Consider the following 111,428-nt stretch of genomic DNA (forward strand, 5'->3'; position numbering starts at 1 on the left):
CTTTTTTATTGGCTGAAATTCGTGCGTTCATCATCGGTAGCTTTCCCACTTTTTAGTCCTTCCTCATCCATCAGAACCCCTGTCAGCCTGCAATTAGGGTTGTATCTGTACCATAACTCGGTAGAGTAAAGAGCACTCTGGGTTTGCCTCTACCATGCCTTTAGTTCCTTTCTGGTATGAGAGTAACCCGACCTGTTTTCATTAACCTTCAGTCAGTGGTATCGATATGGAACAAGTAAACAAGTCTACCTTCAACGACGTCTTGGAATATGTGCGCATGTCCCGTCGCCAGAACAAGCTCAAGCGTGAGATTGTCGACAACGAGAAGAAGATCCGTGACAACCAGAAACGGGTGCTGCTGCTCGATAACCTGAGTGATTACATCAAACCGGGTATGAGCATTGATGATGTGCAGGCCATCATCGCTAACATGCGCGCCGATTATGAAGAGCGGGTTGATGACCACATCATCAAGAATGCCGAGCTCTCCAAGGAGCGCAAGGAGCTGAGCACCAAGCTGAAAGGCATGAGCTCCAGCAAGTAAGATTGTAGCCCAGTTATTCTAAAACACCGGCCAGAGGCCGGTGTTTTGCTTCTGTTCATCAGCTCGGATCTCTCGCCTCACTGCAACAATCGGCTCCCATTTTCACAATCGCCCTGTTAACATCGCATCAAAGCAGTCAATAGTTTTCAAGCCTTTGACTTGAAACGACTAAGCTTGAGTGAAATACAATAAATTGCGCAACCATGGTGGGGCTAATATGGGCGCATCAAAACAGACGGATTTGAATAAAGTGGCATCTCAGGATTCATCCGTACCACATGTGGACGGGCAACATAAGCGCAAGCGTCGTCCCTGGTGGCGGTGGTTGTTCTGTTTCATCTTTTTGCTTTGCCTAGCTGCCGCGATCGCCCTGCTTGGCTATGAAATGAAGACCTCGCGGCTGCAGTCGCAAGAGATCTCTCATTATGCGGCCAAGTTGACCTATCAACTCGAGCCCGGCCCTAGCAAGCAGATCACCTTCCCGGAAGATGGCCCGTTTGATAAACGACTCGGGTATGTTCTGCTGCCCATGATTCAGGAGCGGCTGATCCAGCGTGGCTACCAGGTCAGCGAGCAGGTGCACTTCTCCGATGCGCTGTACAACTACGCCAGCAAGGGCTTCTTTGTCCCTTATACCGAGAAGGTGCAAGCCGGGCTGACACTGCACGACTGTCGCGCCGAGCCTTTCTACCAGTACAAGTATCCAACCCACTACTATCCGGACTTCAAGTCCATTCCCCCTCTGGTCATTCAGTCGCTGTTGTACATTGAGAACCGTGACTTGCTGAGCAATGAGCAGCCGCTGGCCAACCCTGCGGTGGATTGGCCTCGTTTCGCCAAGGCAGCACTTTCCCAGGTGGGCAAGGCGTTGGACATGCAAGATCAATCTGCCGGCGGCAGTACGCTTGCCACCCAGGTCGAGAAGTATCGCCACTCTCCCGATGGGCTGACCCTGTCTCCCACCGAGAAGATCCGCCAGATGGCGTCAGCCAGCGTGCGTGCCTATCGATTGGGGCCAGAGACGCTGGAAGCGCGCAAGCTGGTCGCCTGGGCTTACCTCAACTCGGTGCCGCTCTCTGCTGCGCCGGGCTACGGTGAAGTGCATGGCCTGGGGGATGGTCTCTGGGTCTGGTTCGGCGCCAATGTGGATGAGGTCAATCGTCTGCTGGATCCCGCCCGTAATCAGGATGCAACGCTAGCCGAACAGGGTTTGGCACTGCGCCAGGTTGTCTCTTTGATGATTGCGCACCGTCGTCCCTCCTATTATCTGGCACAGGGGCGTGAGGCGCTGTCGACCCTGACAGACAGCTATCTGCGTTTGTTCGTTCAGGAAGGGATGATTGCACCGCCGCTGATGGAGTCTGCGCTCAAGGCCAAGCTGGGTTTCCGCGATTTCCTGCAGTCCCCGGCGATTACCCGAGTCAATAACAACAAGGGCTTGCAGGTAGCGCGTACTCGCCTCAGTCGCCAGCTCGGGGTGCAGCTGTACGATCTGGATCGGATGGATCTGACCGCCGATACCACGCTCAACATGCCATTGCAGAATGACATTTCCCGCTATCTGCAGCAGTTGGCCGATCCAACATTCGCCTCCCAGGTGGGTCTGTTTGGTGAGCGTTTGCTATCGCCGGAGAAGACGGGAGACGTGAAATATAGCTTCACCCTGTTCGAGAAAACCCCGGAAGGGGTCAAGGTGAGGGTGCAGACCGACAACACGGATCAGCCGTTCGATATCAACGAAGGCAGCAAGCTGGAGCTGGGCTCTACCGCCAAGCTGCGGGTGTTGACCACCTATCTGGAAATTGTCTCCGAACTGCACGAGAGCTATGCGGACATGCCCGCCGAGAGCCTGCGCAAGATCGAAGTCTCCAATCAGGACAACATCAGCCGTTGGGCTATTTCCTACCTGATGACCGCGAAGGACAAGAGCCTGCCTGTCATGCTGGAAGCGGCGCTGGATCGCAAATACTCCGCCAGCCCCTATGAAGGCTTCTTCACCGGCGGCGGCATGCATACCTTCAACAACTTCCGCAAGGAAGATAACGGTCGTATCCCGCCGATCCGCGACGCGCTGCGCGAGTCCATCAACTTGCCATTCGTGCGGCTGATGCGTGACATAGTGCGCTACAGCCTCTACAAGGAGGGCAACCGGGCCCAGTTGCTCAAAGATGATCGGGATCCGCGTCGGACCGAGTACCTCGCCAAGTTTGCCGATAAAGAGGGTCAGACCTATCTGCTGCGTTTCTGGCGCAAGTATCGTGGCAAGACCACCGACGAGCAGCTCGATACCTTCCTCGATGGTCTCAAGCCCAGCGCGGTCCGTTTGGCGGCGGTCCATCGCTATCTGATGCCGGAAGCCTCACAGGTAGACTTTGCCGCCTTCCTTGCCAAGCGGCTACCTAGGGAGAAATTGAGCGACAAGCGCATCGAGCAGCTCTACACCAGCTATGGCCCAGGTAAGTATTCACTGCCGGATCAGGGCTATATCGCACGGGTTCACCCGTTGGAGCTGTGGCTGCTTTCCTACCTCAAGGAGTTTGACAAGGCGACCTTTGCCGATGCGGTTGCGGCCAGCCGGGACGAACGCCAGGAAGTCTACAGCTGGCTGTTCAAGACTCGTCATCGCAGCGCTCGTGATAGTCGCATCCGTACCATGCTGGAGGTCGAGGCCTTCCTCGATATCCATCAACGCTGGGCACGGCTGGGCTATCCATTCGATCACCTGGTGCCTTCCTTGGCGACCGCACTTGGTAGCTCGGGTGACAGACCCGCGGCGCTGGCGGAATTGATGGGGATCATTCAGAACGGCGGTGTGAGGGCGCCGACCCTGCGCATCGAGCACCTCTCGTTTGCCAAGGACACGCCCTTTGCCACCGGGTTTGAACCGGCCAATACCCAGGGTACCCGGGTGCTGCCTGTCGAAGTGGCCAATGCCTTGCGCAATGCGCTGTCGAAGGTAGTGGAAGGGGGGACGGCGCGGCGTATCGCCGGAGCCTTCGCCCTGCCGGATGGCACAGTGTTGCCGATGGGGGGGAAAACGGGGACAGGGGACAACCGGATTGAGACTGTCGGGCGCTATGGCAATGTGACCAGCTCGCTGGCACGCAATAGAACCGCGACCTTTGTCTTCTACATTGGCGCCGATCACTTCGGTACCCTGACGGCCTATGTACCGGGCAGTCAGTCCGACACGTTCCGTTTCACCTCGGCGCTGCCGGTGCAGGTGCTCAAGGGAATGGCGCCGTTGCTGATGCCTTATCTGGAACCTGGCACTCATACCCAGTGCATGGCCGGGAGCTAGTGTCTGACCTGCCAAATAAAACGGGGCCATAGTGGCCCCGTTTTATTTTGCCCCGCAGTGCATTGGACTGGCGGTAACCTCAGCGGTTACAGCAGATCTTCAATCTCGCCACGCAGATACTGGTAGATCTCGCGGAAGGCTACCGGCGGTTTATTGAGCTCTCGCTCCTTGTTGGCCGTGCGGATCAGCTGGCGCAACTTCTGGCGATCCAGCCCATGGAACTGGGCCATCAACTCGTTGAGGGCACTGTCACCTTCGGTGATCAACCGCTCACGCCACTGCTCCAGCCGATGCAGGCGGGCATTCACGGTAGAGTGACGGTTCTTGAAGATGGAGAGAGCCTGCTCAATCGGCTCAATGTCCCGGCTGCGCATCAGGCGGCCGATGAACTGCAGGTGGCGGCGGAAGGATTCATCCTTTTTGGGCTTGAGCTTGCGGCCCAGCTCGATGGCCTCGGCCAGCTCTTCATCCAACGGGATTTTTTCCAGCTCGCTATGGCTCAGGGAAACGATCTCTGCCCCCAGCTTTTGCAGTGCTTCGGCGTCGCGCTTGAGCTGGCTCTTGCTGGGACCCCAATCGTCCATTTCGTTGTCGTCTTGATACTGACTCATCGGTCTCTGATTCCTGTCATTCGTCTTGGTGTATATGTTACCAGCTTCTCCCGCCGGGCGCAGGGGTCTGATCTGTCAGGCCCCTTTCCTTGGGGCATTTAGAGGTGAGTTATGGCTCAGGCAGAGCAGAACCGCCAGGAGACGGGTAGCTCTTCATTAACTCCTCTATGGCACTAGATGTGAGAGAGCAGGACGGCTACCAACAGGCATGATGGGAAGAGGGTAGGCAGGCGATGGGCTTTATACCGCAGGGCCCGTGCCTGACGAGGGAGGTGGCCGAGCCGTGACCATACCTGCTTACCGCTAGCGTGTTCTTTCAGCAGATGGGATAGGTTCTTGCTGCGCAGCCCTAAGGCGTTGCTAGGGTCGTCGCAGCTTGGTGTCATTGCAGCTCAATGATCTGCCGTGCTGGAGGTGAGACAGGCGTTGATGGCCTCGTCCAGATAGTGTCCCTGCACCTTGGCTCGCAGGGGTTGATGGCGCTGTGCTGGGCTCACCGTTTTGCCTTCTCGTATCCGCTGACCGAGCCGGATCTCCAGTAACCGAGACTCTTCATAGAGTGCGTCACGCCGGATCGTCATCTTCTGCACGTTGGCGGCACTGCAAGCATCGGCGGCGGGTTGCTGGCTGGAGGCCACCGCCAGGGTCGCGGTCGAGATGATCAGCTGGGTAGTCAGCGCTAGCTTGATTGTGCTGTTCATGACGATCTTTCGGCTAAGCTGCGATTTGCTATTGTCAGCAAGATACCCGAGGCGCACTGAATGGCGGCTTGACTGGTTCAATGGCCATGATGTCACCCTGAGCTGCTATCTCATGGAGGACAAACCTGCTCTGGGGCCATGCAACAATCTGGCAATCGTGGCTTGCTGGGACCTGGCTGCCGGCTGACAACATCACTCTGCGAGTGAGCACCCGCTCTTTTGTCATGGCTGGCTTGCCGTGAGCGGTGCGGATGGCGGCCGGAGTGGCGACTATCAGGGAACTATGCTGTAGAATCACCGCTGCCATTGGGTCTGTCTCATGGTACGAAAGCACGATGAGTAACAGCGCAACTGACTGAATTTTAAGGTGTATATAAATGGCTCACGACCAGCAAGACCAAATCCGCCAGGATCAAGCCCACCTCGAGGCCGTCGTCGCCGAGGCGTTGGAGATAGCCAAAGGGCTGGGCGCCGGGCTTGCCGAAGTCTCCATCAGCAAGCAGACCGGGCTGTCGGTGAACACCCGGGGCTGTGAACTGGAAAGCATCGAATTCAACAAGGATGGGGCGCTCGGTATCGCCGTCTACCGCGATGGTTGCAAGGGCTCCTCCTCGACCACCGATCTGAGCAAACCGGCCATTCGTGCCGCTGTCGAGGCCGCGATGGAGATTGCCCGCCATACCTCACCAGACAACTGTGCCGGTCTGGCGGATGCCGACTTGCTGGCCTGGGATGCCCCGGATCTGCAGCTGTGCCACCCCATCGAACTGGATCCCCAACGTGGTATCGAGCTGGCCATCGAGTGTGAACGGTTGGCGCTGGGCCGCGATGCCCGCATCAAGCATTCCGATGGTGGCAGCTTCTCCAGCCATCTGGGGGTCAAGGTCTATGGTAACAGCCACGGCTTCGTCAAAGGCTACGCGGCGTCGCGCAACTCCCTGAGCTGTGTGCTGATCGGCGAGCAGGATGGCGACATGCAGCGTGACTATGGCTACTCCTCCAGTCGGGATCTGGCCGGGTTGTGGAGTCCGCAGCGCATCGCAGATGAGGCGGTGGAACGTACCCTTTCTCGGCTCGGTGCCCGCAAGATCTCCACCCGTCACGCGCCCGTGATGTTCCACCCGGACACTGCTGCCGGCCTGTGGGGCCATCTGGTGATGGCCATCAGCGGGGGCAACCTCTATCGCAAGTCGAGCTTCCTGCTCGATAAACTGGGCGAGCAGGTGCTGCCGGAGTGGCTGAATATTCAGGAGTTCCCGCATTTGCTAGGCGGCCTGGCCAGTACCCCATTCGATGGTGAAGGGGTGCGTACCCGCGACATGGACATCGTCCGTGACGGTCGCCTGATGAGTTGGTTGCTCACCTCCTACTCGGCGCGCAAGCTGGGGCTGACCAGCACGGGTCATGCTGGCGGCATTCATAACTGGCAGGTGTCAAACACCGGTCAGGACTTCCAGGGCATGCTTAAGACGATGGGCACCGGTTTGCTAGTGACCGAGCTGATGGGGCAGGGCGTCAACATCGTCAATGGTGACTACTCCCGCGGCGCCGCCGGTTTTTGGGTAGAGAATGGTGAAATTGCTTATCCTGTGGAAGAAATCACTGTTGCAGGCAATCTATCCGATATGTTCCGCAACCTGGTCGCAGTGGGAACGGATGAAGATGAGCGCTCCAGCCTCAAGACCGGCTCGGTACTGGTCGAGCAGATGAAGCTGGCGGGGCACTGAGTTCACCTCCTGCCGACCCTGAGCACATGCCATGAAAAAGGCCCCCGCAATGCGAGGGCCTTTTTCGTCATGAGCCGTGTTTAGCACTGCGTCAAACGGGGCATCAGTGGGTTTCTTTGATGCGCTCGATACGACCGCCCAGGCCTTGCAACTTGTGCTCGATATCTTCGTAACCACGGTCGATGTGGTAGATGCGCTCGACCAGGGTGGTGCCCTCGGCCACGAAACCGGCTAGCACCAGGCTGGCGGAGGCGCGTAGATCGGTGGCCATCACCTGAGCACCCTTGAGCTGCTCGGTGTCACGGCAGATGGCGACGTTGCCTTGCAGCTCGATGTCTGCGCCCATCCGTACCAGTTCCGGCACGTGCATGAAGCGGTTCTCGAAGATGGTCTCGGTGACCATGCCGGTGCCCTTGGCGACGGCATTGAGCACGGTGAACTGGGCCTGCATGTCGGTCGGGAAGGCCGGGTAGGGGGCCGTCTTGATGGTGACTGGCTTGAGGGTGCGGTCGGTCATGTCGAGGGTGATCCAGTCCGGGCCCTTCTCGATGGCGGCGCCGGCTTCTTCCAGCTTGACCAGCACGGCTTCCAGCAGGGAAGGGTCGGTCTTGCGGCAGGTGATCTTGCCACCGGTGACGGCGGCGCCCACCAGGAAGGTACCGGTCTCGATGCGATCGGGCTGCACGCTGTAGCTACCGCCGTGCAGACGCTCGACCCCGTCGATGGTCAGGGTATCGGTACCCGCCCCTTTGATGTCGGCACCTAAGGTATTGAGGAAGTTGGCCAAGTCGACCACTTCGGGCTCACGGGCGGCGTTCTCGATCACGGTGCGACCGTCCGCCAGGGTGGCGGCCATCATCAGGTTCTCGGTGCCGGTGACGGAGATCATGTCCATCAGGATGTGGGCACCCTTGAGGCGTCCATCGACCCGAGCCTTGATATAACCATCCTCGATGGCAATCTTGGCACCCATCAACTCCAGACCGTGTACGTGCAGGTTGACCGGACGGGCACCGATGGCGCAGCCGCCGGGCAGGGAGACGTCAGCCGCCCCGAAGCGAGCCGCCAGCGGGCCCAGCGCCAGAATGGAGGCGCGCATGGTCTTCACCAGATCGTAGGGGGCGATATGGTTGTTCACCGCACCGGTCAGCACGGTCACGTTGCCGTTGACCTTGGTGCTGGCACCCAGCATCTCCAGCAGCTTGAGGGTGGTGCCCACGTCTTTGAGGCGCGGCACGTTGGAGAGTTGGATCTCCTCATCACACAGCAGGGTCGCGAACAGGATGGGCAGAGCGGCGTTCTTGGCGCCGGAGATGGTCACTTCACCGGAGAGGGTGCAGGGGCCGGTGATCTTGAATTTGTCCATTTTACTTAGATACCAAATCAGGAGGGCAGTTGGAATTTACGTTCGCGCTTCCATTCGGCATCGGTAAAGGCCTTGATGGAAAGTGCGTGGATGGCGTTGCTGGCGATCTTGTCCATCAGCGGGGCATAGATGGCCTGCTGTTTCTTGACCCGGCTCATACCGTCAAACATGTCGCCGACGGCGATCACTTGGTAGTGACTACCGTCGCCTTTGACATGGACTTCGGACAATGGCAAGGCCTCAAGGAGTATCGCTTCAATTTCAGAGACTTGCATTATGCGTCCTCAGTGTTGGGCGGGGTTGATTGAAACAAATCGGCCACCCCGTACAGGTTGGCCAAGGTATGAAAGTCATGAGAGGCGCCGACCAGTTGTGGTGTGGCGCCTCGTGCCAGGGTGGCCTTGGCCCATTTGACCAACAGCGCCAACCCGGCGGAATCCAGTGAGGTGACATTGCTCAGTTCGAGTTCATCATCATGCCACCACTCTGCCCGGCGTAACCACAGCTCATTGACCTGTGGTGCCTGCAGCTCACCGCTCAGTGTCATGACTTGATGACCAGCGGTTTGGCATTGTGCTCGCGCAGCTGGGCGATCACCGCATCGATACCGTTCTGGCGAATGAGGCCACCCAGCTCGCTCTGCTTGGCAGAGAGCAGGCTGATGCCTTCGGCGACCATGTCGAAGGCCTTCCACTCACCGGTCTTGTTGTTCTTGCGCAGCTTGAACTCGAGGAAGATGTCCGGCTTGCCGGCCTCTTTCACACTGACGCTGACGGCGGTGATGTTGCTGTCTCCCGGTGTCTTGCCCGGCTCGACCTTGACGGTCTGTTTGTCGAAGTGGGCAAGGGCATCGGCATAGGAACTCACCATGTACTCGGTGAACACCTCGACGAAGGCATCACGCTGGGCCGGGGTGGTCTCCTTGATCTGGTTGCCAAGCACCTTGTAGGCGGCGAAGCGGTTATCCACATAAGGCAGTAGCTCTTCGCGGATGATCACGCGCAGGTGATCCGGGTTGCTCTTGACCTGGGCCTGGTCTGACTTGAGACGGGCAAAGGTCTGCTGGGCGGCCTGATCCACCAAGGCATAAGGATCCGAGGTGGTGGCCAGGGTGGCGGCAGAGAATAACATGCTGGTCATCAGACCCAGCAGCAGGGTGATCTTCTTGAACATGGTTACTCCTTGGTTGCTGGCGGATTGGTGGCTGGCGCGGATTGGCTATAGAGGAATTTGCCAATCAGATCCTCCAGCACGATGGCGGATTTGGTGTCTTCGATCATGTCGCCATCCTTGAGCATGTTGGTGCCCATCTCTTCGTCGGTAAAACCGGGCGCCAGACCCACGTATTGCTCGCCAAGCAGACCCGAGGTCAGGATGGAGAGGCTACTGGTTTCGGAAAACTCGCCGGCACTTTTTTGCATTTGCAGGGAGACGATGGGCACTTGGCTCTTGGCATCCAAGGTGATGTCACTGACCCGACCGACTACCACGCCACCGACCTTGACCGGTGAGCGTACTTTCAGGCCGCCGATATTATCGAAATGGGCGCGCAGGGTATAGGTTTCTCCTTCCGGTTTGAAGCTCAAACCCGCCACTTGCAGTGCCAATGCCAGAATGGCTGCGATGCCGGCCAGCATGAAGGCGCCAACCAGGAATTCTACTTTGCTGAACTTCATCTTTACCTTATCCAAACATGACTGCGGTGAGTATAAAATCCAGACCGAGCACGGCCAGGGATGAGTGGACCACGGTGCGGGTCGTCGCCTGACTGATCCCGGCCGAAGTCGGTTTGGCATCATAGCCATTAAAGAGTGCAATCCAGGTGACCACCAGGGCGAAGATCACGCTCTTGATGGCCCCTTGCATGATGTCATCCTGCCAATCGACGGAGGCCTGCATGGCGGACCAGAAACTGCCCTCGTCCACCCCCAGCAAGTCGACGCCAACCAGCTTGCCACCGAAGATGCCGATCAGGCTGAACATGAAGGCCAGCAGCGGCATGCTGATGACCCCGGCCCAGAAGCGGGGCGCCACGACCCGGCGCAGCGGATCCACCGCCATCATCTCCAAGCTAGAAAGCTGCTCGGTGGCCTTCATCAGGCCAATTTCGGCGGTCAGCGCGGAACCGGCCCGGCCGGCAAACAGCAGGGCGGTGACTACGGGCCCGAGTTCGCGCAGCAAAGAGAGCGAGACCAGCGGCCCCAGACTCTGCTCGGCGCCGAAGTCTTTCAATACGTTGTAGCCCTGCAAAGAGAGCACCATGCCGATGAAGAGTCCCGACACCAGTATGATGGCGACCGATTGAACCCCCACCACATAGAGCTGTTGTACCAGCAGGGGAAAGTGCTTGCGCGGCTGGGGGCGACCCGCCAGCGCGTGAAACAGCATAACGGTGGCGCGGCCGATGGCGTTGATGAAACGCACCCCCACCTGACCCAGCTTGCTTACTTGGCTTATCAACATCACAGATCCTGTAGCAGATCGCCTGCCGGAAAATGAAACGGAACAGGACCGTCGGGCAATCCCTGCAGGAATTGTTCGACTTCCGGATTGTGCTCCTTGCGCAGCTGATCCGGAGTGCCATGGGCCACCACCTTGCGGTTGGCGATGATATAGGCATAGTCGGCGATACTCAGCACTTCCTTCACATCGTGGGTGACGATGACGGAGGTGATGCCAAGGGCACTGTTGAGCTCCTTGATGAGCTTGACCAGCACCGCCATGGTGATGGGGTCCTGACCGACGAACGGCTCGTCATACATGATGAGATCCGGATCCAGGGCGATGGATCTGGCCAACGCGGCGCGCCGGGCCATGCCGCCGGAGAGCTCGGATGGCATCAGCTTGGCAGCGCCACGCAGTCCCACGGCCTGCAGCTTCATCATGACGATGGTGTGGATCAGCTCCTCCGGCAGGCCGGAGTGCTCGCGTAGCGGGAAGGCCACGTTGTCAAATACCGTCATGCCGGTAAACAGGGCGCCACTCTGGAACAGCATGCTCATCCGTTTGCGAACTTCATACAGACGGGAGCGGGAGAGGGTGGGGATGTCTTCCCCATCAAACAGGATATGACCCGACTCAGGTTTCAGCTGGCCACCGATCAGACGCAGCAAGGTAGTCTTGCCGATGCCGCTCGGCCCCATGACGGCGGTGACCTTGCCTCGGGGAATGGTCAGGTTGATCCTGTCGTACAGCAACCGATCTCCGTGACTGAACGACAGGTCGGAGATGGTGATCAGGTCATTGTTCAAACAATTGTCCATCCGGTATAAAAGAAGAGCGAATTTTATGGGCTAGTCTAGGTCTAAGCAACAGCAAGGAACAACTATTGAGCGTGCTTCCCCCCCAAATGCACGACAGTTTTATGTAACAACTTGCGTCAGCAGGACGACAGCCCCGCATCAGATTCGCTTATCTCGGCAGACTTTTTTATAATCCCGCAGCAAATTTCAGCCCGGAGCTGTGCCTTTATGTCTGTAAAGCCTGAAAAAGTGTCTGAACTGTTCGATTTTCGTCGCAGTGCCCGCGCGGTGCTGGACATTGAAAAACAAGCCATTGATGGGCTCTACCAGTACCTTGACGAGACCTTTGATCGGGCCTGCGAGATGGTGCTGCGTTGCGCCGGCAAGATAGTGGTGACGGGCATGGGCAAGTCGGGTCATGTCGGCAACAAGATTGCAGCGACTCTGGCCAGCACCGGTACTCCCGCCTTCTTCCTGCATCCGGGCGAAGCCAGCCACGGCGATCTGGGGATGATCTCCGCAGGGGATCTCATCATCGCCATCTCCAATTCTGGCGAGAGTGACGAGATCCTGGCCCTGCTGCCGGTGCTCAAGCGCCGCGGTATCCAGCTCATCTGCATGACCGGCAACCCGGAATCGACCATGGCCAAGGAGGCCAATGTGCATCTGTGCATCAAGGTCGATAAAGAGGCCTGCCCGCTCGGTCTGGCTCCGACCTCCAGCACCACGGCGACCCTGGTAATGGGTGATGCGCTGGCGGTGGCCCTGCTGGAAGCGCGCGGCTTCACCGCCGACGACTTCGCGCTCTCTCATCCGGGTGGTTCCCTCGGCAAGCGGCTGTTGCTGCGGGTCGGCGATCTGATGCACAGCGGCGAGCTGTTGCCCCGGGTAGGGATAGATGCCACCATCAGCCAGGCGCTGCTGGAAGTGAGCCGCAAAGGGCTCGGCATGACGGCGGTGGTGGACGAGCAGGGTGTGCTGGCGGGTCTGTTCACCGACGGTGACCTGCGCCGGATCCTGGACTTGCGGGTGGACATTCATCTCACCTCGATCGCCAAGGTAATGACGACCAACTGTGTTACCGTAGGACCTGAGATGATGGCGGCCGAGGCCGTCAAACTGATGGAAACCAGGAAGATTAACGGATTGCTGGTGGTGGATGGGGAACGGCGACCACTGGGTGCCTTCAACATGCACGATCTGCTGAAAGCCGGGGTGATTTGATGCAAGACGTACCGACCCTCTATGGTCCGGTGACGCGCCGCCAGTATGACAAGGCGGCGCAGATCCGCTTGCTGGTGTGCGATGTGGATGGGGTGCTCTCAAATGGCTTCATCTACATGGGCAACAACGGCGAAGAGCTCAAGACTTTCTGCACCCGTGACGGGGCGGGCATGCGTGCCCTGCTCAATGCCGGGCTGGAGATCGCCATCATCACTGGGCGCAACTCCCGCATCGTCAGCGATCGGATGAAGGGCCTTGGTGTGCAACATCTGGTGCAGGGGGCGGATCAGAAGCTGCCCCACTTCGAGGCCTTGTTGACCAAGCTCGGACTGGATGCATCGCAGGCGGCCTACATGGGAGATGACACCATCGATCTGCCGGTGATGCAGGCCTGTGGCCTCGGCATCGCGGTGGCGGATGCCCACCCGCTGGTGTTGGCGAAGGCTGATCTGATTACTCGGCTGGGGGGCGGCGTCGGCGCGGTGCGTGAAGTGTGCGATCTCATCTTGCAGGCGCAGGGGCTCGGTGATTACCAGCCTGAGGCGTCCGTATGAACAAACAGACACTGCTGTTCGGCCTGCTGTTTCTGGTGGCGCTGGCGGCCTGGCAGCTCGGGGATATCGAGCTGGCCCCCGAGCAGCCCACCAAGGTGGAGAATTATCAGCCCGATTTCACCGCCAAGAACCTAGTCACTACCCGCTTCAATGAGCAGGGCAAGCGGACCGAGCGGTTGGAGTCGGAGTTTGCCGAGTATTTCCAGATCCTCGAGCAGGCGACCTTCGACAAGCCGGTGATCTACCTGTTTGACGAGAAGGGGGAGGCCGAGTGGAAAGTCACCGCCGAGACCGGGGTGCTCAACACCGATGACAACGTGATCCTGCGCGATAAGGTGCATCTGGATGGGTTGCTGCCAGCTTCCTTCATTTCCACCCTGGATACGCCTTATCTGGAGATGGACCTGGTGACCCAGGACGTGAGAAGCAATCAGCACATCAGTATCGTCGGTCAGGAATTCCAGACCGAGGGCGTGGGCCTCAAGGGCCACCTGGATCGTAAATATTTCGAATTACTGGATAAAGGCCATGCCACTTATTTCAATGAAAAACGCTAATCTGGCCCTTGCCGCGCTGCTGTTGTGCAGCACTGTGAGCGCCAAAGAATCTGATTTTGCCGAGAAGGTCTATGTGGATGCGGTCAAGCAAGTGGCCGAGATGCAGGACAATCGCGTCACCTTCAGCGAGGATGTGATCATCACTCAGGGCACCATCAAGATTAAGGCCGACAAGGTCGTGGTGATCCGATCCGGTGACAAGGGCGCCGAGGTGATGACCGCCTATGGCAACCCGGCCACCTTCTTCCAGATCCTGGATAACGGCAAGCCGGTCAATGCCCACGGCAACAGCATTCGCTATGAACTGAAAAACCGGCTGGTCACCATCACCGGCAACGGTCAGCTCAAGCAGGAAGACAGCCAGGTGACCGGCGATCTGATCCGCTATGACATCGTCAAACAGAAGATGATCGCCGAGAGCAAAGGCCCCACCCAGCGCGTCAAGACAGTGTTCCTGCCGGATCAGGTAGAAAACTTCGACAAGCCCGCCGATCAGAAGAAGAAGTAGGAAACCAGTCATGGCAGTGTTAAAAGCAGTCGGCCTGCAGAAGAGCTACAAGCGCCGCATGGTGGTCAGCGATGTGAGTCTGGAAGTGGGCACCGGCCAGATCGTGGGGCTGCTCGGCCCGAACGGTGCCGGCAAGACCACCTCCTTCTACATGATTGTGGGCCTGGTGCAGCGGGATGCCGGTCTCATCACCATCGACGATCAGGACATCAGCCTGCAGCCCATGCACATCCGTGCGCGCAACGGCATCGGCTATCTGCCGCAGGAAGCCTCAATCTTCCGCCGGTTGTCGGTATTCGACAACCTGATGGGGGTCATGCAGACCCGTAAGGGCCTGAGCCGCGAAGAGCGGGAAGACAAGGTCGAGCAACTGCTGGAAGAGTTCAACATCACCCACATTCGCGACAGCCTGGGACAGAGCCTCTCGGGCGGGGAGCGACGCCGGGTCGAGATTGCCCGGGCTCTGGCGGCAGAACCGAGATTTATTCTGCTGGATGAGCCATTTGCAGGGGTTGATCCTATTTCCGTCATAGATATCAAGAAGATCATCCAGCATCTGAAAGAGCGGGGGCTGGGCGTGCTGATCACCGATCACAACGTCAGGGAGACCCTGGACGTGTGCGAGAAGGCCTATATCGTCAGCCATGGCAAGATGATTGCCGAGGGCGCACCGGTCGATATCCTCGCTGATGAGCAGGTCAAGCGCGTCTATTTGGGCGATCAATTCAGTCTATAGTAAGGGGGCATCCCTCATTTTTTGTTGGGTGACTGCCTCGCTGAACATAAGGATATCCCGACGTAGATGAAGCCGACATTACAGTTGCGTCTCGGTCAGTCCCTGACCATGACGCCACAATTACAACAAGCGATTCGTCTGCTCCAGCTCTCCACGCTGGAACTCCAGCAGGAAATTCAGCAAGCGCTCGACAATAACCCCTTGCTGGAGCAAGAGGAGAGCGAGGCGCAGGAAACCCATCCGGAAGAGACGCTCGACGCCAGCCAACTCGACTCCAGCGATGCCATGGCCCAGGACAAGATGCCGGACGAGTTGCCGGTAGATACCACCTGGGACGAGGTCTATTCGGCCGGTACGGCCCAGAGCGCAGGCCCCATCCACGATGGGGAGGACAGCGTCTATCAGGGGGAAACCACCGAAAGCCTGCAGGACTATCTGCTGTGGCAGATGCGCCTGACCCCGTTCAGTGATCTGGATGCCGCCATTGCCCTCGCCATCATCGATGCCATCGACGAATCTGGCTATCTGACCGTTTCCCTCGACGATATTCAGGTTGCAGTCAGCAGTGATGAGGTAGAAGTCGAATTAGATGAAGTCGAAGCCGTGCTCAAGCGGGTGCAACATTTCGATCCGGTCGGCATCGCTGCCCGCTCGGTACAGGAGTGTTTGCTGATCCAGCTCGGCCAGTATTCGCCCGAGCAGCCCTGGCTCAAAGAAGCGAGGGAGGTGATCGTTGAGCACATGGATTTGCTCGGCAATCGGGATTACCGGACGCTGGCGCGCAAGACCCGGCTCAAGGAGAGCGATCTCAAGGAGGTGCTGGATCTCATTCAGCAACTGGAGCCGAGACCGGGCAACGGTATCATCCAGAGCGAGTCGCAATATGTGATCCCGGATGTGTCCGTGGTCAAGAAGGGTCACAAATGGGTGGTGGAGCTCAATCCGGATTCGGCGCCGCGCATCAGGGTCAATGAGACGTATGCGGCTATGGCCAGACAGGCCAAGACCAGTCAGGACTCGCAGTTTATCCGCTCCCATTTGCAGGAAGCCAAGTGGTTCATCAAGAGCCTTGAGAGTCGTAACGACACCCTGCTCAAGGTCGCCAGCTGCATCGTCGAGCAGCAGCAGGGCTTTTTCGAATACGGTGAAGAGGCCATGAAACCCATGGTACTCAACGACATCGCTGAGGCGGTGGAGATGCACGAGTCGACGATTTCGCGGGTGACGACCCAGAAGTACATGCACACGCCTCGTGGCATTTTTGAACTGAAGTTTTTCTTCTCCAGTCATGTCAATACGGAGGGAGGAGGGGAGTGCTCATCGACCGCAATTCGTGCTCTGATCAAGAAGCTGGTGACGGCGGAGAACCCTGCCAAGCCGCTTAGTGATAGCAAGATCGCGGATTTGCTGGCCGAACAGGGTATTATGGTGGCGAGACGCACGATCGCGAAGTACCGTGAATCCTTGTTGATCCCGCCATCCAATCAGCGCAAACGCCTGGTTTAGGCAAACAAAAGGAAGACGTTATGCAAATTAACCTGACCGGACACCATGTCGAGATTACCGAAGCTCTGCGTGATTATGTGAATAACAAATTTGCCAAACTCGAGCGTCACTTTGACCATATCAACAACGTACACGTGGTGTTGAGCGTCGAAAAACTGAACCAGATTGCCGAAGCCAAGCTGCACGTCAGCGGGGGTGAGGTGTTCGCCAATTCGGAGCATACCGACATGTATGCTGCGATTGATACCCTGCTGGATAAACTGGATCGGCAGATCATCAAGCACAAAGATAAGTTAAATCAAAAATAACTATGCAACTTGAACACATACTGAGTCGGGACTGCACCAAGAGTGCGGTCCCTTGTACCAGCAAGAAACGCGCCCTCGAGATCATCAGTGAATTGGCCGCAGAGCGTCTGGGCACCTCCCGTCAGGTGCTGTTCGAAAGCCTGCTGGCGCGGGAAAAAATGGGCAGTACCGGGATCGGTGCCGGTATTGCCATTCCCCACGGTCGGATCGACGATGCCTTTGTGCCGACCGCCGTACTGATGACCTTCTCCGAACCTATTCCGTTCGATTCCATCGACAATCAACCGGTTGACCTGCTCTTTGCATTGCTGGTGCCGGAAAGCGAGTGCAAGCAGCACCTCAAGACCCTTTCCCTGATGGCATCCAAGCTGGGTGACAAGGCCGTCTGCCGCCAGTTGCGCCAGGCGACCAGCGACGAAGAACTCTACCAGATCATGACCTCGGCCTGATGCCGGTCATGATACAGCCACGTTGGCGTGAGGGGACAAGATGCAGTTAATAGTGGTAAGTGGCCGCTCGGGCTCCGGTAAAACCGTGGCCCTGAGGGTACTGGAGGATCTGGGGTATTACTGTGTGGATAACCTGCCGGTCAATCTGCTGCCCCAGCTGATCGTCTCGGTAGAGAGTCAGTATGACAAGCTAGCCGTCAGCATCGACGTGCGCAACCTGCCCGCCCAGTCTGACAAGCTGGACAACCTGCTGGCCCAGGTGCGCAACGAGGGGCGGGTCGAGTTTTCCAGTTTCTTCTTCGATGCCGATAACTCCACCCTGCTCAAACGCTATGGCGAGAGCCGCCGATTGCATCCCCTGTCGCGCAACAAGCTGTCATTGGATGAGGCGATCCGGGAGGAGACCCACCTGTTGGCGCCGCTCTCTTCCACCGCCGATCTGCGCATCGACACCACCAGTCTCAGCATCCACGACCTGAGTGAGCTCATCAAGACGCGCGTGCTCGGCAAGAAGGAGAACGAGCTGGTGCTGGTATTCGAGTCGTTCGGCTTCAAGTACGGGATCCCCAAGGATGCCGACTTCGTATTCGATGCCCGCTTCCTGCCCAACCCGCACTGGATCCCCGAGCTCAAGCCCTTTACTGGGCAGGACGAGCCGGTGGCCAACTACCTCTCTGCCCAGCCTGACGTCATGCTGTTCACCCAGCAGATCGAGAACATGCTGGCGACCTGGTTGCCCCAGTTGGAGCGCAACAATCGCAGCTATGTGACGGTCGGCATCGGCTGCACCGGTGGTCAGCATCGCTCGGTGTTTATCGCCGAACGGCTGGCCAGTGCGTTTCGCCTGCTCGGCAAGAACGTACAGATCCGCCACCGCACCCTGGACAAGCGCTCACCGCAATCCTGACTGATAGGACGCTACGATGACTGTTTCCGCTTCGGTAGAAGTCAAAAACAAGCTGGGCATTCATGCCCGGCCGGCCATGATGTTGTTCGAACTGGTACAGGGCTTCGATGCCCATGTCCTGCTGCGCAATGAGGATGGTGTCGAGGCCGATGCGGACAGTGTGATCGGTCTGCTGATGCTGGACTCGGCTCAGGGCAAGCAGGTGGAAGTGCAAGTTGAGGGGCCGGAAGAGGAAGAGGCACTGGCCGCCGTGGTGGCGCTGTTCACCTCGGGCTTCAACGAGGAGTAGCGTACTCCCTCTCCCTCATCAGGAGCCGGAGCGTGCCAGCGCCTTGAAGCTGGCGAGATCCTGACAAGCCAGCAGATTCTTGCTGGCTTTTTCGTTCATCAGCGCCAGGAACAGATCGTAGAGTCCCATCGCCTCTTCATAGTCGGCCTTGGCGATGGCCAGCACGAAGATGAGGGTCGCGGTCTCGCCATTGCCCCAGTCGATGCCCTGTGGCGCCAGCACCGTATAGACCAGGGTGCGGCGCGCCAGCAGGCCGAGGGAGTGGGGCAGGGCAATGCCATCTCCCAGCATGGTGGAGACGATGCGCTCCCGCTCCTGCAGTGATCCCCTGAATTCCTCCTCTACCAGACCCTCCGACTCCAGCTGATCGCAGATCCGGGCAAACAGCTGGTCCTGGCTGAGCGGCTCGCTGACCACCATGAAATGATCGGCATCGAAGTATTTGTCGAGCAGGTAGGGCCGCGTGCGATCGATCAGCACCAGCTTGCCGAGCTGTTCCAGCTGGTACTGGGTCGGAAAGGGTGCGACCTGTACCACTGGGGTGTTCTTCTCGCTCACCTTGACCGTGCTGATGACAAAGTCCTGCGCTATCCGGTCCAGTCCCTCGTAATCTCGCACCGACTCCAGGCTGGTCAGCTGCAACTGGGGGTATTCCCGCTTGATGCGCGCCTCCAGCACCCGGAAGGTGGCGTTGCCGGCATCGCACAGCAGCAGCGCCTGGGGAGGACGGCTGTAGCCGATGTCGTAGTGACGCTCCAGCCCGACTCCGATATGGATCACCAGATAACCTATCTCGTGATGGGTCAGGTGATAGGGCGTCTGTTTGATCCACTCCGAGATGGCGGCCAGGGTGATGTCGTAGGCGAGCGGATAGTACTGCTTGATGTGATCCGCCAGCGGATTGTGGCTGCCTATCTGGTATTTGATGCGCAGCAGCATGGCGCTGATATGGGTCAGCAGATCGGAATGCAGCTGGCTGTCGTGGCGCAGATCATAGGGGTAGTGCTGGTGGATGTAATCCAGCAGGTGCGCGACCAGCCGGGCACTCTCGGCGGCCATGACCGGGCTGAGGTGCGGAGTATCGGCGATGAGACGGGCCTGGATCTGGATGGCGAGGCAGATGACCTCGGGCTCACCCGGCGGGATCAGGGTTGGCAACTCGTCATAGATGTCTCTGGCTACAGCCGCCAGGGGAGCGGTGAGATCGTCATGGCTGAATGCCAGCAGTTCATGCCCTGCTGCCTGGCGCAGCAGGGCGACGGCGCAGTAGATGGTGAGTTGTTGCAGGCTCTCGTCCGCCAGTCGCAGCTGATGGTGACCGAGTTGGGCGTGAATGTGATTGCCTATCACCTCCAGTGTCTTGCTGGGGCAGAGATTCGGCAGCAGGCCCTGCAGCGGGTTGTTGCGCACCTGTTCCCGATAGAGCAGCTGGGTGAGGCAGGCCCGGATCGCCGTCTCATCCCCCAGAATGCGCATGCCGAGCCGTGGCTTGCTGTCGATACCGAGTCCGAAATGGGCGAGTCGCTCCCTCACTTCTGCCATGTCACCCTGCAGCGCCGCCCGGCTCAGATACCAGGTATCTGCCAGATCTTCGAGCTTGATCCCCTGCTCCGCGGTGAGCAGCAGGAGCTGCAGGTGCAGCACGCGCTCACGGCTGGTGCGGGGCAGGCCGCTCTCCTGCTCCTGCGCCGCCAGCAACTCATCAAACAGCCCCTGATTGTAGATCTTGAGCTGGTAGCCGCTACCACGCTGGTGGATCAGGTGACCGCCATGGGTGGCAATCAGCTCATTCAGGGTCGCCACGTCGGTGCGCACCGTGCGGGTGGAGACATTCAGGCGGCGCGCCAGCTCCTCCTGTGGCAGAGGTTCGGCATGGAGCAGGGTCAGCAGTTGATGGAGTCTGGGGTGGGGCAGCTTGAGCATGGGGGATATGTGACTCCTGTCGTGAGAGAAGGGATCGATGTTAACAACTGGGTCAGCAACAAGCCAGGCACCGGCCAGAGGTTGGACCGGTGCCTGCTTTGTCGTCACATCAGCAGCTGTTTCACCGTCTCGAGCAGGGTACGCACATCAGCGGGGCGGGTCTGACCGCTCGCGCTGTCGATGATGGAACTGTAGATGTGGGGGATCACCTTCTCGACCCCGGCATCCAGCGCAATGCGTACTATCTCCTCGAAGTTGTCGAGATCGATGCCACCGGTGGGCTCCAGCCAGAAACCGTGGCGGGCGCAGGCCTCGGCCACTGCCTGATACTCGTCGCGACAGGCCAGGCCACCCATGGGGAAGAACTTGACCGAGCTGCCACCCATATCTTTGAGCAGGGCGATGGCGGTATCGATGGGCACAATGCCATCGGCCTGCCCGGCACTGAGCGGGCCGGTGGAGATCTTCACCATGCCGGGGGTACCGGTGGGGGAGATGAGGCCATTCACCAGGCTGTGAGGCTGACCGAGCAGCGCCCGGCTAGCGCCGACCCCGGTGAACACCTGGTTGACGTGTTGCGGCTGCAACTGGCGCGCCAGCTCGGCCACCATGCCAGATTGCCTGGGATCGCCGGCACCCAGGCCGATGGAGAGGGCGTTGTCGATCAGTGCCGCATACTCCCTCATGTCGGCGACGGCAGAGGGCACATCCGGATAGTTTTTGGAGAGCACACCGACCAGGACATGGCCTTCGGCGGCCTCATAAATGTCGACGGCATTCTGTTTGGATCCTGCCAGCACGTTGAGGCAGACACGGTCACGGTAGTAATTAGGAATAAGGGACATCAGCGGTTCTCCGAAGCGAGTTGGGCAATGGCAGCATGGATCTGGTCGAGTTGGGCCGGGCTGACGCTGCGCACATCGATCTCGATGTGACCTTCGTTGGCCTTGTAACCACGGCAGTAGATGGCAGGATTGCCCTGTTGCAGGCGGTCCACCACCTGCACAGTGGTCATACCCAGACGCTCATGGTCGAAGGCGATGTCGGTGCGGGCGATGTCGCGTCCGGCGCTGTCCCACACCACTTGGGCCTTGACGCCCGTCAGTTGGTTGAGGCGCTCGATGAAGGAACTCATCTTGGCGACCATGGCGGCGCCGCTCTCTTTTTCTTTGACCAGGTAGCGTTCGATGGCATGGGTCAGGCCGAGGATCCCCTCCTTGCCCACCTTCATGGCGCGGCCGATGCCGTTCGCCTGCTGTTTGACCCAGGCCACATACTGGCGCTTGCCGAGTACCAGACCGCTAGTGGGCCCTTCGATGGCCTTGGCACCGCTGTAGATGACCAGATCCGCCCCCTGTTGGTAGTAGAGGCGCAAGTCTTCTTCCGCGGCCGCATCGACGATGAGCGGCAGCTGGTGGGTCTTGGCCACCTCGGCGGCCTGAGCTACCGATAGAATGCTCTTCTGCACGCAGTGGTGGGATTTGATGTAGAGAATGGCGGCGGTATTGGGATTGATGGCGGCGGCCAGCTGGGCGGGGGAGCACTCGTTTGCGTAGCCTGCCTCCACTACCTTGCCGCCACCCAGATTGACCATGGTGCCTACCGGCGCCCCGAAGTTCACGTTGTGGCCCTTGGGCAGCACTATCTCGCTCGGTACCCCGTGGGCATGGGCGTGCAGTTGCTCCAGCCGATAGGCGTCACCGCGTACTATCACGGCGGCCACCGATTGAGCGATGCCGGCGCTGGCGCAAGAGACCACGACCGCATCCTCCACCTCGAGCAAGTTGGCGAGGTAGGCGCCGGTCTTGTTGACCAGATCCTTCACCTCGAAGTAGTGGCCCAGGCCGAAATTGACCGCCTCGATCACCTCGGGTTCCGGGGTAGAGACGCCGAGGATGGTCATGCGGCCGGAGGCGTTGATCACCGGCTTGAGCTGATATTTCTCATACACAGAAGACATGGTGCGATTTCCCATAGTGAGTCAAAACCAGGTCACCGCCCACCAGGGCGGCGAGGGGAAGCAGTTGCTGGTCACCGGCGCGAGATTGCGCCTCGGTATCCATAAACAGGGTCGGGCCGCTGGCCAATTCGAAAAGCGTCAGGTCGGCATCGGCGCCCACCTCGAGCCGTCCCTTGCCCGGTAGGCGCAGGGCATCGGCCGCCTGATGAGTGACGCAGGCGAGTACCTGTTCAAGGCTCATGCCGATGACGAAAAACTTGGACATCACATGAGCCAGGCTATAGACGGGCCCCTTGATGCGGTTCTTGCAGTAGATGTCGGAGCTGATGGTGTGGGGCAAGATGCCTTGGCGGATGGCGTGCTCCGCCACCTCGAAGCTGAAGCTGGCACCGCCGTGGCCGATGTCGAGCCGCAGGCCCCGTTGCATCGCCTCACGCACCGCTACTCTCAGTTCACCGGCTGGCGTCAGGATGCGGTTGGGTTTGCCGTTGAAGCAGTGGGTCAGCAGATCACCGTCCCCCAGCAGGGCGGCGATTTCGTCCAGATCTGGCGGGGTGTTGCCGACGTGCACCATCAGCGGCAGGCTGCCGTTATCGCGCTGGATCTGCTTGGCGATACGCAGCGGTTGCAAGCCATTCTCTCCGACTACGCTGCCACTCATGCGTGCCTTGATGCCGACGATGAACGAGGGGTGGCGGCGAATGGCCGCCTGGGCCAGCGCCGGGTCTATGTCGGCCGGATTGGCCAGCTCGTTCTGGCGCAACAGGCCGATGCGGGAGATGTTGAGCAGGGCGTGCACCCGGGTCTTGCAGCCAGCCGCCAGCCGCTGGAACGCATCCACGTCGTCGGCGCCGGTGCTACCTGCATCGATGACGGTGGTGACTCCCGCTTCCACCCCGACCTTGTCTGGCTCATCCTGATAGATGGGGGAGGCGGGATAGCAGTGGGTGTGGCCGTCGATCCAGCCGGCACTGACCCAGACCTCGCCTGCCAGAGTGAGGGTTTGCTTCGCCTCGGCCGCCGCAGGCAGCTGGCCGAGGGCCGCTATCTTGCCATCCACAATGGCGATATCGATGAGCTCACCGTTTCCCTGGCGCCCCGCTCTGATGATCATGTCGTACATGCTGATATCCCTCTTGGAACCTGCTTGCGCTCTTACTGCGAGGCCGTGATCAAGGCTCATGTGCTGCTCGGAATCCTCACGTATATCTATACGCTCCGGTTCCTGCGCTGCTCTTCACCTTGCTGACGACCTCTCGCAACAGATCGCAAACAGGTTCTTAAATGCCGTCCGAGAGACGGCCTGTGATTAAGCCAGGGCGACCGGGAAGAAGGTGCCGAGCAGCATGGCCCCCAGGATGGCACCGCCGGTGATGGGCTTGTTCCAGATGTAGAACAGCAGTGCACCCAGCAGGGAACCCAGCCCGATGGGGATGGAGGCGCCCATGGCGGAGAGGATGATCAAGGGGCCGAGGAAGCGACCCGAGCTGTTGCCAGCCCCCATCATCACATCCGCACCGTAGGTGGAGTTGCTCTGGTTGATGGTGAACTTGCGCGCCAGGATGATCACATAGCCGATGGCCAGACCAATCCCCATGCCCGTCGCCAGCGAGGCGCCGAAGTTCTCCACCGGATAGAGGATGCCGGCCCCCAGCAGCAGGGCGGGCACACCAAGGCCGACCCCGGTCTGGATGGCGCCGCCGATATCCAGGATCCCCACCAGGGAACCCTCGATGATGCGGGCGAACAGGAAGCTGGCACCGAAGGCTGCGACCGCGCCGTAGGCACCGGTGTCCATGCCGGCTTTCAGCATGGCGACGAAGGCCACCTCGTTGAAGGCGCCGACACCGTACAGGTAAAACATATGGGTACCGGCGAAGACCCCGGCCGACAGCAGGCCGACGAAGATGGGGAAGGACCAGTCCGCATACCAGAAGTTGTTTCTCAATTTCTCATCCATGGATTGGTCCCTTATTTACCGCTTATCAGGTTATGGACATTTTCCAGCCACAGGGGGATCCCCAGGTGGAAGGACTCGATCAGTTTCATGTCAAAGCCACGGAAGAATCCGCTCAACACGAACAGCAGTACGATGGCCGCCATCATCACCTTGGTGACGTGGTTCCAGCCGCTCTCTTCCACACCCTTGCCGATCAGGATGCCGAGTACCAGACCCGGTACGGCGTTGCCCATGATGAGCTGCGCCAGACCGCCGAAGATGGTGGCCCAGAAGCCGGATTTTTTGCCCGCCTCGATGGCAGCCAGCCAGAAGATCACCGGCATGACGGTGTTGACCAGCAGGTTGGCGGCAGGCACCAGCACCTTGACGGCGGTGACTTGCAGGGCGGCCGGAACGGCGGCGGCCGTGCTGTTGAGGAAGGCGACGACGATGGCACCTATGATGCCGCCGGCGATGGCCATCTTCTTGGGATCGTGCAGGGTGCTGGTGATATCCCGGTTCTTGACCAGCAGCGCGGCCGTGGCCCAGTGCGGGATGATGCGGTGGTCCACATCCTGGGTGAAGGCACCGGCCGCGACGGTCGAGGCCCAGGCGTTGAAAAAGAAGCCAAGACCGAAGGAGAAGTGGGACGCGGGATCTCCTTCACAGGAATTGAGCTCCCCCAGGGTACGGAAGGCACCCATGCCCTGCACGGTCGGGGCGTGGAACATCCGCGCCGCACCGACCCCCACCCCGACGCCGACCAGGCCGCCGATGATCAATGATTTGAAAAGAATGATTAGAAACATCCAACATGTCCTTTTTGTGGGGCTACACCAGGGTGAAAGCGACCTTGTCGGCATCCAGGCTGGCGACCTTGACCGTGATCTCCAGCTGGACGCGGAATTCGCGACGTTGGCGCGGCAGGAAGAAGAACAGGAACTTCTCCACCCGGACCGATTCCTCGGCCTTGAGCACCTGCACCTCGACCGGCTCGATGCGCAGCATCACGCGCGGGTTGTCCTTGAGCAGCGTGGGCTGCACCTGGCTGAGGGCGGAGGCGAACGCCTGCTGGCGAGTCGCCCCCTTGCCATTGACGATGACCTGGGTGGTGAAGTGTTCGTTCATCAGACGCGACCGTGCTTCTTGGCGAAGGCTTCGATCAGCTTCTGACCCAGCTCTTCCTTGTCATTGAAGCCAAAGCCCAGCACCACGCAGCCGTCGTTGATGGCGGTGACGCCCTCTTCGACCGAGCGCATGCCGTAGCGGCACTTGTAGCCGTACTTGGTTTGGGCGGTGATGGCGCCAGCGCCGCCGCTGCCGCAGAAGGAGATGCCAAGATCCGCCTGCTCCTTGTTCATCACATCACCGAGCTTCATGTCGGCGGCCATGCCGGGGATCACTGTCACGCTGGCACCGGCGGCTTCTGCCCCCGCACCGACTTTCTGACCCTTGCCGAGACGATCTCCGATTACGAGTTTGATAGCTGACATTTAGATATCTCCTTTGATGACACTGAGTTCATTTTCTTTGGCCACTTCGAAGTGGACGGATAACAGGTGGGCTTCTTCATAGGCCAGCTTGTCCAGCCAGGCGACGACCTGCTCGGCCAGTCGCAGGGAGAGCGGTGAGATCTCATCAAACAGGCTGAGGTCGACTTCCGGCAGGGATTCACCGCTGTAGGATCGCCACACCATGGCTTTGACATGGGAGGCCAGCATCTGGATCTGGACGTCATTGGGGATAATCCCCTGCTCGCCCAGCAGCGCATGGATGCGTGCCAGGGTAAGGTCGGTCTTGCGCAGCAATGCCGGGCTATCCGGGGTCAGGGCGGTGTCATGGGTGTCGGTAGTCAAGGTCTGCTCTCCAAGGCTGGCAGAAGGGATGGGACTACCCTAAGGCTGCAAGGAGGCGCGGAGGAGGCAGGTTTTTTCCGATTCGAAGCGGAAATCCGGCAATCCGGGGGCTCGAAAACGGTTTTTTTGTGCGGCTGGGGCAGAAAAAGGTTTGAATGGGACTGATGTTGTGTGATCGATGCCGCACTTTGTCGATGGCGGTGGCATGGGCAGCATGAGTGGAAACTGTGAGTGATCTCACGGACGGCGGAGGGATTCACAAGGCGTGGGCAACAAAAAGGGGCACCTTGGTGCCCCTTTTGTACAACAGTGTCTGCGCTAGCTGGCGGAAGCGGCGCTGGTGGCCGGCAGGTTCTGGTAACGCACGTCTTCCTCGATGATGACCTCGACGTCCAGCGGCTTGCCATTGCGGATCACCGAGATGGTGAGTTTGGTGCCGGGGCGGCTCTCGACGATCTTGTCCATAACGGCTCTCACCCCGCTGATGGCCTCGCCGTTGACCTTGATGAGCACATCCCCGCGCTTGAGGCCCGCCTTGCTGGCCGGCCCTGCCGGATCCAGGCTCTCCACCACCAGGCCTTGCAAGTCACCTAAGTTCATCATGCGGGCGACTATGGGGTTGATCTCGACGCTGGAGATGCCGAGGTAGCCGCGAATGACCCGGCCGTTGGCGATCAGCTCGTCCATGATGCGTTTAGCCAGCTTGTAGGGGATGGCGAAGCTGATGCCGTAGCTCTCTTGATTGCCGTTGAGGTGATAGGCGGCGGTGTTGATGCCCACCAGATCGCCGCGACCGTTGACCAGGGCGCCGCCCGAGTTGCCCTCGTTGATGGCGGCGTCGGTCTGCAGCAGATCCTGCCGGCCATTGCTGTCTGGCCCCATGCTGGACAGACCGATGCGCCCGGTGGCGCTGATGATGCCCTGGGTGATGGTCTGACCGACGTTGTAGGGGTTGCCGATGGCGAGTACCACATCGCCTACATCCGGCAGCCGGTCAGGATCTTGCGGGATCACCGGCAGGTTGTCCGATTCGATGTAGAGCACCGCCAGATCGGTCAGCTTGTCGGAGCCGACCAGCTCGGCGCTGAATACCCGGCCATCTTGCAGTGCGACGATGATCTGGTCCGCATCGGCGATGACGTGATAGTTGGTCAGCACATGGCCACGGGAGCTCATTATGACCCCAGAGCCCAGCCCTTGCGGTCTGAGTTCAGCTTTCTCGCCACGATTGCCGGCGAAACTGCGGGTGTAGATGTTGACGACGGCAGGGCCGGCGCGATGTGCGGCGTAGGAGAAACTCAGTTCACGGGCATTGGTGATGAGGCCTGGCAGAGGGGCGCCGCCACGAAAATTGGGGAACAGCAACAACAAGAGCGCCGCAACGGTGAGGCCGAAGCCGACAGACTTGCCCAAGTAGCTGATCAAAGGTGGGATTTTCATGTCATTCTCATCCGTACATGCTGCGCGCAGAGAATAACACTATCGGTGGATAAAAATCACCCGCGGCGGTTGCCGCGGGTGTGAGGGACTTAACGGATCACCAAATAGAGCGAGGAGTCGCCGCGCTGGATGTTCAGCGCCAGCACTTCCGGCTTATCTTTCAACGCCTTGGTCAGTTCCCCTAAGGAGTTGATGCGCAGGCGGTTGACCCCGATGATGATGTCGCCCTTCTGCAGGCCAGAGGCGGCGGCAGGGGAGCGCGGATCGATATCGGAGACTGCCACGCCGCTCACTGGCTCTGTGGTGGTGCTGAGCTTGGCTCCTTCCAGTGCCGGGTGCAGGGCGCTGGCGAGGATCTCGCTGTCATCGGCCTTCTTCAGAGTGACCTTGACGCTCTGCTCCTTGCCATCACGGATCAGGCCGAGTGCTACCTGCTTGTCGGCACCCATGGTCGCAATCTTGGCACGCAACTCACCAAACGAGCGGATGGGTTTGCCATCGATGCTGATGATGATGTCGCCCGCCTTGATCCCGGCCTTGTCGGCAGCGGAGTCAGGCATGACCTGGTTGACGAAGGCGCCATCCTTCTTGTTGTAGCCGAAGGACTTGGCGATATCGGTGGTCAGCTCGGTGCCGGTGATCCCCAACTGGCCACGGCGTACTTCACCGTATTTGACGATCTGATCGGACAGATCGCGCACCATGTTGGACGGAATGGCGAAGCCGATACCGATGTTGCCGCCGTTCGGACCCAGGATGGCGGTGTTGATGCCGATCAGCTCGCCGCGTAGGTTGAGCAGGGCACCACCGGAGTTACCCGAGTTGATGGCCGCGTCGGTCTGAATGAAGTTTTCCAGATTCTCGATGTTGAGACCGCTACGGCCCAGGGCACTGACGATGCCCGAGGTCACTGTCTGGCCTAGACCGAAGGGGTTGCCGATGGCCAGCGCGTAGTCACCGACCCGCAGGTCGTCTGAGTCAGCGAACTTGATCTGCACCAGGTCCTCGGCCTTGATCTGCAGCAGGGCGATATCGGACTGCTTGTCCTCACCAATCTTCTTGGCGGCGTATTCACGGCCGTCTTTCAGATTGACCTTGATCTCGTCCGCCTCGTGGACCACGTGGGCGTTGGTGATCACATAGCCTTTCTTCGCATCGATGATGACGCCGGAGCCCAGCGCCTGGAAGGGCTGCTCGCTCACTTGCTCGTCCGGCATATTGGGGCCGAAGAAGAAGCGGAATTGCTCCGGCAAGCGCTGGCGGGTGATCTTCTTGCCAGAGACGGAAATATTGACCACGGCAGGGGTGACCTGCTCGAGGACCGGGGCCAGGCTCGGCATCTCCTGGTTGTTCGCCAGCAAGGGCAGAGCAGCTTGCGCTGGCGCCGCAGACAGGGCGATACCGACACTGAGGGCTAATACACTGAATACAGAAAGAGATTTACGCATATGAGAAACAGCTCCCAGAAAAAGTTGCAATGCAATCGTCAAGGTCTGACCACGATAAGGCGTAATAAGTTCCACTAGGGACTAGCTGGATTGTTTGAGCAGACCGGACGCACCCGCATAGTCGCGCGGCGGCAGACCCGGTTCCTCGTTGGCAGACTCATCTTTCCCTTCTTCAACCTGGGCTTCGCGGAACAGCGGTTCCTGAACCTTGGCCAGGAATTTGCTCTGCTCGGCCATGTGGCGATAGAGGGTCTGGTATTGCTCGGCCAGTTGTTCCATCAGCGCGGCGCTGTCGGCAAAGTGGGTATTGATCTGGCCCTGATAGCTTTCCAGTTCCTTGTGGGCCTTTTTCAGCTCCTGTTCCAGGCGTCCGGCATCCCGGCTGCGAACCGTGAAACGACCGACCAGAACGCCGATGATCAGAGCGGCTACCGCCAGCAGGATCCCGTTTAACAGAGTCATAGATGCTCCTTGTTACAGCTAAATCGATGAGTGTTGAGACGGCCAGATTGACCGCTATGCCTCGTGGGCACTATACCGTGCGCCCCGAGAGCGTGATACTATTTTGTCCTTCATTCAGGGACTTGGAGACGGTTGACAGGATGACCCCGCAGCAAAAATATCAGCAGGATTTGCAGCGCCCCGGCTTTGTGGCCGACCCGGCTCAGGCGATGGCCGTGACCCACCTGGAACGACTCTATCAGGATTTGTGCGCCAACCCGACTCCGACCAGATCCCGTGGCCTGCTTGGCTGGCTGCAAAAGCCCAAGCAGCCAACCCCTGTCCTTGGACTCTATATGTGGGGCGGAGTGGGCAGAGGCAAGACCTGGCTGATGGATACTTTTTTCGAGAGCCTGCCGGGGGCGCGTAAATTACGCATTCATTTCCACCGCTTCATGCACCGGGTTCACGCCGAACTCAATGGGTTGAGCGGTCAGGAAGATCCCCTCAAACTCATCGCCAGCAAGCTTGCCGCCGAGACGGATGTCATCTGTTTCGATGAGTTTTTCGTCTCCGACATCACTGATGCCATGCTGCTGGGCACCCTGTTCCAGGCCTTGTTCGGCCACGGCGTGGTGCTGGTGGCCACCTCCAACATCCCGCCACAGGATCTTTATCGCAATGGGCTGCAACGAGCGCGTTTTCTCCCTGCCATCGCGCTGATCGAGCGTCATTGTGAGGTACTTAACGTGGATGGCGGCGTCGATTATCGGCTGCGCACCCTGGAGCAGGCGGAGATTTATCACTTCCCGCTGGATCAACAGGCAAAATCTAACCTAGATCGCTATTTCGGGCAATTGACCGGTCTGACGCAGGCCAGCGCCACCATGCTGGAGGTCAATCATCGCCAGCTCGGCGTGCTGGGGATGGGGGAAGGGGTGCTTTATATGGAGTTCGAACAACTCTGTTGTACTCCGCGCTCACAGAGCGATTACATCGAGCTGGCCCGGGAGTTCCATACCGTGCTGCTGGCCAATGTTCAGCCAATGGGCACGGGCACAGATGACGCTGCCCGCCGCTTCATCGCCATGGTGGATGAGTTCTACGAGCGGCATGTCAAACTCATCCTGTCGGCGGCGGTTCCCATGCAGGCGCTCTATGGTGATGGCCTGCTGAATTTCGAGTTCAAGCGTTGTCTTTCGCGGCTTCAGGAAATGCAATCGCACGAATACCTTGCCAGAGTGCACCTTCCTTAGTCACAATACCCGAGCCTGCCAGTCGGATGGGCATCTGCGGCAGGTAGGGCCGGGCGACATTTGCTAGCTTCATGGCAGTGAAATTAGCAGGTGATATTTAAGGCAACTTCACTTATAATCGCCCGGCCCACGTTACAGCTGTCGATAAGACAGCAACACTTTAAGCTTTACTTGTATTCGAAGGGGTACAGGTAGGCCATCGTTTGTTGTTTGTGGGAGAGCCCCCATAAGCAATTGGGTCTGTAACAGGTAATTGGGTTTAACTTAATGAAAACTTTCGTTGCCAAGCCAGAAACCGTAAAACGTGACTGGTACATTGTGGACGCAGAAGGTAAAACTCTGGGTCGTATCGCAACCGAGATCGCTGCTCGTCTGCGTGGTAAGCACAAAGCTGAGTACACTCCGCACGTTGACACCGGTGATTACATCATCGTTGTAAACGCTGAGAAGGTACACGTTACCGGTAAGAAATTTACCGATAAAATCTACCATTCTCACTCCGGTTTCCCGGGTGGTATCAAGTCAATCAGCTTCGACAAGCTGATTCAGCGTAAACCGGAAATGGTTATCGAAGCTGCTATCAAAGGCATGCTGCCGAAGGGCCCACTGGGCCGTGCCATGTTCCGTAAACTGAAAGTTTACGCAGGCGCCGAGCACGCTCATGCTGCTCAGCAACCTCAAGTACTGGATATCTAATCGGGAACTGGCAACATGGCAGAAAATCAATACTACGGTACCGGCCGTCGCAAAAGCTCCACTGCTCGCGTCTTTATCAAAGCGGGTAGCGGCAAAATCATCATCAACCAGCGCTCCCTGGAGCAGTACTTTGGCCGTCCGACTGCCCGCATGGTAGTTCGTCAGCCGCTGGAACTGGTTGAAATGACTGAGAAACTGGATCTGTACATCACCGTTAACGGTGGCGGCATTTCTGGTCAAGCTGGTGCGATCCGCCACGGTATCACTCGTGCTCTGATGCAGTACGATGAAACCCTGCGCGGCGAACTGCGTAAAGCAGGCTTTGTTACTCGTGATGCCCGTAAGGTTGAGCGTAAGAAAGTCGGTCTGCACAAAGCTCGTAAGCGTCCGCAGTACTCCAAGCGTTAATTCGCTTTTGGTACGCACTCTCGCGAGTGTCAAAAAAGCCTGGCAACTGCCAGGCTTTTTTTATTGGTAATATTCCTTACGCCAATGCTAACCATACGTCACAAAAGACAAAAATTTGTGTATTTATTGTTTTTACCCATCGCTTCTCTTTCTTGTCAAATTGTTATCTTTTCTTTAAAATTTCCATGGTCTTTCTGTGTCAATTGCCATACGGCTTCCGTTGCAGTTGTCATCGGGAGAAGGGGAACGGGGACACTATAAGAATGAGCAGAGTCCACATGGGAGAGTTTTTGGATGAGCAATGCGCCAGTTGATACCGGTCGCCGCAGATTTCTTACCTGGTCAACGGTTGCCGTTGGGGGAGTAGGAGCTGCTTTTACCGCAGTGCCGTTTATAAAGTCATGGAACCCGAGTGCCAAAGCCAAAGCGGCTGGGGCTCCGGTCGAAGTGGATATCAGCAAGTTGGAACCGGGTCAGTTGATTCGTGTCGAGTGGCGCGGCAAGCCGGTCTGGGTGGTGAAACGCACCAAGCAGACGCTAGATGCCCTGGCCACGCACGATGACAAGCTGCGCGATCCTGCCTCCGACGAGCCGCAACAACCGGACTACGCCCACAACGGCTACAGATCCATCAAGCCGGAGATCTTCGTCGCCGTTGGTATCTGTACTCATCTGGGTTGCTCTCCTTCATACCTGCCGGACAGCTTCGGCGAGCAGGTACAGGGGGTCGCCTCCGGCTTCTTCTGCCCGTGCCATGGCTCCAAGTTCGACATGGCTGGCCGAGTATTCCAGGGGGTGCCTGCACCGCTAAACCTGGTCATTCCGCCCTATCAATTTCTTAGCGACACCACCATCTTGGTCGGTGCCGATGGCAAGGAGGCCTGATCATGTTTGCCAAACTCATGGGCTGGATTGATGATCGTTTCCCGCTCACGGCCATGTACAACGACCACATGGCCAAGTACCCGGCCCCCAAGAACCTGAACTTCTGGTACTTCTTCGGCTCCCTCGCCATGTTGGTGCTGGTTAACCAGATCATCACCGGTATCTGGCTGACCATGAACTACAACCCGTCGGCAGAGGGCGCCTTTGCCTCCGTGGAATACATCATGCGGGATGTGGATTACGGCTGGCTGCTGCGCTACATGCACTCCACTGGTGCCTCCGCCTTCTTCGTGGTGGTCTATCTGCACATGTTCCGCGGCATGATCTACGGCTCTTACCAGAAGCCGCGTGAGCTGCTGTGGATCTTCGGCATGCTGATCTTCCTGGTGTTGATGGCGGAAGCCTTCATGGGCTACCTGCTGCCCTGGGGGCAGATGTCCTTCTGGGGTGCTCAGGTCATCATCTCGCTGTTTGGTGCCATCCCGGTCATCGGTGACGATCTGACCCTGTGGATCCGGGGCGACTACGTCATCTCGGGCGCGACCCTGAACCGCTTCTTCGCGCTGCATGTCATCGCGCTGCCGCTGGTGCTGGTGATGCTGGTCGCCATGCACATCCTGGCGTTGCACGAGGTGGGTTCCAACAACCCGGACGGCATCGATATCAAGAAGCACAAGGACGAGAAAGGCTGGCCGCTGGATGCGGTGGCGTTCCACCCTTACTTCACCGTCAAGGACATGATCGGGGTCGCGGGCTTCCTGTTCCTGTTCTGCGCCATCATCTTCTTCAAGCCGGACATGTGGGGTTACTTCCTCGAGAAGCCGAACTTTGAAGTGGCGAACGGTCTGAAGACCCCGGAGCACATAGCCCCAGTCTGGTACTTCACCCCCTTCTACGCCATCTTGCGGGCGGTACCGGACAAGCTGCTGGGGGTCATCATGATGGGCCTCTCCATCGTGGTGCTGTTCCTGTTGCCCTGGCTGGATCGCTGCAAGGTACGCTCAGTGCGCTATCGCAGCACCCTACACAAGCTGAACATCGCCCAGTTCGTGGTCTGCTTCGTCATTCTGGGCGTGCTGGGTGTGTTGCCTTCGACCCCGACGCTGACGCTGATCGCACAGATCTGTTCACTGGGCTATTTCGGGTTCTTCGTCCTGTTGTTCTTCTACAGCAAGAATGAAAATACCAAGCCGCTGCCGGAGAGGGTGACATTCAAATGAAAAGAATAATTTTTGCGATGCTTGCCTTGTTGCCCAGCCTGGCGCTGGCGTCTGGCAGCGGCTTCCCGCTCGACAAGGCTAACTATGACCTGAATGACAAGGTCTCCTTGCAGCGTGGCGCGACCACCTTCATGAACTACTGCGCCGGTTGCCATTCCACCCAGTATCAGCGCTATAACCGGGTGGCTGCCGACATCGGTATCCCGGAAGATCTGATGCGGGAGAACCTGGTCTTCACCGGCGCCAAGATAGGCGACCTGATGAAGAGTGCCATGTCCGAGAAGGATGCGGCGCGCTGGTTCGGCGCGCCGCCGCCGGACCTGACCCTGGTGGCGCGGGTGCGTGGCGCGGACTGGATCTACACCTATCTGCGCTCGTTCTACGTGGATGAGACCCGCCCGTTCGGGGTGAACAATGCGGTGTTCCCGTCCGTGGGCATGCCCCATGTACTGGAGCCATTGCAGGGGACACCCCGCGCCGAACTTGGCACTCATGAGGTCGATGGGCAGTCAGTTCAGCGCGTCGTTGGCATCAAATCTGACGGCAACGGTGAAATGAATAACGAAGAGTATGATCAGACGGTACTGGATCTGGTAAACTTCTTGGTCTACTCGGCTGAGCCGGTACAGCAGGAGCGCGAACGCATGGGCTTCTGGGTGCTTGGTTTCATCGTTATCTTCTTCATCTTCACTGTGCTGTTGAAGAAGGAATTCTGGCGCGACGTTCACTAAGCGACCGGATCCGGGTAATATGACGCACGGCAATGAGGATAGAAATGCTTCATTGCCGTTTCTGCTTTTTAATGACGGGAGGGTTCAATGGCTGTAGCTGCCAATAAGCGTTCGGTAATGACGCTGTTTTCCGGTGCCAACGATATGTTCAGCCATCAGGTGCGCATTGTCCTGGCGGAGAAGGGTGTTAGCGTGGATATCTGCCAGGTTGACCCGAGCAACCTGCCGGATGAGCTGGCCGAGCTGAACCCGTACAACACTGTACCGACCCTGGTCGATCGTGAGCTGGCCTTGTACACCTCGCGCATCATCATGGAATACTTGGACGAGCGCTTCCCGCACCCGCCGTTGATGCCGGTCTATCCAGTGGCCCGTGGCAACAGCCGTCTGATGATGCATCGCATCGAGCTGGACTGGTATTCGCTGTCCGACAAGATCATGGCGGGTACCGATGTCGATGCGGCCCGTAACGAGCTGCGTGACAACCTGCTGGCCATAGCGCCTATCTTCGGCGAAATGCCTTACTTCATGAGTGAAGAGTTCGGTCTGGTCGACTGCTACATGGCCCCGCTGCTGTGGCGTCTGCCGAGCCTTGGCATCGACTTCACCGGTCGTGGCGCCAAAGAGCTGAAGGCTTACATGATCCGTCTGTTCGAGCGTGAATCCTTCCAGGCTTCCCTGACCGAGGCCGAGCGCGAGATCCGTGCCGGCGTATGAGTATGGAACCGACCATGACACCCAGTCGCCCGTATCTGTTGCGGGCGTTCTTTGACTGGCTGCTGGATAACGAGTTGACTCCGCATCTGGTGGTCAACGTCAATATCCCCCACGTGATGGTACCGATGCAGTTTGTACAGGACGGCCAGATCGTCCTGAACATAGCGCCACGGGCCGTGGGGCAGTTCCACATGGACAATGAGGCTGTCAGCTTCAGCGCCCGCTTCGGCGGCGTGTCCCAGCAGGTCTATATCCCCATGGCGGCCATCCTGGCCATCCATGCCCGGGAGAACGGGGTAGGCACCCTGTTTCCGCCGGAGCCGGGCTATGATCTCTGGCTGGAGCAGGCCGAGGCACCCGCAGAGCCTGAGCCGGAACCACCGCGCCCAAGCGGACGTCCGACGCTGAAAGTCATTAAATAAAAAACGCAGCCAACTGGCTGCGTTTTTTATTGTGCAATGTTACCCAAAATCAGTTCTGGGCAAACTCGAACGCCTTGATGACCTGCTTCACGCCGCTGACGTGGCGGGCGATCTCGACCGCCTGATCCCCTTCCTGGCGGGTCACCAGACCAATCAGGAACACCTCGCTGTTTTCGGTCACGACCTTGACCTTGGCGCTGTCAAAGTTCTTGGCCGCCAGCATGTCGGCGCGCACCTTGGAGGTGATCCAGGAGTCATTGCTGCGTACCCCTATGCTGACCGGCTTGCCGAGGCGCAGCTCGTTGTAGACATGGCGCACCCCTTCAATACGACCCACTATCTTGCCCGCTTCCTGCTTGTAGGCGTCAGAAGGTGTCTGACCGACCAGCAGCACCCGGCCGTTGTTGCTGTAGACGCTGATCTTGCTGGCGGCATTCAGCTGCTTGCTGTCGGCCAGCAGGTTAGCGGCTTTCAGCTCGATGGTCTGATCGTCCCACTGGGCACCCAGAGTGCGACGATCGCCGGTCGCCTTGGCGGTCCCTGCCGCGCCACCCACTACCACGGCGGCGCAGCCTTGCAGCAGCAGGGAGCCGGCCAGCAGGCCAAGTACGAGAATATTCTTGTTCATGGTTTCAGTCTTCCTGTTGCGGGAAAAGAGTCTGATCGATGAGATCACAGAGGCAGTGCAGGGTCAACAGGTTCACTTCCAGAATGCGAGGACGACGGGCGGATGGCACCCGGATCTCGACATCGTTGGGTCCAAGCAAACCGGCGATCTCGCCGCCGTCGCCACCACCGAGCACTATGATGGTCATGTCGCGAGACAGGGCGGCCTCGGCGGCCTTGATCAGGCTGCGGCTGTTACCCGTGGTGGTGATGACCACCAGGATGTCGCCGGGCTGGCCCAGGGCGCGGATCTGTTTGGCATAGACTTCTTCGAAGCCATGATCGGTGGCGATGGCACTGATGGTCGCCATGTCGGGGGTCAGCGCCATGCCGGGCAGGGAGGGGCGCTCGGTTTCGTAGCAGTTCACCAGTTCGGAGATGAACAGTTGAGCCAGCGCCGCGGAAGGGCCATTACCGCATGCCATCACCTTGTGGCCATTGAGCAGGCAGATGGTCAACATCTGGGCCGCAGTATGGATGGCATCCGGCAGCGCCTCGGCGGCGGCTATCTTGGTCTGGATGCTTTCGGTGTAATTCTCTTTGATGGGATCAGTCATGGGGTCCTCTTAAAATGCGTTCTGGATCCAGTCTGGCTGGTCGCCCTCGAACGCGATCACATCGAATCGGCAGGCCTGGCTGGCCTCGTTGATGGCATGTTGCTTGAAATAGTGGCGCGCGGCCAGCACGATCTTGTGCTGTTTGCGCCGGGTGACCGAACTGGCGGCCCCGCCATGGCTGGCGTGAGCACGATATCTGACCTCGACAAACACCAGGGTCTCCCCCTGGCGCATGACCAGATCTATTTCACCACCCCGGCAGCGGTAGTTGCGGGTCACGGGTTGCAGGCCCCTGGCCTGCAACCAACGTTCCGCTACTTGCTCAAAGTGCTGTCCCTTGCTCGTCGCTGCCGACGGCAACAGGTTCAACCACTGCTGGTGCAGTTGTGCCAGTAGCCTCTTCATGGGAGTTGTCCTCAAGCGGGGGCACGGCGCTGTCGCTGACCAGCTTGCCATTCTGGTAGATGGCCCAATCCAGCACACGCACGACATTGCCCTGGGGATCCACACTCAGTTGCCCGGTCATGCCGGGTTGCTGCATGGCATTGACCTTGCGCATCTGCTGCAGGTTGCCAGCCAGGCTGACCGCGTCGTAACCGAGCGCAAACAGGCGCAGCAGGTCACCCTGGGTCTGCGGCCAGAGCAGGGCAATCTGTTCCCGCTGCTTCTCGTAGCCACCCAGCAGCAGCGGCATGTCGGAGATGTGCATGCCATCGAGCTCGGAGGCGACTTCGGTCGCCGCGCTATCATAGCCCCTTGAGCTGCTGTAGATGGGCAGGCTGCCCATGGGCTCGACCGAGATGTCCACGTAGGGCTTGATCATCCGGGTTTCCAGGCTGTTGGCCACCACGTAGACCGCGTCTATGCTGCGTGGCGCGGCATCGGACAGCTGGACGATTTCCCCGGCGCGGGCGCTGGAGCGACCACTCAGGGCGTTCTTGACCATGCCCTGCACCTCGTTGCGCGCCCCGAAGGTCGCGACCACGGGTTTCTCCTGGCTCACCCCGGCCCAGGCCTGTTCGAACGCCTTGATGCTGCTGTAGCCGATACGACCTTGCGCCGCGATCAACAGCGGCTTGCGGTAGCCCTGACCATAGAGGTACTGGGCGGCCTGGCTCGCGTCGGCGGCGGCGGAGAGGGAGAAGTAGTAGGTGTTGTCGTTGACGATCGGCTTGTCCAGCTCATTGAGCGCCAGCACCGGCACGGTCGGGTTGGACTTGAGCAACTCTTCGACCCTGTCCTTGAGCAGCGGGCCGATGATCATGTTGGCCCCCTCCTGGACAGCCTGCTTGTAGAGTTCTCCCATCGCCTTGCTCTGGGTGTCGTAGAAGTTCAGGGTGAATGGGCTCTGATTCTCCTTGTAGGACATCAGCATGCCGTTACGGATCGCCGCGCCTTGCGCTTCCAGGTTACCGGAGAGAGGCAGGAAGACCGCGACCTGCTGCAACGCGCCGGCATCGCTGGCGGCCAGATCACCGAGGCCTGCCGGCATGTCGGTCTGGGCTGGGTGGTTCGGGAAGCTCTGCTTCCAGCCCGCCAGTTGACGCGCGAGCTGGCTGGGCTGGGCGCCGAACTCATTCACCAGCGCGGCCAGGCGCAGCCAGCCTGTGGTCACGTCCGGGGCCGGGGCCTCTTCCAGTGCCTGCAGGGTCGACGGCGTCATGCTTTTGAGCAGGGACCAGATCTGTTGGTGATTGGTCGAAAGCTCCGTCTTGGCCAGGTAGGGCTCCAGCAGGATCAGCGACTTGGCGGCACCAAACTTATTGTTGATGTCCAGTTGCAGCACCACCCGCTGGCGATACCAGTCTTTCTGGGTATCGGCATCGAGCGCCACATCCGGCTTGCCCTCCAGCAGGATCAGCGCCTGATTGGCGTTGCCCTGGGCCAGCAACAGGTGCGCCTGCAACAGTTGCAATTGCGCCTGCTGCACCGGGCTTTGACCCTGTTTCTGCAGTTGCTGATAGAGCGCTGCCGCCGGTTTGGCCTGGCCGAGTGCCAGGTAGCTGCGCGCCGCCATCACCTGCCAGGTGAAGGCCTCGGCCGGTTTGGCGGGGTCCACTTGCTCCAGATACCACTGGGCATTCTTGGTCAGATCCGAGAAAGCCGATGGCATGCCAGGCTGTCCGGAAGATGGGTTGGGCTCCGACGCACAGGCGGCAAGCAAGAGCGCCGCGAGTAGGATGCCGAAGAGTCGTGATACACTTAGCTGCTTTGTAACCCGGTTCAAGTTCATTCCCCGACCAGTGTTGAAGTTCTCCATAGTGTAAACGGGCCAATATGGCGACACAATTGTCGGGACACTCGGAGATCCCATGAGTGACATCCCAACCCTGTATATAGTCCCCACTCCCATCGGTAATTTGGCGGATATCACCCAGCGTGCATTGAACATTTTACGCAGCGTCGATCTGGTGGCCGCCGAGGATACGCGTCATACCGGTATCCTGCTCAGCCACTACCAGATCTCGGTACCGACCTTCGCCCTGCATGACCACAACGAGCAGCAGAAGGCCGATGTGTTGATAGGCCGGATCAAGGAAGGCAAGAGCGTGGCGCTGGTGTCGGACGCCGGTACGCCGCTCATCAGCGACCCTGGCTATCACTTGGTCACCCGCTGTCGCGAAGCCGGGGTCAAGGTAGTGCCGCTGCCGGGTCCCTGCGCCGCCATTACCGCGCTCTCTGCCGCTGGCCTACCCACCGACCGTTTCGCCTTCGAGGGATTCTTGCCGGCGAAAGCCAAGGGCCGTGACGACCGGCTGCAGGCGGTGATTGAAGATACCCGCTCGCTGGTGTTCTACGAATCCCCCCGTCGGGTGCAGGACACGGTAGAAGCGATCGCCCGCATTCTGGGGGAGCGCCAGGTGGTGGTGTGCCGCGAGCTGACCAAGACCTTCGAGTCCATCCATGGTCTGCCTGCCTCCGAGATGCTGATCTGGCTCGGCGAGGACGATAATCGCTGCCGTGGCGAGATCGTGCTGGTGGTGGCCGGTGCCGGCAAGGTCGATGAAGAGCTGCCCGCCGAGGCGCTGCGCACCCTGGGTCTGTTGGTGGCCGAGTTGCCGCTGAAGAAAGCGGCGGCGCTCACCGCCGAGATCCATGGCGTGAAGAAAAATGCCCTCTACAAATATGGCCTAGAGCACTATTGAGTCATCAAAGTGCGCAGATGACAGGCTTGATGGCAGTGAAACTGGCTGCTTGGTATGCAAAAACCAGCATGAATCTCTGCTGAAATGTGACGGATAGCACCGTGAATCGACGCAAACGGCAATTGTCGGTTTACCCGGGGCGACGGACAAGGCTATAATCCGCGCCCGGAGTCGGCTGGGCAATCGCTGCTTCGTCGTTGTGTCCCTCGGGACAGACGGGCGGAGGGGAGGAAAGTCCGGGCTTCATAGGGCAGGGTGCCAGGTAACGCCTGGGAGGCGCGAGCCTACGACCAGTGCAACAGAGAGCAAACCGCCGATGGCCCGCAAGGGATCAGGTAAGGGTGAAAGGGTGCGGTAAGAGCGCACCGCGCGACTGGCAACAGTTCGTGGCACGGTAAACTCCACCCGAAGCAAGACCAAATAGGCCCCTATTGGCGCGGCCCGCGTTGGGGGCGGGTAGGTTGCTTGAGCCAGTGAGCGATTGCTGGCCTAGAGGAATGATTGCTACCGGGGCAACCCGGAACAGAACCCGGCTTACAGGCCGACTCCGACCTATTCAGGGTACGCAAGTACCTTAAAATCCCGGCACCTTTCAGGTGCCGGGATTTTTATTTCTGGCTTGCGGACTGCCGCGTGGCACCTTTTAAAATTTTGTAATAAAGTTCTCGCCCTTTTCGGTCGCTCTATGTCGGCTGGACTATGTGTATCGATCACGCGGCTGGCCTGATGGATGTCTTTTTGGCAGTAGGGCGAGATAAAAATGGCTAAGGTGGATTTGTAATGTCATCAAGCGGCGCAATGCTCACCCCTTCTCGGCTACTCTGCGCTGAGCGAGGCAAAACCCTTCCTCATTATGATTTGCTGGGCGTCGAACGAGCCAATGTGGCGCGACTCAAGCAGCTCAATTCCCAACTGGGATCCTTCTCATTACAGGCATCGGGCTGCATGGCCCAGCTATTCAATGCCGCAGACTGCGATCTGACCTACCAGGATTTTGTTTCCACCCAGCCTCAGGAACGGGATGACCGACTGATCTGGGTCGAGGCCCGTACCCCGCTCGATGCGCAGCGGATTGCCTACTTCTCCATCGCACCTTCGGTGATTTACCGGCTTGCTGTGCTGTTTTTCGGCGGCTCCCTGCAACATAAGGGCGCCGAGGTGGCACATGGCAAAGGGCTGACCGATACGGAGCAACGGCTGCTGCTGCGGTTGTGTCAGTACCAGATAGACATCTGGTCTGCCTGCCTTGGCCAGGGGGATCTCGAGTGGCAGCTGAACCTGATCACCCGGGATGCGGTGCCTGCATCACGGCTCTGGGTCGCGGAGGCGAACCTGGTGGCGGGAGGCAGTACTCACGATTGGCAGTTCTGGCTTGAGCCACCGAAGGAGGCCCTCAGCATCACGGCGGGCCACCGGGTGCAGGCGGCACAACTGGAGCAGGCGCTGACGCAAGTTACGGTCTGCCTGCGGGTGGTCATGGGACAGCTGTCCATGACGCTAGCGGATCTGGAATGCCTCAAGGTGGGGGATGTGCTCTCACTGGAATTACCCGAAGTCGTACCGGCACTGATCGGTAACCGCCCCTGCTTTAACGGACGCATTGCTGAACATAAAGGCAGCCTGGTGTATCAGGTTGCAACTGTGGTAGAGGAGTAGTCGAAGCATGAACGAACACAATTTGAATGACCCGCTGGATCTGGACGGCCTGGATCAACTGTTTGGTGATGATATCAGCATGCCGAGTGCGGCCGACTACATGGCCCCCACCAGTAGCAGCAAGCAGCGCGATCTCTCCTTCTTCCATCAAATCCCGGTCAAGGTGACCCTGGAAGTCGCCAGCACCGAGGTGGCGCTGGGTGAGTTGATGCGTGTCGAGGAAGGCGCCGTCATCGAGCTGGACAAGCTGGCAGGCGAACCGCTGGACGTGCGCGTCAATGGCCGCTTGCTGGCCCGGGGTGAGGTGGTGGTGGTCAATGGCAAATATGGCCTACGTCTGGTCGATGTGGTCGATACCAACCTGCTGGGCGGCATGAACGACTGATGCGTTACCTGCTGCTTGCGCTGTTGCTGTTCTCGTTGCCCAGTTGGGCGGCGGCGGATATGACGCTGTTCTCGGTCTCACCCGGTGCCGCAGGGGGCGAGGATTACAGCATCAAGCTGCAGATCCTGTTCTTCATGACCCTGCTGGGTCTGTTGCCGACCCTGTTGCTGATGATGACCAGTTTCACCCGGATCATCATAGTGCTGGCGATCTTGCGTCAGGCCCTGGGCCTGCAGCAGAGCCCGCCCAACCGGGTGTTGATTGGCATCAGCCTGATCCTGACCCTGGTGATCATGAGGCCGGTCTGGACCGACATGTATCAGCATGCCTTCGTGCCTTATGACCAGAACGAGATCACTCTGACGGAAGGCCTGGCCAGAGCCGAGAAGCCGCTGCGCCAGTTCATGCTGGCCCAGACCCGGGAGCCGGATCTGGAGCAGATGCTGCGCATCTCGGGGGAACCCACCACGCTGGCCAAGAGCGATGTGCCCTTTGGCGTGCTCCTGCCGGCCTTCGTGCTGAGTGAGTTGAACACCGCTTTCCAGATAGGCTTCATGCTGTTTATCCCCTTCCTGGTCATCGATCTGGTGGTCGCCAGCGTGCTGATGGCGATGGGGATGATGATGCTGTCACCGCTGATCATCTCGCTGCCATTCAAGCTGATGGTGTTCGTGCTGGTGGATGGCTGGTCCATGACGGTGGGCACTCTGGCCGCCAGTTTCGGCGGCGGAGGCTGACGTGACTCCAGAGCAGAGTGTGGCCCTGGTAGGGGGGGCCGTGAATCTGGTGGTGGTCATGGTCTCGGTGCTGATCGTGCCGGGCCTCATCGTCGGGCTGGTGGTCAGTATTTTTCAAGCCGCGACCCAGATCCAGGAGCAGACCCTCAGCTTCCTGCCTCGCTTCATCGTCACCCTGATGACGCTTATCTTCACGGGCAACTGGCTGTTGTCGCAGATCACCACCCTGTTCGCCGACCTGTTCCAGAAGATCCCCGGACTGATCGGATGAACTCCCTGCTGTCGCTCAGTGCGGCCGAGCTGACCGCTTGGCTGGGGCAGTGGTGGTGGCCTTTCGTGCGTATCGCCGCGGCCTTCTGGGTGATGCCGGTGTTTGGTGATGGCCGCATTCCGGTACAGGTTCGCCTCTTTCTCGCTTTTGTCATCAGCCTGCTGATCGCCCCCATGTTGAAAGGGATGCCGCTGCTCGATCCCTTCAGTGCCGGTGCCCTGGTGCTGACCCTGGAGCAGCTGCTGTTCGGGCTGCTGTTCGGACTCTGCATCCAGATGCTGTTCATGGTGATGACCATGGCGGGGCAGATCCTCTCCATGCAGATGGGCCTGGCGATGGCGGTGATGAATGACCCTTCCAACGGGGATACCGCCCCCATCGTCAGCCAGCTGATGCTGGTCTTCTGCTCGCTGCTGTTCCTTGGCCTCAATGGCCATCTGGTGACGCTGGATGTGCTGGTGCAGAGTCTGCGCAGCTGGCCACCGGGATCGTCGCTCTATGCCCTGGACGTGAAGGGGGTGATAGGTCTGTTCGGCTGGAGCATAGGCGCGGCGCTGATCCTGACCCTGCCCGCCGTGGTGGCCATGCTGATGGTCAACCTCACCTTCGGGGTGCTCAACCGCACCGCCCCCTCCCTGAATATCTTCTCCCTTGGCTTCCCCATGACCCTGTTGCTGGGCTTGCTGACCATGGCCATCTCCATCAGCGGTGTACCGGCTCGTTATCTGGATCTGGTCACGCACGTGCTGACCCAGCTCAGGATGCTGACACCGGCATGAGCCAGAACAGCGCCCAGGACAAAACCGAAGAGGCCTCTTCCCAGAAACGGCGCAAGGCGAGGGAAGAGGGACAGATAGCGCGTTCCAAGGAGCTGAGCTCGGCTGGCCTGCTGCTGCTTGGGGGGCTGGCCATGCAATGGATGGTGCCCAGTTTCGGGTTGTTCTTCGCCGAACTGATGAAGCGTCCCCAGCGTTTCGACTGGCAGGGGGCGCGGGATCCCCAGATGATGATCCATTGGACGGCGGAGGCCCTGCTCGGCATGTTGTGGGTGCTGTTGCCGCTGTTCGGTTTTCTGGGTTTGCTGCTGATCCTGCTCAGCATAGTGCCGGGTGGCATGGTGCTTGCCTGGAAGAAGCTGATGCCGAGCGGCGAGAAGCTCAATCCGCTCAAAGGCCTGAAGCGGATGTTCTCGACCCAGAGCCTGATGGAGCTGCTGAAATCCATTCTCAAGGTGCTGCTGATCGGCGGAACCCTGGCCCTGATGCTCAAGCATCAATGGCCCTTGTTGATGATGATGAACCGCATGCCACCCCAGGCCGCCATGGAGCAGGCGCTGCGGATCCTCTCCCAGGCATTTATCTTGCTAGGCAGTGTGCAGATGCTGATCGCCGTGCTGGATGTGCCTTATCAGCGCTGGTCTTTGAACAAGCAGCTGAAGATGACCAAGCAGGAGGTCAAGGACGAGCACAAGAACAGTGAGGGTCGTCCGGAGATCAAGGCCAAGATCCGTCAGGTGCAAGGCATGCTGGCACGGGCTCGGATCGAACAGCGGGTGCCGCAGGCGGATGTGATCATCGTCAACCCGACCCACTATGCGGTGGCCATCAAATATGACCCCGAGCGCGCCAATGCCCCCTATGTGATCGCCAAGGGGGTCGACAGCATGGCGGAGCGGATCCGTCAGGTGGCAAAGCAGCACGACAAGATGGTGATGAGCCTGCCGGAGCTGACCCGGGCCATCTACCACTCCACTCGGGTGGATCAGGAAGTACCGGCTGGCCTCTACACCGCAGTCGCCTATGTATTGAATCACGTATTGCAGCTACGGGCCTATGAGGCAGGTAAGGGCAAGAAACCCTATCCCCTTGCTCCTTTGCATGTGCCGCCCGAGTTACGTCAACCTGAGAGGTAAGTTGTGAACTGGCGTGTATTGACCCAATCCTATACCGCGATCCCACTGATGTTATTGGCCATTCTGGCCATGATGATCCTGCCCCTGCCCGGTTGGCTGCTGGATGCGCTGTTTACCTTCAACATAGTGTTGGCGGTGCTGGTGCTGCTGGTGTCGGTCTCGGCTCGCCGTCCGCTCGATTTCTCCGTGTTCCCGACCGTACTGCTGGTCGCGACCCTGATGCGGCTGTCACTCAACGTCGCCTCGACCCGGGTCGTGTTGTTGCATGGTCATGAGGGCAATGAGGCGGCCGGTAAGGTCATCCAGGCGTTCGGTGAAGTGGTCATCGGTGGCAACTACGTGGTGGGTCTGGTGGTCTTCGTGATCCTGATGATCATCAACTTCGTGGTCATCACCAAGGGGGGGGAGCGGATCTCCGAAGTGTCCGCTCGCTTCACCCTGGACGCCATGCCGGGCAAGCAGATGGCCATCGATGCCGATCTCAATGCCGGCACACTGGATCAGCACCAGGCCCGGGCCCGTCGGGAGGAGATCTCCAAAGAGGCCGACTTCTATGGCGCCATGGACGGGGCCTCCAAGTTTGTGCGAGGGGATGCTATCGCCGGCCTGCTGGTGCTGATCATCAACCTGGTCGGTGGCCTCGCAATCGGTATCTTCCAGCACTCGCTGCCGGTGTCAGACGCCTTCCGGATCTACGCGTTGCTCACCATAGGTGACGGTCTGGTCGCCCAGATCCCCTCCCTGCTGATGTCCACCGCGGCGGCCATCATAGTGACCCGGGTCAGCGACGAAGGGGAGATGTCGGATCAGGTTGGCCAGCAGATCCTGGCGTCGCCTCGGGTCATCTACACGGCCGCGACTATCATGCTGATCCTGGGCCTGGTGCCCGGCATGCCCATGCTGGCGTTCCTCAGCTTCGCCGCCGTACTGGCCTGGACCGGCTGGAGCGTCAGCAAGCGCAGGGTCAAGGATCCGGAGCTGGATGCCGCCCAGGCACTGACCCGGCAGATGACGCAGCCCGAGCCCCAGGGGCTGGAGTGGCAGGATCTGCCACCGGTGGACTCCGTTGCCATCGAACTCGGCTACCGGCTGGTGCCGCTGGCGGAGGCGGAAAAGGGGGCCGAGCTGCTGGCCAGGGTGCGGGGTATCCGCAAGACCCTCTCCGAGCAATATGGTTTCTTGCTGCCGGAGATCCGGGTGCGCGACAACCTGCAACTGCAGCCCGACCAGTATCGGATCAAGCTGTCCGGCATTGCGCTCGCCATGGGGAACGTGGATTGCCAGCGCTTGATGGCCATCAGCAGCGGAGAAACCTACGGTACGCTGGACGGTGAGCTGACCCAGGATCCGGCCTATGGCATGAATGCGGTCTGGATCTCGCCGGACCACAAGGCAAAGGCCCTTAACCTGGGTTATTCTGTAGTTGATTCCGCTACTGTTATCGCAACTCACACCAGTAAAATGCTGAGAGAGCAGCTTGATGTGCTGTTTGGTCATGACGAAGTCGGCAAGCTCGGCCAGTATCTGGCGGTTCAGTCTCCCCGTCTGGCGGAAGAGCTCAACGCGGCGCTGACCCAGATGCAACAGCTACGGGTGTTCCGCCAGCTGCTCAAGGAGCAGATCAGCCTGACCGATATCCGGACCATAGCGACGACCCTGCTGGATGCGAGTGAGTTGACCAAGGATCCGGTCTTGCTGGCATCGGATGTGCGTTGCGCCCTGAAACGCCAGATCGTCCGGCAGGCCATCGGCTCGCGCGACATTCTGGCGGCCTTCACCCTGGACGATCGCCTGGAGCAGACCCTGCTGACGGCGATGAGCCAGTCACAGCAGCAGGGCAAAATCCAGCTGGACAGCTTCCCGGTCGATCCTCAATTGCTGGCGCAATTACAACAGAACATGCCGTTGGTGAAGGAGCAGTTGCAACAGCAGGGATATGCCCCCGTATTGGTGGTCATGCCCCAGCTGAGGCCGCTGATCGCCCGTTATGCCCGCTCTTTCTCAAAAGGTCTCAAAGTGCTCTCTTATAATGAAATACCGGAAGACTTGAGGGTGGAAGTAATTGGCACCCTGGGCTGAAGTTGAATTGCCAGGCTGGTATGTTGACAGGAAGAAGGTATTCCGCATATCTGCTTGAATTGTCATATAAAGCCGTTATGATGTGACGGTTTTTGACGCAATTTTATGTTAAGAGAAAAATAAAACAATATTACAAAAAATAACAAACTACATGTGTCACATGGCTTTAGGGACAACAAAGCCATGTCATCCTATTTACGGGTCGCCGCATGATAAAGGCAAACTGCACTGAAAAGTCAGGACGCAAAGCCTCCGGTCTAAAGCATTGATGCTAATGATAGCGGGGTTACCAAGGCTATGATTCCTGCCTTGTTTCCATACCGAATATAGACAAAACGCTCAATTAAGAAGCGTGGTTTCTGTCATGGTGCGTTTATATTTTTGAGCGTCAGTTCTGTTGATTGATTCATGTACAATCACAGGTTCGGGTTTATATGCTTTCTGATTTATCTATCAAGGAAAATTCAATACCGCTCGGTATTGAAGCTAAGCCGCATCTATTATTTGTCTCTCCGTCGTTATCAAATGGAAACGATATTGAGGCAATATTGCAGAGCTCCGGTTATCGGGTCTCCTGCCAGGATTCCCTCCCCAAGGCGAAACGATTTCTCTCACAAAACAGCGTCGATCTGATCTTGCTCGACATGGCGGCCATGACCGAAGCGGGCCCCGTCATGATTCATCAGCTGGACGGCGCCGATAGCATCATCATGGTCAACGAGCATCAGGCTTGTCTGGCGGCAGAAGCCATGCGCGCCGGTGCCATCGATTACATCATCAAGCCTTTCAGCCCACGGCAGATGATCGAGGTGGTCAGGGGCGCATTGCGTCTGCGCCAGGCCATCCCCAACCTGATCGCGGCCTCCCCCCTGAGCCTGCAAGTACTGCAACTCGCCCGGCGTGCTGCCAAGACCTCGGCCACCATCCTTATTGGCGGCGAGTCGGGCACGGGCAAGGAGCGTCTGGCGCGCTATGTCCACGACATGTCCAGCCGGGCGGGCAAACCCTTCGTGGCGATCAACTGCGCCGCCATTCCTGAGGCCATGCTCGAATCCATTTTATTCGGACACAACAAGGGCGCCTTTACGGGGGCGACGACCAGCCAACAGGGCAAGTTTGAACTGGCACAGGGTGGCACCTTGTTGCTCGATGAGATCTCCGAGTTGCCGCTGGCGCTGCAGGCCAAGTTGCTGCGGGTACTGCAAGAGAAAGAAGTGGAGCGACTGGGCAGCCATCAGGTGATCGCGCTGGATGTGCGGATCATCGCCGCCAGCAACCGGGACCTGCGGGATCTGGTCGCCCAGGGCGAGTTTCGCGAGGACTTGTTCTATCGGCTCGATGTGTTGCCCATGAGCTGGCCCGCGTTGCGGGAGCGCCAGGACGATATCCTGCCGCTTGCCGACTACTTCATCGAGCGTTACGCCGCCCAGCAGGGCTATCGCCTGAGTGAGGGCGCTCGCCAACAATTGCTTGGCTATGACTGGCCGGGCAATGTCCGTGAGCTGGATAACGTCATTCAGCGGGCCTTAATTATGGCTCGCGGATTGCATATTCAGGCCGTCGATTTGATGTTGCCTCATTACAACAGCGTTGAAATCGACAACCTGTTACCGGAAACACTCGCGGCGCCGGAAGGGCTCAGCGAGACACGCCGGTATGCTGAATTTCAATTTGTACTAGAGACCTTGCGTCGTTTCCGTGGTCATCGGACTCGTACGGCTGAGGCCCTTGGGATGACGACCCGGGCGCTGAGATACAAGCTGGCAGCCATGCGAGAGCAGGGCATCAATGTCGAGCAGCAGATTCAAAACTAAGGGATAACCGAGTGAAGATTGAAATGATGTCATCACAGGTGACGCTACTGCAGCAGATGCAGGAAATGCAGCGGGTCGCCAATCAACCCCCTTCCATCGAGCCGAATGACACATCGGCCGTTTCGTTCAGCGATGCGATGCGCGACGTCGTCGGGCGAGTCAACGAGCAGCAGAATATTGCGTCCACCCTGATGACCGCGGTCGATGCGGGTCAGAGTGACGATCTGGTCGGCGCCATGGTGGCCAGCCAGAAAGCCGGTCTCAGTTTTTCCGCCCTGATGCAGGTGCGCAACAAACTGATGACGGGTTTTGATGACATCATGCGCATGCCGCTCTGAGGTTGGTAATGACTGAACTGGTATCGTCCTCCCAAGGGTCTTCCGACTCTTTCATGACCCGGGTCCAGGAAGGGATGCGCAACTGGCGCACCCTGTCTCGTGACAACAAATCCATTCTGACCATTGCCCTGCTGGCCGCGATCGTCGCAGGCACCATAGTGGTGATCCTGTGGACCTCCAGCAAGAATTACGTCCCTCTCTACGGCAAACAAGAACTCTACGACACGGCCAACATCATGGAGATGCTGGAGAAGGAGCAGGTGCCCTTCCGGCTGGAGAAGAGTACCGGCCAGATCCTGGTGCCAGAGGGTCAGCTGGCGCACGTGCGGATGGCGCTGGCGGCGCGGGGCGTCAGAGCCGCCATGCCGGCCGGCTTGGAAGGGCTGGACACCGTGACCGGCCTCGGCACCAGTGAATTCATGGAAGGGGCGCGTTATCGCCATGCGCTGGAAGGGGAATTGGCCAGGACCATCATCTCGCTGGACGCGGTACGCAGCGCCCGGGTGCACCTGGCTATCCCCAAGCGGACTCTGTTTGTCGGCCGCGATGAAGAGAAACCCAGCGCCTCGGTGATGCTGGATCTGCAACCGGGTCAGTCGATGGAACCCGGGCAGGTCGAGGCGATCGCCAACCTGGTGGCGGGCAGCATCTCCGGCATGAAGCCGGGTGCCGTGACCATAGTGGATCAGGCTGGCCAACTGCTGAGCGCCGAGCTGGGTGACAGGGCGGGCTTTGGCAAACAGAGCGTCCAGCAGATGGAGTATGTCCGCAAGCTGGAGCAGTACATCCGCCAGCGCGCCAACGACATGCTCTACCCCATGCTGGGCACGGGCAATTTCCGGGTGCAGATCGCCGCAGACGTCAACTTCAATGCGGTGGAAGAGACCCAGCAGCAGCTGGATCCGCAAGGGGTCGTCACCAAGGAATCCAGCAAATCCGACAAGACCATAGATGCGCTGGCCCTCGGTATCCCGGGTGCGCTCTCCAACCGTCCTCCCGAGACGGCGCCTCAGGCTGACCAGGCCGCTCAGCCCAATCCGGCAACGCCGGAGCCTGCCAAGAATGACAGCCGGACCGAGCGTCAGGAGGTCAATAAGCAGTACGAAAGCAGCCGCACCATAGTACATACCCGCTATCAGCAGGGACGTCTGGAGCGCATGAATGTCTCCATTTTGCTGAACCAGCAGAGTGGCCCCAAGGAGGGCTGGAATACCGAGCAGCTGGAGCAGATCCGGCAGATGGTCGAACGTTCGGTCGGATTTGATACCGCCCGTGGCGATCAGATAAGCCTGCAGGTGTTCGACTTTACCGGCGCCGTACCAATTGCCCCACCTGAGTCGAGCTGGCTGGAGACGCCGTACTGGCAGGACTCCTTGCGTTACCTGGTGGGTGGGCTCTTGGGTCTGACCCTGGTGTTCTTCGGCATTCGCCCCTTGGTGAAGCACCTGGTGCGTACCCAGCAATATCCCGAGGCCGAGCCGTCGGAAGAGCAGGATGATGAGCCGCAGGAGCCGACCGTGGGTCTGTCCATGCGTCGGGATGCCGATGCCCTGCTGGAAGGGACTTCAGCCAGCAATGGCCTGATCCATGCCGAGCACAAGATGGAGCCCCAGTTCTCTTCCCTGGATCTGGAAGCATTGCCGGAGCCCGGCTCCGAGCTGGAAGTCCAGCTCAAGCATCTGCAGCTGCTGGTGGAGAAAGATACGGCCCGCGTGGCGGAAGTGGTCAGAGCATGGGTGAGTGGCAATGAACAACGCTAATTTGAATCAGAATGCGGTCGATATCGACATCGACAACCTTGAGAAAGCCGCCATCCTGCTGCTGAGCATGGGGACGGAAGCCGCCGCCAAGGTGATGCAGAAACTCTCGCGAGATGAGGTACAGAGCCTGATCTCCAGGATGGCAGGCCTATCAGGGGTGACCTCGATCGAGGCAAAGTGGACGCTGCAGCAGTTCTTCAACCAATACCGTGAGCAGAGCGGCATTGGCAGCGCCTCGCGGGAATATCTGGAACAGACGCTGGATCTGGCGCTGGGGCAACGCCTCTCCCGCAGCCTGCTCGACAGCCTCTATGGCGATGTCATGAGTCAGGATATCCAGCGCCTGCAGTGGGTGCCTGCCGATGTCCTCGCCCGTTTCTTCCGCAATGAACACCCGCAGATGCAGGCGGTATTGCTCGCTTTCCTGCCCCCGCAGACGGCATCGGCGGTACTGGACGCATTGCCAGGCTCGGTACACGACGACCTGTTGGTGCGGGTTGCCAGTCTCAGCAGCGTCAGTGAGCACGTCCTTGCCGAGCTGAGGCTGACGCTGGATCGCTGCCTCGCCTATGTGGCCGATCAATCTGGGGCCAAGGTGAACGGGGTCCGTCAGGTCGCCGATATCCTGAATCGCTATCAGGGCAACAAGGAGCAGATGCTCTCCTTACTGCGGGAACATGATGGCGAGATGGCGCTCGCGATAGAGAAGAACATGTTCGACTTCATGGCCCTGCGTCGCCAGAGCGATGACACCTTGCAACGCCTGGTGCAGGAGCTGCCGGCGGATCTGCTGGCACTGGCACTGAAAAATACCGAGGCCGGTTTCCGCAAGGTGGTACTGGGGGCCATGCCAAAACGGATGGCACAGTCACTGGAGGCCCAGATCCAGGATCAGGGCAGCGTTTCCTTGCGCAAGGTAGAGCAGGCGCGAGAAGAGGTGATGCAGCTGGTGCGGGAGCTGGTGGAGCAGGGCGAAGTCGAGTTCCAGCTGTTCGAAGAGCCGACCGTCAACTAACAGGAGACAGGCATGAGTCAGCATGTACGCAAACTGGCGGCCGGTGCCACCCGTCTCTACCGTTTCCCTACCCTTGGGCAGAGTGGAGAGGAGGCCCAGAGTCAGCAAGAGCAATTTGAGTACGGTTATCAGCAAGGACTGGAGCAGGGGCAAGGTGAAGGCTATCAGGCCGGTTACCAGCAGGGGCTGACCAGTGGCTTGATCGAGGGAGAGGCCAAAGGGCTGCAACAGGGCCAGGTGCGTGGTCTGGCACAGGGGCTGGCCGAAGGCCGGGCCTCCTTCGATCAGGCCATGCTTCCCTTCGCCAAGCTGCAGCGGCAGTGGGAATCCCTGAGCCGGGCCCGCATGGAGGAGCAGAAGGCGCTGATCGCCCAGCTGGTTGCCCAGGTCGCCAAACGGGTGATCCAGGCCGAATTTACCCTCAACCCGCAACAGGTGCTCCATCAGGTCGAACAGGCCCTGACCACCCTGCCGAATGATGCCGAGGACCTGGTCATCTATCTCAGCACCGGAGATCGTCAGCGGTTGGCCGAGCAGGGGGTGACCCGCTGCGAGAAGTGGCCGTTGCAGGTGGATGGGGCGCTGGGCGTCGGGGACGCCAGGATCGAGACCCGCGCGGCTGTGATCGAAATCAACACTGGGGAGCGCCTCGAGCATTGCCTCGAACAGCTCAACACCACCCTGGCGTTGCCGGATGCATGATGTCCTGCAGCAGGCGCTGACTTCCGCCCTGGACAACCTTGACGAGATCCCCGGCTTTCGTCGCTACGGCCGCTTGGTGCGCGTCACCGGATTGACCCTGGAAGTGGTGGGCTGTCAGCTGGTGATGGGACAACGCTGCCGGGTGGACTCGGCGACGGGGGAGTCCTTGCTGGCAGAGGTGGTTGGCTTTAATCGTGACGTCTCCTATCTGATGCCACTGCAGCCCATGAGCGGTCTCTATGCCGGTGCCCGCGTGCTGCCCATCGATGGGGAAGAGACCATTCTGGTCGGCGATCATCTGCTTGGCCGTGTGCTCAATGGCCTGCTGCAACCTCTCGATGGTCGCCCCCTGCCAGAAGAGGGTGAACGGGTTCCCCTGTTTGCCTCCCCTCCCAATCCGTTGCTGCGCACCCCGGTACGCGAGCCATTGGATGTCGGCATCCGCGCCATCAATGGCCTGTTGACCGTCGGCAAGGGCCAGCGGCTAGGGCTGTTTGCCGGTTCCGGGGTCGGCAAGAGCATGCTGCTCGGGATGATGACCCGCAACACCAGCGCCCAGATAGTGGTGGTGGGGCTCATCGGCGAACGGGGTCGTGAGGTGCGGGAGTTCATCGAGCACAGTCTGGGGGCCGAGGGATTGGCCCGCGCCGTGGTGATTGCCGCCCCCGCGGATCAATCGCCGCTGATGCGACTGCGTGCCGCCCAGCTGTGCCACCGCATTGCCGAATACTTCCGCGAGCAGGGGCAGGACGTGCTGCTGCTGATGGACTCCCTGACCCGTTATGCCCAGGCCCAGCGCGAGATCGCACTGGCGATCGGGGAGCCTCCCGCCACCCGCGGCTATCCACCCTCGGTGTTCAGCATGCTGACCCAGCTGGTGGAGCGGGCGGGTAACGGCACTCGCACCGACGGTAGCCTGAGCGCCTTCTATACCGTGCTGGCGGAGGGGGACGATCAACAGGATCCCGTGGTCGATGCGGCCAGAGCCATCCTCGATGGCCATATTGTGCTGACACGCCGGTTGGCGGAAGAGGGGCACTATCCTGCGATCGACATAGGTGCGTCGGTGAGTCGGGTGATGCCACAAGTAGTCCCGTCCGACTGGCAGGCCCTGGCCGTGAACCTGCGCCAACTCTGGGGCCGCTATCAACAGGTCCGCGAGCTGCTGCCGCTGGGCGGCTATCAGCCGGGCGCCGATCCCCAGATGGATGAAGCGGTGCAGCGCTATCCCGCCATTGCGAACTTCTTGCAGCAGGGCATCCATGAGGAGACCCCCATCCTCCAGGTGGTGAACGGCCTCAAGCAGGTGCTGGGCAGGGGATAAGGAGCCAAGATGCTGAAATCCTACCTCGGGTTGCAACAGGATGCGCTTGATGCCATGGGCAAGGAGCGGCAACGGCTGCGCGATACTGCACTGCGCGAGGAGCGCCGCTCACTGAAGTTGCAGGAGGTGATCGATACCCTGCAGCCCGGCTCGGCCAGCTTTCATCCCCTGCTCTGGCAGAACAAACAACAAATGCAGGGCCAACTGCGTCACCTGCTCGTACACCAGCTGCAACAATCCGCTACGGCCACCCTGGATCTGGAGCGCCACGAGGGCGAGCTGATCAGGCAGTTTGGTCGGGTCAAGGGGCTGGAACTGTTACTGGACAAGCGGGAGCTGGCGGCGCGCCAACGGCGGGAACTGGGAGAACAGCGTCAACTGGACGAGCTGGCCAGTTTGCGGCATCGCGCCCTGCAGGGACGCTGAACCGCTCAATCGGGGAAGCGTTCTTGCTGGCCGTAGGAGGACTCCTGACCCAGCAGGGTATTGATCGTCTCTATCTGCCCGGCCAGCAGTCGGCCATTGCGCTCGTTCTGGCACTGACATAGCAACAGCATTTGCTCGAGTTGCTGCCACTGGCCAGAGACACTCTGTTGCAGTGGGGTGGGCAGCTTGTCGATGAGTGCCGCCATGCCCTTCTCATCGGGCTTGAGGCCCAATGCAAGCAGGTGCTGACAGCGTTGCTGCGCCTGCTGCTGGATATCGGCCATCAGCCGGGTCTGCTGCAGATTGTGTTGGCTCAGTCCATCGACGTCGTGGCTGGCCAGCAGACCATGCTGGTTACGCAGCAGTTGCTGCAACTCGGCATAACGAGCGCAGTCTTGCTGGATCCCGATGATCAACTGCTTGACCCTCAACTTGGGCGCCATGCTCATCGACGGTGCATGTCCAAAATGGCCTGGCTCAGCGCATCCATATCGAGTTCGAGCTTGCCTTCACTGATGGCCTGCCGGATCTGGTTCACCTTCTCCATATCCACATCCGAGGTGGAGGCCAGCTGGCTTCTCGCCTGATTGATGGTCTGTGCCGTGGTGCTGATCCTGGCATCGCCCTGGCTTGGCTTGGGCTGTGACTGAGCAGGCACGCCATCTTGCTTGCGTTGCAGCGAAGTCTGGACATAGAGCGGATCGGTGCGGGTGATTTTCATAACGTCATTTCCTGATGGTCTATCTGTAACAGGCGACCCGAGCGCGCCGGAACTTGAATCAAACTCGCCTGACGGGTCAAAAACGGGTTTCGACTTCGCCCTTTGCGATGACCCATGCCTGGATCTCCTTGCCGGACTGGGCATTGCGGACCCGGATCCCGTCACCTATGGTGCCGCTCTCCAGCGCCTTGCCACGGGTGGTTGCCGAGAAACCTGGCTGGCCTGCCCGGATCAATACCCCTTCCCCTTCCTGTACCGCCCAGCTCTTTTGCAGATCCAGTTCACCGAACAGCTGACCCATTCTGAGGTGGCGATTGCTCTTGCTGCCTGCCAGCGAGGTGTTGCTGGGAATGAAGCCCCGTTGCAGCCGGCTGACGTCCAGCTCCTTCTCGACCAGGTCTGCGGGCTGAATTGCCGCTCCTTTTTGTATCTCCCGCGCGGTAACCCAGACGGGCAGCATCAGCGTGACCTCGACTCTGGCTCGCAATTGCCAGGCCGGTTCGGTGCACTCGACCAGGTAGGGGCGCCGCCCCCATGGCTGGCGATACTGACCACCGGCTTGCAGCCGCACCGCCTGCTGACAGCTGGGCAGGTGTGCCGCGGCAGGGGAGAGCCAGACCTGATAATCCCCCTCCCGGCTTGGCCAGCCCTGCTGCTCCAGATAGGTGATGAGGGCCTGTCTGGCATCGTCCTTGAGCAGGGCCTCCAACTGAGGCACCACAAGGGTTGGGTCGGCCCGCAGTGGCAGGGCCAGTACGAGCAGGCCCAACAGGCTGACCCACTTCCATACGGGAAACCGTGCTTCCCCTTTCGTCAGCGTTATCAGCCACTGGCGATGCTGCAGCCAGCGAAAATAATGGGTTTTCATGATTGGCATGAGTCTTGATAAAGGATGCACCGGTCTGACTGGTTCATAAAAAGGATGAAGCATGAGTATCTCATTTGACAGCGCTCTTGGCGTGCACCCTTATGCCCTCGATGTGCGGGCGGATCGGGCGCGTATTCTGGCAGGGAACCTGGCCAATGTGGATACCCCCGGCTATCTGGCCCGGGATGTGGATTATAAGGCGATCCTCGGTCGTGTCGCCAAGCAAGTTGCGGCAGGAGATCAGAGTGCATCGATCAGCCAGGGCGCGATGAACAATGACCTGCAGCATCCTCTCTATCGCATTCCTTATCAGGTATCCATGGATGGCAACACGGCCGAGCTCAGTGTGGAGCAGAGCAAGTTTGCCAACAATGCGACCGACTTTCAGACCAGCCTCACCTTCTTGAATATGAAAATCACCGGGATCGCCAAGGCGATCGAGGGCCGTTAATCATGTCGTTCAATCGAATCTATGACATCGCGGGCAGTGCCATGCGGGCACAGACCGTCCGCCTCGACACGGTGGCATCCAATCTGGCCAACGTCGACAGCGCCGCCGGCAGTGAAGATGCCGCTTTCCGGGCCATCAAGCCCGTCTTCTCCACCCTCTATCAGCGGGTGCAGGATGCCGACGGGCTCGGCGCCGCGCAGGTGCAGATTGCTGGGATCGTGCAGTCGGATCGCCAGGTTGAGAAGCGCCTCGAGCCGACTAATCCGCTGGCCGACGGGGATGGTTTTGTCTACTACTCCAACGTCAATGCGGTCGAAGAGATGGCGGACATGATGAGCGCCTCGCGCGGCTTCGAGACCTCGGTCGAGGTGATCAATCGCATCAACAGCATGCAGCAAGGGCTGCTGCGTCTTGGACAGGGAGCGTAAATGAGCCTGCCCCAAGTCAGCGGTCTGGATACCGCCCGCAGCGCCAGCCAGCACTCTGCGACCCCGGATATTGCCAGTAACAACGCCTCTGCCAGTCAGGGCGTGCAGCTACGCAATGAATTTCTGCAGATGATGGTGGCGCAGATCCAGAACCAGGATCCCACCAACCCGCTGGACGGTGCCCAGTACGTCACCCAGCTGGCCCAGTTCAGCATGGTGGAAGGGGTCGAAGGCCTCAAAGTGCTGCAGCAGAAATCCATCAACATGATGGATACCCAACAGGTGCTGCAGAGCACGGATTTGATCGACAAGGAAGTGATGGTGCCGAGCCAGACCCTGAGCCAGAAGGATGAACAGAGCATCCGTGGGCAAGTGGAACTGGGCGGGGCCGCCGATCAGGTCGAACTCAAGGTCTATGACAAGCATGGCACCCTGGTTGCGACCAAGAATTGGGGGGAGAGCAAGGCCGGTGCACTGGATTATGCCCTGCCGACCCTGCCCGCCGGCGAGTACAGCTTCGAGGTGAAGGCCTCCCTCGCCGGAGTCGCCACGACCACCAAGAATTACGTGGCCAGCAAGGTCGAGCGTGTCAACTTGCCGGGTACGGGCGAAATCATGTTGCAGGTAGCGGGGGTAGGGGATGTTCCTCTGTTCAGTGCTGTCCAGTTTGGTAAATCGGCGTAATAAGATAGGAGCGAAACTGTGTCTTTTAGTATCGGACTGAGCGGCCTGCGCGCCGTCAACCAAGAGTTGAGTGTCATCAGTAACAACGTCGCCAATGCGAGCACCGCGGGTTTCAAATCCAGCCGTGCCGAGTTCGCTGCCATCTACGGCGGTGGCCAGGCTGGCGGGGTCGAGATGAACAATGTTTCCCAGAACTTCGAACGCAACGGTGATGTGATGCGAACGGGCCGTGGGCTGGACCTGGCAATCTCCGGCAATGGCTTCTTCGTGCTCAAGGACAGCAACGGCCAGACCTCCTACACCCGGGCCGGCATGTTCCAGCGTGATGCCAGCAACTACCTGACCACCGCCAATGGCACTCGTCTGCAGGGCTACACCACCAATGAGGCGGGAGAGCTGCAGTCGGGCGTGGTGGGCGACATTCAGGTGAAGGCTGGCAACTTGCCCGCCAAGGCCTCCGACAGTCTGGAGTTCGTGGCCAATCTCAAGGCGGATGCCAGCGTGATCGATCAGACGGCGCACCCCTTCGATCCGACCAAGTCCGAGAGTTACAGCTACTCCCAGTCCAGCAAGGTCTATGACTCCCTCGGGGTTGAACACACTGTCACCCAGTACTTCGTGAAGACGGGTGATAACAGCTGGCAGGTCAATTACGCCTTCAATGGTGCCAAGACGGGTACTCCAGTGACCATGGCGTTCAACACCAATGGCACCCTGAAGACGCCGACCACGGCTCCGGTGTTGAATCTTACCCCTGCAGGTGCAGAGCCCATTGCACTCAAGGCGGATCTGGCCAAGGTCAGTCAGTATGCCTCTGATTTCAACGCGACTCGCAACCAGTCAAATGGTTACACCGCGGGCGACTTGACCGGGGTCCGGGTCGATGCCGATGGCGGTGTCTATGCCACCTTCACCAATGGACAGAGCCTGCGGCAGGGCCAGGTGGTGATGGCCAACTTCACCAACCCCAATGGTTTGCTGCAAACCAATAACACCACCTGGCAACAGTCATTCAGCTCGGGTCAGCCCGTGCTGGGTGCGCCTGGAACCGGGACTCTTGGCAACCTGACGGCGGGCGCCTATGAAGGTTCCAACGTCGATCTGACGGGGGAGCTGGTCAGTCTGATGACCTCCCAGCGCAACTATCAGGCCAACGCCAAGACCATCAGCTCGGCCGACAAGATGACTCAGGTTCTCTTCAACTCCTTCTAAGGCGTGATGCGTGGAAAAGCTTATCTATACCGCCATGTCGGGGGCGCAACATACCCTGATGGCCCAGCAAATCCGGGCAAACAACCTGGCCAACGTCAACACCGCCGGTTTTCGGGCCGATTTCGAGCGGGCCTCCGCCTATGCCCTGACCGGTGATGGCTATCAGAGCCGGGTGATGGCCCGTGAAGAGCTGGCTGGCACCAACTTCACGCCAGGGGCCCTGATGCAGACCGGCCGCAAGCTGGATGTGGCGGTGCGTGGAGAGGGGTTCATCACGGTGCAGACGGACGATGGCAAGGAAGCCTACACCCGTGCCGGCAACCTGGAGGTGGATGGCGAAGGGCTGTTAACCCTCAATGGCCGTCCGGTGCTGGGGGATGGTGGGGAAATGGTGCTTCCTGCCTACCGTGACCTGAGTTTTGGCAAGGACGGCTCCCTCAGCATCACTCCACCGGGTGGTGGTGCCCGTCTGGACGTGGGTCGCCTCAAACTGGTCAATCCCGACCCGGCCGATCTGGTGAAGGGCCAGGATGGCCTGTTCCGGCAGCGCTTGGGGGGAGATGCCGAGATCAGCGAGCAAGTGGTGCTGGCCTCCGGCTTCCTCGAAGGGGCGAACGTGAATGCGGTGGATGAGCTGATCAGCAGTATGTCGCTGACCCGCAACTTCGAGTTGCAGGTCAAGCTGATGAAGACCGCCGATGATCAGGCCAGGCAGGGCGCCCGGCTGATCTCCGGCCAGGGCTGACAGTGTTGAATGCGCTGGCCCTGGCCGGGCACTGAACAAGAGTTGATGGAGCGCGTGGCGCTCCCGAATGAATCGGTGGAGAGACGAAGATGCACGCAGCATTGTGGGTGAGTAAAACGGGTCTGTCGGCACAAGATGCCAAGATGGCCAGCATTTCCAACAACCTGGCCAACGTCAACACGGTCGGCTTCAAGCGCGATCGGGTTGCCTTCGAGGATCTGTTCTATCAGGTCCAGCGCCAGCCTGGCGCGCAGCAGGATCAGCAGAACCTGTCCCCCATCGGCATCCAGATGGGTAACGGGGTACGGGTCGTCGGCACCCAGAAGGTGTTTACTCCAGGCCAGTTCCAGAACACCAATCAGGAGCTGGACATGGCCGTGGTCGGGGCGGGCTTCTTCGGGGTCGAGCGCCCGGATGGCGAAACGGCTTACACCCGTAACGGCCAGTGGCACCGCAATGCGGAAGGTCTGCTGGTCAACTCCGATGGTCTGCCCATGCTGCCGCAGATCCAGATCCCGGACAACGCGACCAAGGTGGCCATCGGTACCGATGGTACCGTGAGTGCCACCCTGCCGGGCCAGCAGGAGAATGTGGAGCTGGGTCGTATCACCCTGACCAACTTCTCGAACCCGGCCGGGCTCGAGGCGCTGGGGGGCAACCTCTATCGTGCGACGGGTGCCTCCGGCGAGGCCATCGAAGGGGTGCCGGGGGAAGAGGCCATGGGTGCCATCAAGCAGTTCACCCTGGAGAGCTCCAACGTCAACGTGGTGGAAGAGATGGTCGACATGATCACCACCCAGCGTGCCTATGAGATGAATGCCAAGGTGGTCTCCGCCGCCGATCAGATGCTCAAGTTCGTGACCCAGGCACTGTGATGATGGGGGCGATGTGGCGTTGCTTTGGGTTGATCTTGCTGCTGGGGGGATGCTCCACATATGAGCTGCAGGCTCCCGAGCCCGGCGATGAGAAATGGGCCCCGTCCCGTTCCCAGATGACGAGGACGGGGGTGGGGGAAGATGGCAGCCTCTACCGTGGCGATTACATGATGACGCTGTTCCAGGATCGCCGCGCCTATCGCATCGGCGATATCCTGACGGTGATGCTGGAAGAGCGGACCCAGTCCAGCAAGAAAGCCAACACCAGCATGAACAAGAACAACAGCATCAATGTGCCGGCGCCTTCCATTGGTGGCGTGTCGCGGCCTGACTGGGGCGCCTCGGTCAGTGCCGATCGGGACTTTGATGGCGGCGCCACCTCCAGCCAGCAGAACACCCTGGCGGGGGCCATTACCGTCACGGTGGCGGAGGTGATGCCAAATGGGGTGCTGGGGATCCGCGGTGAGAAGTGGATCCGCCTCAACCAGGGGGATGAATACATCCGTCTGGGGGGCATGGTGCGGGTCGAGGATATCGATCAGAGCAACCGCATCTCATCCCAGCGCATCGCCGATGCCCGCATCACCTACGCCGGGCGCGGCGCCCTCGCCGATAGCAATCAGATGGGCTGGCTGGCGCGTTTCTTCAGCTCCGCCTTCGCTCCCCTGTGAGGATCCAGATGAAAAAATGGTGTATCGCCCTGATCTGCTTCGTCCTGCCGGGCGTGGCAGGGGCTGCCGCTCCCGCCAAACGGGCCTTGCTGGACATCGCCGACGTGCAGGGGATGAGAACCAACCAGCTGGTGGGCTATGGGCTGGTGGTCGGCCTCTCCGGTACCGGGGATCGCAGCCAGGTCAAGTTCACCGGCCAGTCCATGACCAACATGCTCAAGCAGTTTGGTGTGCAACTGCCCGATGATATCGATCCCAAGCTCAAGAACGTCGCCGCCGTGTCGGTGCAGGCGACCCTGCCGGCGCTGGCCGGCAAGGGGCAGCTGGTCGATGTGACCGTGACCTCTATCGGCGACGCCAAGAGTCTGCGGGGCGGTTCCTTGCTGCTGACTCCCATGCGTGGCATCGACGGTGAAGTCTACGCCGTTGCCCAGGGCAACCTGGTGGTGGCCGGGGTTAAGGCGGAGGGGCAGTCCGGCTCGTCTGTCACCATCAATGTGCCGACGGCGGGCATCATTCCCAATGGCGCCATCATCGAGCGGGAGGCGGCCAGCAGCTTTGCGGACAAGCCCGAGGTTGTCCTGAATCTGCATCAGCCGAACTTCAAGACGGCGCGCAACGTGGAGCGGGAGATCAATCGCCAGCTGGGATCGGTTGCCAAGGCGGTCAGCGCCGGGCGCATCCAGATAGCGGCGCCCCGTGACGAGAGCCAGCGGATCTCCTTCATGGCCTTGCTGCAGGACATTCAGGTGGACATGGGCAATGAGCGGCCCAGGGTGGTCTTCAATAGCCGTACCGGCACAGTAGTGATGGGGCAAGGGGTCAAGGTGCGCAAGGCTGCCGTCAGTCATGGCAGCCTGACAGTGACCATAGGCGAGAGCCAGACCGTCAGCCAGCCCAACGCCTTCTCCAACGGTCGCACCACCACCACCCCCAATTCGCAGGTCCAGGTTGATCGGGAACGCAACAACATGTTCGTCTGGCCGGAAGGCACCTCGCTGGAGGTGATCGTCAAGGCAGTGAATTCGCTGGGGGCGACCCCGGATGATGTCATGGCCATACTGCAAGCCCTCGATGAGGCGGGAGCCCTCGAGGGAGAGCTGGTGGTCATCTAAGGATATTGATATGACCAAGATAACGTCGGAGCCTGGTTTCTATCAGGATCTCAATGAACTGCAGCAGATAAAGAGCAACCCGGATCAGCGGGCGGCCTTGGAGGCGGCGGCTGGCCAATTTGAGGTGAGCTTCCTGCAGACCGTCCTCAAGCATATGCGCTCGGCCTCCGATGCCATGCAGGATGAGGATGACAAGCTGATAAAGGGCCAGGAGCTGTATCGCGACATGTATGACAGCCAGCTGGCGATGAGTCTGGTGAAGCGTGGCGGCATGGGGCTCAAGGAGCAGATGGTCAATCAACTGGCACCCACATTAAAGAATGACGAGCCAGTGGTCGCTTCGGAACAGCAGACCCTGGCTGCCTTCAGTCAGCCTCTGAATTCGGCAAAAATGAGGAAAATTGACTGATGTCGCTGCTCAATATCGGTTTTAGCGGACTTAATGCGGCCCAGATCGCGCTCAACGTCACCGCCCAGAATATCGCCAACGTCAATACCATCGGTTACAGCCGCCAGGAGGCCACCATGGGCAGCCTTGCCGGTTTTGGCCGACTGGATAACGGCATGGGCGTAGAAGTGAACGGGGTGCGCCGGATCACCGATGACTATCTGGTGTCCCAGCATTGGCGCAGCCGCTCCGCGACCGGTGCATCCTATGCGTTTCATCAGTACATCAACACCACTGAGCAGTTGCTCGGCAGCGAGTCGATGAACATCACCAAGGGACTGGACAGCTTCTTCGCCTCCCTCAATGCCGCGCTCGACAGCCCGGAGACACCGGCCCAGCGCAGCCAGATCGTCAGCTCTGCCGGGGCGCTTGCCAACCGCTTCGGCCAGCTGAACGAGAGCCTGCTGACCCAGGAAAAGCAGATCGACGATCAGCTCGGCAGCACCATTACTCAGGTCAACAGCTACCTGAAACAGGTGGCTGAACTCAATACCCAGATCAGCGAGCAGGCCTCCAAGGGGGTCAATACCTCGACCCTGGAGGACAGTCGCGAGCAGGTGGTGCGTGAGCTCTCGACCTTCATGGAGGTCAGGGTCAACCGGCAGAGTGACGGTTCCTTCTCGCTGAGCCTGCCACAAGGCCAACCGCTGGTACTGGCGGGGAGCAGCAGCACCCTCTCGCTGGCTGGCGATGCCCTGAATCTCAGTTTTGGCCCGCAAACCTTTGAGGTCCCCAAACTGCAAGGGGGCACCCTGGCAGGGGTGCTGGAGTATCGCACCACTGTGCTGCGTCCCTTGCGTGCTGAGCTCAATCAGATCGCGAAGAAGCTGGCGGATGATTTCAATGCCAAGCAGGGGGGCGGGATTGACTTGAACGGCGATCCGGGCAAACCGCTGTTCAGTTACGATCCTCTCAATCCGTCCGGCACTCTCACGGTGGCGGACGGTTTCACTGGCGATCATCTGGCCTTTGCCAAGGCAGGGGGCGGCACCGGGGATAACCGTAATTTGCAGGAGCTGTTGACCATCAAGGACAGCCAGTATGACGCCTACAGTGCGCTGCTCGGCCGCATGGCGGTGCAGAGTGGCCAAGGCAAGGCGACCATGGAGGCAGACGCCAACATGGAAAAACAGCTGGCCACCAAGCTCAGCAGCGTCAGCGGGGTCAACACCGATGAGGAAGGGGTCAAGATCATGGCGTACACCAAGGCCTATCAGGCCAATGCCAAGGTGATCAGCACCTCTGATCAGCTCTTCAATTCCATCCTGAACATGTTCTGACGGAGCCTTCATGCGCATCAGTACCAACCAGATCCAACTCAGCATGCTCGATAATCTGCAGCAGGGTTTCGGTCAATATGCCCGGCTCGACCGTCAGATCTCGGCCAACAAGCGCATCTTGCAGCCTTCCGATGATCCGGTTGGCAGCGTGCAATTGCTGGGTCTGAAGAAAGAGCAGGCGGCGATGGCGCAGTACCAGAAGAACATTGCCAATGCCAAGAGCCAGCTGTCCCAAGGGGAGATCCAGCTCGAGACCATGACCAACATGTTGGGCCGGCTGCGGGATCTGAGCCAGACGGCGGCTAACGGCTCCCTCTCGGAGGACGATCGCCGGGCTGTCTCCAGCGAAGTTGCGATCATCAAGGACGGCTTGCTGGATCTGGCCAATGCCCGCAACGAGAGTGGATCCAGTTTGTTTAGCGGCAGTCAGGTAGATAAAACCGCTATCGTGAAGGACGCGAGTGGTAGTTATGTCTATCAGGGTGATGCGTTGGTGCGTGAGGTCGGCATCGCCAGAGGGGTGACGATTGAGCTCAATCACACCGCAGACAAGTTGTTCATCCAGAACGGTGACTTCTTCAAGCAGCTCGATGAGATGGTGGCTGCCTTCGACAGCGGGGCCGCGGATGCCTCCGATCAGGCAAGGGCCATGCTGGATCGCAGCCAGACCCTGCAAGATGACATCAGCCAGATGGTCAGCTCCATCGGTGCCCGCATCAATTTGCTGGATCAGGTCGACGAAGGGCACGAGGAGAAGGGCGTCTATAGCAAGGAAGTGAGCAATCAGATAGAGTCCCTCGATTATGCAAGCGCCGTGACGCAGCAGGCCCATGTACTGATGGCGCTGCAGGTGCAGCAGCAGGCCTTCGCCAAGGTGAATGGTCTTAGCCTGTTCAACTACATGCCGTAAGTCAGTCAAGGAGCCAGGATGCAGATTCAACAAACCCGTCCGAGTGGTGTGGCCGAAGCACCGGCTCAGCCCAAGTTGCGTGGACGTTCGACTGCCCAGGTTACCTCTTCGCCAGCCAGTCGCCACGAGCGTCAGCCCAACGTGGTCCGCCTGGATCGCTGGGCGCTGATCGGCACGGCCCAACAGCGTATCGCTCACGCCCAGGGGGGGGAACAGGCCCTCAGTCAGGTGTGGGGCGAGCTGAAACGGCTGGAGCAGCAACTCAGCCAGAATCGTGCCACGGGTGGTGATCTGGTTTCCCGCCTCAAGTTGCTGGAAGAGAAACTGACTCAGCCAAAGGCCCCGTTGACGGTGGATCTCAAACCCCGTTTGCTGGCATCGGCCACAGACAGCCGGGTGCACTACAGCGCGGATCGACTCGACTTGCTGACCCCCAAATCGAGTGCAGAGCGGCTGGTCTTCTCCTTTCCGCAGACCAGCAGTGCCGTCGAGGTCATGTTGCCCGCCGGCGCCAATGAGGCGGACGTGACCTCCCGTCTGGATCGGGCGCTGCGCAAGGAGCATATCCAGGCGCGCTTGAACGCACTGGGCAAGCTGGAGCTGAGCGTACCGGATCAGCACAGACGCAAGCTGGATGAGCCCGTGCTGATCAGTGGCGAGGGCATTCGTATTCCGGCAGGCAACCCGGTGCCGGTGCAGTTCAAAGCCAAGGCCGGCCAGCTCACTCAGCTAGGGGAAGGGCTCGACAAGGGCGAGCTCAGGCAGGAGCAGCAGCGTCTGAAGCGATTGCTCGGCGAAATTGAGCAGTCGGTGCGGGAGCTGAAACAGTTTCGCCAAAAGATGGTCAAGCAGCTGGACCGGGTCAAGGCACGCAGCCAGAACCTGCAGCAAGAAGAGCTGGAACAGCTGCAAGGCAAGCTCAGCCTGCAACTCAAGGATGGTGGCTTCATGGGCACCATGTCCGGCCTGCTGGCCCAGGCCAATGTGTCGCGCCAGAACGTGGTGGCCTTGCTGACCTGAGGCAGAGGAAGTGAACGTTAGAAAAACCGCCAGCACTCTGCTGGCGGTTTTTCTTTAGGGCTTCAGCAAGGCGTAGAGGCTGAGATCCGACGCAAAGCCAGACTCACTTAATCCCTGCTCTATGGTCTTGAGGAAGCTAGCGTTGTGCTGGCGTATGGTGTGGTAGCTGTAAAACAGGTTGATGACGTCCTGCTCTTCCAGCTCCTTGTCCATGGCCAGCAGGCACAGATAGCTGCGCAGCAGGAAGTAGTCGACCACCAGGAACTGATAGGCCTGGGACGGCGAGCTCTGCGACTGCGGGAAGTTGTGGTGATAGACGTAGTAGAGCAGGTAGTTGTTCATGATCTGGGGCCGCGCCGCCAGGAAAGGCGAGACCTTGCTGTACCAGACCTGCTGCAGCTGGGCGAGCTTGGTTTCATCATATAGCCCCTCCAGCAGCTGATTGATCTTGTCGAGGCAGCCCTGCATGGTCTGCCGCCCCCGCCGTCCCTTTGAGTAGGCCAGCAGCTGATGGGTGATGGTGCGCAGCCCCCACCATTGCAGCCGTGGCAAGACCGGTAGTTGCTCGAACATGGCAAGCAGCTCTCCTCGCTCGGCCAGCACGGCGACCTGATCCAGGAAGGCTTCGTGTGATAGCTGGGCAGGATCCCGGTGGACCAGCATGCCGATGAGCCACAGCCGTACCTCAACGGGAACATCTGTGGCCGCCAGCACATGGATGCTCAGGCTGTGCAGGGTCGCCATGGCGGCGGAGGGGGGGGAGGCAAACGGCAGGCGCTGCTCCAACTCGGTCACCTCGGTCTGCATCGCCATGGGATCGAGCAGCAGCTGCCTGCTGACCTCTGGACAGGAGAGCATCAGGGATTTTCTGACCTGGTTGCCGATGCGCGACTGGGATCTGGGATAGGTCTTGCAGGTATGGCTCAGCGCTTCTGCCCCGGCCTTGCTGTGGATCTGGCACAGGCGATTCTCGTCGAGGAAGGGGCAGGCCCCCTGCTCATCCAGCTGGATCTCCCCCCAATGCTCGTTGCTCTGCTTCACCTTGCGAATGTGCAATTTGCTCAAGGATCTGACGGCAAGATCCGGATGCCGCTCGTAGTTGCGGAAGGTGTCCTTGTCGATGCTGATGGTCCAGCTATGACAGCAGTTGTCCTCGCAGCGATCTCCGATGCACTGGAAATGTTTCACGAAGTGAGGGGTATAGAGAGAGGCTGCCATGTCGCTGTCCGGTGATGGAAGATGGCGGTGTCAAAGCAATAACCATGCCGAACGCCCGGTTCTGTGACAGTGACCCATCTAGCGACAAGGAAAAGGAAGCCAGAAAAATATGCGATGACCCGCCTACATTTCTGCGAAAAAGGGGTCGCCTATATCTGATGTCAACCTAACAGGCTGCAGCGCAGCGTCATATCGAGGAATACATCATGGGCTTGTCCATTCACACCAACTTCGCTTCTCTGACCACCCAGAGCCAGCTCAACACCACCAACAAGATGCTGGGCACCGCCATGCAGCGTCTGGGTACCGGTCTGCGCATCAACTCCGCCGCCGATGACGCCGCCGGCCTGCAGATGGCCACCCGTCTGCAATCCCAGTCCAGCGGTCAGAAAGTGGGCATGCGTAACTCCCAGGATGCCGTCTCCATGATGCAGACTGGTGAAGGTGCCATGGACGAGATGAGCAACATCGTTCAGCGCATGAAGGATCTAGCTACCCAGTCTGCTAACGGCACCAGCACCGCAGACGACCGCAAAGCCATGGATGCTGAGTTCACCGAACTGCGCGCCGAGCTGGACAACATCAGCAACAACACCACCTTCGGTGGACAAGAGCTGCTCAAGACCGGCAAGGGCTTCCAGGAAGATGTTACCTTCCAGATCGGTGGCACCAGTGCTGAGAAGCTGGAACTGAAAAAGACCGGCACCCTGGCCAAGGCACTGGCAGAAGTTGTGGGTACCGGCAAGGGTACCGACGGTGCTGCCGTCAAGGTAGGTATCGGTGATCAGGGCAAGGCGACCACCGCTATGGCCGAGCTGGATACCTTCTCCCAGAAGATTGGTGAGTCCCGTTCCGCCTTCGGTGCCAACATCAACCGCCTGGAACACACCGTCAATAACCTCTCCAACATGAAAGAGAATACCGACTTGGCGAACGGTCGCATCATGGATGCCGATTTCGCCCAGGAGAGCACCAACATGACCAAGAACCAGATGCTGATGCAGGCTGGCATGTCCGTGCTGTCCAACTCCAACCAGATGACCGGCATGGTCACTTCCCTGCTGCGTTAATCCCAGTGGCACTCATCCCTGGGATGAGTGCCATCTTCCTCCTGCCTCTTTCCCCTGCTTCCGCTTTTCCGCCCTCTCATCATATTTTTCGTTCCCCATTCAAGTCTTGGTCTGCTGTTGTCGCTTCTCATCTTTGAAGAGTTACCCGCTGCAATGCAGCCTTTTTGAGGAGTAAATCATGGGTTTGTCCATTCACACTAATTTCGCCTCGCTGACCACTCAGAGCCAGTTGAACTCCACCAACAAGATGCTGGGCACCGCCATGCAGCGTCTGGGTACCGGTCTGCGCATCAACTCCGCCGCCGATGATGCGGCTGGTCTGCAGATGGCGACCCGTCTGCAAGCTCAGTCCAGCGGTCAGAAAGTGGGCATGCGCAACGCCCAGGATGCCATCTCCATGATGCAAACCGGCGAAGGTGCCATGGACGAGATGAGCAACATTGTTCAGCGCATGAAGGACTTGGCCACTCAGTCTGCTAACGGCACCAGCACTATTGACGATCGCAAGGCGATGAATGCCGAGTTCACCGAACTGCGCGCCGAGCTGGACAACATCACCACCAACACCACCTTCGGTGGTCAGACTCTGCTGGCCAAGGATCAAGGCTTCCAGAAAGCCGTGACCTTCCAGATCGGTGGCACCGGTGCCGAGAAGCTGGAGCTGAAAGACGATGGCACTCTGGCCACCGCCCTCAAGGGTGTGATTGCCGATGACAAGGGTACCAAGGGCACCGCCGTTGCCGCCGGTATCGACGACCAGACCAAGGCTACTGCCGCCATGACCGAGCTGGACACCTTCTCCAAGGGGATCGGTGAAGCGCGTTCCGCCTTCGGTGCCAACATCAACCGTCTGGAGCACACCGTCAACAACCTCTCCAACATGAAAGAGAACACCGATCTGGCGAACGGCCGCATCATGGATGCCGACTTCGCCCAGGAGAGCACCAACATGACCAAGAACCAGATGCTGATGCAGGCTGGCATGTCCGTGCTGTCCAACTCCAACCAGATGACCGGCATGGTGACTTCCCTGCTGCGTTAATGAGTTGCCAGGCCACTTCGCGAGGGGTGGCCTTGTTATTGCTTGTGCGTTGGAAAGAGCCGAGCCGGTTTTTTCCAACAGGCATGCCACCGATTAAGTTGATAAGGATGTGATGATGCAAGTAGATCCAGCCAGCATGGCGATGCAACTGGTCGCCATCGAGCGCCAGAACATGGATAAGCTGCTGAAGAAGCAACTGGACAGCGTCAAGGGACAGCAGAGTGCCATCAGCACGCTCACCACCAAGCTGTCGAGCTTCCAGGCCATGCTCAAGGATTTGAACAAGGCGACCAACCTGCAGGCCCAGAAGGCCACCATGTCCCAGGACGGGGTGATGACGGTGACCAGCAATGGCAAGGCCAGCTCGGGTCAGTACAACTTCTTCGTTGAGCAGCTCGCCCAGTCCCATCAGGTGGGTCTGCAGCTCGACAGCGACACCACGCCGTTGCCGGCCGATGGGGTCTTCTCATTGACGGTCAAAGGCAAGACCATCGACATCGATTTGGCGACGCTGCCGGCCGGTGCCACCGCCAAGGATCTGGTCTCCCAGATCAACAACGCCAAGGATAATCCGGGCGTGAAGGCAACCCTGGTGCGCACCGATGGCAAGGTCAGCATGGTGCTGACCAGCAAGGAGAGCGGGGTGGAGAATGCCATCACCCTGGGCTACAACGGCGATACCGCCAATGCGCTGGGCAAGGCCGTCACCGGCAAGACGGATATCACCCAGGCACAGGATGCCAAGCTGCGCATGGGGGGCGACAACCCGCTGACCATCACCTCCTCCAGCAACAAGATAGAGAACGTGGTCGACGGCCTGACCTTCCAGCTGACCAAGGCCCAGAAGGTGGGCGATGCGCCCCTGATGGTGACCATCGATCAGGACAAGGAGGCGGTGACCGGTTCCCTCAAGAAGTTTGTCGACAGCTATAACGAGCTGATCGATGAGCTGGCCAAGATGACTTCCAGCGATCCCAAGGCGCCGGGCGCGCTCTCCTCCGACAGCGGGGTGCGTAGCCTCAAGAGTGCCCTCTCTCGCAGTGTGCGGGATCTGCCGGATGGGCTCAGCCTCAGCAGCCTCGGCATCAAGACCGACAAGGCGGGCAAGCTCTCCTTCAACGAGACCGACTTCAACAAGGCGCTGGAAAAGGATCCCGAGCTGCTTGGCAAGGCCTTGATGGGGGATGATGGGCTGCTCAAGCGGATGAGCGATTCGCTCGATCCTTACACTAAGCGAGATGGTGCCCTGAAGGGGCGCAAGACCGGCCTAGAGGCCGGCGAGAAGCGGGTGAACGAGCGGATGGAGGCACTGGATCGCCGTATGGAATCCGCGTATAAGCGCTACCTCAATCAGTTCACCACCATGAACCAGATGATGCAAACCATGGGTGCATTGTGAGTCGGTGAGCGCCTCTCCTCCTGAATAAGTGAGTCTTTCATGTTTGAACCCCAAGATGGCTACGATGCCTACCAGTTCGCCGCCACCCAGGCCAAGGCAGCGAGTGCCGATCCGCACCAATTGGTGCTGATGCTGATGGATGGTCTGCTTGACGAGGTTGCGCGGGCCGAGGGCCACATCCAGGCCAAGCAGTACGAGCGCAAAGGGCAATCCATCAATAAATGCCTGCAGATCCTGGGGGGGCTCGACAGCGCGCTCGACATGGAAAAAGGCGGGGAGCTGGCGACCAATCTGCACCGTCTGTACGACTACTGTGGGCAACGGCTGTTCGAGATCAGTGTGGCCAACGATGTGGCCGGCTTCGCCGAGGTGCGCCGCATCCTGCAGGAGTTGAAGGAAGGCTGGGAAGCGATGGCGCGTCATCCTCGTTAAAGCGGAAGCCGGCTTTCCTCATTAGGTAAGAATGACATTTAACTAGTTGAATTTAATTGACTATATATCTGGCCTGCTCCTTGCTTATCAGCAGGGTTATCTTATTTTGGGGCCATCAACATGTCCATGACAGGGTCTGTGCAACCAGGCACGGAACGCGAGACGCGCCAGCGCCAGTTACTGGGGTTGGGGCGTCTGATACTACAGCAGGCTCGGGCCGGGCAGTGGGATGCGGTACGCCTGACGGATCAGCGTCTGGCCCAGTTCATCGGGCATGTGCGCCAGCAACCCGTGTTGTGGCAGGCGCTGGCCCCGGTCCGTGATCAGGTACGAGCCTGGCATCAGGATGCCGTTGCGCTCTGCGAGCAGGAAACCCGATTGCGCAAGCAGGAGTGGCAGTCATTGTCCGAAAAGCGAGAAGGGCTGCAAGCCTATGATGAGGCACAAGAATGGGCCTAATCCAGTTCGTCGGTACCGAATCCTTGCCCACCCCGAAAGCGGGTGGCTTTACCCACCTTTCACGCCAGCCTGATGGGCAGGGGGAGCAGTATCAGTCGCTGGACCTCCCGCTAGATACTGCCCATTTGGTAGAAGAAACATCTACCAAAGAACCTTCTGGCGATACGGTTGAACAGTCCCCCCTCGATGTCGCGGAGCAACTGCCCGCGTTTACCCATATGCCGCCCGTTTTTGTACGTCATGAAGAGGCGTCACGGTTGCTGGCCGCCCGCCAGCAGCCAGATATCGCAACCCTTTCGGCTGTCACCGAGGGCGTCACTGAGGAAGCCCCATCTGCCTCTGCGACGCTGCGGGCCCTGTCCCGTTTCGAGCGGCTAGAAGCCGATCGTGCCCCCATGGTGGCGTTCACCGAGGGGAGCAAGGAGAGACCCGTCTTGCTCACGGGGGATGTCGCCAGGGTACTGAACCTGTCCATTGGTCAAAACGACAAGCAGCCACTGCCCGACAAACTGATAGCCAATCTGCAATCCCTGCTGGGAGACGGGTCCGAGCGGGATCCACTCATTTCCGATGTCAAAGCCATGGCAGGACAACTGCCTGCGGCGCCACTGGCCCGAACGGCGGAATACCAGTGGGCACCTGCCCGCCTGGCCGATAGCCCGACTCAGTGGGGCCAGCAATTGGTGGATGTGCTCAAAGACAAGGTCGAGCTGCAGGTCAACCAGAGCATCAAGCAGGCACATATCCGCCTCGACCCTCCTGAGCTGGGGCGCCTCGAGCTAACGGTCAGGGTCGAGGGAGATCGACTGAACGTGCAGCTCAATGTGACCAACCCGGCGGTGCGTGAGGCCCTGATCCAGTCGATGGAGAAGCTGAGAATGAGCCTGGCCCCTCATCACGCCGGTGGCGTCGAGGTGAATGTGGGCCAGGGCGGTGAGCAGGAACGAGGCGATCGCTGGCAGCAGGACAAGATCCTGGCGGGCCGGCGGCAATGGCAGGAGGAGTTTGAGGCATCTGACAGACCCGGCCAGGACTGGCTGAATACCCTGGTGTGATTTTTCCCGTATCCCGGCAATAGCGAGAGTGACTTTATATTATGCGGCGTTTCATGAAGTGGTTGATGGTGGTTGTCATGGCGCTGTGCCTGCTGGCAGTGCTGGCTTACGGTGCTTATCTCAAGCGCGATACCCTTGCCGTCTGGCTGGGCCTTGCCGAAGCCAAACCTGAGCTGAGCAAGACGCCGCTGTTCAAGCCAATGGAGCGTTTCGTCATCAGCCTGGAAGGGGAGATGGAACCTCATTACCTGGTGCTGGAGCTGGCACTGGTCACCCATAACCCAAAGCAGCTTGAGACCCTCAATGAGCTGACCCCCCTGATCCGCAATGCCATGGTGCAGTATTTCAGCCACCGTTCCCACGATGCGGTAAAGAAGGAATTGCAGAATATCTCCGCCTTGCAGACGTCTCTGCTGGGCAAGCTGGTGACCACGCTGCAGGGGTATGGCTACCAGCCCTATCTGGATGAAGTGTTGATCACCAAGGTGCTGGTGCAATAACGGCCATGCTGGACTCTGGCTGGGATACCCATGACGATCTGGCCGTCTCGCCTCCCCGCACCGGTGAACAGGCGATCCTGACCCGTTACCTGCCGCTGGTGAAGCGTGCCGCCAGCCACCTGCGCAGCCAGGTCTCGGCCAGTTTCGATCAGGAGGACATGGAGCAGGTCGGCATGATGGGGCTGCTGGAGGCATGGCGACGCTATGACAGCGAGCCGGATGCCCAGTTCGAGGGTTATGCCTTCAAGCGGATCCGTGGCGCCATGCTGGATGAGCTGCGTCGACTGGATTGGCGACCCCGCCAGCTGCGCCAGCAGGTGCATGGCCACAATCAGGTGCAGCGGGAACTCTTCAATCGTCTTGGACGCAACCCGACCGAGCAGGAACTGGCGCTGGCACTGGATTGCTCCGTCGAAGAGGTGCGCCAGTTGGCCTATGCCAGCCAGGCGGAGGCGCTGCAAAGCCTGGAGGAGTGGCTGGAGAACGGCGGCAAGGCGCCGACCACCGAGGCCGATGATGTGGACATGGCCATGACACTCAGCAAGGTGCTTGGTTCGCTGGACAAGCGGGAGCAACTGCTGCTCTCCCTTTACTACCAGCAGGAACTGAACATGAAGGAGATTGCGCTGGTACTTGGCTTGACGGAATCGCGGGTATGCCAGCTGCACAAGCAGTGTGTCCTTCAGCTCAAGCAGAGATTGGTCGACTCCATATAACTAGTGCCCCTCCTCTCAAGGGAGGTTTCTCGAATCCTGCGGAGCATTCATGCAAAAACAGATAGGTCTTGGTGTCATTTTCATATGTGTGCTGGGCGGCTTCATGATGGCCGGTGGCAGGCCCATTGCCCTGTGGCAGCCAGCCGAACTCATCATCATCATCGGTGCCGCCGCCGGCTCCATGTTCCTGGGTAACACCAAGGAGGTGATGCATGAAATGTGGCGTCAGGTGAAGCTCTGCTTCAAGTCCAACAAGGGCGAAAAAGAGATCTATCGCGAGCTGCTGACCCTGATGCATCAATTGCTGGAAGAGACCCGCAGCAAGGGGATGAAGGCGCTGGATGATCATATCGAGAACCCGCAACAGAGCTCGGTCTTCCTGATGTATCCCCAGGTGTCGGAAGACCCGCAACTGCTCGGTTTCATCATCGACAACCTGCGCCTGCTGGGCATGGGCAAGATCACGCCTCACGAGCTGGATACCATTCTGGAGCAGGAGATCATGGCCATCGAAGAGGACATGCTCAAACCGTCCCACGCCCTGCACAAGACGGGGGAGGCTTGCCCCGGCTTTGGCATCCTCGCCGCCGTGATGGGCATCATCATTACCATGCAGCAGCTCGATGGCCCGCTCAGCAACATAGGTGTGCATGTGGCCGCCGCCCTGGTGGGCACCTTCATCGGTATCTTCCTCTGTTACTGCCTGCTGGAGCCGATCAGTAACGCCATGGAAGAGATGGTGAAGCGCCGGATCGGCATGCTGATGTGCATCAAGTCGATCTTGATCGCCCAGTTGCGTGGTAAGACACCGCTGCTCTCCGTCGATGCGGGCCGCAAGATGCTGGAGCCTGATGTGAAACCCAGCTTCCTCGAGTTGGAAGATTGGGTGACGAACAGGGCCATGTAATGCGCAATCACGAACAGATCATCATCAAGCGCCAGCAGCGGCGCAGCAGTGGGCCCAAGAGTGGAGGGGCATGGAAGGTCGCCTTTGCGGATTTTACGCTGGCGATGATGGCCTTCTTCATGGTGCTCTGGATCCTGGCGGTCTCCAGCCAGGAGGAGCGTGAGGTGGTGGCCAGCCGGTTGCGTGACTACAGCATCATGGACAGTGAGGCGAACCCTTTTGATATCCGCAACAGCCCTTATCCGGTCGACTTGGGCGGCAATCCGTCGGTGCTGGAAGAGCTGAGCCCCCAGTTTGTGGAGCAGGGACAGCGCATGCCCAGACACATGGAGCGCAACCGCAGCATCTTCAACGACGGTGCCAAGGGCGGCTACGAGAGTCTGCTGGCGGGCAAGATCGAGGGCGAGGCACAGATGAAACAGCTGGCGGGCTTTATCGGCTCGATGGCGGATCAGATGGAGGCCAAGAACAATCTGGAGCTGCAACTAGTGCCGCAGGGCTTGCGGATCCTGATCCGTGACGATGACGAGCGCGAGATGTACAGCCGTGGCAGCGCCCGTATCAGTCCCTTCTTCCGCCACCTGCTGATGACGCTGGCACCGGTATTCCAACGTGTTGAAAACCGGGTCATGATCTCCGGTCATACCGACAGCACGCCCTTTGCAGGGGACAACTACAGCAACTGGGAGCTGTCCTCCGATCGCGCCATGATGGCGAGGCGGGTGCTCCTCGCCGGTGGTATGCCGCCCGAGCGGGTCGGGCAGGTGGTCGCCATGTCAGACACCATGCTGGAAAATACGGCCGACCCCAGAGGCAGCCAGAACCGCCGTATCGAATTGCTGGTGATGACGAGCCAGGCGGAGCAGCACCTGGAGCAGTTGTTCAGTGCTCAAACCCAAGCCGCCACCCAGCAAGCCAAGGATGCCACTGCCCATGGAAACCCCTGATACCACTCTGCCTGCGTTGACCGAGTTCAACGATCCCAGGCGCAAGTCCCCACGCTGGTACCTGCACGATGGCTCTACCCCGCTGGAATCCCAGAGTTGCGGCATTGCCGCCCGGCTCATGGTCTCTGGCCTCTTGTTCGACAAGCGTATCGGGCGGGCCGTGATCAAGGATATAGGGCCTGGTGGCGTAGGATTTCTGGCGCCTGCCCGCTTTGCACTGCCCGAGCTCGTCAGACTGTCACTGTCACCCCGGATCGTGCTGGAGTGCCAAATCACTCATCGACGGGCAATAGGTCAGTACCTCAATTTCTACGGCGCGCGCTGGGCTCATTCTGAAGAGATCGATCTTGCCCCCGTGCTCAGCCACTGGCGTCATTGTTTCATGGCACCAGCAGAGGACGGCTCTGTTTCAACCCCAGTGGATCCGGTAACGGCGCAAGACTGAGACCGCCACGGCCCATGTCCAAGCCCCTTGCCGGCTGCAGCAGCAAGGGATCGTGCAGGCTCTCCAGTGACACCGCATGAACCAGCAGGGGCCGCTCATTCGGCTTGCTGCCAGCGGGGGCCTTGCTGCGGCCATAGACGATGGGGCAGTTGGTTACCCCTGCGGCATCGGGTAATTGCCAGGCAGGATTCCACCGGCTGGCTTCATTCATTGACACTCCTTTGGCCATAGCCCAACTCAGCAGGGAGCAGCTGCCTGGCTGCTTCCATACCTGAATGCTGTCTCCCTCTTGCCATGACGGCAGCACAAAATGGTAGTGCGCCGCCCTGTCCAGCAGTTGGGAGAGGGCGATGAAGCGCGCCACGTAGAGACGGGTTTCGGTGGGTAGCGACAATTCCCACAGATTGCGCGTTCCCGCGCTGAGTATGGCCTTCAGCACCCGTCCCTCTCCGGCGTTATAGGCCGCCAGCGCCAGCAGCCAGTCCTGGCCAAAGAACTGATACAACCAGCCGAGATAGGTGAGTGCGGCATCTGTCGCCAGAGGCAGTGAATAGCGGCCATCGAAGCTGTTGGTCATGGGGACGGAGAAGCGAGCTGCGGTATCGGGCATCAGCTGCCAAGGGCCGGCGGCGCCTGCGGAGGAGACCACATCCAGCCGATAGCTGCTCTCAATCAAGGGAAGAAGCGCCAGCATGGAGGGCAACTTGCGCTCGCTAACCTGCTGCTCTACCCAGCGGATCATGGGTTGCGACTGGGTGATCCGTTTTTGCAGATGGATTTGTTGCTGCAACAGGAATTGGGTTTGCTGTGTGACCAGTTCGGCTCCTTCCCCACCGATGGGGGTAGGAAAACCATCCCGCCAATGATAATTATCATAGGAGTAACAATAAGGGCTGGTCAGTAACAACAAGATGACAAGGGATAGGCAGAACAATCTCATCTGAATGCGAGTTGCCTGGCAGGAAAATGATAAAAACATGATGAATCTCAACAGTTTTTGACAATTACTGTCGACTGTTCATGTGGTATCCAGGACGTGATGAGCATGATAACACGAGTAAAAAAGACCCCAAAGACGGGTAGGGCTATTCAGAAGTTTTTGCTTTATCTGATCCTCATTAATTTTGGTTTGATGTGGCTCTATGTCATGTATGCAGATGAACTGACCTTTGGTTCCAACCTTCTGCTGACTTTCCTGCTCATTCTCTATAACCTGCTGCTCTGCCAGCTGGTCAGCTTGCGCGCGAGGCGGGCGGGGGATGGCTACATCATCTACCCCGTGGTAGGAGTGAGCATTATTTTGTGCGCCGTTGTGCTGTTTCGTTTCATCATTTCCCCCTGAATTCGATTATTTATACGCCACCCCCGATGGGGTGAATTTAATTTAATCCTGAATAACTTGTGGAAAATCAACTCATTTAATCGGCACTGACCCAGCGTTGCGTCAATATGTTCCCCATGCCCGCCATCCTCGCTTGAAAAGCCTCCTGCTCGTCCTTAAACTTCATGGTGGAGAAAAGTGGATCAAAGTGGTTTTATCAGGCAATTTGCCTCCTTAACTCACCTTCGGGGACTGCAATTTGTTGCGTGGCGCTCACGCCATCAGCCTGGACAGCAAAGGGCGACTGGCGATTCCGACCAAATACAGAGATTGGCTGCGCGATGAAAGCGACGGTCAGCTGGTCTGCACCATCGACATTGCCCACCCCTGTCTGCTGCTTTACCCCCTGAATGAATGGGAAGAGATCGAGCGCAAGCTCAAGACGCTCTCCAGTACCCAGCCGGCGGAGCGCCGTTTACAGCGCTTGTTGCTCGGTCATGCCACCGAGTGCGAGCTGGACGGCAATGGCCGTCTGCTGCTCAGCCAGCCGCTGCGTAGCCATGCAGGATTGGACAAGAAAATTATGCTGGTGGGCCAACTCAACAAGTTTGAGTTGTGGGATGAAGCCCGCTGGCAGCAACAGATCAATGACGATATCCAGGGCCTGCCCGAGGACGATTGGGCCAGCTCACCACGACTACAGGATTTTTCTTTATAAATGACCCAAGCCGCTGAACATATCACAGTGCTGTTGCACGAAGCCGTCGAAGGGCTGGCTATCAAGCCGGACGGTATCTACGTCGACGGTACCTTTGGCCGGGGTGGTCACTCTCGTCTCATTCTCCAGCAGCTCGGCCCTAATGGCCGGTTGATCGCCATCGACCGGGATCCGCAGGCTATTGCCGAGGCGGCCAAGATCCAGGATCCCCGTTTCGAAATCGTGCATGGCCCCTTCTCCGGCATCGCTTCCTATCTGAGCGAGCGCGGCCTGCTCGGCAAGATTGACGGCTTCCTGCTGGATCTCGGGGTCTCTTCCCCCCAGCTTGACGATGCCGAGCGCGGTTTCAGTTTCATGAAAGACGGTCCGCTCGACATGCGGATGGATCCGACCAGCGGCCAGAGCGCCGCCGAGTGGTTGGCAAGGGCCGATGTGGACGATATCGCCTGGGTCTTGAAGACCTTCGGTGAGGAGCGTTTTGCCAAGAAGATTGCTCGCGCCATCGTGCACGATCGGGTCACCGAGCCCTATGTGCGTACCCGCCAGCTGGCGGAGATGATTGCCCGGGTCAATCCCAGCAAAGAGAAAGGCAAACACGCCGCCACCCGCAGCTTCCAGGCCATTCGCATCTACATCAACAGCGAGCTGGACGAGATCGAGAAAGCACTGGACGGTGCCCTGCAGGCGCTGGCCCCGGAGGGACGCCTCTCCGTCATCAGCTTCCACTCGCTGGAAGATCGGCTGGTGAAGCACTTCATCCGCAAGCACGAGAAAGGACCCGAGGTACCGCGCGGCATTCCCCTGACCGAGGCGCAGCTGGCCGGTGGTCGCAAATTGAAATCGATCGGCAAGGCGCTCAAGCCTTCCGAGCATGAAGTCAACGAAAACAGCCGATCCCGCAGCTCAGTGCTGCGTGTCGCCCAGCGTCTGGCGGAGTAAGTCATGAGCGAGGTGCGTGTTCATCTGGCCAAAGAGATCCTCGGGGATCTCTGGCGACACAAGTTGCAGGCGGTGCTCGCCATTGCCGTGTTGATCACCGCCTTCGCGGTGATCCTGGTGACTAACATGACCCGTGGCCTGACTGCCGAGCAGAATGACCTGATGGCGGAAGAGGATCGGCTCAACATCGAGTGGCGTCACCTGCTGCTGGAGCAGGGCACCCTGGCCGAACATTCCCGGGTGGCGAGTCTGGCCATGGACAAATTGCAGATGGCTCGCCCGCTGGTGACCACCGAGAAGGTAATAACACAACCATGAAACGCAAGGCCGCCCCACCCAAGGCTAAAGCCCCGTCACTCTATCCGTGGCGCTTTCGCACGCTGGTGTTCTTCATCGGCATCGCGTTTGCTGGCTTGATCCTGCGTCTGGCCTGGATCCAGGTGATCGATCCCGACCGCTTGAGGCAGGAAGGGGACATGCGTTCCTTGCGCACCACCTCCACTCAGGCGGTGCGTGGCATGATCACCGATCGCAATGGCGAACAGCTGGCGGTATCCGTCCCCGTCGAAGCGGTCTGGGCCGATCCCAAGACGGTGCACGAGTCCGGCGCCATCCATAACGAACGCGCCTGGCTGGCGCTCTCCGCCGTACTCAAGCTCGACATCAATACCCTCAAACACCGTATCTCCAACCCGAGCAAGCGCTTCGTCTATCTGCAACGCCAGGTGACCCCGGCGGTGGCGGAATACATCAAGGGACTCAAGCTGGGTGGCATCTATCTGCGCCCCGAGGCCCGTCGTTTCTATCCGACCGGCGAGATCAGTGCCCATCTGGTGGGCGTGACCAACATCGATGGCAGCGGGATCGAGGGGATAGAGCGCAGCTACAACGAATGGCTGACCGCGACCCCGGGCGAGATGAGGGTGCGTAAAGATCGCCAGGGCCGGGTCATCGAACGGCTTGGGCTGGTCAAGGAAGGCAAGAACGCCAACGATCTGCAGCTGAGTATCGATCAACGGGTACAGGCGCTGGCCTACCGGGCGCTCAAACGCGCCACCGACGAAAACAAGGCCACCTCCGGCTCCATGGTGATGCTGGACGTGAAGACCGGCGAGGTGCTCGCCATGGTCAATACCCCCTCCTATAACCCGAACAACCGGGGCCAGTATCAGAGCTTCCGGGTGCGCAACCGGGTGGTGACCGATACCTATGAACCGGGTTCGACCATCAAACCATTGATTTTGTTGAGCGCACTTCAAGCCGGTGTGACCAGCTGGAAGGACACCATCCAGGGTGGTCCGCTGTTTATTGGTGCCAAGCAGATTCGGGATGTGAGTATCCACAAGGCGACCAACCTGTACGACATCCTGCGCTACTCCTCCAACATCGGCATGTCGCGCATCGCGCTGCGCATGCCCGCCCAGGAGATGATCAATACCCTCAGCATGGTCGGCTTCGGCATGGACACCGGCAGCGGCCTGGTGGGGGAGAGTACCGGCATGCTGCCCCAGCGTCGCCGCTGGTCCGATATCGAGCGGGCGACCCTGTCGTTTGGCTATGGTCTGCGGGTTACTCCGCTGCAGCTGGCCTCCGCCTATGCCACCCTGGCCAACAAGGGCAAGCGGGTACCGCTCTCCATCGTCAAGGTGACTGAGCCGCCCAAGGGAGAGCAAGTCATCGACCACAACAACGCCACCGCCATGCTGCAGGCGCTGGAGTACGTGGTCAGCAACGCCATTCCCAAGGCCCAGATCCCGGGCTATCGGGTCGGTGGCAAGAGTGGTACCGCCAAGGTCGCCGTCGCCGGCGGCTATGGCAAAGACTATATGGCCTGGTTTGCCGGTTTCGCCCCGGCCAGCAACCCCCGCTTCGTCATGGTAGTGGTGATCAACGAGCCCAAGGGCAGTGCCTATTACGGCGGCGCCGTCGCGACCCCGCCCTTTGCCGAAGCCATGGGTGGCGTGCTGCAACTCTTCAATATTCGTCCCGATGCGGTACCACCTTCAGTACCCGCCAAACTTGCCCGTACGGAGGCCCCCAATGCTGCCCCGCGCACTTGATCAACTGCTGCGCCCTCTCGGCATCCCTGCCCCGGCGCTCAGCTTCACCGACATTCAGCTAGACAGCCGGCGGGTCGGGCCCGGCTGTCTCTTCGTGGCCATTCGTGGCCATCAAGTGGACGGCAGACGTTTCATCGAACAGGCGGTGGCTCAGGGAGCGACCGCCGTGCTGTTTGAGGAGGATGGTGAATTTGTGGTGCCGTCACTGGCGGTGCCTTGTTTCGGGATCCCCGATTTACCCGCCAGGCTCTCCGAGCTGGCCGGGTATTTTTACGATCAACCCGCGCAAAAACTGCAGCTGGTAGGCATCACCGGCACCAACGGCAAGAGCACCACGGCGCTGCTGGTGGCAAACTGGCGCACCCTGCTGGGTGGCCAGGCCGGAGTGATGGGCACCATAGGCAACGGCCTGTTCGGCGAGCTGGTGGAAGCAGAAAATACCACCGGCAGCGCGCTGCAGGTGCAGGCCAATCTCGCCGCGCTGCAGCAGCGCGGCGCGAGTCTGGTGGCGATGGAAGTCTCCAGTCACGGGCTGGTACAACATCGCGTGGCGGCCCTGCCCTTTGCGGCGGCAGTGTTCACCAACCTGAGCCGGGATCATCTGGATTATCACGGCACCATGGAGGCCTATGGCGCCGCCAAGGAGGAACTGCTCAAACTGGTCGACGAGGCCAATGCGGTCATCAATGCCGATGATGCTCTGGGCCAGCGCTGGCTGGCGCGTTATCCCGCCGCCGTGGCCTTCGGGGTGAATGGTCCGATTGAAAACCACCCTGGGCGACAGTTAACGGCGCAGGATCCCCACTTCCACCAACAAGGTTTTCACACACGCATTAACTCCAGCTGGGGGAATGGTGTATTATCCGCCCCCTTGCTCGGCCGCTTCAATGTCAGCAATGTGCTGGCGGCGATGGGCGCGATGCTGGTGCTCGGTTACGAGTTCGACGAACTGCTGGCCAGCGCGCCCCGCTTGCAACCGGTGACCGGTCGCATGGAGTGCTTTGGTGGTGGCGATGCGCCGCTCGCGGTGGTCGATTATGCCCATACCCCGGATGCGCTGGAGAAGGCATTGCAGGCCCTGCGGGTGCACTGTGAAGGCCAGCTCTGGTGTCTGGTGGGCTGCGGTGGCGACCGGGATCGCGGCAAGCGCCCCATGATGGCTGCCATGGCAGAGCAATATGCGGATCGCGTGATCCTGACCGACGACAATCCCCGTACCGAGGAGCCGGCCCAGATCATGGCGGACATGGTGGCGGGTCTTCGCGATCCTGGCGCGGTGCAGATTGAGCATGACAGGGTCAAGGCGATCGCACTGGCCCTCGGTCAGGCGAGCAAACAGGACATCATCCTGGTGGCCGGTAAGGGCCACGAGGATTATCAGATCATTGGAACCGACAAGCGGCACTACAGCGACCGGGAAACCGTCGCCGCCGCCTTGCACACATTATTGGAGTCATTCACATGATGACCCTCAGGCTTGCCGACCTGGCGCTGGTGCTCGATGCCCGTCTGATTGGTGACGATGGCGAGATCACCGCGGTCAGTACCGACACCCGCACCCTGGGTAGCGGCGCGCTGTTCGTTGCGCTGCGCGGCGAGCGTTTCGACGCCCACGATTTCTGCGAGCAGGCGGTGGCCGCCGGTGCCTCTGCCTTGCTGGTGGAGCGCGAGCTGCCGCTGGCCATTCCCCAGCTGATCGTCAGCGATTCCCTCAAGGGGCTTGGCCGTCTCGGCAGGCTGGTGCGTGAGCGCATCAACCCCAAGGTGCTGGCCATTACCGGCAGCTGCGGCAAGACCACAGTCAAGGAGATGGCGACTGCCATCCTGCGCTGTGAGGGGGAGGTGCTGGCCACCGCCGGCAACTTCAACAACGAGGTGGGGGTACCGCTCACTCTGCTGCGTCTCGAGCCGCAACATCGCTTCGCCGTGATGGAGCTGGGTGCCAATCACCCTGGTGAGATTTCCTGGACCACGTCACTGGCCAAGCCGGATGCCGCCATCATCAACAACGTTGCCGCCGCCCATCTGGAAGGCTTCGGCTCTCTGGAAGGTGTGTTCCACGCCAAGAGCGAGATCTTCGAGGGCCTGCGCGAAGGCGGCAGCGCCATCGTTAACGCAGACAACGAGTTCTGGCCCAAGTGGCAGGCGAAGGGCATCCATTGTGCCTTCTCCATCGAGGATCAGACCCAGCCGTTCCATGCCCGCGATATCCGTTTCAACGCCGATGGCTGCGCCGAGTGCACCCTGGTGACTCCGAACGGTGAAATAAGCCTGACCCTGGCCATTCCCGGTCGTCACAACGTAGCGAACTCCCTGGCGGCGACCGCAGGTTGTCTCGCACTCGGCGCCTCGCTCGCCTCGGTCAAGGCCGGGCTGGAGCAGATGGCGCCGGTCAAGGGCCGCTTCTGCGTGCAACGCTGGGGTGGCCTCACCCTGGTGGATGACACTTACAACGCCAGCGTGGAATCCGTGCTGGCGGGCATCGATGCCCTGACCGCCATGGGCGGCTTCAAGGTGCTGGTATTCGGTGACATGAAGGAGTTGGGTGAGGAGTCCGCCGAGCAACACGCCCGGGTCGGACGCCACGCCCGCGAGCAGGGCCTGAACGCCGTGCTGACAGTAGGGGAACAGAGTCGCCACACCGCAGATGCCGCGGCTGGTCGACATTTCGATAACAAGGCGTCGTTGTTTGAAGTGCTTGCGCAAATGATAAATACACATCAAGAAATTTCGATTCTGGTCAAGGGCGCCCGTGGCTCCCGCATGGAAGATATCGTCAAGATGGTCACTGACCGTCAGGAGTCCGCCACATGCTAGTCTGGCTGGCGGAACTGCTCACCCCGCACTTCACCTTCTTCAACGTCTTCTCCTACCTGACGTTTCGCGCCATTTTGTCGATCATCACCGGTCTGACGGTGGCGCTCTGGATGGGGCCGCGCCTCATTCGCCGCCTGCAGATTATGAAGTTCGGCCAGGTGATCCGCAACGACGGCCCCGAGTCGCACCTCAGCAAGAAAGGCACCCCGACCATGGGTGGCCTGATGATCATCGCCGCCATCTTCATCTCGGTGCTGCTCTGGTGTCGCCTTGAGAACCCCTATGTCTGGCTGGTGCTGTTCGTGCTCGGTGCCTACGGTGCCATCGGCTTCGCCGATGACTACCTCAAGGTGGTACGCAAGAATACCGACGGCCTGATCGCCCGCTGGAAGTACTTCTGGCAGTCGGCGGTGGCGCTGGCGGTAGCGGTGTTCCTCTACGCGACGGCCACTCACGACGGCCAGACCCAGCTGGTGGTACCCTTCCTCAAGGACGTGATGCCGCAGCTTGGCCTGATGTTCATCGTGTTGACCTACTTCGTCATCGTCGGTACGTCCAACGCGGTCAACCTGACCGACGGTCTGGATGGCCTTGCCATCATGCCGACCGTGATGGTGGCAGGGGGCTTCGCCCTCGTTGCTTGGGCGACCGGCAACGTCAACTTTGCCAACTACCTGCATATTCCCTACGTGCCCTATACCTCCGAGCTGGTGATCGTCTGTACCGCCATCGTCGGGGCTGGCCTTGGCTTCCTCTGGTTCAACACCTACCCGGCCCAGGTCTTCATGGGGGACGTCGGTTCCCTGGCCCTGGGCGGCGCGCTCGGCACCATCGCCGTGCTGGTACGCCAGGAGTTCCTGCTGGTGATCATGGGGGGCGTCTTCGTGATGGAGACCGTCTCGGTGATCCTGCAGGTGGGATCCTACAAGCTGCGCGGTGTCCGCATCTTCCGCATGGCGCCGATCCATCACCACTATGAGAAGAAGGGTTGGCCGGAGCCGCGCGTCATCGTGCGTTTCTGGATCATCACGCTCATGCTGGTGCTGCTCGGCCTCGCCACCCTGAAGGTGAGATAAGCCATGGTCATCATCATCGGACTCGGCAAGACCGGACTCTCCTGCGTCGACTACTTCCTCAGTCGCGGTGTGACGCCGTTGGTGATGGATACCCGCGCCAACCCGCCCGGCAAGGATCAACTGCCGGCTGGGGTGGAGCTCATCCAGGGGCTGGATGGCGAGCGGCTCAAGCAGGCGCACATGATAGTGGCGAGCCCGGGCATCGCTCTCGCGACACCCGAGCTGCAGGCCGCGGCCGAGTTCGGGGTGCGCATCGTCGGCGACATCGAGCTGTTCGTGCGCGAGGCTCAGGTGCCGGTCATCGCCATCACCGGCTCCAACGGCAAGAGCACGGTCACCACGCTGGTGGGCGAGATGATCGCCGAGGCGGGCCTCAAGGTCGGGGTCGGTGGCAACATCGGCATCCCGGCGCTGGAGCTGCTCAAGCAGCCGATGGATCTCTGCGTGCTCGAGCTTTCCAGCTTCCAGCTGGAGACCACCCACAGCCTGCGCGCCGCCGCTTCCGTGGTATTGAACCTCTCAGAAGATCATATGGATCGCTACGCGGGTATGGCCGACTATCGCGCCGCCAAGCAGGAGATCCATCAGCATTCCCAACACATTCTGATCAACCGCGACGATGCCCTGACTCAGCCCGATGTTGGCCAGGTGTGGCAGAGTTTCGGGCTGGACTGCAACGGTTATGGCCGCTGCCTGCTGGAGGGGCGCCACTGGCTGACCCTGCATGGCGAGCCGCTGCTGGCAGTGGACGAGATGAAGATCGTCGGCGCCCACAACCAGGCCAATGCCCTGGCCGCCATGGCCCTGTGCGATGCGGTCGGCATTCCTCGCGAGCCGCAACTGCGGGTGCTACGTCGCTTTGAAGGTCTGCCTCACCGTGCCCGCTTCGTGCGGGAGGTGAACGGGGTGCGCTGGATCAACGACTCCAAGGCCACTAACGTCGGCGCCACCCTGGCCGCCGTGGCCGGAGTGCGTGAATCGGTCAAGGGACGACTGCTATTACTGGCCGGTGGTCAGGGCAAAGGACAGGATTTTAGCCCGGTACAAGCACTGCTAGGCAGTCAGATTGACCACATGTATTGCTTTGGTCAGGATGCCGACGTCCTGCTCGCCCTCGGTGAGCAGACCGAACGGGTGGCGGATCTTGATACCGCTATTGCCAAGGCTGCGGCGGATGCTAGACCCGGCGACTGGGTGCTGCTGGCACCGGCCTGCGCCAGTCTCGATCAGTTCAAGTCGTTCGAGGCACGTGGCGATCGCTTTACCGAATTGGTACAGATGCTATGAACGCCCTTCGCGCCGTCGCAGGAGCACTGCAACGCTGGTTGTTACCGACGCGCCCGGCCGGTCTCTATGATCGGCAACTGGTGGTGCTGGCATTGGCGCTGATGTCGGTCGGCCTGGTGATCGTGGCCTCGGCCTCCATTCCGGAGGGGATCGCCATCAACAACGATCCCTTCATGTTCGTGAAGCGTCATGGCCTGTTCCTGGTGATGGCACTCGGCATCTCCTGGTTCGTGCTGCAGGTGCCCATGGCACGCTGGCAGCAATACAACGGCCCCATGCTGCTGCTCGCCATCGTCATGCTGGTGCTGGTATTGCTGGTGGGACGCAGCGTCAACGGCTCGGTGCGCTGGTTACCGCTTGGCCCCTTCAACCTGCAGCCTGCAGAGTTCGGCAAGCTCGCCCTGTTCGTCTATCTGGCGGGTTATCTGGTGCGCCGCCAAAACGAGGTGCGCGAGCGCTTCATCGGTTTCATGAAACCGATGGCGGTGCTGTTCGTGGTGGCTATCCTGCTGCTGGCCCAGCCCGATCTGGGATCTGTGGTGGTGATGTTTGTGACCTCGCTCGGGATGCTGTTCCTGGCGGGGGCCCGCATGGTGCAGTTCATCGGTCTCATCCTGGTGGGGGTGAGCGCCGTGGTGACCCTGATCATCGCCGAGCCGTACCGGATGCGGCGGGTGACCTCCTTCCTCGATCCTTGGGCCGATCCGTTCGGCAGCGGCTATCAGCTGACCCAGTCGCTGATGGCGTTTGGCCGTGGCAGCTGGTTTGGTGAAGGGCTCGGCAACTCCATCCAGAAGATGGAATACCTGCCGGAGGCCCACACCGACTTCGTGTTCGCCATTCTGGGTGAGGAGTTGGGCTATGTCGGCGTGCTGGGTGCGCTCTTCCTCATCTTCGCGTTGGCGATCAAGGCATTGCGACTCGGTCATCAGGCGCTGGCGTCCGAGCGCCTGTATGAAGGCTATCTGGCCATCGGCATCGGTATCTGGTTCAGCTTCCAGACCTTCGTCAACGTCGGTGCGGCCAGTGGCATGATGCCGACCAAGGGGCTGACACTGCCCCTGGTCAGCTACGGTGGCTCCAGTCTCATCATCATGATGGTGGCGGTGAGCATGTTGATTCGTATCGATTTCGAGTTGCGCCAGGCCAGTGCCCAGGCGCGCGTGCGGGAGGTTTCGTGAGCAAGACGCTGCTGGTGATGGCAGGCGGTACCGGGGGCCATGTGTTCCCCGGGCTGGCCGTGGCCGATCGCCTCAAGGCCCAGGGTTGGACCGTTCACTGGCTCGGGACCGCCGACCGGATGGAGGCCGAGCTGGTGCCTGCCCACGGTTACCCCATCTCCTTCATCGACATTCAGGGGGTGCGTGGCAACGGCATCAAGCGTCTGCTGGCCGCCCCTTATCGCATCGTCAAATCCGTGCTGCAGGCCCGTCAGGTACTCAATACCATCAAACCCGACGTGGTGCTCGGCATGGGTGGCTTCGCCTCCGGTCCGGGCGGCGTCGCGGCCTGGTTGTCCGGCATCCCCTTGTTGCTGCATGAACAAAATGCCGCCGCCGGCATGACCAACAAGCTGCTGGCCCGCATCGCCAAACGGGTGCTGATGGCCTTCCCCGGCGCCTTCGCTCCGAGCTCTCGTACCGCGGTGGTCGGCAATCCAGTGCGGCCCGAAGTGGTGGCGCTGCCGGATCCGCAACTGCGCAGTGAAGCCGAGCCGCTGCGTCTGCTTATTGTCGGTGGCAGTCTGGGTGCCCGGGTGCTTAACGAGATTGTGCCCTCCGCCGTTGCCGCAGCCGGTGTACCCATTGCGGTGCGCCACCAGACCGGCAAGGGCAATAGAGACGCCGTGGCCGAGGACTACGCCAAACTGGGCCTCGATGCCGAGGTCAGCGAATTTATCAAGGACATGGCCGATGCCTATGCCTGGGCCGATCTGGTAGTGTGCCGCGCGGGAGCCCTGACGGTCTCCGAAGTGGCAGCCGCCGGGCTCGCCGCCATCTTCGTGCCGCTGCCCCATGCGGTGGACGATCACCAGACCCGCAATGCCTTGACCCTGGTCGATGGCGGCGGCGCCGAATTCCTGCCCCAATCAGAGCTGACCACGGCCTCGCTGGCCGCGCGTCTCTCCTGGCTCGCCGGGCGCAGGGAAACCCTATTGAACATGGCCCAAGCCGCCCGTCGCGTCGCTATTACCGATGCCGCCGAGCGGGTTGCCGATGAATGCAAACGGCTTGCGGCAGACTAAAGAGAGAACTATGACCAAGGTTGAACTGGCAAAACTGCGTACCGTTATCCCCGAAATGCGCCGCGTGCGTCGCATCCACTTCATCGGCATCGGTGGTGCCGGCATGGGCGGGATAGCCGAAGTGCTTGCCAACGAGGGCTATCAGATCACCGGCTCCGATCTGGCGCGCAACGCAGTGACCGAACGCCTGGCATCACTCGGTGCCCATATCTTCGTGGGCCACAGCGCCGAGCATGTGAGCGAGGCGAGCGTGGTGGTGGTGTCGACCGCCATCAAGCAGGACAACCCCGAGTTGCTGGCTGCCCGCGAGCTGCGCATCCCCGTGGTGCGCCGCGCCGAGATGCTGGCCGAGCTGATGCGCTTTCGTCATGGCATCGCCATCGCCGGCACCCACGGCAAGACCACCACCACCAGTCTGGTGGCGAGCATCTATGCCGAGGCCGGCAAGGATCCTACCTTCGTCATCGGGGGGCTGCTCAACAGCGCCGGCACCAATGCGCGCCTCGGCAGCAGCCGTTACCTGATTGCCGAGGCGGATGAGAGCGATGCCTCCTTCCTGCACCTGCAACCCATGGTATCCATAGTGACCAACATCGAAGCGGATCACATGGACACCTATGGTGGCGACTTCTCCAAGCTGAAATCCACCTTCATCGACTTCTTGCACAACCTGCCGTTCTACGGACTGGCGGTGGTCTGCGTGGACGATCCGGTGATCCGCGGCCTGTTGCCGGAAATAGGCCGTCCGACCCTGACCTACGGTCTGTCCGATGATGCCGATGTGCAGGTGCTGGACTTCGTCCAGACTAGCCACCGCAGCCGCTTCCGGGTGCGTCGCAAAGACGCGGGGGAACTGCAGGTGACTCTGAACCTGCCGGGCGTGCATAACGCCCTCAATGCCGCCGCCGCCATTGCGGTCGCGACCGAAGATGGTGTGGATGACGACGCCATCATCCAGGCGCTCGCCAAGTTCGAAGGGGTGGGTCGCCGCTTCCAGCAATATGGTGAGTTCGAGACCGGCCGTGGCAAGGCCATGCTGGTGGATGACTACGGTCACCATCCGAGCGAGGTGAAGGTCACCATCAATGCCGCCCGCGCCGGCTGGCCCGAGAAGCGCTTGGTCATGGTATTCCAGCCGCACCGTTACAGCCGTACCCGGGATCTCTATGAAGATTTCGCCGACGTGCTCTCCAAGGTCGATGTGCTGGTGATGCTGGAGGTGTATGCCGCCGGTGAAGAGCCGATCCCCGGTGCCGATGGCCGCGCGCTGTGCCGCACCATCCGCTCCCGCGGCAGCCTGGAACCCATCTTTGTCGCAACGCCGGACGATGTGCCTGCCGTGCTGGCGGAGCTGATTGGCGAGGGTGATCTGGTGCTGACGCAGGGCGCCGGGAACGTAGGCGCACTGGCTCGTCGTCTCGGTGAGATGAAATTGAGCGTAGATAGCATGAAATCCGGTGCCTGAGGGCCCAATGAGTATTTTGACCGCCAAGCCGGGGCCTATATAATGGCGAACCGGTCTGCAAGTGGCCGGCATGGCGCGTTAAACGGGGATTGAGCGGGTGGAGGCAAGGGCACAAGCGCGCACCAAGGGGGGCTTCATCGCCGGGGTGGCATTTTTCATCCTGGTCATGTGGGGTCTCTACCAGACTGCGTTGGATGTTAAAGACTGGCTGACGGATGCCAGTCGGTTGCCCATGAGCGAGCTGTTGCTGCAGGGGCAACACGAATATTTGAAAGCAGATGAGCTGCGTGACGCCGTGCTGGATGGTGCCGAGCTGCGCAACTTCTTCGAGCTGGATGTGAACGAATTACAGGGGCGGTTGAACGCCCTGCCCTGGGTAGCCCAGGTGTCGGTCCGCAAGAAGTGGCCGAACAAGATCAAGGTCTACCTCACCGAACAGGCGGTGGCGGCACGCTGGAATGGCAACCGCTTCGTCAACACCAAGGGTGAGGTGTTCAGTGCTCCGGACAGGGTGACGAAACCCCTGATGCAGTTGTCCGGGCCCGATGATCAGGCCGCCAAGGTGCTGGAAGCGAGTCATCAATATGAGGCGCAGCTGGCTGCCAAGGGATACAAGTTGTTGGGGGTGAATCTGACCCCCCGCCATGCCTGGGAACTGACCCTGGATGGCAACATTCAGCTGTTTGTGGGGCGCTCGGACATCGCGCTTCGCCTGCAGCGGTTTATCGATGCCTTCCCGGTCATCGAACCCCGTGAGCAAGTTGCTTATGTGGATCTTCGATACGACACCGGAATGGCGGTTGGCTGGAAGAAGAACGAAGAGAAAGTGAATGACCAACACCGCAGATAGGAATTTGATTGTCGGACTGGATATCGGCACGACCAAAGTGGCGGTACTGGTTGGAGAAGTATTGCCGGATGGCGAGCTCAATGTCATCGGTATGGGCAGCCACGCGTCGCGCGGGATGGAGAAGGGCGGGGTCAATGATCTCGACTCCGTGGTCAAGTCCCTGCGCCGTGCGGTGGAAGAGGCCGAGATGATGGCCGACTGCCAGATAAGCTCGGTCTATCTGGGCTTGTCCGGCAAGCACATCGATTGTCGCAACGAGACCGGCATGGTGCCCATCTCCGATGAAGAGGTGACTCAGGAAGACGTGGACAACGTCATCCACACCGCCAAGTCGGTGCGTCTGTCCGATGAGCTGCGGGTGCTGCACGTGCTGCCCCAGGAGTTTGCCATTGACTATCAGGAAGGGATCAAGAATCCGGTCGGCCTGTCCGGCGTGCGGATGGCCGCCAAGGTTCACCTGATCACCTGCCACAACGACATGGCTCGCAACATCGAGAAATGCGTTGAGAAGGTCGGTCTGCGGGTGGATCAGCTGATCTTCTCGGCGCTGGCCTCCAGCTATGCGGTGTTGACCGAAGACGAGAAGGAGCTCGGTGTCTGCGTGGTCGACATCGGTGGTGGCACCATGGACATGTCGTTGTTTACCGGCGGCGCCCTGCGTCACACCAAGGTGATCCCGTACGCCGGTAGCACGGTGACCAGCGACATCGCCTACGCCTTCGGCACACCGCCGCTGGACGCAGAAGCGATCAAGGTGCGTTACGGTTGCGCCCTCGGCCGACTGGTCAGCAAGGAAGACAATATTGAAGTCCCCAGTGTCGGCGGCCGTCCGGCGCGTAGCCTGCAGCGGCAGACACTGGCTGAAGTGATTGAACCCCGTTACACCGAGTTGCTCTCCATGGTGAATGATGAGCTGGTGCGGGTGCAGAGCGAGTTGAAGGCACAGGGGGTCAAGCATCAGCTGGCGGCCGGGGTAGTACTGACCGGTGGCGCGGCCCAGATCGAAGGCATTGTGGAGTGCGCAGAGCAGATCTTCCAGAGCCAGGTCCGGGTGGGCGAACCCATGAACATACGTGGATTGAGCGATTACGTGCAGGCACCGGTGTACTCGACTGCGGTCGGGTTGCTGCAGTACGGCCGAACCCATCAATCCACTGGTACGAGCAAAGAATATGCTGCCAAGGCAAGCGTAGGTGGCCTGGTCAAACGGGTCAGCAATTGGCTGCGTGGCGAGTTCTAAAGATTTTGCTGAGTCAGGCAAATAAAGCGGAGAGACAACATGTTTGAATTTATGGATAGCCACACTGACGAAGCCGTCATCAAGGTGATAGGTGTGGGTGGCGGCGGCGGCAACGCAGTCGAGCACATGGTTCGTCAAAACATCGAGGGTGTTGAGTTCATCACCATCAACACCGACGCCCAGGCACTGCGTAATTCCAGTGCCAACACCACCTTGCAGATCGGCAGCGGTATCACCAAGGGATTGGGTGCCGGAGCCAGTCCGGATGTGGGTCGTGATGCCGCTCTGGAAGACCGGGAAGCACTGCGCGAGCTGCTGACCGGGTCAGACATGGTGTTCATCGCCGCCGGCATGGGCGGTGGTACCGGTACCGGCGCTGCGCCTATCGTGGCCGAAGTGGCCCGTGAGATGGGTATCCTGACCGTTGCCGTCGTGACCAAGCCGTTCTCCTTCGAAGGGAAGAAGCGGATGGGCTTCGCGGCGCACGGTATCGAGGAGCTGTCCAAGAACGTCGACTCCCTGATCACCATCCCCAACGACAAGTTGCTGAAGGTGCTGGGTCGTGGCATCTCCCTGCTGGACGCCTTCAAGGCAGCCAACGATGTGCTGCTGGGCGCGGTACAGGGCATCGCCGAGCTGATCACCCGTCCGGGCTTGATCAACGTCGACTTCGCGGATGTGCGCACCGTGATGCGCGAGATGGGTACCGCCATGATGGGGACAGGTTCTGCCTCCGGTGATGACCGTGCCGAAGAAGCCGCCGAGAAAGCCATCTCCAGCCCGCTGCTGGAAGACGTGGATTTGGCCGGTGCCCGTGGCATCCTGGTCAACATCACCGCCGGCATGGACATGACCATCGAAGAGTTCGAGACCGTGGGTAACGCGGTCAAGGCCTTCGCCTCCGAGAACGCCACCGTGGTGGTGGGTACCGTAATCGATCCGGAAATGCACGACGAGCTGCGTGTCACCGTGGTGGCGACCGGTATCGGTGCCGAGCGCAAGCCCGACATCACGCTCGTAAAGAATAATATGGTTCAGGAACGTCCGGCCCGTCAGCCCCTGATCAGCGAAGCACTGCAGTCTCGCGTGATGGAAGAGGCCCCGGCCAAGGTGGTGAACGCCGAGCCACAAGCTCGTCGCGAACCGGATTATCTCGATATTCCTGCGTTCCTGCGCAAGCAAGCTGACTAAGCCTCTGATGGCTCTGGTTTGTTTGTTGCTTAAGGATTGTGCTAAGATGACCCGGCAACGACCATCTGGTCCGGAATTTGAGCTGTTAGGCGGATATGCCCATGATTAGACAAAGAACCTTGAAAACGAGTGTTCAGGCCACTGGTGTAGGCCTGCATTCGGGCCGGAAAGTCACAATGACGTTCCGTCCGGCGCCTGTTAACACAGGGATCGTTTACTTGCGTACCGATCTGAATCCTGTGGTCGCGCTGCCAGCCAACGCCGATCAGGTGCGTGATACCGTCCTTTGTACCGCTCTGGTAAACGAAGACGGTGTCCGTGTGTCGACCATCGAACACCTTTCTGCCGCTCTGGCCGGGATGGGGATCGACAACCTCTATGTAGAAGTTGACGCGCCCGAGATCCCGGTGATGGATGGCAGTGCGCACCCGTTCATCTACCTGCTGCAAGAAGTGGGTATTCGTGAACAGAGTGCACCCAAGCAGTTCGTGCGGATCAAGCAGAGCGTGCGGGTTGAAGACGGCGACAAGTGGGCGGAATTCCACCCCTATCGCAACGGCTTCAAGATGGATCTCGAGATCGATTTTCAGCATCCGGTGTTTGAAGGCCGCAACCAGCGTTGCGTGCTGGACTTCTCCGGCAGCTCTTTCGTGAAAGAGATCAGTCGTGCCCGTACCTTTGGCTTCATGCGTGACATCGAGTACCTGCGTTCCCAGAATCTGGCATTGGGCGGAAGCCTGGAAAATGCCGTGGTACTGGATGACTACCGGGTACTGAATGAAGATGGCTTGCGTTATGAAGACGAGTTCGTCAAGCACAAGATGCTGGATGCGATCGGTGACCTCTATATGTGTAACCGCAGCATCATCGGCGAATTCCGTGCTTACAAGACGGGTCATGCCTTGAACAACAAACTGCTGCGTGCCTTGCTGGCCAAGCAGGAGGCCTGGGAACTGGTGACCTTCGAAGGTGAAGGCGAGAAATCGCCGATTGCCTACTACGATAACGGTCTGGTTCTGGCCTGATAGCTGTGCAACAGGACGTCGGTCATCTCTCCGCACCGACGTCCTGTCATTTGTTTATTCCATTCCTTAATACCGATTATCTCCCGGTTTCATTACCCGTGCAGGCTCCTGGCCTCACCTGACCGAGCAGACATATTTCTATGAGCATTACCCTGATCCTCAACGGTAAGCAGCGCCGCAAGTTGCACTTACCCAAACAACGTCTGGCCTGGGTCGGCGGTATCCTCTTCTCCCTGTTGGCACTGGGTGGTGGTTGGCTCTGGCAGAGCTGGCACCAGAAAATGGAGGCGCTGGAAGTCGCGCTGGCCATGGCCGAACAACAAAAATCGACGCAAGGGGCCGATGAAGCCCGTGAACAGCTTGCCATGCTGGCCGCTCAGGTGGGCACCATGCAGGGGCAACTGGGTCGTCTCAATGCACTCGGCGAGCGGCTGACCGAAAAGGCCGACCTCGATCCCGAGGAGTTCAATTTCAAGGAGCTGCCCCCGATGGGCGGTCCTTCCTACGATGCAGACCTGGAAGTCAGCCTCAACGAGCTGCAAGATTCCATGGCGCACCTCAACCGACAGCTCAGTAGCCGTGAAGAACAGCTGTCGGTACTTGAATCTTTCATCATGAATCACCATATCACCGATGCCGGTTTTATTTCCGGCTCGCCGGTCAAGCAGGAGCGTGTCTGGATCTCTTCCGGCTTCGGTGGTCGGGTCGATCCGTTCAACGGTCGCGCCAAGATGCACAAGGGTGTGGATTTCCGTGGCAAGCCTGGTACGCCCATCATGGCGACCGGCAAGGGGATCGTCAGCTGGGCGGGTCGTCACCCGGAATTTGGTAACATGGTCGAGATAGACCATGGCAATGGTCTGGTGACCCGCTATGCCCATAACTCCAAGCTGTTGGTGGATGTGGGAACTCTGGTCGATGAGGGCCAGAAAATTGCCCTGATGGGGCGAACCGGTCGTGCGACCGGGGTGCATTTGCATTATGAAGTGTTGAAAGATGGTCGTCAGGTCAACCCCGCACGCTTTCTGAACGCCAGACGGGGTTAGGTTTTTTTCTTCAGGTTCCAGTGACGGAACGCTCAAATATAACCAAAACAGTTGGTACCCATGATTAGCACACTGCTCACCAAGATTATCGGCAGCCGGAACGACAGAACGCTCAAGGCTTTGCGCAAAATTGTAAAACAGATCAATGCGATGGAGCCTCAGTTCGAGGCACTGTCCGATCAAGAGCTGCAGGCCAAGACCGCTGAGTATCGCCAGCGTCTGGAGCAGGGTGAGACGCTGGAGCAGTTGTTGCCGGAAGCGTTCGCCACCGTGCGTGAAGCGTCCCGTCGGGTGTTTGGCATGCGTCATTTCGACGTGCAGCTGATCGGCGGCATCGTGCTCAACTCCAACCGCATCGCCGAAATGAAAACCGGTGAAGGTAAGACGCTGACGGCCACCCTGCCGGCGTATCTGAATGCCCTGACCGGCCGCGGCGTGCACGTGGTGACGGTGAACGATTACTTGGCCAAGCGTGATGCCGAGGCGAACCGCCCGCTGTTCACCTTCCTCGGCATGACGGTGGACTGCAACGTGCCCGGCATGGATGCGTCCCAGAAGCGCGACGCTTATGCCGCCGACATCACCTACGGTACCAACAACGAATTCGGTTTTGACTACCTGCGCGACAACATGGCGTTCTCGCCGGAGCAGCGCGTGCAGCGTCCGCTCAACTACGCGCTGGTGGATGAGGTGGATTCCGTGCTGATCGATGAAGCCCGTACCCCGCTCATCATCTCCGGCCCGGCGGAAGACAGCTCCGCCATGTACATCCAGGTCAACAAGCTGATCCCGCTGCTGGTCAAGCAGGACAAGGAAGACTCCGAGGAGTACACCGGTGACGGCCACTACACGGTGGACGAGAAGAACCGTCAGGCCCTGCTGACCGAGAACGGCCAGATCTTCGTGGAAGAGCTGCTCAAGAAAGAGGGGCTGCTGGCGGAAGATGACTCCCTGTTCTCTGCCACCAACATCAGCCTGTTGCATCACGTCAACGCCGGCCTGCGCGCCCACACCCTGTTCGAGCGCAACGTCGACTACATCGTCCAGAAGGACGAGATCGTCATCGTCGATGAACACACCGGTCGTACCATGCCGGGTCGTCGCTGGTCCGATGGCCTGCACCAGGCCGTCGAGGCGAAGGAAGGGGTCAAGATCCAGAACGAGAACCAGACCCTGGCCTCCATCACCTTCCAGAACTACTTCCGCCTGTACGACAAGCTGGCGGGGATGACGGGTACTGCCGACACCGAAGCCTTCGAATTCCAGCAGATCTATGGTCTGGATACCGTGGTCATTCCGACCAACAAGCCGATGGTGCGCAAGGACATGGGCGATCTGGTCTATCTAACGGCACAAGAGAAGTATGCCGCTATCGTCGAAGACATTCGCGGTTGCGTCTCCCGTGGCCAGCCGGTGCTGGTGGGTACCGTCTCCATCGAGAACTCCGAGCTGCTGTCCGGCATCCTCACCAAGGAGAACATCCCGCACAAGGTGCTGAACGCCAAGTTCCACGCAATGGAGGCGGAGATCGTTGCCCAGGCCGGTCAACTCGGCGCCGTGACCATCGCCACCAACATGGCCGGTCGGGGTACCGACATCGTGCTGGGGGGTAACTGGCAGGCCGAGATCGCCGCGCTGGAAAACCCGACCGACGAACAAATCCGTGAGATCAAAGCCGCCTGGCAGGTACGCCACGATGAGGTACTGGCCGCCGGCGGTCTGCACATCATAGGTACCGAGCGTCACGAATCCCGTCGTATCGACAACCAGTTGCGCGGCCGTTCCGGTCGTCAGGGTGACCCAGGTTCCTCGCGTTTTTATCTCTCCATGGAAGATACCCTGATGCGGATCTTCGCCTCCGATCGCGTGACCAACATGATGAAAAAGTTGGGTATGGAAGAGGGCGAGGCCATCGAGCATCCCTGGGTGACCAAGGCCATCGAGAATGCCCAGCGCAAGGTGGAAGGCCGCAACTTCGACATCCGTAAAAACCTGCTGGAATTCGATGACGTAGCGAATGATCAGCGTAAAGTGGTCTATGAGCAGCGTAACGAGCTGCTGGATACCAACGACATCTCCGATACCATCCATGTCATCCGTGACGACGTCTATGGTGCGGTGATCGACGAGTACATTCCGCCCCAGTCTCTGGAAGAGATGTGGGATGTGCCGGGTCTGGAAGCGCGCCTGAAGGCCGACTTCTCGCTCGACTTGCCGTTGCAGCAGTGGCTAGCGGAAGACGACAAGCTGTATGAAGAGAAGCTGCGCGAGCGCATCCTGGAAGAAGCCACCCGACTCTATGCCCACAAGCAGGAGCTGGTCGGCGTCGATGTGCTGCGCAACTTCGAGAAGGCAGTGATGCTGCAAACCCTGGATGGCCTGTGGAAGGAGCATCTGGCGGCCATGGATCACCTGCGTCAGGGCATTCATCTGCGCGGCTACGCCCAGAAGAACCCCAAGCAGGAGTACAAGCGCGAGTCCTTCGATCTGTTCACCCAGATGCTGGAAACCCTCAAGCGCGACGTGGTCAGCATACTGAGCCGGGTACAAGTACAGGAGCGCGACGTGGAAGCGATGGAGGAGCACCAGCGCCAGCAGGCGGAAGCGGCGCCTCGCACCTACACCCATGCCGCCGCCGAGAACCAGCTGGCGGACGAAGAGGGCGAGGCGGAAGCTGCGCCGGTGACCTTCGTGCGTGACGAGCAGAAGGTGGGCCGCAACGACCCTTGCCCCTGCGGCTCCGGCAAGAAATACAAGCATTGCCACGGTCAGTTGACCTGATCCGTTGTCATGATTGATGCACCGCCTCCGGGCGGTGCATTCATTTCAGGGCCACCCGGCTGGGTGGCACAGGAAGCGCGCTGGCTAGAGTGAGGACAGAGATGGAACCGAAGAAACGGATCTGGGTGGCGGTCGGCGTCATCGAGAATGAGAAGGGCGAGATCTTCCTCGCCAAACGCTCCTCAGACCGCCATCAGGGCGATCGCTGGGAGTTTCCGGGGGGCAAGGTGGAGTCAGGAGAAGACTTGCTCACCGCGCTGGACAGGGAGCTGTGGGAGGAGATCGGGATCCGGGTACAGGATTGTGCGCCCTTCATGGAGCTGCACCACGATTATCCCGACAAGCAGGTGTTGCTGGATATTTGGAAGGTGACCCGCTTCAGCGGTGAGCCCTTTGGCAAAGAGGGGCAGGAGTGCCGTTGGGTGCCGCTGACCGCCTTGCACGAGTATCAGTTCCCGGATGCCAATGGCCCGATAGTAGCGCGCCTGCAAGAGGCATTGGAAAAGTCACAAGGCTAAGCCGCCACCTCTGGCGACATGACGCCGAGATCGACGAAGATCAAAAAAGGGCCGCAAGGGCCCTTTTTCATCTCTGGCTTATTGCCACTGTTCCCCTTCCTCGGGGTAGGGCAACAGCTCCGGGTTGATCTCGCCGGGAATACGCTTCTCTTCATCGGCCCATTCACCGAGATCGATCAGCTGGCAGCGTTTGCTGCAGAAGGGGCGAAACGGATGTTCCGGGGTCCATTCAACCTCGGTTTGGCAGGTCGGGCACTTTACCTTGGTAACCATTTTTTCTCCTTAGCAGCAGGCGAGCTGGAAGGGAACGTCGCCGATCTGCTGCTCTGTCGTTGACAGGAAGCGCAGGGCGAACCGGTTCTTGTGACCGCTCAGGGTCGGATAGCAGGATTGGCTGCCGGGGATGCGGATGCGGATAAGCTCGGCCCCCTCGGCGGTATCCTGGAAGAAGCCATTGCTGGCGACCTGATCGCTGAAGTTGCCGGACTCGCGCCACAGGCGCAGCAGCAGGGTGATGGTGTTCATCAGCAGGGTGATGTCGCTGAGCCACAGTTGCATCTGCTGGTGGCGGGTGACCGCCGTGGTTGCCAGCCAGTGATGGAGCTGGGGCACGTCGAAGGCGCACAGGCCGCCCGGAATGGAGAAACGCTGGCGGATGGAGCCGAGCAGGCGATCCTCTTTCAGGCGCGCGCCGGGGCGAGGCGAGCTGAGCAGACTGCGGGAGAGCTGGGTGCTTTCCTGCTGCATCCGCTGGATCTGTTCGAGGTCGACCTCCGGCAGGCTGGCCCAATGGCTCAGACGCTGGCCGAGTCGCTCCAGATCCTTGATCAGATCGGCACGCAGATCGCCGCGTTCCAGCAGCTCCTGCAGATCGAACAACCCCTTGAAGAAGGCGATGTGTGCCCAAGGCTGGTCACTCTCCAGATTGTCGCGGATCTGGGCAAACAGGGACTCCAGACGAAGATAGGTCCGGCTTTTTTCATTGAGGGGAAAATCGTAAATCATGCCTAATCCTGGCCAGCCATAAACCGGCCTAGTGTACTCACACTTGGCGGGCTTGTTGAGAGGCAAATGCCAGATATGTTTCGTGCAGCGCCAAAATCTGCGCCTGGATGGTCTCACTCGCACCACTCTGGTTGTCCAGTACGTCATCGGCGGCCGCGAGGCGCTCGGCCCGGCTGGCCTGGGCAGCCAGTATGGCCTCTGCCTGTGCCCGGCTCACCCCGTCCCGGCGACAGGTGCGCTCGATCTGGGTTGCCTCATCCACGTCAATGACCAGCACTCGGTCGGCCAGGCCGGTGAGCTTGTTTTCGACCAGCAAGGGGACGACCAGCAGGCAGTAGGGGGAACTGGCTGCGGCGCATTGGTGCAGCATTTCACTGCGAATGACTGGATGAAGCAGTGCATTCAACCACAATTTGTCTTCTGGGTGGTTGAAGATGCGTTCGCGCAGGGCGCGTCTGTCCAGCTCGCCCTGCGCATTGAGGATGTCGCTGCCAAAATGGCTGACGATGGCGGCCAGCGCCGGGGTGCCGGGTTCCACTACCTCGCGGGCGATTAGATCGGCATCGACCACCTCGATGCCGAGGGCTGCAAACTGGTTGGCGATGGTGGTCTTGCCGCTGCCGATCCCGCCGGTAATTGCTACCACATACATTGTCAGAGACTCCTTCAGAGAACGGCGTTCAGATACCAGCGGGTGATGCTATCGCCCCACAGCAGCGCTGCCCAGCCCGCAATGGCGAGATAGGGGCCAAAGGGGATGGGGTTGGCCTGATGGTGTTTACGCAGTGCGATGAGCCCGATGCCGATGATGGCCCCGACCAGGGAGGAGAGCAGCAACACTATGGGCAGCGCTTGCCAGCCCAGCCAGGCGCCGAGGGCGGCCAGCAACTTGAAGTCGCCATAGCCCATCCCTTCCTTGCCGGTGAGCAGCTTGAAGGCCCAATAGAGGAACCAGAGCACCAGATAGCCGGCCATGGCGCCGATGACTGCATCCCCCAGCGAGACGAAGCCCCCCAGCAGGTTGAACAGCAAGCCGCCCCACAACAGCGGCAGGGTGAGTTGATCCGGCAGCAGCATCTTGTCCAGATCGATGAAGGTCAGCGCGACCAGCACCCAGGTCAGCACCAGGGCCGCCAGGGTGCCCCAACCTGGCGGCAAGGTTGCCGCCACGGCAACCGACAGCAGGGCGGTCAGCAATTCGACCAGTGGATAGCGGGCCGAGATGGGGGCCTTGCACGCCCGGCAGCGTCCCTTGAGCCAGAGCCAGCTCAGCAGCGGGATGTTTTCGGTGGCCGTGATGGCGTGACCGCAGTGAGGGCAGGCGGAGCGCGGCACTATCAGGTTGTAGGGGGCAGTGGGGGCGGTTTCGCTATCGGTGTCGAAGTAGCTGCGGTATTCGGCGTGCCAATCTCGCTCCAGCATGATGGGCAGACGATGGATCACCACATTGAGGAAGCTGCCGATCATCAGAGTGAAGAGAAAAATCAGGGAGAGATAGAGCCAAGGCAGGCCGTGGGCCAGTTCGATCAGAAACGCCATAATCAACCGTTTGTGTTGGAAAAGAGAGTTGCCAATGACCACGCCCGAGTCGAGCGAGGTCGGCTGGGCGGGTCATCTGGTCGCTGGTCAGTGTATCACAGAGCCAAGCTTGAAGATGGGCAGGTACATGGCGACTACCATGCCGCCGACCAGCACCCCGAGCACCACCATGATGAGGGGCTCGAGCAGGCTGGTGAGGCCGTCGACCATGTCGTCCACCTCCTGTTCGAAGATGGTTGCCACCTTGGAGAGCATGTCATCGATGGCGCCGGACTCCTCACCTATCATCACCATCTGGATCACCATGTCGGGGAAGAGATCCACGGTGCGCATGGCGACGTTGATCTGCATGCCGGCCACCACCTCGTTACGAATGGCCATGATGGCGGTGCGATAGACGTAGTTGCCAGAAGCACCGGCAGACGAGACCAGGGCATCGACCAGCGGGATGCCGGCGGAGAAGGTGGTGGAAAGGGTGCGGGCGAAGCGGGCCATGGCCGCCTTGTGCAGGATGGCGCCGACGATGGGAATGGTTAAGACGAATTTGTCGGTGTTGTCGCGCACCTTCTGGGAGCTGCGCCAGGCCCGCACGTAGAGAAAGATGGCCAGGGCGATGCCGCCAAAGATTGCATACCACCAGTCCTGCATGAAGCGGGAGATGCCGATGACGAAACGGGTGAACGCCGGGAGCTCGGCGCCAAAGCTTTTGAAGATGTCCTCGAACTGGGGGATGACGAACAGCAACAGTATGGAGGTGACGACGATGGCCACCAGGATGACCATGGCCGGGTAGAACAGTGCCTTCTTGATCTTGGACTTGAGTGCCTCGCTCTTCTCGCGGTAGATGGCGATCCTGTCGTAGATGGTTTCCAGTGCGCCGGATTGCTCCCCTGCTTCCACCAGATCGCAATAGAGCGCATCAAAGTGGCGAGGGTGGCGGCGCAGCGCGTCTGACATGGGGGTACCGGTTTCGACGTCGGCGGCGATCTGGCCGATCAGCTCACGCACCGCCGCCTTCTCGTGGCCACGGGCGATGATCTGCAAGCTTTGCACCAGCGGCACGCCGGCGGAGAGCATGGTAGTGATCTGGCGGGAGATGACGGCGATGTCCATCGGCTTGATCTTGGCGCCGCCCTTGGAAAACATCCCCTGGCTCTGCTTGCTGACCTTGGTGACGTTGACACCCTGCTTGCGCAGCTCAATCTTGACGGTGTTGATGGTGTCGGCCTGCAATTCGCCGGAGACCTTTTGTCCCTTGCGATTGACCCCGTGCCAGCGGAATGAGAAGACCTTTTTGGGGACGTTTTGTTTTTGTGCGATTGTAGCCATCACTGCATCCTGCAATTGGGCGACGGTGGCCGGATGATACAACTCCCTATCCGGCGTCCCTTGTGACCAGGGGGCGCAGTGGCCTCACCCGGGTGAATGAACTGTAAACCGTGAGTCTAGTTGGTGGTGATCCGGTTGATCTCGGCCAGGCTGGTGACACCCAGTCGTGCTTTTTCCAGGCCGGAGGTACGCAAATTTCGCATGCCTTCTTTCTGGGCAATGGCGGCTATCTGTAATGAATTAGCCCCCTGCATGATCAATTTCGCGATGTTTTCGGACATGATCATGATTTCATAAATACCGACTCGCCCTCTGTATCCCCCCGAGCACTCCTTGCAGCCGACTGGCTTGAACAGTCGCAATCCAGCAGCCAGTTGTTGTGAGCTGAAGCCCAGCTCCAGCAGCTCGGCATCGGGTACCAGCTCGGGGGCCTTGCAGTGATCGCACAGCTTGCGGGCGAGACGCTGAGCCATGATAAGGGTGACCGAAGAGGCGATGTTGAAGGCGGGGACACCCATGTTCATCATCCGGGTCAGGGTCTCGGCCGCCGAATTGGTGTGGAGGGTCGACAGCACCAGGTGGCCGGTTTGGGAGGCCTTGATGGCAATCTCGGCGGTTTCGAGATCGCGGATCTCGCCCACCATGACGACATCCGGATCCTGACGTAGGAAGGATCGCAGGGCGCCAGCGAAGGTGAGCCCTGCCTTGGGATTAATCTGCACCTGATTGACCCCTGGCAGGTTTATCTCAACCGGGTCTTCGGCGGTGGAGATATTGACCTCGTTGGTATTGAGAATGTTGAGGCCGGTATAGAGCGATACCGTTTTACCCGAACCGGTGGGGCCGGTGACCAGGATCATGCCTTGAGGTTTGGAGAGGGCGTTCAGGTATTGGGTCTTCTGCCTGTCGTCAAAACCGAGCTGATCGATGTTGAGCCGCGCCGCCGATGAATCGAGCAGCCGAATGACTATCTTTTCGCCCCACATGGTCGGCAGGGTGTTGACCCGCATGTCCATGGATCTGCTGCGTGAGAGCTTGAGTTTGATCCGACCATCCTGCGGCAGACGACGCTCGGCGATATCGAGCCGTGCCATCACCTTGAGACGGGCGGAGAAGCGGTTGGCCAGGTTGACCGGCGGGGTGGCTACCTCATGCAAAATGCCATCGATCCGAAAGCGGATCCGGTACTTGGTCTCGTAGGGTTCGAAATGCAGATCCGAGGCGCCCCGCTTGATGGCATCCATCATGATCTTGTTGATGTACTTGACGATGGGAGCATCGTCATCTGCGGTATTGACGCTCTCATCGAGCCGCGAGCCTTCATCGGAGACTTCAAGTTCCGAAATCTCGGACTCGTCGATGTCATCCATGCCGAGGGCGTCTTGCTCATTCTCCATCAGCTTGCCGATGGCGGTGGTCAGCTTGCTTTCTTCAACCAGTAAGGCTTCGGTGTGCAGACCGAAGCTGAAACCAAAATCTTCCAATGCCGATACATTAGTTGGATCCGACATGGCGATATAGAGGGTGTGGCCCTGGGTATAGATGGGCAGGACATGGTGTTTTTCAATCAACTTTTGATTGAGGTATTTCTGCGGGATCTCGGCCAAATCGAAGGCGGCAAGATCCAGCAGAGGTACCCCATATTCCAGCTCGCAGAAATCGGCCAGCGCCTTGCTGTCGAGGATGTCGTTTTCAATCAGGAAGGTAACAAAGGGCTTGCGCTGCGCCTTGGCCTGGCTCAGATAGCGTTGTGAGTCTGGCTCACTGAGGAGAGAGGAAGCGGCCAGGCTGGTAGCCAGGCCGCTGTTGGGGCTAGAGGTCATTGGCTAATAAATCAGCAAATGCCTGGGGTAATACAGGTTGATGCACTCGCAACAGCCCAATTAACTTTACCAGTGGTCACGGTGGGGGTCAGCACATAGGTCCATCCACCAACGGCTGCTGTTCCTGTCGCAGTGATTGCATTGGTAGTGTCATCAACAGCTACTGATGCAACATTACCATTCGCTGCACTGATAGCGGCTGGTACGCCATTGGTTCCCGCATCACAAGCGCTAAGAGCTCCGTTGCCAGCAGCCGTTGTTTGAGCACATATCTCTATAGCCGCTTTATATGGGGAGGTTGCCGATATGACTTCAGTAAATCGGGCCTTTTGGGTATAGGTCTGATAAGCCGGCAAGGCGATGGCGGCCAGAATGGCGACGATCGCAACCACGATCATCAATTCGATTAGCGTAAACCCTGACTGTTTCTTCATGTCAAATATCCTTTTGTCCATGGTTCCTGAAAAGTGCTGGTGGAAATCTATCCACACGACAGTATCTTATCCGAGCGCTTCTGGTTGGCAACAGAGGTAGCCACCTTGTTAACCACTTTTCTCTCATTTAGTGAAAATTATATAAAAATCAAAGCTTAAAAAGCTTCTAATGACTCTTGGTTACGGAGGGCGGCCCCATCTTCACATTCCTTATGTCGTTGGATCCTGCATAAAGAAAAGGCGCCTGTGGCGCCTTTTGCAAGTTTCGAGTCCTGTAATATCTGGCAGGTTCAAGTGAATGGCTCTGCTCCAAGCGGTTTCAGATAAAGCGCATCGACAGATCCAGTGCCTGCACATGCTTGGTCAATGCGCCTACCGAGATAAAGTCGACGCCGGTAGCGGCGTACTCGGCCAGGGTCTCGAGCGTGACGTTGCCAGACACCTCCAGCTTGGCGCGACCCTGATTCACAGCAACAGCTGCTTCCATCATGGGCACGTCAAAGTTATCCAGCATGACGATGTCGGCATTAGCCGCCAGCGCTTGTTCCAGCTCGCCCAGCGACTCGACTTCCACTTCCACCGGTTTGCCCGGGTTGAGGTGGCGAGCCTGGGTGACGGCCTCCTTGATACCGCCACAGGCGAGGATGTGGTTCTCCTTGATGAGATACGCATCATAGAGGCCGATACGATGGTTCTTGCCACCACCGCAGGTGACGGCATATTTCTGCGCGCTGCGAAGGCCGGGAAGGGTCTTGCGGGTGTCGAGCAGACGGCAGTCGGTCCCTTCCAGTTCGGCTACATAACGGGCGGTAAGGGTGGCGACGCCGGATAGGGTCTGCACGAAATTCAATGCGTTGCGCTCCCCAGTCAGCAATACGCGGGCTGGGCCATGCAGGCGAAACAGTTCCTGATTGGGGGAGAGGCGCTCGCCGTCTTGCACCAGCCACTCTACCTGCACTTCACCGCCGAGCTGGGAAAACACCTCATCGACCCAGGGTTGACCACAAAATACGCCCGCCTCGCGGGTAATGACCCTGGCGGTCGACATCCGATCGGCCGGGATCAGCTGGGCGGTGATGTCGGCGCTGGCATCCGGTTGATCCAGCGCGGTGAGGGCGTTGCCCAAATCTTCGAGTAGTGCGGCGCGCACGGCGCGGCTGATGTCCTGTTGTAACATGCCTTATTCCTGCAAGGGTCTGAGTAGCAACTGCCTGTCTCTTTGGCGCAATTCCAGCCGGCCGAGGGCATTCATGCCCACCAGGATCTCCTCCCCGTCGGCCGCCGGATTGATAAATACGGACAAATCGTACAGGGTCAGTGGGCCCATCGCTAGGCTTTCGATCTGGCTGGTCTGGACTTGGATCTGCCCTGCCGCCGTATTGACCCGGCTACTGCCGGTGGCGACGAGGCCGAGACGGGCCGCGACCTGGCTCGGTACCGTCACCCGGGTGGCGCCGGTGTCCAGCAGCAGTTGCACCGGCTGGCCGTTGATGGCACCCTCCAGACGATAATGGCCGCTGGCGTCGGCTTTGAGCAGCAGATCGCCACTGGCGGTCACCGTGGGTTTGGCGCTGGAATAGAAGTAGAGCGTCAATAACCCCAGCAGAGAGAGCCAGGCCAGTAGCCAGAGACGGCGTGCCATCGGGTGCATATGGGATCCAGTACCTTGCGGACGATGGTTCAGCCTAACATAGTTTTACCTATGAATTCAGATGCTTGTTCCCGGCTTATTACGAGGACGGCGACCCGGCGACGGGTACCTATTTCCATGTGAATCGAGCAGACGATGACGCAGCCCAAAGCCTTTTTTTCCATCGATAGCGACGGCTGGTGCGAACAGGCCCGCCGGGTGCCCTCACCCCATCACAATGAACGGGGCAGCCCGGATGACATCTCCCTGCTGGTGGTGCATGGCATCAGCCTGCCGCCCGGCCAGTTCGGTGGCCCCTGGATCGATGATCTGTTTCTGGGGAGGCTAGATCCCGCCGTTCACCCCTATTTTGCCGACATTCATCAGCTGAAGGTGTCGGCTCATTGCCTGATCCGGCGGGACGGTGAGCTGGTGCAGTACGTGCCATTCGGCGCTCGCGCATGGCATGCCGGGGTGTCGAGTTGGGAGGGGAGGGAGGCGTGTAACGACTTCTCCATCGGCATCGAACTGGAAGGCACCGACGAGCTGCCCTATTGCGACGCACAATATGAGGCACTAGCCGGCCTCAGTCGGGCCATCTCACGCCATTATCCCGCCATCACATCCGATCGTATCGTCGGTCACTGTGACATAGCGCCGGGCCGCAAGACGGACCCTGGGGCCAGTTTCGAATGGCTGCGATACCGGCAAATGCTCAACTTTAAGTGAAAGTTGCAAACATAAGTTTGTGTTTTTAAAATCAATGGCTTGCCTTTAGGGTGAGCCATTTTTCATACTGTTGGCCAAATGTTATCTGTGAAAGACGTCATAAATATTGGTCAGACCATTTTCTATGAGCTAGGTCATAATTCCCTTCTTTTACCCCTAAAGTGGTGCCGTTCAATCTTGATTCAGATCATATTTCGGGTGGACTTTTCCCAGCCCCTCTGCTAATTTTCGCCCCAATCATAGAATTGGTAATACCAATTTAACAAAGTAGCCCCATGCCCTATATCAAGATTACTCAGCCCAAGCTGGCCGACGCCATCGTCGCCGAGCTGGAAAGCATGATTCTGGAAGGCAGCTTGCAGCCGGGGCAGAAACTGCCGCCCGAGCGCGAACTCGCCATCCAGTTTCAGGTTTCGCGCCCATCGCTGCGCGAAGCCATCCAGCGTTTGGAAGCCAGAGGACTCTTGTATCGTCGTCAGGGCGGCGGCACCTATGTGCAAAATGCCCTGAGCAAGGGGATCGCCGATCCGCTGTTCGAGCTGCTCAGCACCCACCCGGAGGCCCAGTACGATCTGCTGGAGTTTCGTCACGCGCTGGAAGGCATCTGTGCCTACTATGCTGCGCTGCGGGGGACTGAGGCCGATTTCGAACGCATTCGCCTGGCGCAATCCGCCATTGAAGAGGCGGGTCAGCTGGGATCGCTGGTGGCTGAATCTGCCGCCGTCACCCAGTTCTATCTGGCGGTCGCCGAGGCCTCCCACAACGTGGTGCTGCTGCACCTGTTGCGGGCCATGGGTCCCATGCTCGAACAGAATATTTTACGAAATAATGAGATTTTGAATCGCCGTCCGGGAGTGGTCGCCAAGATCCGTCGCCATCGTGCGTCACTGATCGAGGCTATCCTGTCGGGGGCTCCGGAGCGGGCCAGGGCAGCTTGTCATGAGCACCTGGCCTTTATCGAGGACACCTTGTTGGATATGCAGAGGGAAGACAGCCGGATCCAGCGATCCATGCGTCGGATCCGTCAGCAGGAAAACTAATCCTAACAAGGCTTTATTGTCGAATTCTTGCGCATCTTAACCGCCGTGCAAATAACAATAGGAACCAGCCATGTCTGATATCCTGAAGAACGATGTGGACCCGATAGAAACGCTGGAGTGGCTTGCCTCTCTGGAATCCCTGCTGCGTGAAGAGGGTCCGCAACGCGCTCAGTTCATCCTTGAACAACTGGCCGAGAAAGCCCGCATCAGCGGTGTGGACGTGGCTGAAAAGGCAAATCGCGACTATATCAACACCATTCCTGCCAGCGACGAACCGGCTTACCCGGGCGACCTGGAGATGGAACGTCGCATTCGCGCCATCATCCGCTGGAATGCCATGATGATCGTGCTGCGTGCCTCCAAGAAAGATCTGGACCTTGGCGGTCACATGTCTTCCTTCGCCTCTTCCGCGACCATCTATGAAGTCTGCTACAACCACTTCTTCCGCGCTCGCAGCGAGAAGGACGGTGGCGATCTGGTTTACTTCCAGGGTCACATCTCCCCGGGCATCTACGCCCGTGCATTTGCAGAAGGTCGCCTGACCGAAGAGCAGCTGGACAACTTCCGTCAGGAAGTGGACGGCAAGGGTATCCCTTCCTATCCGCACCCGAAACTGATGCCGGACTTCTGGCAGTTCCCGACCGTTTCCATGGGTCTGGGCCCCATCGCCGCCATCTATCAGGCTCGCTTCCTGAAGTACCTGACCGACCGTGGTATCAAGGATTGTTCCGAGCAGACCGTTTATGCCTTCCTGGGTGATGGCGAGATGGACGAGCCGGAAGCCAAGGGTGCCCTGACCGTTGCCGTGCGCGAAAAGCTCGACAACCTGGTCTTCGTGGTCAACTGCAACCTGCAGCGTCTGGACGGTCCTGTTGTCGGTAACGGCAAGGTCATCAACGAGCTGGAAGGCCTGTTCTCCGGCGCCGGTTGGGATGTCACCAAGGTCATCTGGGGTCGCAAGTGGGATGAGCTGCTGAAGAAAGACACTTCCGGCAAGCTGATCCAGCTGATGAACGAAACCGTGGATGGTGATTACCAGACCATGAAGTCCCGTGACGGCGGTTATGTGCGTGAGCACTTCTTCAACCGTTACCCGGAAACCGCCGCGCTGGTCAAAGACATGACCGACGAGGAAATCTTCGCCCTGAACCGCGGTGGTCACGACCCCCGTAAACTGTTCGCCGCCTTCTCCAAGGCCGCTGCGACCAAGGGCAAGCCGACCGTCATCCTGGCCAAGACCATCAAGGGTTATGGCATGGGCGAAGCGGCCGAAGGCAAGAACATCGCTCACCAGGTCAAGAAGATGGATCTGGGCTCAGTGCGTCACCTGCGCGATCGTTTCAGCCTGCCGGTCACCGACGAGCAGCTGGAAGAGTTGCCGTACCTGAAGATCGAAGAAGGTACCGAAGAGCACAAGTACCTGCACGCCCGTCGTGCCGCGCTGAAGGGCTATGTACCGACCCGTCTGCGCGAGAGCACCACCAAGCTGGAAATCCCGGCGCTGGATGCCTTCGGCCCGCTGCTGGGTGAGCAGGCGCGCGAGATCTCCACCACCATGGCGTTCGTGCGTTCCCTGAACGTGCTGCTGAAAGACAAGTCCATCGGCAAGCGCATCGTTCCGATCCTGGCTGATGAAGCGCGTACCTTCGGGATGGAAGGTCTGTTCCGTCAGATCGGCATCTACAGCCCGCACGGTCAGCAATACACCCCGCAAGACCGTGACATCGTCTCCTACTACAAGGAAGACAAGCAGGGTCAGGTTCTGCAAGACGGTATCAACGAGCTGGGCGCCATGTCCTCCTGGCTGGCTGCTGCAACCTCTTACAGCACCAACGATTGCCCGATGATCCCGTTCTACATCTACTACTCCATGTTCGGCTTCCAGCGGATCGGCGACATGGCGTGGGCAGCAGGTGACCAGCAAGCCCGTGGCTTCCTGCTGGGCGCGACCTCCGGTCGTACCACCTTGAACGGCGAAGGTCTGCAGCACGAAGATGGTCACAGCCACATCCTGGCCGGCACCATCCCGAACTGCATCTCCTACGATCCGTCCTACGCCTATGAAGTAGCGGTGATCGTACAAGACGGCCTGCGTCGCATGTACGGTGAGAAGCCTGAGAACGTCTTCTACTACATCACCACCCTGAACGAAAACTACGCCATGCCGGCCATGCCGGAAGGCGCCGAGGAAGGTATTCGCAAGGGTATCTACAAGCTGGAATCCGTGGCCGGTAACAAGGCCAAGGTACAGCTGCTGGGTTGTGGCTCCATCCTGGGTCACGTGCGCACCGCCGCCCAGATCCTGGCAACCGAGTACGGCGTGGGTTCCGATGTGTTCAGCGTGACCTCCTTCAACGAGCTGGCTCGTGATGGTCAGGACGTTGATCGCTGGAACATGCTGCACCCGACCGCTGCCGCCCGCGTACCCTACATCACCTCAGTGCTGGGTTCCGAAGCCACCATCGCCGCGACCGACTACATGAAGTCCTTCGCCGAGCAGGTGCGTGCCTTCGTACCGACCGAGCACTACCGTGTACTGGGTACCGACGGTTACGGCCGTTCCGACAGCCGTGCCAACCTGCGTCGTCACTTCGAAGTGAACGAGTTCTATGTCGTCGTTGCTGCCCTGACCGAACTGGCCAAGCGCGGTGAGATCGACAAGCAGGTTGTGGCCGACGCCATCGCCAAATACGGCATCGATGCCGACAAGGTTAACCCGCTGTACGCGTAAGAGAACGAAGGAGCTGTCCGGCATTGCGCCGGGCAGCTCCTTGCACGGTTCACGTGATAGTAGAAGCAAGGGAAATTATCCGTTTTTGCAGAGTTTTATATGCCAAACGGACCTTTGCCAAGGTTAACGCGACAGACGCGTAAGAGGATAAAGCACAATGTCCAAACAGATTATGGTACCGGATATCGGTGCCGATGAAGTTGAAGTGACCGAAATCATGGTCGCCGTGGGTGACAAGGTCGAACTGGACCAGTCCCTGATCGCCGTGGAAGGTGACAAAGCCTCCATGGAAGTCCCGGCCCCTGCCGCCG

At 59.5% G+C, this 111,428-nt stretch carries 121 protein-coding genes, 1 other RNA gene and 1 riboswitch (1 of these 123 running past the window's edge); of the genes, 83 read left to right on the forward strand and 39 right to left on the reverse strand.

Annotation, left to right across the window (positions count from 1 at the left end):
- The first annotated feature begins 226 nt into the window (after positions 1-226).
- Entirely contained in the window at positions 227-544 is a 318-nt protein-coding gene (gene tmaR, locus BN1137_RS11645; protein ID WP_050718773.1) for a PTS system regulator TmaR, read from the forward strand.
- A gap of 217 nt (positions 545-761) precedes the next feature.
- Entirely contained in the window at positions 762-3,845 is a 3,084-nt protein-coding gene (locus BN1137_RS11650) for a transglycosylase domain-containing protein (RefSeq protein WP_050718774.1), read from the forward strand.
- Between the two features lie 86 nt (positions 3,846-3,931).
- Here BN1137_RS11650 and yjgA read toward each other — a convergent pair whose 3' ends face one another.
- Both yjgA and BN1137_RS11660 read right to left on the reverse strand, forming a co-directional pair.
- Positions 3,932-4,456 carry a ribosome biogenesis factor YjgA gene (gene yjgA, locus BN1137_RS11655; RefSeq protein WP_050718775.1) on the reverse strand — a complete coding sequence of 175 codons (525 nt, stop codon included), beginning with the start codon at positions 4,454-4,456 and terminating at the stop codon, positions 3,932-3,934.
- Between the two features lie 392 nt (positions 4,457-4,848).
- Entirely contained in the window at positions 4,849-5,157 is a 309-nt protein-coding gene (locus BN1137_RS11660; RefSeq protein ID WP_050718776.1) for a hypothetical protein, read from the reverse strand.
- Between the two features lie 377 nt (positions 5,158-5,534).
- Here BN1137_RS11660 and pmbA point away from each other — a divergent pair, with 377 nt between their 5' ends.
- Positions 5,535-6,884, forward strand: coding sequence for a metalloprotease PmbA (gene pmbA / locus BN1137_RS11670; protein ID WP_050718778.1), 1,350 nt, complete (start codon positions 5,535-5,537; stop codon positions 6,882-6,884).
- 103 nt (positions 6,885-6,987) lie between these two features.
- Here the strand turns inward: pmbA and murA are convergent, their stop codons facing one another.
- From murA to mlaF, 7 genes are read right to left on the reverse strand one after another with little or no spacing between them, the layout of a single operon-like run.
- Complete coding sequence (gene murA / locus BN1137_RS11675; protein WP_050718779.1) at positions 6,988-8,250, reverse strand: UDP-N-acetylglucosamine 1-carboxyvinyltransferase; 1,263 nt, start codon at positions 8,248-8,250, stop codon at positions 6,988-6,990.
- Positions 8,251-8,267: 17 nt separating this feature from the next.
- A complete protein-coding gene (gene ibaG / locus BN1137_RS11680; RefSeq protein WP_050718780.1) occupies positions 8,268-8,525 on the reverse strand; it encodes a BolA family iron metabolism protein IbaG in 258 nt (85 codons plus the stop codon).
- Complete coding sequence (locus tag BN1137_RS11685; RefSeq protein ID WP_050718781.1) at positions 8,525-8,797, reverse strand: STAS domain-containing protein; 273 nt, start codon at positions 8,795-8,797, stop codon at positions 8,525-8,527. The genes ibaG and BN1137_RS11685 overlap by 1 nt, the downstream gene beginning before the upstream one ends.
- On the reverse strand, positions 8,794-9,423 hold the full coding sequence (gene mlaC / locus BN1137_RS11690; RefSeq protein WP_050718782.1) for a phospholipid-binding protein MlaC: 630 nt from the start codon (positions 9,421-9,423) through the stop codon (positions 8,794-8,796). Before mlaC ends, BN1137_RS11685 begins: the two co-directional genes overlap by 4 nt.
- Before the next feature lie 2 nt (positions 9,424-9,425).
- Complete coding sequence (gene mlaD, locus BN1137_RS11695) at positions 9,426-9,926, reverse strand: outer membrane lipid asymmetry maintenance protein MlaD (protein WP_050718783.1); 501 nt, start codon at positions 9,924-9,926, stop codon at positions 9,426-9,428.
- Positions 9,927-9,933: 7 nt separating this feature from the next.
- Positions 9,934-10,713: a lipid asymmetry maintenance ABC transporter permease subunit MlaE gene (mlaE, locus tag BN1137_RS11700; protein WP_050718784.1), complete on the reverse strand. Its 780-nt coding sequence runs from the start codon at positions 10,711-10,713 to the stop codon at positions 9,934-9,936.
- Positions 10,713-11,513 carry a phospholipid ABC transporter ATP-binding protein MlaF gene (gene mlaF / locus BN1137_RS11705; RefSeq protein ID WP_050718785.1) on the reverse strand — a complete coding sequence of 267 codons (801 nt, stop codon included), beginning with the start codon at positions 11,511-11,513 and terminating at the stop codon, positions 10,713-10,715. Before mlaF ends, mlaE begins: the two co-directional genes overlap by 1 nt.
- A 207-nt stretch (positions 11,514-11,720) precedes the next feature.
- Here mlaF and BN1137_RS11710 point away from each other — a divergent pair, with 207 nt between their 5' ends.
- The 10 genes from BN1137_RS11710 (at position 11,721) to npr (ending at position 18,530) form a co-directional block, all read left to right on the forward strand.
- On the forward strand, positions 11,721-12,716 hold the full coding sequence (locus tag BN1137_RS11710) for a KpsF/GutQ family sugar-phosphate isomerase (RefSeq protein ID WP_050718786.1): 996 nt from the start codon (positions 11,721-11,723) through the stop codon (positions 12,714-12,716).
- A complete protein-coding gene (gene kdsC, locus BN1137_RS11715; protein WP_050718787.1) occupies positions 12,716-13,270 on the forward strand; it encodes a 3-deoxy-manno-octulosonate-8-phosphatase KdsC in 555 nt (184 codons plus the stop codon). Before BN1137_RS11710 ends, kdsC begins: the two co-directional genes overlap by 1 nt.
- Positions 13,267-13,827 carry an LPS export ABC transporter periplasmic protein LptC gene (gene lptC, locus BN1137_RS11720; RefSeq protein WP_050718788.1) on the forward strand — a complete coding sequence of 187 codons (561 nt, stop codon included), beginning with the start codon at positions 13,267-13,269 and terminating at the stop codon, positions 13,825-13,827. Before kdsC ends, lptC begins: the two co-directional genes overlap by 4 nt.
- Positions 13,814-14,335, forward strand: a complete 522-nt coding sequence (lptA, locus tag BN1137_RS11725) for a lipopolysaccharide transport periplasmic protein LptA (RefSeq protein ID WP_050718789.1) — start codon at positions 13,814-13,816, stop codon at positions 14,333-14,335. Before lptC ends, lptA begins: the two co-directional genes overlap by 14 nt.
- A gap of 10 nt (positions 14,336-14,345) precedes the next feature.
- Positions 14,346-15,071: an LPS export ABC transporter ATP-binding protein gene (gene lptB / locus BN1137_RS11730; RefSeq protein WP_050718790.1), complete on the forward strand. Its 726-nt coding sequence runs from the start codon at positions 14,346-14,348 to the stop codon at positions 15,069-15,071.
- A gap of 66 nt (positions 15,072-15,137) precedes the next feature.
- On the forward strand, positions 15,138-16,577 hold the full coding sequence (locus BN1137_RS11735) for an RNA polymerase factor sigma-54 (RefSeq protein WP_050718791.1): 1,440 nt from the start codon (positions 15,138-15,140) through the stop codon (positions 16,575-16,577).
- A gap of 20 nt (positions 16,578-16,597) precedes the next feature.
- The gene (gene hpf / locus BN1137_RS11740) at positions 16,598-16,885 is read left to right on the forward strand and encodes a ribosome hibernation promoting factor (protein ID WP_050718792.1); all 288 of its coding nucleotides are present in this window, start codon (positions 16,598-16,600) and stop codon (positions 16,883-16,885) included.
- Positions 16,886-16,887: 2 nt separating this feature from the next.
- The gene (gene ptsN / locus BN1137_RS11745) at positions 16,888-17,334 is read left to right on the forward strand and encodes a PTS IIA-like nitrogen regulatory protein PtsN (RefSeq protein WP_050718793.1); all 447 of its coding nucleotides are present in this window, start codon (positions 16,888-16,890) and stop codon (positions 17,332-17,334) included.
- A 40-nt stretch (positions 17,335-17,374) separates the two neighbouring features.
- Complete coding sequence (gene rapZ, locus BN1137_RS11750) at positions 17,375-18,241, forward strand: RNase adapter RapZ (RefSeq protein WP_050718794.1); 867 nt, start codon at positions 17,375-17,377, stop codon at positions 18,239-18,241.
- Positions 18,242-18,257: 16 nt separating this feature from the next.
- Complete coding sequence (gene npr, locus BN1137_RS11755) at positions 18,258-18,530, forward strand: PTS phosphocarrier protein NPr (RefSeq protein WP_033132294.1); 273 nt, start codon at positions 18,258-18,260, stop codon at positions 18,528-18,530.
- Between the two features lie 18 nt (positions 18,531-18,548).
- On the opposite strand, the gene BN1137_RS11760 is transcribed toward npr, so the two are convergent.
- The 12 genes from BN1137_RS11760 to BN1137_RS11815 all read right to left on the reverse strand — a co-directional run bounded on the left by BN1137_RS11760 (position 18,549) and on the right by BN1137_RS11815 (position 29,558).
- Entirely contained in the window at positions 18,549-20,453 is a 1,905-nt protein-coding gene (locus BN1137_RS11760; protein ID WP_050718795.1) for a BglG family transcription antiterminator, read from the reverse strand.
- A 104-nt stretch (positions 20,454-20,557) separates the two neighbouring features.
- Positions 20,558-21,298: a 2-dehydro-3-deoxy-phosphogluconate aldolase gene (dagF, locus tag BN1137_RS11765; protein WP_050718796.1), complete on the reverse strand. Its 741-nt coding sequence runs from the start codon at positions 21,296-21,298 to the stop codon at positions 20,558-20,560.
- Positions 21,298-22,413: a DgaE family pyridoxal phosphate-dependent ammonia lyase gene (locus BN1137_RS11770; RefSeq protein ID WP_050718797.1), complete on the reverse strand. Its 1,116-nt coding sequence runs from the start codon at positions 22,411-22,413 to the stop codon at positions 21,298-21,300. Before BN1137_RS11770 ends, dagF begins: the two co-directional genes overlap by 1 nt.
- A complete protein-coding gene (locus BN1137_RS11775) occupies positions 22,397-23,536 on the reverse strand; it encodes an amidohydrolase/deacetylase family metallohydrolase (protein ID WP_050718798.1) in 1,140 nt (379 codons plus the stop codon). Before BN1137_RS11775 ends, BN1137_RS11770 begins: the two co-directional genes overlap by 17 nt.
- Before the next feature lie 186 nt (positions 23,537-23,722).
- Complete coding sequence (locus BN1137_RS11780; RefSeq protein WP_042641395.1) at positions 23,723-24,373, reverse strand: DUF4310 family protein; 651 nt, start codon at positions 24,371-24,373, stop codon at positions 23,723-23,725.
- A gap of 11 nt (positions 24,374-24,384) precedes the next feature.
- A complete protein-coding gene (locus BN1137_RS11785; protein ID WP_050718799.1) occupies positions 24,385-25,161 on the reverse strand; it encodes a DUF4311 domain-containing protein in 777 nt (258 codons plus the stop codon).
- A gap of 22 nt (positions 25,162-25,183) precedes the next feature.
- Positions 25,184-25,480 (reverse strand): DUF4312 family protein, encoded by a 297-nt coding sequence (locus BN1137_RS11790; protein ID WP_050718800.1) that lies wholly within the window; start codon positions 25,478-25,480, stop codon positions 25,184-25,186.
- On the reverse strand, positions 25,480-25,845 hold the full coding sequence (locus BN1137_RS11795) for an SFCGS family glycine-rich protein (protein ID WP_050718801.1): 366 nt from the start codon (positions 25,843-25,845) through the stop codon (positions 25,480-25,482). Before BN1137_RS11795 ends, BN1137_RS11790 begins: the two co-directional genes overlap by 1 nt.
- Positions 25,846-26,208, reverse strand: a complete 363-nt coding sequence (locus BN1137_RS11800) for a transcriptional regulator (RefSeq protein ID WP_050718802.1) — start codon at positions 26,206-26,208, stop codon at positions 25,846-25,848.
- 318 nt (positions 26,209-26,526) lie between these two features.
- Entirely contained in the window at positions 26,527-27,648 is a 1,122-nt protein-coding gene (gene degS, locus BN1137_RS11805; RefSeq protein ID WP_050718803.1) for an outer membrane-stress sensor serine endopeptidase DegS, read from the reverse strand.
- 89 nt (positions 27,649-27,737) lie between these two features.
- Positions 27,738-29,096, reverse strand: a complete 1,359-nt coding sequence (locus BN1137_RS11810; protein WP_050718804.1) for a Do family serine endopeptidase — start codon at positions 29,094-29,096, stop codon at positions 27,738-27,740.
- An 81-nt stretch (positions 29,097-29,177) separates the two neighbouring features.
- Complete coding sequence (locus BN1137_RS11815; protein ID WP_050718805.1) at positions 29,178-29,558, reverse strand: Z-ring associated ZapG family protein; 381 nt, start codon at positions 29,556-29,558, stop codon at positions 29,178-29,180.
- 140 nt (positions 29,559-29,698) lie between these two features.
- Here BN1137_RS11815 and zapE point away from each other — a divergent pair, with 140 nt between their 5' ends.
- From zapE to BN1137_RS11855, 8 genes are all read left to right on the forward strand, one after another.
- Entirely contained in the window at positions 29,699-30,793 is a 1,095-nt protein-coding gene (zapE, locus tag BN1137_RS11820) for a cell division protein ZapE (RefSeq protein ID WP_050718806.1), read from the forward strand.
- A gap of 267 nt (positions 30,794-31,060) precedes the next feature.
- Positions 31,061-31,489, forward strand: a complete 429-nt coding sequence (gene rplM / locus BN1137_RS11825) for a 50S ribosomal protein L13 (protein WP_050718807.1) — start codon at positions 31,061-31,063, stop codon at positions 31,487-31,489.
- A gap of 15 nt (positions 31,490-31,504) precedes the next feature.
- A complete protein-coding gene (gene rpsI / locus BN1137_RS11830; protein ID WP_050718808.1) occupies positions 31,505-31,897 on the forward strand; it encodes a 30S ribosomal protein S9 in 393 nt (130 codons plus the stop codon).
- Positions 31,898-32,191: 294 nt separating this feature from the next.
- A complete protein-coding gene (gene petA / locus BN1137_RS11835; protein ID WP_033132309.1) occupies positions 32,192-32,782 on the forward strand; it encodes a ubiquinol-cytochrome c reductase iron-sulfur subunit in 591 nt (196 codons plus the stop codon).
- Between the two features lie 2 nt (positions 32,783-32,784).
- Positions 32,785-34,002: a cytochrome b gene (locus tag BN1137_RS11840; RefSeq protein ID WP_050718809.1), complete on the forward strand. Its 1,218-nt coding sequence runs from the start codon at positions 32,785-32,787 to the stop codon at positions 34,000-34,002.
- Complete coding sequence (locus BN1137_RS11845; RefSeq protein WP_050718810.1) at positions 33,999-34,733, forward strand: cytochrome c1; 735 nt, start codon at positions 33,999-34,001, stop codon at positions 34,731-34,733. The genes BN1137_RS11840 and BN1137_RS11845 overlap by 4 nt, the downstream gene beginning before the upstream one ends.
- Positions 34,734-34,820: 87 nt before the next feature.
- Positions 34,821-35,450 (forward strand): stringent starvation protein SspA, encoded by a 630-nt coding sequence (gene sspA, locus BN1137_RS11850; RefSeq protein WP_050718811.1) that lies wholly within the window; start codon positions 34,821-34,823, stop codon positions 35,448-35,450.
- Complete coding sequence (locus BN1137_RS11855; RefSeq protein ID WP_050718812.1) at positions 35,447-35,872, forward strand: ClpXP protease specificity-enhancing factor; 426 nt, start codon at positions 35,447-35,449, stop codon at positions 35,870-35,872. The genes sspA and BN1137_RS11855 overlap by 4 nt, the downstream gene beginning before the upstream one ends.
- 49 nt (positions 35,873-35,921) lie before the next feature.
- Here BN1137_RS11855 and dolP read toward each other — a convergent pair whose 3' ends face one another.
- Genes dolP through BN1137_RS11875 form a run of 4 tightly spaced genes read right to left on the reverse strand, consistent with a single transcriptional unit; the run spans position 35,922 to position 39,208 of the window.
- Positions 35,922-36,500, reverse strand: a complete 579-nt coding sequence (dolP, locus tag BN1137_RS11860; RefSeq protein WP_050718813.1) for a division/outer membrane stress-associated lipid-binding lipoprotein — start codon at positions 36,498-36,500, stop codon at positions 35,922-35,924.
- Between the two features lie 4 nt (positions 36,501-36,504).
- Positions 36,505-37,095 (reverse strand): D-sedoheptulose-7-phosphate isomerase, encoded by a 591-nt coding sequence (locus BN1137_RS11865; protein ID WP_042653268.1) that lies wholly within the window; start codon positions 37,093-37,095, stop codon positions 36,505-36,507.
- A 9-nt stretch (positions 37,096-37,104) separates the two neighbouring features.
- Positions 37,105-37,500: a YraN family protein gene (locus BN1137_RS11870; RefSeq protein ID WP_157433735.1), complete on the reverse strand. Its 396-nt coding sequence runs from the start codon at positions 37,498-37,500 to the stop codon at positions 37,105-37,107.
- Positions 37,418-39,208 (reverse strand): penicillin-binding protein activator, encoded by a 1,791-nt coding sequence (locus BN1137_RS11875; protein WP_050718814.1) that lies wholly within the window; start codon positions 39,206-39,208, stop codon positions 37,418-37,420. Before BN1137_RS11875 ends, BN1137_RS11870 begins: the two co-directional genes overlap by 83 nt.
- Positions 39,209-39,407: 199 nt before the next feature.
- Here BN1137_RS11875 and rsmI point away from each other — a divergent pair, with 199 nt between their 5' ends.
- From rsmI to lfiJ, 16 genes are all read left to right on the forward strand, one after another.
- A complete protein-coding gene (rsmI, locus tag BN1137_RS11880) occupies positions 39,408-40,241 on the forward strand; it encodes a 16S rRNA (cytidine(1402)-2'-O)-methyltransferase (protein ID WP_050718815.1) in 834 nt (277 codons plus the stop codon).
- A gap of 167 nt (positions 40,242-40,408) precedes the next feature.
- Positions 40,409-40,794: RNase P RNA component class A (gene rnpB, locus BN1137_RS13550), an RNA gene on the forward strand.
- A gap of 329 nt (positions 40,795-41,123) precedes the next feature.
- Positions 41,124-41,897, forward strand: coding sequence for a FliM/FliN family flagellar motor switch protein (locus tag BN1137_RS11885; RefSeq protein ID WP_269745117.1), 774 nt, complete (start codon positions 41,124-41,126; stop codon positions 41,895-41,897).
- A gap of 7 nt (positions 41,898-41,904) precedes the next feature.
- The gene (gene lfiN, locus BN1137_RS11890) at positions 41,905-42,282 is read left to right on the forward strand and encodes a lateral flagellar motor switch protein LfiN (RefSeq protein ID WP_050718817.1); all 378 of its coding nucleotides are present in this window, start codon (positions 41,905-41,907) and stop codon (positions 42,280-42,282) included.
- A complete protein-coding gene (fliP, locus tag BN1137_RS11895; protein WP_050718818.1) occupies positions 42,282-43,019 on the forward strand; it encodes a flagellar type III secretion system pore protein FliP in 738 nt (245 codons plus the stop codon). The genes lfiN and fliP overlap by 1 nt, the downstream gene beginning before the upstream one ends.
- Position 43,020: 1 nt before the next feature.
- Entirely contained in the window at positions 43,021-43,290 is a 270-nt protein-coding gene (gene fliQ, locus BN1137_RS11900; RefSeq protein ID WP_042641363.1) for a flagellar biosynthesis protein FliQ, read from the forward strand.
- Entirely contained in the window at positions 43,287-44,069 is a 783-nt protein-coding gene (gene lfiR / locus BN1137_RS11905; protein ID WP_050718819.1) for a lateral flagellar biosynthetic protein LfiR, read from the forward strand. The genes fliQ and lfiR overlap by 4 nt, the downstream gene beginning before the upstream one ends.
- Entirely contained in the window at positions 44,066-45,202 is a 1,137-nt protein-coding gene (flhB, locus tag BN1137_RS11910; protein WP_050718820.1) for a flagellar biosynthesis protein FlhB, read from the forward strand. Before lfiR ends, flhB begins: the two co-directional genes overlap by 4 nt.
- A 3-nt stretch (positions 45,203-45,205) precedes the next feature.
- On the forward strand, positions 45,206-47,281 hold the full coding sequence (lfhA, locus tag BN1137_RS11915; RefSeq protein ID WP_050718821.1) for a lateral flagellar biosynthesis protein LfhA: 2,076 nt from the start codon (positions 45,206-45,208) through the stop codon (positions 47,279-47,281).
- A 207-nt stretch (positions 47,282-47,488) separates the two neighbouring features.
- Positions 47,489-47,575: riboswitch (cyclic di-GMP riboswitch) on the forward strand.
- Between the two features lie 254 nt (positions 47,576-47,829).
- On the forward strand, positions 47,830-49,095 hold the full coding sequence (lafK, locus tag BN1137_RS11920; protein ID WP_269745118.1) for a lateral flagellar response regulator transcription factor LafK: 1,266 nt from the start codon (positions 47,830-47,832) through the stop codon (positions 49,093-49,095).
- An 11-nt stretch (positions 49,096-49,106) separates the two neighbouring features.
- Positions 49,107-49,433, forward strand: a complete 327-nt coding sequence (lfiE, locus tag BN1137_RS11925; protein WP_083443446.1) for a lateral flagellar hook-basal body complex protein LfiE — start codon at positions 49,107-49,109, stop codon at positions 49,431-49,433.
- A gap of 17 nt (positions 49,434-49,450) precedes the next feature.
- Complete coding sequence (gene fliFL / locus BN1137_RS11930; RefSeq protein ID WP_198150639.1) at positions 49,451-51,193, forward strand: lateral flagellar M-ring protein FliFL; 1,743 nt, start codon at positions 49,451-49,453, stop codon at positions 51,191-51,193.
- Entirely contained in the window at positions 51,180-52,208 is a 1,029-nt protein-coding gene (fliGL, locus tag BN1137_RS11935) for a lateral flagellar motor switch protein FliGL (protein ID WP_050718825.1), read from the forward strand. Before fliFL ends, fliGL begins: the two co-directional genes overlap by 14 nt.
- Positions 52,209-52,220: 12 nt before the next feature.
- Complete coding sequence (gene lfiH, locus BN1137_RS11940) at positions 52,221-52,910, forward strand: lateral flagellar assembly protein FliH (RefSeq protein ID WP_050718826.1); 690 nt, start codon at positions 52,221-52,223, stop codon at positions 52,908-52,910.
- Complete coding sequence (lfiI, locus tag BN1137_RS11945; protein ID WP_050718827.1) at positions 52,903-54,234, forward strand: lateral flagellar FliI-like assembly ATPase LfiI; 1,332 nt, start codon at positions 52,903-52,905, stop codon at positions 54,232-54,234. The genes lfiH and lfiI overlap by 8 nt, the downstream gene beginning before the upstream one ends.
- Before the next feature lie 9 nt (positions 54,235-54,243).
- Complete coding sequence (gene lfiJ / locus BN1137_RS11950) at positions 54,244-54,660, forward strand: lateral flagellar protein LfiJ (protein ID WP_050718828.1); 417 nt, start codon at positions 54,244-54,246, stop codon at positions 54,658-54,660.
- Positions 54,661-54,665: 5 nt separating this feature from the next.
- Here lfiJ and lfgN read toward each other — a convergent pair whose 3' ends face one another.
- The 3 genes from lfgN to lfgA form a co-directional block, all read right to left on the reverse strand.
- On the reverse strand, positions 54,666-55,103 hold the full coding sequence (gene lfgN, locus BN1137_RS11955; RefSeq protein ID WP_269745119.1) for a lateral flagellar protein LfgN: 438 nt from the start codon (positions 55,101-55,103) through the stop codon (positions 54,666-54,668).
- A 2-nt stretch (positions 55,104-55,105) separates the two neighbouring features.
- The gene (flgM, locus tag BN1137_RS11960; RefSeq protein WP_050718830.1) at positions 55,106-55,381 is read right to left on the reverse strand and encodes a flagellar biosynthesis anti-sigma factor FlgM; all 276 of its coding nucleotides are present in this window, start codon (positions 55,379-55,381) and stop codon (positions 55,106-55,108) included.
- 76 nt (positions 55,382-55,457) lie between these two features.
- On the reverse strand, positions 55,458-56,249 hold the full coding sequence (gene lfgA / locus BN1137_RS11965) for a lateral flagellar basal body P-ring formation protein LfgA (RefSeq protein ID WP_050719110.1): 792 nt from the start codon (positions 56,247-56,249) through the stop codon (positions 55,458-55,460).
- Between the two features lie 61 nt (positions 56,250-56,310).
- Between lfgA and lfgB the strand changes: the two genes are divergently transcribed.
- The 12 genes from lfgB (at position 56,311) to BN1137_RS12025 (ending at position 66,088) form a co-directional block, all read left to right on the forward strand.
- Complete coding sequence (gene lfgB / locus BN1137_RS11970; RefSeq protein WP_050718831.1) at positions 56,311-56,700, forward strand: lateral flagellar basal body rod protein LfgB; 390 nt, start codon at positions 56,311-56,313, stop codon at positions 56,698-56,700.
- 2 nt (positions 56,701-56,702) lie between these two features.
- Complete coding sequence (flgCL, locus tag BN1137_RS11975) at positions 56,703-57,128, forward strand: lateral flagellar basal body rod protein FlgCL (protein ID WP_042641338.1); 426 nt, start codon at positions 56,703-56,705, stop codon at positions 57,126-57,128.
- Positions 57,129-57,812 carry a flagellar hook assembly protein FlgD gene (locus BN1137_RS11980; protein WP_050718832.1) on the forward strand — a complete coding sequence of 228 codons (684 nt, stop codon included), beginning with the start codon at positions 57,129-57,131 and terminating at the stop codon, positions 57,810-57,812.
- A gap of 18 nt (positions 57,813-57,830) precedes the next feature.
- Positions 57,831-59,024, forward strand: a complete 1,194-nt coding sequence (flgEL, locus tag BN1137_RS11985; RefSeq protein WP_050718833.1) for a lateral flagellar hook protein FlgEL — start codon at positions 57,831-57,833, stop codon at positions 59,022-59,024.
- A 10-nt stretch (positions 59,025-59,034) separates the two neighbouring features.
- Positions 59,035-59,769: a lateral flagellar basal-body rod protein LfgF gene (gene lfgF, locus BN1137_RS11990; protein WP_050718834.1), complete on the forward strand. Its 735-nt coding sequence runs from the start codon at positions 59,035-59,037 to the stop codon at positions 59,767-59,769.
- Positions 59,770-59,858: 89 nt separating this feature from the next.
- Entirely contained in the window at positions 59,859-60,644 is a 786-nt protein-coding gene (gene lfgG, locus BN1137_RS11995) for a lateral flagellar basal-body rod protein LfgG (RefSeq protein WP_050718835.1), read from the forward strand.
- A complete protein-coding gene (flgH, locus tag BN1137_RS12000) occupies positions 60,644-61,315 on the forward strand; it encodes a flagellar basal body L-ring protein FlgH (protein ID WP_050718836.1) in 672 nt (223 codons plus the stop codon). Before lfgG ends, flgH begins: the two co-directional genes overlap by 1 nt.
- Positions 61,316-61,323: 8 nt before the next feature.
- Complete coding sequence (fgIL, locus tag BN1137_RS12005) at positions 61,324-62,430, forward strand: lateral flagellar basal body P-ring FlgIL (RefSeq protein WP_050718837.1); 1,107 nt, start codon at positions 61,324-61,326, stop codon at positions 62,428-62,430.
- Positions 62,431-62,440: 10 nt separating this feature from the next.
- On the forward strand, positions 62,441-62,839 hold the full coding sequence (locus tag BN1137_RS12010; RefSeq protein ID WP_050718838.1) for a rod-binding protein: 399 nt from the start codon (positions 62,441-62,443) through the stop codon (positions 62,837-62,839).
- Positions 62,839-64,158, forward strand: coding sequence for a lateral flagellar hook-associated protein LfgK (gene lfgK / locus BN1137_RS12015; RefSeq protein ID WP_050718839.1), 1,320 nt, complete (start codon positions 62,839-62,841; stop codon positions 64,156-64,158). The genes BN1137_RS12010 and lfgK overlap by 1 nt, the downstream gene beginning before the upstream one ends.
- A 10-nt stretch (positions 64,159-64,168) precedes the next feature.
- Positions 64,169-65,068 carry a lateral flagellar hook-associated protein LfgL gene (lfgL, locus tag BN1137_RS12020; protein WP_050718840.1) on the forward strand — a complete coding sequence of 300 codons (900 nt, stop codon included), beginning with the start codon at positions 64,169-64,171 and terminating at the stop codon, positions 65,066-65,068.
- Positions 65,069-65,086: 18 nt separating this feature from the next.
- A complete protein-coding gene (locus BN1137_RS12025; protein WP_050718841.1) occupies positions 65,087-66,088 on the forward strand; it encodes a hypothetical protein in 1,002 nt (333 codons plus the stop codon).
- Positions 66,089-66,142: 54 nt separating this feature from the next.
- On the opposite strand, the gene fliB is transcribed toward BN1137_RS12025, so the two are convergent.
- On the reverse strand, positions 66,143-67,306 hold the full coding sequence (gene fliB / locus BN1137_RS12030; RefSeq protein ID WP_083443448.1) for a flagellin lysine-N-methylase: 1,164 nt from the start codon (positions 67,304-67,306) through the stop codon (positions 66,143-66,145).
- Between the two features lie 206 nt (positions 67,307-67,512).
- On the opposite strand from fliB, the gene lafA (BN1137_RS12035) reads away from it, so the two are divergent.
- From lafA (BN1137_RS12035) to BN1137_RS22005, 11 genes are all read left to right on the forward strand, one after another.
- Positions 67,513-68,376, forward strand: a complete 864-nt coding sequence (gene lafA, locus BN1137_RS12035) for a lateral flagellin LafA (RefSeq protein WP_050718842.1) — start codon at positions 67,513-67,515, stop codon at positions 68,374-68,376.
- Positions 68,377-68,554: 178 nt separating this feature from the next.
- Positions 68,555-69,418: a lateral flagellin LafA gene (lafA, locus tag BN1137_RS12040; RefSeq protein WP_050718843.1), complete on the forward strand. Its 864-nt coding sequence runs from the start codon at positions 68,555-68,557 to the stop codon at positions 69,416-69,418.
- Between the two features lie 115 nt (positions 69,419-69,533).
- Entirely contained in the window at positions 69,534-70,817 is a 1,284-nt protein-coding gene (gene lafB, locus BN1137_RS12045) for a lateral flagellar capping protein LafB (RefSeq protein ID WP_050718844.1), read from the forward strand.
- Positions 70,818-70,856: 39 nt separating this feature from the next.
- On the forward strand, positions 70,857-71,249 hold the full coding sequence (gene lafC, locus BN1137_RS12050; RefSeq protein ID WP_050718845.1) for a lateral flagellar export chaperone LafC: 393 nt from the start codon (positions 70,857-70,859) through the stop codon (positions 71,247-71,249).
- Between the two features lie 138 nt (positions 71,250-71,387).
- Positions 71,388-71,708 carry a LafX gene (locus BN1137_RS12055; protein ID WP_232306938.1) on the forward strand — a complete coding sequence of 107 codons (321 nt, stop codon included), beginning with the start codon at positions 71,388-71,390 and terminating at the stop codon, positions 71,706-71,708.
- Positions 71,699-72,763: a flagellar hook-length control protein FliK gene (locus BN1137_RS12060; protein WP_050718847.1), complete on the forward strand. Its 1,065-nt coding sequence runs from the start codon at positions 71,699-71,701 to the stop codon at positions 72,761-72,763. Before BN1137_RS12055 ends, BN1137_RS12060 begins: the two co-directional genes overlap by 10 nt.
- A 41-nt stretch (positions 72,764-72,804) precedes the next feature.
- On the forward strand, positions 72,805-73,263 hold the full coding sequence (gene lafF, locus BN1137_RS12065; protein WP_050718848.1) for a lateral flagellar basal body-associated protein LafF: 459 nt from the start codon (positions 72,805-72,807) through the stop codon (positions 73,261-73,263).
- Positions 73,264-73,268: 5 nt separating this feature from the next.
- Positions 73,269-73,979: a lateral flagellar system RNA polymerase sigma factor LafS gene (gene lafS / locus BN1137_RS12070; RefSeq protein WP_050718849.1), complete on the forward strand. Its 711-nt coding sequence runs from the start codon at positions 73,269-73,271 to the stop codon at positions 73,977-73,979.
- A 49-nt stretch (positions 73,980-74,028) separates the two neighbouring features.
- Positions 74,029-74,886: a lateral flagellar motor stator protein LafT gene (gene lafT, locus BN1137_RS12075; RefSeq protein ID WP_050718850.1), complete on the forward strand. Its 858-nt coding sequence runs from the start codon at positions 74,029-74,031 to the stop codon at positions 74,884-74,886.
- Entirely contained in the window at positions 74,886-75,833 is a 948-nt protein-coding gene (gene lafU / locus BN1137_RS12080; protein WP_050718851.1) for a lateral flagellar motor protein LafU, read from the forward strand. The genes lafT and lafU overlap by 1 nt, the downstream gene beginning before the upstream one ends.
- Entirely contained in the window at positions 75,820-76,278 is a 459-nt protein-coding gene (locus BN1137_RS22005; RefSeq protein WP_083443449.1) for a hypothetical protein, read from the forward strand. Before lafU ends, BN1137_RS22005 begins: the two co-directional genes overlap by 14 nt.
- Here the strand turns inward: BN1137_RS22005 and BN1137_RS12085 are convergent.
- On the reverse strand, positions 76,214-77,068 hold the full coding sequence (locus tag BN1137_RS12085) for a lytic transglycosylase domain-containing protein (protein WP_050718852.1): 855 nt from the start codon (positions 77,066-77,068) through the stop codon (positions 76,214-76,216). The genes BN1137_RS22005 and BN1137_RS12085 overlap by 65 nt on opposite strands.
- Before the next feature lie 255 nt (positions 77,069-77,323).
- On the opposite strand from BN1137_RS12085, the gene BN1137_RS12090 reads away from it, so the two are divergent.
- The 19 genes from BN1137_RS12090 (at position 77,324) to mutT (ending at position 98,857) form a co-directional block, all read left to right on the forward strand.
- Positions 77,324-77,620 (forward strand): hypothetical protein, encoded by a 297-nt coding sequence (locus tag BN1137_RS12090; RefSeq protein ID WP_050719112.1) that lies wholly within the window; start codon positions 77,324-77,326, stop codon positions 77,618-77,620.
- Between the two features lie 238 nt (positions 77,621-77,858).
- Positions 77,859-78,317: a division/cell wall cluster transcriptional repressor MraZ gene (gene mraZ, locus BN1137_RS12095; RefSeq protein WP_050718853.1), complete on the forward strand. Its 459-nt coding sequence runs from the start codon at positions 77,859-77,861 to the stop codon at positions 78,315-78,317.
- The gene (gene rsmH / locus BN1137_RS12100) at positions 78,318-79,256 is read left to right on the forward strand and encodes a 16S rRNA (cytosine(1402)-N(4))-methyltransferase RsmH (protein ID WP_050718854.1); all 939 of its coding nucleotides are present in this window, start codon (positions 78,318-78,320) and stop codon (positions 79,254-79,256) included.
- A 3-nt stretch (positions 79,257-79,259) separates the two neighbouring features.
- Complete coding sequence (ftsL, locus tag BN1137_RS12105) at positions 79,260-79,574, forward strand: cell division protein FtsL (RefSeq protein WP_050718855.1); 315 nt, start codon at positions 79,260-79,262, stop codon at positions 79,572-79,574.
- Positions 79,571-81,316, forward strand: a complete 1,746-nt coding sequence (locus BN1137_RS12110; protein ID WP_050718856.1) for a penicillin-binding transpeptidase domain-containing protein — start codon at positions 79,571-79,573, stop codon at positions 81,314-81,316. Before ftsL ends, BN1137_RS12110 begins: the two co-directional genes overlap by 4 nt.
- Positions 81,297-82,781, forward strand: coding sequence for a UDP-N-acetylmuramoyl-L-alanyl-D-glutamate--2,6-diaminopimelate ligase (gene murE, locus BN1137_RS12115; RefSeq protein WP_050718857.1), 1,485 nt, complete (start codon positions 81,297-81,299; stop codon positions 82,779-82,781). The genes BN1137_RS12110 and murE overlap by 20 nt, the downstream gene beginning before the upstream one ends.
- The gene (locus tag BN1137_RS12120) at positions 82,778-84,133 is read left to right on the forward strand and encodes a UDP-N-acetylmuramoyl-tripeptide--D-alanyl-D-alanine ligase (RefSeq protein ID WP_050718858.1); all 1,356 of its coding nucleotides are present in this window, start codon (positions 82,778-82,780) and stop codon (positions 84,131-84,133) included. The genes murE and BN1137_RS12120 overlap by 4 nt, the downstream gene beginning before the upstream one ends.
- A complete protein-coding gene (gene mraY, locus BN1137_RS12125) occupies positions 84,127-85,209 on the forward strand; it encodes a phospho-N-acetylmuramoyl-pentapeptide-transferase (RefSeq protein ID WP_050718859.1) in 1,083 nt (360 codons plus the stop codon). Before BN1137_RS12120 ends, mraY begins: the two co-directional genes overlap by 7 nt.
- A gap of 3 nt (positions 85,210-85,212) precedes the next feature.
- Positions 85,213-86,496 (forward strand): UDP-N-acetylmuramoyl-L-alanine--D-glutamate ligase, encoded by a 1,284-nt coding sequence (murD, locus tag BN1137_RS12130; protein WP_050718860.1) that lies wholly within the window; start codon positions 85,213-85,215, stop codon positions 86,494-86,496.
- Complete coding sequence (gene ftsW / locus BN1137_RS12135) at positions 86,493-87,677, forward strand: cell division protein FtsW (RefSeq protein ID WP_050718861.1); 1,185 nt, start codon at positions 86,493-86,495, stop codon at positions 87,675-87,677. The genes murD and ftsW overlap by 4 nt, the downstream gene beginning before the upstream one ends.
- Positions 87,674-88,741, forward strand: coding sequence for an undecaprenyldiphospho-muramoylpentapeptide beta-N-acetylglucosaminyltransferase (gene murG, locus BN1137_RS12140; RefSeq protein ID WP_050718862.1), 1,068 nt, complete (start codon positions 87,674-87,676; stop codon positions 88,739-88,741). The genes ftsW and murG overlap by 4 nt, the downstream gene beginning before the upstream one ends.
- A gap of 10 nt (positions 88,742-88,751) precedes the next feature.
- Complete coding sequence (gene murC, locus BN1137_RS12145; protein ID WP_050718863.1) at positions 88,752-90,206, forward strand: UDP-N-acetylmuramate--L-alanine ligase; 1,455 nt, start codon at positions 88,752-88,754, stop codon at positions 90,204-90,206.
- A 97-nt stretch (positions 90,207-90,303) separates the two neighbouring features.
- Complete coding sequence (locus BN1137_RS12150) at positions 90,304-91,056, forward strand: cell division protein FtsQ/DivIB (protein WP_050718864.1); 753 nt, start codon at positions 90,304-90,306, stop codon at positions 91,054-91,056.
- Positions 91,037-92,296, forward strand: a complete 1,260-nt coding sequence (gene ftsA / locus BN1137_RS12155) for a cell division protein FtsA (RefSeq protein ID WP_042653219.1) — start codon at positions 91,037-91,039, stop codon at positions 92,294-92,296. Before BN1137_RS12150 ends, ftsA begins: the two co-directional genes overlap by 20 nt.
- Before the next feature lie 39 nt (positions 92,297-92,335).
- The gene (gene ftsZ / locus BN1137_RS12160; RefSeq protein ID WP_033132331.1) at positions 92,336-93,487 is read left to right on the forward strand and encodes a cell division protein FtsZ; all 1,152 of its coding nucleotides are present in this window, start codon (positions 92,336-92,338) and stop codon (positions 93,485-93,487) included.
- 101 nt (positions 93,488-93,588) lie between these two features.
- A complete protein-coding gene (lpxC, locus tag BN1137_RS12165) occupies positions 93,589-94,512 on the forward strand; it encodes a UDP-3-O-acyl-N-acetylglucosamine deacetylase (protein ID WP_050718865.1) in 924 nt (307 codons plus the stop codon).
- A gap of 140 nt (positions 94,513-94,652) precedes the next feature.
- Complete coding sequence (locus BN1137_RS12170) at positions 94,653-95,558, forward strand: M23 family metallopeptidase (protein WP_050718866.1); 906 nt, start codon at positions 94,653-94,655, stop codon at positions 95,556-95,558.
- Between the two features lie 60 nt (positions 95,559-95,618).
- Complete coding sequence (secA, locus tag BN1137_RS12175) at positions 95,619-98,339, forward strand: preprotein translocase subunit SecA (RefSeq protein WP_050718867.1); 2,721 nt, start codon at positions 95,619-95,621, stop codon at positions 98,337-98,339.
- A 101-nt stretch (positions 98,340-98,440) separates the two neighbouring features.
- On the forward strand, positions 98,441-98,857 hold the full coding sequence (gene mutT, locus BN1137_RS12180) for an 8-oxo-dGTP diphosphatase MutT (protein ID WP_050718868.1): 417 nt from the start codon (positions 98,441-98,443) through the stop codon (positions 98,855-98,857).
- Positions 98,858-98,935: 78 nt separating this feature from the next.
- Here the strand turns inward: mutT and yacG are convergent, their stop codons facing one another.
- The 9 genes from yacG to BN1137_RS12220 form a co-directional block, all read right to left on the reverse strand.
- Positions 98,936-99,130, reverse strand: a complete 195-nt coding sequence (gene yacG, locus BN1137_RS12185) for a DNA gyrase inhibitor YacG (protein ID WP_050718869.1) — start codon at positions 99,128-99,130, stop codon at positions 98,936-98,938.
- 9 nt (positions 99,131-99,139) lie between these two features.
- Positions 99,140-99,862, reverse strand: coding sequence for a cell division protein ZapD (gene zapD / locus BN1137_RS12190; RefSeq protein ID WP_050718870.1), 723 nt, complete (start codon positions 99,860-99,862; stop codon positions 99,140-99,142).
- 37 nt (positions 99,863-99,899) lie between these two features.
- Positions 99,900-100,514: a dephospho-CoA kinase gene (gene coaE, locus BN1137_RS12195; RefSeq protein ID WP_050718871.1), complete on the reverse strand. Its 615-nt coding sequence runs from the start codon at positions 100,512-100,514 to the stop codon at positions 99,900-99,902.
- Positions 100,515-100,528: 14 nt separating this feature from the next.
- The gene (locus tag BN1137_RS12200; RefSeq protein WP_050718872.1) at positions 100,529-101,401 is read right to left on the reverse strand and encodes a prepilin peptidase; all 873 of its coding nucleotides are present in this window, start codon (positions 101,399-101,401) and stop codon (positions 100,529-100,531) included.
- A gap of 87 nt (positions 101,402-101,488) precedes the next feature.
- Entirely contained in the window at positions 101,489-102,730 is a 1,242-nt protein-coding gene (locus tag BN1137_RS12205) for a type II secretion system F family protein (protein ID WP_050719113.1), read from the reverse strand.
- A 116-nt stretch (positions 102,731-102,846) separates the two neighbouring features.
- The gene (tapB, locus tag BN1137_RS12210) at positions 102,847-104,553 is read right to left on the reverse strand and encodes a PilB family type IVa pilus assembly ATPase TapB (RefSeq protein WP_050718873.1); all 1,707 of its coding nucleotides are present in this window, start codon (positions 104,551-104,553) and stop codon (positions 102,847-102,849) included.
- A gap of 11 nt (positions 104,554-104,564) precedes the next feature.
- Positions 104,565-104,987: a type IVa pilus major pilin TapA gene (gene tapA / locus BN1137_RS22010; RefSeq protein ID WP_083443455.1), complete on the reverse strand. Its 423-nt coding sequence runs from the start codon at positions 104,985-104,987 to the stop codon at positions 104,565-104,567.
- 319 nt (positions 104,988-105,306) lie between these two features.
- Positions 105,307-106,164 carry a carboxylating nicotinate-nucleotide diphosphorylase gene (gene nadC, locus BN1137_RS12215; RefSeq protein WP_050718874.1) on the reverse strand — a complete coding sequence of 286 codons (858 nt, stop codon included), beginning with the start codon at positions 106,162-106,164 and terminating at the stop codon, positions 105,307-105,309.
- A gap of 3 nt (positions 106,165-106,167) precedes the next feature.
- Entirely contained in the window at positions 106,168-106,638 is a 471-nt protein-coding gene (locus BN1137_RS12220; RefSeq protein WP_050718875.1) for a retropepsin-like aspartic protease family protein, read from the reverse strand.
- 135 nt (positions 106,639-106,773) lie between these two features.
- On the opposite strand from BN1137_RS12220, the gene ampD reads away from it, so the two are divergent.
- The 4 genes from ampD to aceF all read left to right on the forward strand — a co-directional run.
- The gene (ampD, locus tag BN1137_RS12225) at positions 106,774-107,346 is read left to right on the forward strand and encodes a 1,6-anhydro-N-acetylmuramyl-L-alanine amidase AmpD (protein ID WP_050718876.1); all 573 of its coding nucleotides are present in this window, start codon (positions 106,774-106,776) and stop codon (positions 107,344-107,346) included.
- 275 nt (positions 107,347-107,621) lie between these two features.
- Positions 107,622-108,386, forward strand: coding sequence for a pyruvate dehydrogenase complex transcriptional repressor PdhR (gene pdhR / locus BN1137_RS12230; RefSeq protein WP_050718877.1), 765 nt, complete (start codon positions 107,622-107,624; stop codon positions 108,384-108,386).
- 70 nt (positions 108,387-108,456) lie between these two features.
- Positions 108,457-111,117 carry a pyruvate dehydrogenase (acetyl-transferring), homodimeric type gene (aceE, locus tag BN1137_RS12235; RefSeq protein WP_050718878.1) on the forward strand — a complete coding sequence of 887 codons (2,661 nt, stop codon included), beginning with the start codon at positions 108,457-108,459 and terminating at the stop codon, positions 111,115-111,117.
- Positions 111,118-111,274: 157 nt separating this feature from the next.
- On the forward strand, positions 111,275-111,428 hold the start of the coding sequence (gene aceF, locus BN1137_RS12240; protein WP_050718879.1) for a pyruvate dehydrogenase complex dihydrolipoyllysine-residue acetyltransferase. The gene runs 1,733 nt beyond the window's last position; only the first 154 of its 1,887 coding nucleotides appear in the window; its start codon is at positions 111,275-111,277; its stop codon lies beyond the right edge, outside the window.

This window comes from Aeromonas tecta, assembly GCF_000820185.1.
GTDB classification, from domain to species: Bacteria; Pseudomonadota; Gammaproteobacteria; order Enterobacterales; family Aeromonadaceae; genus Aeromonas; species Aeromonas tecta.

What these genes read in the sequence shown, in the direction of transcription:
- rsmI (WP_050718815.1), top strand. Translation starts at nt 39,408, where the DNA reads ATGAGTGACATCCCAACCCTGTATATAGTCCCCACTCCCATCGGTAAT.
- ptsN (WP_050718793.1), top strand. Translation starts at nt 16,888, where the DNA reads ATGCAACTTGAACACATACTGAGTCGGGACTGCACCAAGAGTGCGGTC.
- BN1137_RS11865 (WP_042653268.1), bottom strand. Translation starts at nt 37,095, where the DNA reads ATGACTGATCCCATCAAAGAGAATTACACCGAAAGCATCCAGACCAAG.
- BN1137_RS11795 (WP_050718801.1), bottom strand. Translation starts at nt 25,845, where the DNA reads ATGTCAGCTATCAAACTCGTAATCGGAGATCGTCTCGGCAAGGGTCAG.
- kdsC (WP_050718787.1), top strand. Translation starts at nt 12,716, where the DNA reads ATGCAAGACGTACCGACCCTCTATGGTCCGGTGACGCGCCGCCAGTAT.
- BN1137_RS11785 (WP_050718799.1), bottom strand. Translation starts at nt 25,161, where the DNA reads ATGTTTCTAATCATTCTTTTCAAATCATTGATCATCGGCGGCCTGGTC.
- flgH (WP_050718836.1), top strand. Translation starts at nt 60,644, where the DNA reads ATGATGGGGGCGATGTGGCGTTGCTTTGGGTTGATCTTGCTGCTGGGG.
- rapZ (WP_050718794.1), top strand. Translation starts at nt 17,375, where the DNA reads ATGCAGTTAATAGTGGTAAGTGGCCGCTCGGGCTCCGGTAAAACCGTG.
- mlaF (WP_050718785.1), bottom strand. Translation starts at nt 11,513, where the DNA reads ATGGACAATTGTTTGAACAATGACCTGATCACCATCTCCGACCTGTCG.
- ftsW (WP_050718861.1), top strand. Translation starts at nt 86,493, where the DNA reads ATGAACGCCCTTCGCGCCGTCGCAGGAGCACTGCAACGCTGGTTGTTA.
- sspA (WP_050718811.1), top strand. Translation starts at nt 34,821, where the DNA reads ATGGCTGTAGCTGCCAATAAGCGTTCGGTAATGACGCTGTTTTCCGGT.
- flgM (WP_050718830.1), bottom strand. Translation starts at nt 55,381, where the DNA reads ATGAAAATCACCCGCACCGATCCGCTCTATGTCCAGACTTCGCTGCAA.
- lafU (WP_050718851.1), top strand. Translation starts at nt 74,886, where the DNA reads ATGCGCAATCACGAACAGATCATCATCAAGCGCCAGCAGCGGCGCAGC.
- BN1137_RS12060 (WP_050718847.1), top strand. Translation starts at nt 71,699, where the DNA reads ATGGGCCTAATCCAGTTCGTCGGTACCGAATCCTTGCCCACCCCGAAA.
- BN1137_RS11685 (WP_050718781.1), bottom strand. Translation starts at nt 8,797, where the DNA reads ATGACACTGAGCGGTGAGCTGCAGGCACCACAGGTCAATGAGCTGTGG.
- BN1137_RS11770 (WP_050718797.1), bottom strand. Translation starts at nt 22,413, where the DNA reads ATGTCTTCTGTGTATGAGAAATATCAGCTCAAGCCGGTGATCAACGCC.
- zapE (WP_050718806.1), top strand. Translation starts at nt 29,699, where the DNA reads ATGACCCCGCAGCAAAAATATCAGCAGGATTTGCAGCGCCCCGGCTTT.
- lfgL (WP_050718840.1), top strand. Translation starts at nt 64,169, where the DNA reads ATGCGCATCAGTACCAACCAGATCCAACTCAGCATGCTCGATAATCTG.
- yjgA (WP_050718775.1), bottom strand. Translation starts at nt 4,456, where the DNA reads ATGAGTCAGTATCAAGACGACAACGAAATGGACGATTGGGGTCCCAGC.
- fliB (WP_083443448.1), bottom strand. Translation starts at nt 67,306, where the DNA reads ATGGCAGCCTCTCTCTATACCCCTCACTTCGTGAAACATTTCCAGTGC.
- secA (WP_050718867.1), top strand. Translation starts at nt 95,619, where the DNA reads ATGATTAGCACACTGCTCACCAAGATTATCGGCAGCCGGAACGACAGA.
- tmaR (WP_050718773.1), top strand. Translation starts at nt 227, where the DNA reads ATGGAACAAGTAAACAAGTCTACCTTCAACGACGTCTTGGAATATGTG.
- mlaC (WP_050718782.1), bottom strand. Translation starts at nt 9,423, where the DNA reads ATGTTCAAGAAGATCACCCTGCTGCTGGGTCTGATGACCAGCATGTTA.
- lfiR (WP_050718819.1), top strand. Translation starts at nt 43,287, where the DNA reads ATGAACTCCCTGCTGTCGCTCAGTGCGGCCGAGCTGACCGCTTGGCTG.
- BN1137_RS12090 (WP_050719112.1), top strand. Translation starts at nt 77,324, where the DNA reads ATGATAACACGAGTAAAAAAGACCCCAAAGACGGGTAGGGCTATTCAG.
- pmbA (WP_050718778.1), top strand. Translation starts at nt 5,535, where the DNA reads ATGGCTCACGACCAGCAAGACCAAATCCGCCAGGATCAAGCCCACCTC.
- lafA (WP_050718843.1), top strand. Translation starts at nt 68,555, where the DNA reads ATGGGTTTGTCCATTCACACTAATTTCGCCTCGCTGACCACTCAGAGC.
- BN1137_RS11790 (WP_050718800.1), bottom strand. Translation starts at nt 25,480, where the DNA reads ATGAACGAACACTTCACCACCCAGGTCATCGTCAATGGCAAGGGGGCG.
- zapD (WP_050718870.1), bottom strand. Translation starts at nt 99,862, where the DNA reads ATGATTTACGATTTTCCCCTCAATGAAAAAAGCCGGACCTATCTTCGT.
- flhB (WP_050718820.1), top strand. Translation starts at nt 44,066, where the DNA reads ATGAGCCAGAACAGCGCCCAGGACAAAACCGAAGAGGCCTCTTCCCAG.
- murE (WP_050718857.1), top strand. Translation starts at nt 81,297, where the DNA reads ATGCTGCCCCGCGCACTTGATCAACTGCTGCGCCCTCTCGGCATCCCT.
- BN1137_RS11775 (WP_050718798.1), bottom strand. Translation starts at nt 23,536, where the DNA reads ATGTACGACATGATCATCAGAGCGGGGCGCCAGGGAAACGGTGAGCTC.
- lfiI (WP_050718827.1), top strand. Translation starts at nt 52,903, where the DNA reads ATGCATGATGTCCTGCAGCAGGCGCTGACTTCCGCCCTGGACAACCTT.
- lptB (WP_050718790.1), top strand. Translation starts at nt 14,346, where the DNA reads ATGGCAGTGTTAAAAGCAGTCGGCCTGCAGAAGAGCTACAAGCGCCGC.
- rplM (WP_050718807.1), top strand. Translation starts at nt 31,061, where the DNA reads ATGAAAACTTTCGTTGCCAAGCCAGAAACCGTAAAACGTGACTGGTAC.
- lfgA (WP_050719110.1), bottom strand. Translation starts at nt 56,249, where the DNA reads ATGAAAACCCATTATTTTCGCTGGCTGCAGCATCGCCAGTGGCTGATA.
- degS (WP_050718803.1), bottom strand. Translation starts at nt 27,648, where the DNA reads ATGAAAATCCCACCTTTGATCAGCTACTTGGGCAAGTCTGTCGGCTTC.
- fliGL (WP_050718825.1), top strand. Translation starts at nt 51,180, where the DNA reads ATGAACAACGCTAATTTGAATCAGAATGCGGTCGATATCGACATCGAC.
- BN1137_RS11710 (WP_050718786.1), top strand. Translation starts at nt 11,721, where the DNA reads ATGTCTGTAAAGCCTGAAAAAGTGTCTGAACTGTTCGATTTTCGTCGC.
- lptA (WP_050718789.1), top strand. Translation starts at nt 13,814, where the DNA reads ATGAAAAACGCTAATCTGGCCCTTGCCGCGCTGCTGTTGTGCAGCACT.
- BN1137_RS11875 (WP_050718814.1), bottom strand. Translation starts at nt 39,208, where the DNA reads ATGCCATCGGCTTTCTCGGATCTGACCAAGAATGCCCAGTGGTATCTG.
- BN1137_RS11760 (WP_050718795.1), bottom strand. Translation starts at nt 20,453, where the DNA reads ATGCTCAAGCTGCCCCACCCCAGACTCCATCAACTGCTGACCCTGCTC.
- pdhR (WP_050718877.1), top strand. Translation starts at nt 107,622, where the DNA reads ATGCCCTATATCAAGATTACTCAGCCCAAGCTGGCCGACGCCATCGTC.
- lfiJ (WP_050718828.1), top strand. Translation starts at nt 54,244, where the DNA reads ATGCTGAAATCCTACCTCGGGTTGCAACAGGATGCGCTTGATGCCATG.
- BN1137_RS12220 (WP_050718875.1), bottom strand. Translation starts at nt 106,638, where the DNA reads ATGCACCCGATGGCACGCCGTCTCTGGCTACTGGCCTGGCTCTCTCTG.
- BN1137_RS12205 (WP_050719113.1), bottom strand. Translation starts at nt 102,730, where the DNA reads ATGGCTACAATCGCACAAAAACAAAACGTCCCCAAAAAGGTCTTCTCA.
- lafA (WP_050718842.1), top strand. Translation starts at nt 67,513, where the DNA reads ATGGGCTTGTCCATTCACACCAACTTCGCTTCTCTGACCACCCAGAGC.
- flgCL (WP_042641338.1), top strand. Translation starts at nt 56,703, where the DNA reads ATGTCGTTCAATCGAATCTATGACATCGCGGGCAGTGCCATGCGGGCA.
- lafS (WP_050718849.1), top strand. Translation starts at nt 73,269, where the DNA reads ATGCTGGACTCTGGCTGGGATACCCATGACGATCTGGCCGTCTCGCCT.
- murC (WP_050718863.1), top strand. Translation starts at nt 88,752, where the DNA reads ATGACCAAGGTTGAACTGGCAAAACTGCGTACCGTTATCCCCGAAATG.
- lafC (WP_050718845.1), top strand. Translation starts at nt 70,857, where the DNA reads ATGTTTGAACCCCAAGATGGCTACGATGCCTACCAGTTCGCCGCCACC.
- dolP (WP_050718813.1), bottom strand. Translation starts at nt 36,500, where the DNA reads ATGAACAAGAATATTCTCGTACTTGGCCTGCTGGCCGGCTCCCTGCTG.
- murD (WP_050718860.1), top strand. Translation starts at nt 85,213, where the DNA reads ATGGTCATCATCATCGGACTCGGCAAGACCGGACTCTCCTGCGTCGAC.
- murA (WP_050718779.1), bottom strand. Translation starts at nt 8,250, where the DNA reads ATGGACAAATTCAAGATCACCGGCCCCTGCACCCTCTCCGGTGAAGTG.
- BN1137_RS12110 (WP_050718856.1), top strand. Translation starts at nt 79,571, where the DNA reads ATGAAACGCAAGGCCGCCCCACCCAAGGCTAAAGCCCCGTCACTCTAT.
- BN1137_RS11810 (WP_050718804.1), bottom strand. Translation starts at nt 29,096, where the DNA reads ATGCGTAAATCTCTTTCTGTATTCAGTGTATTAGCCCTCAGTGTCGGT.
- BN1137_RS11870 (WP_157433735.1), bottom strand. Translation starts at nt 37,500, where the DNA reads ATGAAGAGGCTACTGGCACAACTGCACCAGCAGTGGTTGAACCTGTTG.
- tapA (WP_083443455.1), bottom strand. Translation starts at nt 104,987, where the DNA reads ATGAAGAAACAGTCAGGGTTTACGCTAATCGAATTGATGATCGTGGTT.
- ampD (WP_050718876.1), top strand. Translation starts at nt 106,774, where the DNA reads ATGACGCAGCCCAAAGCCTTTTTTTCCATCGATAGCGACGGCTGGTGC.
- lafT (WP_050718850.1), top strand. Translation starts at nt 74,029, where the DNA reads ATGCAAAAACAGATAGGTCTTGGTGTCATTTTCATATGTGTGCTGGGC.
- tapB (WP_050718873.1), bottom strand. Translation starts at nt 104,553, where the DNA reads ATGACCTCTAGCCCCAACAGCGGCCTGGCTACCAGCCTGGCCGCTTCC.
- lafF (WP_050718848.1), top strand. Translation starts at nt 72,805, where the DNA reads ATGCGGCGTTTCATGAAGTGGTTGATGGTGGTTGTCATGGCGCTGTGC.
- ibaG (WP_050718780.1), bottom strand. Translation starts at nt 8,525, where the DNA reads ATGCAAGTCTCTGAAATTGAAGCGATACTCCTTGAGGCCTTGCCATTG.
- rpsI (WP_050718808.1), top strand. Translation starts at nt 31,505, where the DNA reads ATGGCAGAAAATCAATACTACGGTACCGGCCGTCGCAAAAGCTCCACT.
- BN1137_RS11840 (WP_050718809.1), top strand. Translation starts at nt 32,785, where the DNA reads ATGTTTGCCAAACTCATGGGCTGGATTGATGATCGTTTCCCGCTCACG.
- aceE (WP_050718878.1), top strand. Translation starts at nt 108,457, where the DNA reads ATGTCTGATATCCTGAAGAACGATGTGGACCCGATAGAAACGCTGGAG.
- mraY (WP_050718859.1), top strand. Translation starts at nt 84,127, where the DNA reads ATGCTAGTCTGGCTGGCGGAACTGCTCACCCCGCACTTCACCTTCTTC.
- BN1137_RS12200 (WP_050718872.1), bottom strand. Translation starts at nt 101,401, where the DNA reads ATGGCGTTTCTGATCGAACTGGCCCACGGCCTGCCTTGGCTCTATCTC.
- lptC (WP_050718788.1), top strand. Translation starts at nt 13,267, where the DNA reads ATGAACAAACAGACACTGCTGTTCGGCCTGCTGTTTCTGGTGGCGCTG.
- lfiN (WP_050718817.1), top strand. Translation starts at nt 41,905, where the DNA reads ATGAACGAACACAATTTGAATGACCCGCTGGATCTGGACGGCCTGGAT.
- BN1137_RS11980 (WP_050718832.1), top strand. Translation starts at nt 57,129, where the DNA reads ATGAGCCTGCCCCAAGTCAGCGGTCTGGATACCGCCCGCAGCGCCAGC.
- BN1137_RS12170 (WP_050718866.1), top strand. Translation starts at nt 94,653, where the DNA reads ATGAGCATTACCCTGATCCTCAACGGTAAGCAGCGCCGCAAGTTGCAC.
- coaE (WP_050718871.1), bottom strand. Translation starts at nt 100,514, where the DNA reads ATGTATGTGGTAGCAATTACCGGCGGGATCGGCAGCGGCAAGACCACC.
- dagF (WP_050718796.1), bottom strand. Translation starts at nt 21,298, where the DNA reads ATGTCCCTTATTCCTAATTACTACCGTGACCGTGTCTGCCTCAACGTG.
- BN1137_RS11845 (WP_050718810.1), top strand. Translation starts at nt 33,999, where the DNA reads ATGAAAAGAATAATTTTTGCGATGCTTGCCTTGTTGCCCAGCCTGGCG.
- lpxC (WP_050718865.1), top strand. Translation starts at nt 93,589, where the DNA reads ATGATTAGACAAAGAACCTTGAAAACGAGTGTTCAGGCCACTGGTGTA.
- lafB (WP_050718844.1), top strand. Translation starts at nt 69,534, where the DNA reads ATGCAAGTAGATCCAGCCAGCATGGCGATGCAACTGGTCGCCATCGAG.
- mlaD (WP_050718783.1), bottom strand. Translation starts at nt 9,926, where the DNA reads ATGAAGTTCAGCAAAGTAGAATTCCTGGTTGGCGCCTTCATGCTGGCC.
- npr (WP_033132294.1), top strand. Translation starts at nt 18,258, where the DNA reads ATGACTGTTTCCGCTTCGGTAGAAGTCAAAAACAAGCTGGGCATTCAT.
- ftsZ (WP_033132331.1), top strand. Translation starts at nt 92,336, where the DNA reads ATGTTTGAATTTATGGATAGCCACACTGACGAAGCCGTCATCAAGGTG.
- BN1137_RS12010 (WP_050718838.1), top strand. Translation starts at nt 62,441, where the DNA reads ATGACCAAGATAACGTCGGAGCCTGGTTTCTATCAGGATCTCAATGAA.
- mlaE (WP_050718784.1), bottom strand. Translation starts at nt 10,713, where the DNA reads ATGTTGATAAGCCAAGTAAGCAAGCTGGGTCAGGTGGGGGTGCGTTTC.
- lfgB (WP_050718831.1), top strand. Translation starts at nt 56,311, where the DNA reads ATGAGTATCTCATTTGACAGCGCTCTTGGCGTGCACCCTTATGCCCTC.
- BN1137_RS12120 (WP_050718858.1), top strand. Translation starts at nt 82,778, where the DNA reads ATGATGACCCTCAGGCTTGCCGACCTGGCGCTGGTGCTCGATGCCCGT.
- rsmH (WP_050718854.1), top strand. Translation starts at nt 78,318, where the DNA reads ATGACCCAAGCCGCTGAACATATCACAGTGCTGTTGCACGAAGCCGTC.
- petA (WP_033132309.1), top strand. Translation starts at nt 32,192, where the DNA reads ATGAGCAATGCGCCAGTTGATACCGGTCGCCGCAGATTTCTTACCTGG.
- lfgK (WP_050718839.1), top strand. Translation starts at nt 62,839, where the DNA reads ATGTCGCTGCTCAATATCGGTTTTAGCGGACTTAATGCGGCCCAGATC.
- yacG (WP_050718869.1), bottom strand. Translation starts at nt 99,130, where the DNA reads ATGGTTACCAAGGTAAAGTGCCCGACCTGCCAAACCGAGGTTGAATGG.
- BN1137_RS11855 (WP_050718812.1), top strand. Translation starts at nt 35,447, where the DNA reads ATGAGTATGGAACCGACCATGACACCCAGTCGCCCGTATCTGTTGCGG.
- lfiH (WP_050718826.1), top strand. Translation starts at nt 52,221, where the DNA reads ATGAGTCAGCATGTACGCAAACTGGCGGCCGGTGCCACCCGTCTCTAC.
- BN1137_RS22005 (WP_083443449.1), top strand. Translation starts at nt 75,820, where the DNA reads ATGGAAACCCCTGATACCACTCTGCCTGCGTTGACCGAGTTCAACGAT.
- BN1137_RS11660 (WP_050718776.1), bottom strand. Translation starts at nt 5,157, where the DNA reads ATGAACAGCACAATCAAGCTAGCGCTGACTACCCAGCTGATCATCTCG.
- fliP (WP_050718818.1), top strand. Translation starts at nt 42,282, where the DNA reads ATGCGTTACCTGCTGCTTGCGCTGTTGCTGTTCTCGTTGCCCAGTTGG.
- nadC (WP_050718874.1), bottom strand. Translation starts at nt 106,164, where the DNA reads ATGTTACAACAGGACATCAGCCGCGCCGTGCGCGCCGCACTACTCGAA.
- ftsA (WP_042653219.1), top strand. Translation starts at nt 91,037, where the DNA reads ATGACCAACACCGCAGATAGGAATTTGATTGTCGGACTGGATATCGGC.
- lfgG (WP_050718835.1), top strand. Translation starts at nt 59,859, where the DNA reads ATGCACGCAGCATTGTGGGTGAGTAAAACGGGTCTGTCGGCACAAGAT.
- fgIL (WP_050718837.1), top strand. Translation starts at nt 61,324, where the DNA reads ATGAAAAAATGGTGTATCGCCCTGATCTGCTTCGTCCTGCCGGGCGTG.
- mutT (WP_050718868.1), top strand. Translation starts at nt 98,441, where the DNA reads ATGGAACCGAAGAAACGGATCTGGGTGGCGGTCGGCGTCATCGAGAAT.
- lfgN (WP_269745119.1), bottom strand. Translation starts at nt 55,103, where the DNA reads ATGGCGCCCAAGTTGAGGGTCAAGCAGTTGATCATCGGGATCCAGCAA.
- BN1137_RS11815 (WP_050718805.1), bottom strand. Translation starts at nt 29,558, where the DNA reads ATGACTCTGTTAAACGGGATCCTGCTGGCGGTAGCCGCTCTGATCATC.
- hpf (WP_050718792.1), top strand. Translation starts at nt 16,598, where the DNA reads ATGCAAATTAACCTGACCGGACACCATGTCGAGATTACCGAAGCTCTG.
- BN1137_RS12025 (WP_050718841.1), top strand. Translation starts at nt 65,087, where the DNA reads ATGCAGATTCAACAAACCCGTCCGAGTGGTGTGGCCGAAGCACCGGCT.
- ftsL (WP_050718855.1), top strand. Translation starts at nt 79,260, where the DNA reads ATGAGCGAGGTGCGTGTTCATCTGGCCAAAGAGATCCTCGGGGATCTC.
- BN1137_RS11650 (WP_050718774.1), top strand. Translation starts at nt 762, where the DNA reads ATGGGCGCATCAAAACAGACGGATTTGAATAAAGTGGCATCTCAGGAT.
- BN1137_RS11780 (WP_042641395.1), bottom strand. Translation starts at nt 24,373, where the DNA reads ATGGATGAGAAATTGAGAAACAACTTCTGGTATGCGGACTGGTCCTTC.
- BN1137_RS11735 (WP_050718791.1), top strand. Translation starts at nt 15,138, where the DNA reads ATGAAGCCGACATTACAGTTGCGTCTCGGTCAGTCCCTGACCATGACG.